This is a genomic window from Streptomyces aureus, assembly GCF_000725495.1.
Classification (GTDB): domain Bacteria; phylum Actinomycetota; class Actinomycetes; order Streptomycetales; family Streptomycetaceae; genus Streptomyces; species Streptomyces aureus_B.
In genome coordinates, this window is sequence record NZ_KL647043.1 from 27,715 (window position 1) to 114,147 (window position 86,433).

70 protein-coding genes and 11 pseudogenes are annotated in these 86,433 nt (G+C 68.5%); 41 read left to right on the forward strand and 40 right to left on the reverse strand.

From position 1 onward, the window contains the following. Together IO36_RS42480 and IO36_RS42485 are read right to left on the reverse strand one after the other, a co-directional pair. Positions 1-132 (reverse strand): annotated as a pseudogene (locus IO36_RS42480) (Tellurite resistance TerB); the annotation flags it as partial. Positions 133-1,009: 877 nt separating this feature from the next. Further along, on the reverse strand, positions 1,010-3,835 hold the full coding sequence (locus tag IO36_RS42485; protein ID WP_158997792.1) for a hypothetical protein: 2,826 nt from the start codon (positions 3,833-3,835) through the stop codon (positions 1,010-1,012). Positions 3,836-4,025: 190 nt separating this feature from the next. Here IO36_RS42485 and IO36_RS42490 point away from each other — a divergent pair, with 190 nt between their 5' ends. From IO36_RS42490 to IO36_RS42505, 5 genes are all read left to right on the forward strand, one after another. Then, complete coding sequence (locus IO36_RS42490) at positions 4,026-4,388, forward strand: hypothetical protein (RefSeq protein ID WP_037628736.1); 363 nt, start codon at positions 4,026-4,028, stop codon at positions 4,386-4,388. A 210-nt stretch (positions 4,389-4,598) separates the two neighbouring features. Continuing rightward, positions 4,599-5,054: a collagen-like protein gene (locus IO36_RS47265; RefSeq protein WP_078943809.1), complete on the forward strand. Its 456-nt coding sequence runs from the start codon at positions 4,599-4,601 to the stop codon at positions 5,052-5,054. A gap of 70 nt (positions 5,055-5,124) precedes the next feature. After that, positions 5,125-5,487: a PadR family transcriptional regulator gene (locus IO36_RS42495; RefSeq protein WP_078943810.1), complete on the forward strand. Its 363-nt coding sequence runs from the start codon at positions 5,125-5,127 to the stop codon at positions 5,485-5,487. Continuing rightward, on the forward strand, positions 5,484-5,951 hold the full coding sequence (locus IO36_RS42500; RefSeq protein WP_037628738.1) for a hypothetical protein: 468 nt from the start codon (positions 5,484-5,486) through the stop codon (positions 5,949-5,951). Before IO36_RS42495 ends, IO36_RS42500 begins: the two co-directional genes overlap by 4 nt. Then, positions 5,948-6,163 carry a hypothetical protein gene (locus IO36_RS42505; RefSeq protein WP_037628739.1) on the forward strand — a complete coding sequence of 72 codons (216 nt, stop codon included), beginning with the start codon at positions 5,948-5,950 and terminating at the stop codon, positions 6,161-6,163. The genes IO36_RS42500 and IO36_RS42505 overlap by 4 nt, the downstream gene beginning before the upstream one ends. Before the next feature lie 133 nt (positions 6,164-6,296). On the opposite strand, the gene IO36_RS42510 is transcribed toward IO36_RS42505, so the two are convergent. Next, positions 6,297-6,494, reverse strand: a complete 198-nt coding sequence (locus IO36_RS42510) for a hypothetical protein (RefSeq protein ID WP_037628743.1) — start codon at positions 6,492-6,494, stop codon at positions 6,297-6,299. 177 nt (positions 6,495-6,671) lie between these two features. Between IO36_RS42510 and IO36_RS42515 the strand changes: the two genes are divergently transcribed. Continuing rightward, entirely contained in the window at positions 6,672-7,832 is a 1,161-nt protein-coding gene (locus IO36_RS42515; protein ID WP_245173680.1) for a pentapeptide repeat-containing protein, read from the forward strand. A gap of 272 nt (positions 7,833-8,104) precedes the next feature. Here the strand turns inward: IO36_RS42515 and IO36_RS48830 are convergent. Next, positions 8,105-8,227: pseudogene (locus IO36_RS48830) on the reverse strand (DUF1295 domain-containing protein); the annotation flags it as partial. Between the two features lie 131 nt (positions 8,228-8,358). Next, complete coding sequence (locus IO36_RS42520; RefSeq protein WP_037628744.1) at positions 8,359-9,021, reverse strand: hypothetical protein; 663 nt, start codon at positions 9,019-9,021, stop codon at positions 8,359-8,361. 129 nt (positions 9,022-9,150) lie between these two features. Between IO36_RS42520 and IO36_RS42525 the strand changes: the two genes are divergently transcribed. The 5 genes and pseudogenes from IO36_RS42525 (at position 9,151) to IO36_RS47270 (ending at position 11,100) form a co-directional block, all read left to right on the forward strand. Further along, positions 9,151-9,585, forward strand: a complete 435-nt coding sequence (locus tag IO36_RS42525; protein ID WP_037628745.1) for an Hsp20/alpha crystallin family protein — start codon at positions 9,151-9,153, stop codon at positions 9,583-9,585. A gap of 109 nt (positions 9,586-9,694) precedes the next feature. Further along, positions 9,695-10,083: pseudogene (locus tag IO36_RS45600) on the forward strand (DUF2267 domain-containing protein); the annotation flags it as partial. 56 nt (positions 10,084-10,139) lie between these two features. Beyond that, entirely contained in the window at positions 10,140-10,586 is a 447-nt protein-coding gene (locus tag IO36_RS42530) for a DUF2267 domain-containing protein (RefSeq protein ID WP_037628747.1), read from the forward strand. 106 nt (positions 10,587-10,692) lie between these two features. After that, on the forward strand, positions 10,693-10,869 hold the full coding sequence (locus IO36_RS46600; RefSeq protein ID WP_342455149.1) for a hypothetical protein: 177 nt from the start codon (positions 10,693-10,695) through the stop codon (positions 10,867-10,869). After that, positions 10,870-11,100 carry a hypothetical protein gene (locus tag IO36_RS47270; protein ID WP_158997794.1) on the forward strand — a complete coding sequence of 77 codons (231 nt, stop codon included), beginning with the start codon at positions 10,870-10,872 and terminating at the stop codon, positions 11,098-11,100. On the opposite strand, the gene IO36_RS42535 is transcribed toward IO36_RS47270, so the two are convergent. From IO36_RS42535 to IO36_RS42575, 9 genes are all read right to left on the reverse strand, one after another. Further along, positions 11,093-11,665, reverse strand: a complete 573-nt coding sequence (locus tag IO36_RS42535; RefSeq protein ID WP_037628749.1) for a hypothetical protein — start codon at positions 11,663-11,665, stop codon at positions 11,093-11,095. The two genes, IO36_RS47270 and IO36_RS42535, sit on opposite strands and share 8 nt — an antisense overlap. After that, the gene (locus tag IO36_RS42540; RefSeq protein WP_037628828.1) at positions 11,665-14,172 is read right to left on the reverse strand and encodes a DnaB-like helicase C-terminal domain-containing protein; all 2,508 of its coding nucleotides are present in this window, start codon (positions 14,170-14,172) and stop codon (positions 11,665-11,667) included. Before IO36_RS42540 ends, IO36_RS42535 begins: the two co-directional genes overlap by 1 nt. 605 nt (positions 14,173-14,777) lie before the next feature. Beyond that, positions 14,778-15,302 carry a GNAT family N-acetyltransferase gene (locus IO36_RS42545; RefSeq protein WP_037628831.1) on the reverse strand — a complete coding sequence of 175 codons (525 nt, stop codon included), beginning with the start codon at positions 15,300-15,302 and terminating at the stop codon, positions 14,778-14,780. A gap of 453 nt (positions 15,303-15,755) precedes the next feature. Then, positions 15,756-16,652 carry a hypothetical protein gene (locus IO36_RS42550; protein ID WP_037628751.1) on the reverse strand — a complete coding sequence of 299 codons (897 nt, stop codon included), beginning with the start codon at positions 16,650-16,652 and terminating at the stop codon, positions 15,756-15,758. Between the two features lie 56 nt (positions 16,653-16,708). After that, positions 16,709-17,068, reverse strand: coding sequence for a PadR family transcriptional regulator (locus IO36_RS42555; RefSeq protein WP_037628752.1), 360 nt, complete (start codon positions 17,066-17,068; stop codon positions 16,709-16,711). Between the two features lie 93 nt (positions 17,069-17,161). Next, complete coding sequence (locus IO36_RS42560) at positions 17,162-17,728, reverse strand: hypothetical protein (protein ID WP_158997796.1); 567 nt, start codon at positions 17,726-17,728, stop codon at positions 17,162-17,164. Between the two features lie 294 nt (positions 17,729-18,022). Next, the gene (locus tag IO36_RS42565; protein WP_037628754.1) at positions 18,023-18,934 is read right to left on the reverse strand and encodes a hypothetical protein; all 912 of its coding nucleotides are present in this window, start codon (positions 18,932-18,934) and stop codon (positions 18,023-18,025) included. Then, positions 18,931-19,848: an ABC transporter ATP-binding protein gene (locus IO36_RS42570; protein ID WP_037628756.1), complete on the reverse strand. Its 918-nt coding sequence runs from the start codon at positions 19,846-19,848 to the stop codon at positions 18,931-18,933. The genes IO36_RS42565 and IO36_RS42570 overlap by 4 nt, the downstream gene beginning before the upstream one ends. Further along, a complete protein-coding gene (locus IO36_RS42575; protein ID WP_037628758.1) occupies positions 19,826-20,251 on the reverse strand; it encodes a GntR family transcriptional regulator in 426 nt (141 codons plus the stop codon). The genes IO36_RS42570 and IO36_RS42575 overlap by 23 nt, the downstream gene beginning before the upstream one ends. A gap of 279 nt (positions 20,252-20,530) precedes the next feature. Between IO36_RS42575 and IO36_RS49095 the strand changes: the two genes are divergently transcribed. From IO36_RS49095 to IO36_RS42595, 4 genes are read left to right on the forward strand one after another with little or no spacing between them, the layout of a single operon-like run. Continuing rightward, positions 20,531-20,890, forward strand: coding sequence for an antibiotic biosynthesis monooxygenase family protein (locus IO36_RS49095; RefSeq protein ID WP_280923785.1), 360 nt, complete (start codon positions 20,531-20,533; stop codon positions 20,888-20,890). 17 nt (positions 20,891-20,907) lie between these two features. Continuing rightward, a complete protein-coding gene (locus IO36_RS42585) occupies positions 20,908-22,029 on the forward strand; it encodes an ABC transporter permease (protein WP_037628760.1) in 1,122 nt (373 codons plus the stop codon). Beyond that, a complete protein-coding gene (locus tag IO36_RS42590; RefSeq protein WP_037628762.1) occupies positions 22,026-22,742 on the forward strand; it encodes an ABC transporter ATP-binding protein in 717 nt (238 codons plus the stop codon). The genes IO36_RS42585 and IO36_RS42590 overlap by 4 nt, the downstream gene beginning before the upstream one ends. A 29-nt stretch (positions 22,743-22,771) precedes the next feature. Beyond that, positions 22,772-23,374, forward strand: coding sequence for a TetR/AcrR family transcriptional regulator (locus IO36_RS42595; RefSeq protein ID WP_037628763.1), 603 nt, complete (start codon positions 22,772-22,774; stop codon positions 23,372-23,374). A 109-nt stretch (positions 23,375-23,483) separates the two neighbouring features. Here IO36_RS42595 and IO36_RS47275 read toward each other — a convergent pair whose 3' ends face one another. Both IO36_RS47275 and IO36_RS49100 read right to left on the reverse strand, forming a co-directional pair. Continuing rightward, the gene (locus IO36_RS47275; protein WP_158997800.1) at positions 23,484-26,036 is read right to left on the reverse strand and encodes a choice-of-anchor A family protein; all 2,553 of its coding nucleotides are present in this window, start codon (positions 26,034-26,036) and stop codon (positions 23,484-23,486) included. Positions 26,037-26,392: 356 nt separating this feature from the next. Then, a complete protein-coding gene (locus tag IO36_RS49100) occupies positions 26,393-26,515 on the reverse strand; it encodes a hypothetical protein (RefSeq protein WP_280923783.1) in 123 nt (40 codons plus the stop codon). Between the two features lie 488 nt (positions 26,516-27,003). On the opposite strand from IO36_RS49100, the pseudogene IO36_RS49495 reads away from it, so the two are divergent. Further along, positions 27,004-27,282 (forward strand): annotated as a pseudogene (locus IO36_RS49495) (DUF4259 domain-containing protein). Between the two features lie 41 nt (positions 27,283-27,323). On the opposite strand, the gene IO36_RS42610 reads toward IO36_RS49495, so the two are convergent. Beyond that, complete coding sequence (locus IO36_RS42610; protein WP_158997802.1) at positions 27,324-28,136, reverse strand: hypothetical protein; 813 nt, start codon at positions 28,134-28,136, stop codon at positions 27,324-27,326. 742 nt (positions 28,137-28,878) lie between these two features. On the opposite strand from IO36_RS42610, the gene IO36_RS42615 reads away from it, so the two are divergent. From IO36_RS42615 to IO36_RS42625, 3 genes are all read left to right on the forward strand, one after another. Continuing rightward, positions 28,879-30,027, forward strand: coding sequence for a lactonase family protein (locus tag IO36_RS42615; protein ID WP_037628765.1), 1,149 nt, complete (start codon positions 28,879-28,881; stop codon positions 30,025-30,027). Between the two features lie 212 nt (positions 30,028-30,239). Beyond that, complete coding sequence (locus IO36_RS42620; protein WP_037628766.1) at positions 30,240-30,563, forward strand: hypothetical protein; 324 nt, start codon at positions 30,240-30,242, stop codon at positions 30,561-30,563. A 1,029-nt stretch (positions 30,564-31,592) separates the two neighbouring features. Beyond that, positions 31,593-33,272 (forward strand): chloride channel protein, encoded by a 1,680-nt coding sequence (locus IO36_RS42625; protein ID WP_037628837.1) that lies wholly within the window; start codon positions 31,593-31,595, stop codon positions 33,270-33,272. 448 nt (positions 33,273-33,720) lie between these two features. Here IO36_RS42625 and IO36_RS42630 read toward each other — a convergent pair whose 3' ends face one another. Continuing rightward, entirely contained in the window at positions 33,721-34,893 is a 1,173-nt protein-coding gene (locus tag IO36_RS42630; protein ID WP_037628840.1) for a permease, read from the reverse strand. 496 nt (positions 34,894-35,389) lie between these two features. Between IO36_RS42630 and IO36_RS42635 the strand changes: the two genes are divergently transcribed. After that, positions 35,390-36,130, forward strand: coding sequence for a DUF4142 domain-containing protein (locus IO36_RS42635; RefSeq protein ID WP_037628767.1), 741 nt, complete (start codon positions 35,390-35,392; stop codon positions 36,128-36,130). Positions 36,131-36,160: 30 nt separating this feature from the next. On the opposite strand, the gene IO36_RS42640 is transcribed toward IO36_RS42635, so the two are convergent. The 3 genes from IO36_RS42640 to IO36_RS42650 form a co-directional block, all read right to left on the reverse strand. Further along, positions 36,161-36,811 carry a hypothetical protein gene (locus IO36_RS42640; RefSeq protein ID WP_037628843.1) on the reverse strand — a complete coding sequence of 217 codons (651 nt, stop codon included), beginning with the start codon at positions 36,809-36,811 and terminating at the stop codon, positions 36,161-36,163. 269 nt (positions 36,812-37,080) lie between these two features. After that, positions 37,081-37,617 (reverse strand): MarR family winged helix-turn-helix transcriptional regulator, encoded by a 537-nt coding sequence (locus tag IO36_RS42645; RefSeq protein ID WP_037628768.1) that lies wholly within the window; start codon positions 37,615-37,617, stop codon positions 37,081-37,083. A gap of 34 nt (positions 37,618-37,651) precedes the next feature. Next, positions 37,652-38,740: a PP2C family protein-serine/threonine phosphatase gene (locus IO36_RS42650; protein WP_037628846.1), complete on the reverse strand. Its 1,089-nt coding sequence runs from the start codon at positions 38,738-38,740 to the stop codon at positions 37,652-37,654. A gap of 73 nt (positions 38,741-38,813) precedes the next feature. On the opposite strand from IO36_RS42650, the gene IO36_RS42655 reads away from it, so the two are divergent. From IO36_RS42655 to IO36_RS42665, 3 genes are all read left to right on the forward strand, one after another. Next, on the forward strand, positions 38,814-39,395 hold the full coding sequence (locus tag IO36_RS42655) for a nitroreductase family deazaflavin-dependent oxidoreductase (protein WP_078943816.1): 582 nt from the start codon (positions 38,814-38,816) through the stop codon (positions 39,393-39,395). A 692-nt stretch (positions 39,396-40,087) separates the two neighbouring features. Then, positions 40,088-40,639, forward strand: a complete 552-nt coding sequence (locus IO36_RS42660) for a hypothetical protein (RefSeq protein WP_051901358.1) — start codon at positions 40,088-40,090, stop codon at positions 40,637-40,639. 66 nt (positions 40,640-40,705) lie between these two features. Beyond that, complete coding sequence (locus IO36_RS42665) at positions 40,706-41,176, forward strand: ATP-binding protein (protein WP_051901359.1); 471 nt, start codon at positions 40,706-40,708, stop codon at positions 41,174-41,176. Positions 41,177-41,291: 115 nt separating this feature from the next. Here IO36_RS42665 and IO36_RS42670 read toward each other — a convergent pair whose 3' ends face one another. The 3 genes from IO36_RS42670 to IO36_RS42680 all read right to left on the reverse strand — a co-directional run bounded on the left by IO36_RS42670 (position 41,292) and on the right by IO36_RS42680 (position 45,459). Then, positions 41,292-42,422: an ArsB/NhaD family transporter gene (locus IO36_RS42670; RefSeq protein WP_078943817.1), complete on the reverse strand. Its 1,131-nt coding sequence runs from the start codon at positions 42,420-42,422 to the stop codon at positions 41,292-41,294. 66 nt (positions 42,423-42,488) lie between these two features. Beyond that, positions 42,489-43,730 carry a cation:proton antiporter gene (locus IO36_RS42675; protein WP_037628770.1) on the reverse strand — a complete coding sequence of 414 codons (1,242 nt, stop codon included), beginning with the start codon at positions 43,728-43,730 and terminating at the stop codon, positions 42,489-42,491. A 217-nt stretch (positions 43,731-43,947) separates the two neighbouring features. After that, positions 43,948-45,459, reverse strand: coding sequence for a SulP family inorganic anion transporter (locus tag IO36_RS42680; RefSeq protein WP_037628771.1), 1,512 nt, complete (start codon positions 45,457-45,459; stop codon positions 43,948-43,950). A gap of 377 nt (positions 45,460-45,836) precedes the next feature. Between IO36_RS42680 and IO36_RS42685 the strand changes: the two genes are divergently transcribed. After that, on the forward strand, positions 45,837-46,241 hold the full coding sequence (locus tag IO36_RS42685; protein WP_209441357.1) for a MerR family transcriptional regulator: 405 nt from the start codon (positions 45,837-45,839) through the stop codon (positions 46,239-46,241). A gap of 11 nt (positions 46,242-46,252) precedes the next feature. Here the strand turns inward: IO36_RS42685 and IO36_RS42690 are convergent, their stop codons facing one another. The 5 genes and pseudogenes from IO36_RS42690 to IO36_RS42705 form a co-directional block, all read right to left on the reverse strand. After that, positions 46,253-46,717: a CBS domain-containing protein gene (locus IO36_RS42690; protein ID WP_037628773.1), complete on the reverse strand. Its 465-nt coding sequence runs from the start codon at positions 46,715-46,717 to the stop codon at positions 46,253-46,255. A gap of 133 nt (positions 46,718-46,850) precedes the next feature. Further along, positions 46,851-46,976, reverse strand: coding sequence for a hypothetical protein (locus IO36_RS49105; protein WP_280923784.1), 126 nt, complete (start codon positions 46,974-46,976; stop codon positions 46,851-46,853). After that, on the reverse strand, positions 46,976-51,889 hold the full coding sequence (locus IO36_RS42695) for a DNA repair ATPase (protein WP_037628775.1): 4,914 nt from the start codon (positions 51,887-51,889) through the stop codon (positions 46,976-46,978). Before IO36_RS42695 ends, IO36_RS49105 begins: the two co-directional genes overlap by 1 nt. A 73-nt stretch (positions 51,890-51,962) precedes the next feature. After that, positions 51,963-53,771, reverse strand: a pseudogene (locus tag IO36_RS42700) (flotillin family protein). A 112-nt stretch (positions 53,772-53,883) separates the two neighbouring features. Further along, the gene (locus IO36_RS42705) at positions 53,884-54,285 is read right to left on the reverse strand and encodes a hypothetical protein (RefSeq protein WP_037628776.1); all 402 of its coding nucleotides are present in this window, start codon (positions 54,283-54,285) and stop codon (positions 53,884-53,886) included. Positions 54,286-54,519: 234 nt separating this feature from the next. Between IO36_RS42705 and IO36_RS42710 the strand changes: the two genes are divergently transcribed. The 3 genes from IO36_RS42710 to IO36_RS42720 all read left to right on the forward strand — a co-directional run bounded on the left by IO36_RS42710 (position 54,520) and on the right by IO36_RS42720 (position 57,696). Beyond that, complete coding sequence (locus IO36_RS42710; protein ID WP_037628779.1) at positions 54,520-55,578, forward strand: PucR family transcriptional regulator; 1,059 nt, start codon at positions 54,520-54,522, stop codon at positions 55,576-55,578. Between the two features lie 223 nt (positions 55,579-55,801). Further along, positions 55,802-57,025, forward strand: coding sequence for an alpha/beta hydrolase (locus IO36_RS42715; protein ID WP_051901360.1), 1,224 nt, complete (start codon positions 55,802-55,804; stop codon positions 57,023-57,025). A 206-nt stretch (positions 57,026-57,231) separates the two neighbouring features. After that, on the forward strand, positions 57,232-57,696 hold the full coding sequence (locus IO36_RS42720) for a hypothetical protein (protein ID WP_037628782.1): 465 nt from the start codon (positions 57,232-57,234) through the stop codon (positions 57,694-57,696). A 268-nt stretch (positions 57,697-57,964) separates the two neighbouring features. On the opposite strand, the gene IO36_RS42725 is transcribed toward IO36_RS42720, so the two are convergent. From IO36_RS42725 to IO36_RS42735, 3 genes are all read right to left on the reverse strand, one after another. After that, on the reverse strand, positions 57,965-59,179 hold the full coding sequence (locus tag IO36_RS42725; protein ID WP_078943819.1) for an alpha/beta hydrolase: 1,215 nt from the start codon (positions 59,177-59,179) through the stop codon (positions 57,965-57,967). 71 nt (positions 59,180-59,250) lie between these two features. Continuing rightward, positions 59,251-60,831: an AMP-binding protein gene (locus IO36_RS42730; protein ID WP_037628785.1), complete on the reverse strand. Its 1,581-nt coding sequence runs from the start codon at positions 60,829-60,831 to the stop codon at positions 59,251-59,253. A 210-nt stretch (positions 60,832-61,041) separates the two neighbouring features. After that, on the reverse strand, positions 61,042-62,700 hold the full coding sequence (locus IO36_RS42735; RefSeq protein ID WP_037628787.1) for a penicillin-binding transpeptidase domain-containing protein: 1,659 nt from the start codon (positions 62,698-62,700) through the stop codon (positions 61,042-61,044). Between the two features lie 414 nt (positions 62,701-63,114). On the opposite strand from IO36_RS42735, the gene IO36_RS42740 reads away from it, so the two are divergent. Next, positions 63,115-64,008, forward strand: coding sequence for a YihY/virulence factor BrkB family protein (locus IO36_RS42740; RefSeq protein ID WP_037628788.1), 894 nt, complete (start codon positions 63,115-63,117; stop codon positions 64,006-64,008). Positions 64,009-64,333: 325 nt separating this feature from the next. Here IO36_RS42740 and IO36_RS45625 read toward each other — a convergent pair whose 3' ends face one another. The 4 genes from IO36_RS45625 to IO36_RS47285 all read right to left on the reverse strand — a co-directional run bounded on the left by IO36_RS45625 (position 64,334) and on the right by IO36_RS47285 (position 66,839). Further along, complete coding sequence (locus IO36_RS45625; RefSeq protein WP_245173679.1) at positions 64,334-64,549, reverse strand: hypothetical protein; 216 nt, start codon at positions 64,547-64,549, stop codon at positions 64,334-64,336. 216 nt (positions 64,550-64,765) lie between these two features. Next, entirely contained in the window at positions 64,766-65,389 is a 624-nt protein-coding gene (locus IO36_RS42745) for a uracil-DNA glycosylase (protein WP_037628789.1), read from the reverse strand. Positions 65,390-66,015: 626 nt separating this feature from the next. Then, the gene (locus IO36_RS47280; protein WP_158997804.1) at positions 66,016-66,198 is read right to left on the reverse strand and encodes a hypothetical protein; all 183 of its coding nucleotides are present in this window, start codon (positions 66,196-66,198) and stop codon (positions 66,016-66,018) included. A 329-nt stretch (positions 66,199-66,527) separates the two neighbouring features. Next, complete coding sequence (locus IO36_RS47285) at positions 66,528-66,839, reverse strand: hypothetical protein (protein WP_158997806.1); 312 nt, start codon at positions 66,837-66,839, stop codon at positions 66,528-66,530. Between the two features lie 531 nt (positions 66,840-67,370). On the opposite strand from IO36_RS47285, the gene IO36_RS42755 reads away from it, so the two are divergent. The 4 genes and pseudogenes from IO36_RS42755 to IO36_RS42765 all read left to right on the forward strand — a co-directional run bounded on the left by IO36_RS42755 (position 67,371) and on the right by IO36_RS42765 (position 69,951). Next, a complete protein-coding gene (locus IO36_RS42755; RefSeq protein WP_037628792.1) occupies positions 67,371-67,952 on the forward strand; it encodes an RNA polymerase sigma factor in 582 nt (193 codons plus the stop codon). Then, positions 67,949-68,395, forward strand: a pseudogene (locus tag IO36_RS42760) (heat shock protein transcriptional repressor HspR); the annotation flags it as partial. The gene IO36_RS42755 and the pseudogene IO36_RS42760, both read left to right, overlap by 4 nt. A 216-nt stretch (positions 68,396-68,611) precedes the next feature. Beyond that, positions 68,612-68,974 (forward strand): annotated as a pseudogene (locus tag IO36_RS43965) (heat shock protein transcriptional repressor HspR); the annotation flags it as partial. Positions 68,975-69,687: 713 nt separating this feature from the next. Beyond that, the gene (locus IO36_RS42765) at positions 69,688-69,951 is read left to right on the forward strand and encodes a hypothetical protein (protein ID WP_209441358.1); all 264 of its coding nucleotides are present in this window, start codon (positions 69,688-69,690) and stop codon (positions 69,949-69,951) included. A gap of 301 nt (positions 69,952-70,252) precedes the next feature. Here IO36_RS42765 and IO36_RS48840 read toward each other — a convergent pair. Next, positions 70,253-70,685 (reverse strand): annotated as a pseudogene (locus tag IO36_RS48840) (hopanoid C-3 methylase HpnR); the annotation flags it as partial. A 127-nt stretch (positions 70,686-70,812) separates the two neighbouring features. Here IO36_RS48840 and IO36_RS42770 point away from each other — a divergent pair. The 6 genes and pseudogenes from IO36_RS42770 to IO36_RS42795 all read left to right on the forward strand — a co-directional run bounded on the left by IO36_RS42770 (position 70,813) and on the right by IO36_RS42795 (position 77,734). Then, on the forward strand, positions 70,813-71,814 hold the full coding sequence (locus tag IO36_RS42770; protein ID WP_037628794.1) for a TIGR00341 family protein: 1,002 nt from the start codon (positions 70,813-70,815) through the stop codon (positions 71,812-71,814). A 404-nt stretch (positions 71,815-72,218) separates the two neighbouring features. Next, positions 72,219-73,459: pseudogene (locus IO36_RS49500) on the forward strand (membrane dipeptidase). A 49-nt stretch (positions 73,460-73,508) separates the two neighbouring features. After that, positions 73,509-75,064, forward strand: a pseudogene (locus tag IO36_RS42780) (SpoIIE family protein phosphatase). Positions 75,065-75,582: 518 nt separating this feature from the next. After that, positions 75,583-76,335, forward strand: a complete 753-nt coding sequence (locus tag IO36_RS42785) for a hypothetical protein (protein WP_158997808.1) — start codon at positions 75,583-75,585, stop codon at positions 76,333-76,335. Between the two features lie 9 nt (positions 76,336-76,344). Continuing rightward, a complete protein-coding gene (locus IO36_RS43620; RefSeq protein ID WP_051901363.1) occupies positions 76,345-76,869 on the forward strand; it encodes a hypothetical protein in 525 nt (174 codons plus the stop codon). Positions 76,870-76,945: 76 nt separating this feature from the next. Continuing rightward, entirely contained in the window at positions 76,946-77,734 is a 789-nt protein-coding gene (locus tag IO36_RS42795) for a hypothetical protein (protein WP_037628802.1), read from the forward strand. A 118-nt stretch (positions 77,735-77,852) separates the two neighbouring features. Here IO36_RS42795 and tnpA read toward each other — a convergent pair whose 3' ends face one another. After that, positions 77,853-78,284, reverse strand: coding sequence for an IS200/IS605 family transposase (tnpA, locus tag IO36_RS42800; protein WP_037628804.1), 432 nt, complete (start codon positions 78,282-78,284; stop codon positions 77,853-77,855). 24 nt (positions 78,285-78,308) lie between these two features. On the opposite strand from tnpA, the gene IO36_RS42805 reads away from it, so the two are divergent. Next, the gene (locus IO36_RS42805; RefSeq protein ID WP_037628807.1) at positions 78,309-79,526 is read left to right on the forward strand and encodes an RNA-guided endonuclease InsQ/TnpB family protein; all 1,218 of its coding nucleotides are present in this window, start codon (positions 78,309-78,311) and stop codon (positions 79,524-79,526) included. Beyond that, positions 79,517-80,014: pseudogene (locus IO36_RS42810) on the forward strand (LuxR C-terminal-related transcriptional regulator); the annotation flags it as partial. The gene IO36_RS42805 and the pseudogene IO36_RS42810, both read left to right, overlap by 10 nt. Before the next feature lie 324 nt (positions 80,015-80,338). On the opposite strand, the gene IO36_RS42815 reads toward IO36_RS42810, so the two are convergent. Then, on the reverse strand, positions 80,339-81,370 hold the full coding sequence (locus IO36_RS42815; RefSeq protein ID WP_078943820.1) for a PP2C family protein-serine/threonine phosphatase: 1,032 nt from the start codon (positions 81,368-81,370) through the stop codon (positions 80,339-80,341). A gap of 354 nt (positions 81,371-81,724) precedes the next feature. On the opposite strand from IO36_RS42815, the gene IO36_RS42820 reads away from it, so the two are divergent. Beyond that, positions 81,725-85,459: a S8 family serine peptidase gene (locus tag IO36_RS42820; protein WP_037628810.1), complete on the forward strand. Its 3,735-nt coding sequence runs from the start codon at positions 81,725-81,727 to the stop codon at positions 85,457-85,459. Here IO36_RS42820 and IO36_RS42825 read toward each other — a convergent pair. After that, positions 85,434-86,433: RNA-guided endonuclease InsQ/TnpB family protein (locus IO36_RS42825; protein WP_037628811.1), on the reverse strand; the 1,000-nt coding region annotated here is incomplete at its 5' end. The genes IO36_RS42820 and IO36_RS42825 overlap by 26 nt on opposite strands.

Genomic DNA, 86,433 nt, shown 5'->3' on the forward strand with positions numbered 1-86,433 from the left:
CGCGGCGGCCACGAGCGCGCACATCGCCATGCTCGCGTCGCGGAAGGCACCGCTCTTGAGATCGTTCTTCTTCGCCACGAGCTGGGTCTGCATCGTCGATGCGGACTCCTTGATGCGGTCCCACAGGGCCATGAGAACTCCATACGATCGGTCGGAGGCGGCCCGCCTTGTCGGCGACCCGCACCCATCATCATCTACAGCAATGTAGAAACTAGCGTCACGGCGGACAACTCAAGCCGCTTCAGGGGCGTTCTCAGCCGGTGTCACCCCCACGGGCCGAGGCCCCCGGCATCGCCGAGGACGCGGACCGCTTGCCGCTGATGGTTGGGGTGCGGATGGTGTGCCGGTAGCGACGACCGCTCAGATTTCATCCTAAAAGGTCTTCGATCTCGTCGACGACTTCGGCTGCGGCCAGGCCGCCGGTCACCCCCACCGCACCGGTGGCGACGGCCGTACCAATGCCAGGGCCGCGACGGTGGGCGTCGTGGCCTTCCCGTCCGTACGAGGCGGGGGAGCCGCACGACGCCCTGTGCACGACCAGCTGTGCGATCCAGTAGTCGGGTGACCGCGTCATGATCCTCGGAGAAGAGCACCGCCCCCTAGCCCGCTTCCAGCACAACCTCCATGTCCGGAAAGCACTCCTGCCCGCGGCTGGATACGACTTGGATGAAACAGGTGCAGGAGGCGGGGACTGCCTGACCCAAGGCCAGGACAGGCACACACCGAGGCGAGCAGTCGAAGTTGGTACCGAGCGGCAGACTCCCCCGTCAGACCGCGGTGCTCGTTCGGGCGGGAAGCGAGGGTATCCGGTGCGGATGGGCAGCGGGCGAGAGACGGCAGTGGTCACCGGCAGGCGGCGGCACCCGGCCAGCTATGCCGACTGACCAGCCGCCTGCTTGAAAAATTGAACCTCCCGTCACGCCAGCAAAGTTGAGCGGACAGCAGTCGCGAGCGCTGCGAGGTGGTGCGGAAGCCGGCACGCCCTGCCCGCATACCGCGTACGCCGTCCCTAGCGCCCCTCACTACTGGCTGGAGGGGCAGGGGCATGTGGCGCCTGTGGAAAGACATCGAGCAAGAAGGGCTGTACGCCAAGGACAATCGCTGCAGCCATGCCGGTGGCCAGGGCTACGGCAACGGAGGACCACCACGCCGTGATGGATCCAAGATTGTGAATGTCGGACAAGCGAGCCGGGCGCATCCGGTTCGCTACGAGTACGGAGGCGTCTGCTTGGAGCCCCAGTGTCATGGTGAAGGCGAGCGCCTGGAAGGCGTACAGCAAGGTGTCTGTCCACGAGGACCAGTGGGAGGGATCACGCGAAGTGACAGCTTGCAGGATGGGCGGGACGAGCATGACGGCGTACGTCCACAGCGCCTTGGCAAGTCCGGTCTCCCCTCGCAGCAGCGGGAAGAAGTAGCCGTAGAGCAGGCCGAAGCCAACCCAAGTCATCAGGATGAGTAGGACCTCGGTGAGGATGGTGAGGGCGGGGTAGCTGGAATGGGCTCTGATACTGACGGCTGCCCCGGCCAGGGATAGCAGAGTCCATGGAGCGCCGATCAGCGCGGCCATGCGACTGGTGTTCATGGCCCGCTTCCAGGGGGTGTCGCCGGTGAGGGCGCCAAACGCGAGTTCGCGGGCGCTGAGGTCGTCGTTTCCTCGACTCAGTCGTGCGTCGAAGGACATCCTCTCAACAGCGTTGAGTTGGCGTTGGGCGTTCGTGTAGGAACGGGTGCTTTCGGTGATCTTTTCGCGGGCCGACTTGCGGAGCGAGGGCAGGGCTCTTCGGGCCGCACCAGACCGGGTGCTGTGCATGATGGCTTCTGTGCGCTCTCCCACGGTCTGTGTGAGCACGATTGCGGCACGGCGAATCTGTCCGTATGGGAAGAGGAACCACACTGTGAGTGCAACGGCTCCGACCGCGATCGGGGAAGGGCGGGCCAGCAAGGCAAAGCTGCCTGTTCCCATGGTGAACGTGAGCAGAATGCCCAGCGCCCGGTGCCCTCGCAGGGGCACAGCCCGGGTTACGGGGCGCTGCCCCCACGCGTGCAGCGCCCACGTCACGGCCGCGACAACGACCAGGCCCAGGACAGCATCTAGTCGTTGCGTGAGTTCGAAGAGATCCCACCACCCGGGGGGCACATTCTCTTCCGCCCGGTTCCAGGCAACCGCCAAAGCGGCAGCCATCGGGGCGAGGAGAATCAGCGCGGTTGCAGAGAGATGGGATCGAGCCACGACCCACCAGGCGATCCACCCAGTGGCCAGTACAGCGATGGTCCCCGCAAGGAGTGGACCTGACCAGCGCACCAAAAATGGCAGCAAGCCTCCCTCTGCATGCATGGCCGCTGCCACGGCGAGCAGCGGCGCGAACGCGCTTGCCCACAACAGAGATGACAGCTGAATACGCCACCGGGCCGAGTACGCAACAGCGGCCGCCACGGCCGAGATACAGGCCAGGGCCACGGACAGAAGCACGGGAAGCAGATACGCCACGATGCCCGGATCCCGGTAATCATCTGCCGCGTAATCCGGTTGAAGCCGAACCAGTTCGGGAACTGTCAGCGCCGCGGCAACCAGTGCTGTCGCTGCAGCAAGGACAAGCAGAACCGCACGCCAGGGGCTGCGCGGACGAAGAGCAGCGCCGTCGCCGGCAGGAGGCTCCTGTGCCGGTGCATCATCATGGGCGAGTCTCTTCACCATGCGCGGGAGCATGACCAGCGTGGCAGTCACCACGAGTACCAGGGAGCCCGGAACAGGCGGGTCACCTGCGATTTCCCAGCCCAGCGACTGGTTCGCCGCATCCTGGAAGCCCTGACCCGCCACGGCAGTTCCGGCACTCTCTACGGACTCACTGATCCAAGGAGCGACCAGGACGGTCACGTGTACCAGCAGCACTGCACCAGTGATCCGAACCAGACGGCGGAGCTCGGCACCCACTCCCAGAAGATCGAGCACCCCGGCTCTGGCCGCGAGGAGCAGCGCACACCATCCTGCGGCTGAAAGCAGCGCCCACCCGACTGCAGTAAGCACATCAGCAGCTCTTTTCGCATCCTGGCTCATGCCCGACAGCCCCTGCGTGAACAGTCCGTCCGAGTCGCTGTGCTTCGATGCAGACGCCCCGGCACGGGCCATGGTGACCGAAATCCGATCATTCGGCATGAGGGTCTTGGCTGTGAGCATGTGAGGACCCTGTGCCGTGATGAGCCAGTTGGTGTCTATCGCCCGCAACTGCATCGACGACAGCGTCATCTTCAGGACCATCGGGCCGCCCGCGTACAGTTCCGCGGTGCCCGGCCGCGCACGCACCGTGCCGGTTACGGTGATCACGGCCTTGTCGCTTGCCTCGCCCGAGGAGTATTCGGGCAGCTTCCACTCTGGCAGGCGTTTCGAAAACAGTTGCACGCCCCATATCGCATCGACAAAGGACTGCACGTCGTCCGCCGCATCCCCGCGACGGGTCTTGCCCGCCAGGGTGCTATCCGCCTGCACCGTTGCGCTCAAGCGGACACGGACTCTGCCCCTCTTGTCTTCGCTGACCTCGACGCGACGCGCAATGTCCGTGTTGCGCGGGTCTGCATTCCCGGGGGTCAGCTTCCCAAGGGCCGCCTCCCAAGCGCATCGGTGATCGTGAGGGGAGCCGGAACGATGCAGGAGCAGCCTGGGGAAAGTGTCCGTGGCGGTCTCCGGCGCGTCGCATATGTAGTCGTGTACAGCTGGGCTGATACGCAAAAAGAAGCTCGTCGCCGCCGAAGCGAGGCATCCCAAGAGTACGAGGATCAGCACCAACAGTGCTTGCTTCAGGCCCCATCCCAGCCGCTGTCGCAGCAGTGCTTTTCTCACCCCGCCACTCTGCCATCGGGCACCCGCCCGGGTCCGTCCAGGTCGACGGCTGATAGCCCTGGAGACCTCGGCCGGTTCCTGGACCGCCGCCACCGTGCACGCCGGGGTCGTGTCTCTTGTGGCGGTGTAGCCGATCAATCGGTCGTCGTTGGTGGTGTTGGGTAGTTCGGGGGCGCTTTCGGGACCTGCAGTGCGTGTCGACCGCAGCGTCGGCCGGGAGCACCTTCATGCGCTGGCGAGCTTCCGCCGCGTGCCTGCCAGCGTCGGCACGCACCGACTCCGCCTCTTCCCGGCTTCTGGCGACCCACTTGGCGGCATCGGACAAGGCCGCACCGAGAATCGACTTGGCCTTGCGGAGCGCGTCGGCGAGGATGCGCGTGGCATCCTCACGGGCCTCGGCGGAGAATGCGGTGCGGGCTTGCGCGGCCTGTTCCCGGGCTTCGGCCAGGATGCCGACAGCCTCGTCCGCGGCCTGCATGCGGGTCGTGTCGGCTTCCTCGCGAGCCCGGGCGATCAAACCCTCGGCCTCGATGGCGGCCGTGTCCGTGAGTGATTTCGCTTCCTGGCGGGCGTCGGTGATGATCCGGCATCTTCGGCAGCGGCAGTCTGCAGTTCGGCGTCGGCCTTCTGCCGCACCGCATCGTGGCGCTGCCGGGCGCGGTCGGCTTCGCTAGATAAACGCTGCTGCTTGAAGTGAACGAAGCCAGACGGTCTTCCCGACACACTGCTCTACACTTTCGGCGTCACGAACCGAGGGGGGCATGTGAGCAGCGAAAACGAGACGCCACGAAGACCGCGGCGGCACCTCATAGTCGGCGGTGTCCTCGTCGCCGTCCTGGCCGCCCAGTCGACGGCACTCGTCGTCCAACAAGGGCAGATCGACGATCTGAAAGCACAGCGCAGCAAGCCCGGACCAGCAGGGCCCGCAGGCCCATCCGGGCCCGTAGGCCTTCCGGGACCACGCGGCCTGCCGGGACCGGCAGGCAAAGACGGCAACGACGGGAAAGACGCTGCCGTTTCCGTCCAGGGAAACGCCCCGCAGACGCAGCTCACCGAGACCGAAGCTCGCGCACATTGCGAGACCATCGCCAGCCAGGCCTACCCCGGCAACAGTGACAGCGGCGACGAAACCCTCGACTCCCTCACCGACTCCTACACCGCCACCATGCACGAGAAGACATTCCAGCAGTGCATGGGTGAACAGGGATACCTGCAGTAGACCGCACGCACGAGCAGCCGCCCTCCACAGCCGCCCACAACGGGCCTATCTACCTAGGTAGATTTCTGCTATGGCAGACCCGAAGATGACGCCCCACACCCAAACCGTGCTGCGCGCCCTGCTCGGCCAGGGAACGGACGGCGACCGCCGCACCTCCGTGCTCGCCGACGGAATGTACGGATTGGAACTGTCGAGGATGACCGGCCTACCCAACGGCACCCTCTTCCCGCTCCTTGAACGCCTGCGCCAGGCCGACTGGATCGAGCGCTACTGGGAAGCCGACGAGCCCTCCGACGGTCGTCCCCGCCGCCGCTTCTACCGCCTCACCGACAAGGGTGCCGAGCATGCTCCGCACGCCCTCGCAGCGGCCACCGCGTCTGCGACGGCCCCTACGAGTACACGGCGCCCCGGTCTGGCCGGAGGCGGACTGTGATCGTCATTGGCCGAAGGACCCGGGCGATTGCCCGCCAACTTGCGTCCGAGCAGTGCGGAGACACCCTCCTCATGTATCGGAACACCACTCGCCGCCGCGGCAAGTTCATTGTGAACTTCACCGAGTACAACAACGGCTACGTCGACCCCATCCCGGTGGAACTTGACGCGGTGAAGGTGAAGAGCCGCCTGAGTCACGAGAAGGCCGACAAGAAGCAGGGACACTTAAGCTCGGTCGCCTCCGCCGCAAACGTCGAGGTCGGGCCCAGCGGCTGGATAACACTTCGTCTCGCTGCCCGGCTCCTTCCTGAAGATGAGCGATCCGACTGGCTGGAGGAGCAACGCGGTTACCTCGCCGACCTGCCCGGTCTACAGCCCCGGTGGGCCTGGATCCGTGCCCAGCTCGTGGCAATGCCCACGTACGCGTACGCGGTGCGCACCCGCCGAGAGAAGGAGCCGGCATGACGACGCCTCCGCCTCCTCCCCCACACAACCCGGATGCCGAGCCGCTGCTGACCCAGCGCACAGTCCTGGTGCTACTGACAGCCTCGTTCATCGGCACGATCATCGGCGTCCTCGTCTTCTTCAGCAGTGGCAACTCCGCCGGCGCCCTACTGGCCGGGCTGACCGGGTTCGGCACCAGCACCCTCGGCCTGCACCAGCTCATCGGCCACTGACGACGTGCCCGGACCCACCTCGCTCGTGCCCCGTCCCGACGCATCGCGGAATGGGAAGCTCAACATGGCGCCTGTTAAGCCGTTGAAACGGAGCCCAGGTCCCGCGCACCGGTCGGTCGGTGAGTATTGACGTTCAACAAATCCGCGAGGTTACTGCCGCCGCAATGACGCTGGCGAGGGTGAGAACCGCAGCGAAGGCAGTGGCGGCACGCATGAGGCAAGCGGGGATCGTGGAGCCGTCAATGTGAGCGAGGATCCCGGCTGCGGTGGCGGCAAGCAGTGCCACCGCCACCACTAGCGCGGTGGTGAGGAGGAGGATAGCGACGGTCACGGCAAACTCCCTTGCACGGATGGGTGTTGATGTGACCGTTGTCCCGGAATCGGCATACGCCAGGGTCCGTCCGACCCCAAGCCCTTCATCTGGACCAAGACCGCCGAAGAAATCCTCGACTCCCTCGCCCGCTTCTGCCGACGGATCTCTGGCGCAGGACACTAGGCTCCCATGCCCATGGAGATGGGGGAACCAGACCGCAGGCGGCGGCCAGGGCACGACGGGCTGGTCAGACGTCGTATAGCCGCAGGTCTGCTGGCCGGGGCGGGGCTGGTCATTCTGGGCACGGTGTTCGTCGTACTGCCGGGGGTGGTGGTCGACCACGATCTTGCCGGGGCGAGCGTCGCCGCACAGGATCGGCTGAAGGCGGTGAACGATGTCCGTACGACGCTTCTGCAGGTGGTCGGCGGCCTGGTCGTGCTCTTCGGCGCGTACGCCACCTGGCGGCAACTGCGGGTAAGTCAGGACGGTTTGCGCGCCACCCAGGAGGGCTACGTCACCGACCGGTTCAGCCGGGCCGTCGACCAGCTCGGCAGCGACAAACTGGATGTGCGCATCGGCGGGTTGCACGCGCTGTGGCGGATCGCCGAGCAGTCCGCCCGCGACCGGGAGGCCATCATCTCCATCCAGGCTGCGTATCTACGTACGCACCTGCCCTGGCCACCCGCCGAGCCGGAATCACCGGCGGCAGATCTGCCCATCAACGACATCGCACCCCTGGAGACCCGCGCCGCCGATGCCCAGGTGGCGCTGACCGCGCTCGGCGTGCTGTGCCAGCACCGGGAGCAGTCCTGGGTCAATCTCAGCATCACCGACTTGCGCCGGGCCGACTGCGACGGACTCTGGTTCCCCGAGGTCAACTTCGACCGCGCTTGCCTGGAGGCCGCAGGCCTCTACCACGCCAACCTGACCCAGGCGTCCCTGGTCTCGGTCAACCTGCGGCACGCCGACCTCACGACTGCGATTCTGCGCCGGGCTCGCTGCATTCTGGCCGACCTGCGAGGCGCGAAACTGGTCGAAACCGACTTGCGTGACGCCGACTTCACCGAGACCGACCTGCGCGAGGCGAACCTGCGCAAGGCCGTCGCCCACGGCGCGGTCTTCCAACGCGCTGATCTCCGCATGGCCGACCTGCGCGGCACCGACTTGAGCACCGCCAACCTGGTCGAAGCACGCCTGACCGACGCCGTGGCCAGCGAGCACACCCGCTGGCCCGCCGGCTTCAACCACACGGCCGCCGGAGTCGTCCACACCGATGACCCAGGACCCGAGCCCTCGCCCCTACTCCAGCCGCCCGGGATGACGTGGCAGGCACCGCCGCTGCGGTCCACTCCCTGACCAAGGCGCGGCGGTCAAGACAGCGGCGACCGCGATCCGCCTGACCGGCATCACTCCTCCTCAGCGGCGTCCAGATCGCGCAGAGCTCCAGGCCGCCAGGCAGATCCGGGAGCTGACATCGCTCCCAAGGTCGTAACCGTATGGGGAGCCCACCTGTCGGACGGGCTCCCCATACGGTTCCCCCGGTGGGCGGGACGGGTATGAAGTCGCTGGTGCGGGCCTCGCACCGGGGCGCCATCCGCCGTCGCAGGCCGATGAAGAACAGCCCCCGGGCAGAAGTCCCCGAAGTGGTCGGGGCGCCGGGTCCAGGACCACAGTCCCCGGTCCATGATGCTGCCCCGGTTGGCCGGGTCCACCTGAGAACGGGCCGGCGGAGCGTCGCCCGCGGCCTCGAATCCGCTTCGCGTTGTCGCTCGTCCAGCGCGTGGGCCCGCCGCGCGGGCTGGGCGGGGTTGTTCACTGCTTCGAACCCAGGCCCGCCCAGGTGCCCTGGCCGTTGTCGAGGGAGCAGGACACCCGGTGCGGTTCACGTGCTGCGCTGGTCGTGGGTGTCGCGGCGGAGTTGTTCGGTGTGCCGGGTGAGGTCATCGACGCGCTCGGCAAGGTCTGCGGCCTCGGGCTGTAGGTGGGGGCGGGTGGCGGCCAAGGGGCCTACGAGGCGGGCCGGGTCGTTGTCGGCGAGGGCGAGGTTGAGCTCGCCGACCAGGTCTTGGGCGTCGGCGGGCAGGTTGGTGAGGGCGGTGATCTGTCCGGCGAGGCGGCGGAGGTCGGCGGCGTTGTCGCGGGCCCAGGCGGTGACGGTGCGGTCGGCGGCGCGGGTGTCGCGGGTGGCTTGGACCCGCTCTTCGCCGGTGCTCCCGGGGGTTCCGGGGCGCAGGCGCAGGTAGCGGCGTTCGGCGGCCTGGCGACTGGCGACTCCGAGGGGGCCGGCGAGGTCCGCCCAGCTCGCGCCTTGCTTGCGGGCGGTTTCGATCAGTCCGCTTTCCCAGCCGGCGAGTTGCTCGCGGACCTCGCGCAGCATCAGCAGTGCGGCCAGGGCCGGGTGTGGGCCAGCGTCGGGCGTGGGTTGCGCCACAGCCATCGTCGTGGGGAACTGCTGTGCGTCCTTCACGGACTGGTTGATGGCTTCCAGTGCTGCCGCGGCGGCGGGGAAGGGGACGGGCGCGGTGGGTGGGATGGCTTGATTCACGGGGCTCTCTTTCGCTCTGTCATCCTCCCGATGACTGTCTGCTTGTCATCGCTTCGATGACATGTTACAACGGGTGCACGTTGAAGCGCATTGGCAGTTCCTGCCTGAACCAACTGGAGGTGTTTCGCGATGTTGATGCGCACTGACCCGTTCCGCGAGATGGACCGGATCGTCCAGCAGCTCTCGGGTACGTCCGGGACCTGGTCGAAGCCGTCCGTCATGCCGATGGACGCCTACCGCGAGGGCGACACCTACGTGATCGCTTTCGACCTCCCGGGGGTCGCCACCGAAGCGATCGACATCGACGTCGAGCGAAACATGCTGACCGTGAAGGCGGAGCGGCGCCCGGCCGCGAAGGCCGACTCGGTGAAGGTGGAGCTCTCCGAGCGGCCGCTGGGTGTCTTCTCCCGCCAGATCGTCCTGGCCGACACCCTCGACACCGATCGGATCGAGGCGGACTACGACGCAGGTGTCCTGACCCTGCGCATTCCTATCGCCGAGCGTGCCAAGCCCCGCAAGATCAGCATCAGCGGGCAGTCCGGCCGCAAGCAGCTCTCCGGCTGAGTCCTCCAGCATCGGCCGGCAGCGGAGGGCGGGGAGATGCGATTCCCCCGGCGCCCCGCCCTCCGCCCCCCTCTTCGACTCTGACTTCACCCCTCCCGGAGGTGACGTGATGTCGATGCGCAGGGAGTCGTTCCTGTCCCACGTCCAGGAGCGCGGCGCGTACGAAACCCCTGAAGCGGCCGATCGCGTTGCCCGCATCGTCCTGGCCCTGCTGGGCGCCCACCTGGCGGGCAGCGTGCAGGCCGAGCTCGCCGCCCGGCTCCCCAAGACGTACGCCCTGATCCTCCTCAACCCGTTGCAGGCGGCGGAACCGCTCTCGCCCGAGCGCTTCGTCCGGGCACCGCGGCCTGGATCGAGGGCGCCACCGAGGCGACGGCATTGTGGGACATCGGCGCGGTCCTGTCCACCGCGGCCGCCGCCACGGGCGACATCCTCACCTGTGAGGTCCTCCCCCAGCTCCCGCCCGACTACGACCTCCTCTTCGGCTACCACGACCCACCTGACCACCAACCGGCCCAAGGTCACATCCTTCGCAAAGAAAGGCAACCGCAGCCATGTACGACCAGCCCCGAGCGAACCGGCCCCAGACGGCCACGCCGTTCGACCAGATGCTGGAACGCGTGCGCTACGAAGGCGCCTACCCCACCCGCGAACGCGCCGCGGAAGCCGTCCACAACGTCCTCTCCGCCCTCGGCCGCCAGCTCACCGGCGACGAACGCGTCCACCTCGCTCAGTGCCTGCCCGTCGAGGCCGCGCTCACCCTGACCGCCCAGATCCCCGACACCGAACCCCTCACCGGCTGGGGCTTCGTCAAGGACCTGGCCGCCCGCACCGGCGCCACCCCCGCCATCGCCCGCTGGGACACCGGCGCCGTACTCGCCGTCGTCACCCGCCTCGCCGGCCCCGACCTCCTCGCCCGGATCCTGAGCCGGCTCCCCGGCGGCTACGCCCTCCTCTTCGGGCAGGCGGAGCTGCGCCAGTCCCAGCCGACCGCCGCCTGACCGAGCCGGCCCTGCTCGGATGACCGTCCGGCCGACTCGGCGTCGGCCGAGAGTACCGACCGGGTCAGGGGCGCTGGAGGACCGCTGGCCGGAGTTCGTCCGACTGGTGAGCGAGGAGACGGCCCGGGTGTGGCGGCTGTACCTGGTCGGCGGGGCCCTGGCATTCGAGGAGCGGCGCATGGGGGGTGGACCAGTTCCTCGCCGTACGCCCGGGGCCACGGGGGACAGTGGCCTGACCGGGGCGGAAGCGGCCGGCTGGTACCGGCGCCTGGAGGAGCAGTGAGTGTGGCATTCGCCTGGGCTGATCTGCGCTGCCGACCTTGGACGGATAGCAGCGACCGCCCTGATGGTCATCCCGGGCACCTTCGCGGTCGCCCTCAACCTCGACATGCACCGTGACGGAGCCTCGGCCGATCGGCGTCGTCCCGATCAGCAGCAATTCGCGGCGAGCGGGGCCGAGTTCGAGCAGCAGGTGGATCCCTGCGTGCATCTCGCCCGTCACAAGGTCACCTAAGCTCGACGGCGTAGGAGTTGCCGCTGAATGCCCATCCGTCGGTCCCTTCGCCGATGTCGGCGACGATGACGTCGTCGATGAAGCGATCCTCGAAGTCGTCGTCGCGCAGGTCTCCGGCCAGCCAGAGCCTCGCGATGTCGCCCCAGTCGCCGCGGCATCCGTCGATGCGCAGGGGCGCGGCGCGGCGGGTGCCGCGTTCGCGTTCGTCGTCGCCGGTCTTGACCAGGCCGCTGATTTCGAACTGGCCGTTTTTGACCGTGTCGGGGAGGGGTTCGGCGGGGACGATGGCGACGTTCTCGTACGCGGTGTGGATGAGGTCGCGGTAACTGCGGCGGATGTTGTATTCGGGGTCCGACAGCCATTTGATGAGGGTGTCGGGCCGGACGGCGAGGCCGGCGGACTCCAGGGCTTCGTAGCCGCGGCGGGTGCCGGTGAGCTGGCTGAGCTGGGCGTGCCAGTGTTGGGCGCTGTAGGTGGACAGGCGGTGGCGGGGGGTGACCTGGGCGCGCAGGAGGTCGCCCAGTGCGGCGCCGAGGGAGGGGCCGCGGCCTGTGGGGCCGGCCATCAGTCGTCGCCTTCGGGGATGAAGTCGCCGCGCTGGATGAATTTGGCTTTGACCTCACCGAAGCCGGTGCCGATGCGGTAGGTGGCGGGCGGGGTCAGGTCGGGGGTCCAGAAGACGGCGGCGTCGACGTTGCGCAGGGCGATGAGGGTATGGCCCTCCTGGACGGCTTTGAAGGCGACGGTCCAGTGCCGTACGGAGGCTTCGGCGACCATGCTCATGCGCCAGTCCGGCCGCCAGAACGGGGACCGCTGCTCCTGCCGTTTGGGCCACAGCAGGCGCAGGGCGATGGACAGGCGGGTCTTGTAGTGCTTGTACGGTTCCCCGCCGGCCTGGATCAGTTCAGTGCGGGCTTCGCGGGCTGCGGCGTAGAAGGGCTTGAACAGCGACTCGTTGGCCTTGCCCGTCCAGGAGTCGTGGATCGTGACGGGTGCGGTGAGGTGGCCGTCGCGGTGGAGACGTTCGAGCTGCTTGATGTGCGGGGTGGTCACCCACACCCGGCCCTGCTCGTCGGGCCGGTCGATGAGCCGTCCCAGTGGGTGCGGCATGCCCGGGACATTCCATTCCGGAATGCTGATCTGGTAGATGCCGGCCTGGCTCTTGTCGAAGACCTCAAGGGCGCCGGTGTGCAGCAGCTTGTTCGGTGCGAGGGGCACGGCCGAGCAGGCGGAAGGGTAGCTGCCGTTGCGGTCGATCAGGCACATCACGCCGTCACCGAACGCGCCGGGCACGTCGAGCTGGTCGCGGCGGACGCGTTTGCCGTTGTCGCGGACGTGGGCGATGCGGGTGCTGGTGACGTCGGGGTGGACCCAGCCGGGTTCACCGTCCATGTCCTCACTGATCAACGGCCACGGCCCGCGGTCGCGTTCCTCCGCGCGGATGACGGGGATCGGGTGCATCTTCGAACGTCCCACGGCATCCTTGAGGATCTTCAGGGCCGGGAAGACCGCTCCCTCCGGCTCGTCTTCCTCATCGCCCGGGACCAGACCGTCATCGTCACGCCCGGTCTCGTCGACGTCGTCCGTCTCGTTGACGGACTGCGGGGAGGGAGCGGTGTCGACGTCGGCCAGGGAGGGTACGGCGGTGCCCGGTGCCGCGGTGTGGGCGAGCAGGGCGGCGGCGAGCCGGCGGCCCTCGGCCGTATCGGGCACCTGCAGTCCGGCTGCGGCCATCTCCGCGAGCGGAGCGTGGAGTTCGTCGAGGTCCTTCACCTGCGCACCGTCCAGTGCAGTACGCAGGGCCGCGAGGAGGTGAGTGGCTTGCGCGGGCAGTCCCTTGACGGCGCCGGAGGTGAACGGCAGGGCCGCCTCGGCCAGTTCACGGTCGGCCGCCGTACCCACCCTGTCCGGGAGCTCATCGGCGGCCGCAGGCACGACAGGGCCGGAGGCGAGGGCGGGGCTGTGAGGGGTGTCGAGGAAGCGGGCATGGGCCAGGTCGGGCAGCAGGATGGTGCTGCCGATGATGCCCAGGTCGCGTTCGGCGACGGTCACGGTCGTCAGCGGCTGATCGGGTGCGGTGGTCAGGGTGACGATGACGTCCGCGTCCAGGAGGTTGACGATGGCCGGGTCGTCGGTGTCCAGCACCGCGAGGACCGGTACCTGCTGGACGCGGGCCAACTCGCGCAGGATCTGACTGGCCTGCGGAAGGTGCTCTCCCGACAGCGGCAGACGCGGGTTGCGGGCCCGCTGCAGCCGGTCCACAACCACCAGGGTCAAACCGTCGGCGAGAGGCGCGGTGTCGGCGATGGCCTCGGCGGTCAGATCGCTGCCGTCGTCGATGAGCAGCGGCGCATGGCGAAGCCGCTCGACAACTTCCTGCTCGTGCGGGGTCAGCACGCCGGACTTCAGGCGGGCGTAGTCGCCGCCGGCCTCCGCGGCGATGATGCGGCGCGTAATGTCCGTACTGGACGGGCCCGAAGCCGCGTACAGAACGCGGGCGTTGCGGGCGAGCGCGGCGCGTGCGGCGGCCAGGCCGATCAGGCTTCCGCCCACCTGAGGTTCGGCCGCGACCAGGACCAGGCGGCCCGGATGCAGGCCGCCGGTCGCCTCGTCCAGGCCCCTGAGGCCAAAGGACATGCCGCGGACGGAAGTGGAAGACAGGACGTCGCCGATGGCGTCGCCCAGGGTGGCGAGGCGGCGCCCGCGCTCACGGGTCGGAGCGGGCTGGCTGGTCACCGTACCTTCTGCAGTCTCGGCGGGGGCCAGTGCCGTGTCGGGCGAGAGGGTGACCGCGTCGGGGTCGGCGGGGAGCAGAACCGCGACGAGCGTACTGTTCCGGCGGAGCACCTGCGGCTCGCCGCCCGCCGCCCGGCTGATGAGGGCGCCGAGGTCCTTTTGTGCCGCGCTCAGCGTCCAGGCGGGGAAGGCGCCGGCCTTCCGTGCGGCCGGAAACCGATCCAGCGGGGCCAGCAGGACGCGCTCGTCCCGCTTGTGGATCAGTGTCGTGATCCCGTCGTCCTCGGCATTCTTGACGAGCCCGTACAGATCACTGCGGGCTTCACTGACGTTCATCACGTTCTCCGCCTGCGGTGACTGACCCACGCAACCCTCCCCGATACTCAACTCCCCTTCAGAATACTCAACGCCACCCATTCGTAAGGTCAAAGTCACACACCCTCTGAGTCAATGTCACTCATTTATGTGATTCCTCGGAGTGGATTCATCGTCCGGACGCTCAGGCTGCCAACTGTGCAACACGGCGGAGCCCGAGGCCGCCTCATGGCCCCGGGCTCCGATCACCGCGTCCGCAGACGAAGGATCGCAACGCCCGTCGAACGGTCGGGCCAAGGCCTGCGGTGCCGGCTCTCCTCGCTGGACGCCTCGTCCTACATGAGGTGCCCGGCAGCCGAGTGGTCCTTGGACCAGCACGGCGGGATAGGCGCAGTCCAGAAGGTGATCTGCCGTCGCGGCCATCCATGGCCTGCGAGGCTGCTTGCGGATACCACCGCTCGCCCCTCCACTGCAGGCGGGCCTTCAGTTGAGGCAGGCTACATGATCGCTTTGGCGCCCTGTTTCGTGCGAGGCTGGAATGGCACAGCAACTCCTTTGCAGAGCACGCACTCTTTTCTCAGGCGGTTGTGGTGCCAGGTCTGACGCTCCTGTGGCCAGGGCCGGACTCAGGCTGTCTGGTCCGAGCGCAGTGTCGAGTACAGGACCATGTCGCGCCAGGCGCCGGCCCGGAAGCAGGCGCCGCGCAGGACGCCTTCGCGGGTGAAGCCCGCTTTCTCGAGGGCGCGCTGTTCGGCGATGTTCGCCAGTTCGGTGCTCGCCTCGACTCTGTTGACCTTGGTGTGGTCGAACAGGTAGGCGGCGAGGCGGCGTTGGGCCTGGGCCCCGTAGCCCTTGCCGCGTTCGGCGGTGAGCAGACAGATGCCGATGTTCCAGCATGGGGACGCCGGGCCTTGCATCACCTCGTGCCACTGCACCTCGCCGACGAACTGGTCGTCGCCTACGGCGATCACGAGCCTGCCGCCCTGGGCGGACAGGAAACCGTCGGCCCACTGCCGTCGAAGCTGGCCTGGGTTGCGGAATCCGAAGAAGCCGTGATCTCCGGCTTCGGCGGGATCTTCATGGAGGCGTTCGAGCTGGTCCAGGTCCTTCTCGGTGACGGGGCGCAGATGGATGTGTTCAGAGTTCGGCATGGTCACAGGGTAGGAGGCGGCAGGCGTCGGCCTTCGTCCTGTCCCGAGCCAACCCGGTCCGTCCTGGCCTGTGGGGCGCCGACGCGCTTCAAGGTGGTGGCGGGTAGGAGTGGCGTCATAGTTCGAGGGTGACACCGGCCGTGCGGCGGCTCGTCCCGGTCGCCTCGGGGCATCTGCTGGTGCTCGGATGTACGGCCCCTGGGCGGGAGTGTCGTCGTTCGGGCGCCAGAGTGTGGCTTCCCTGCCGGTCAGGGCCTGGGGTATGCGGACGCTTGTGACGCTGATGGTGCAAGGGTCTCTTTCGACGTGCCGATGCGAACAGCTACGGCTGCCGCGAAGGTCGTGAGAAGTGCACTCCTGCGCAGGCCACAGCGCAACCGGAGTGAGCAATCGTGCCGCACACATGGTGGCCCACCGTGTCCGCGGCGGGCCACCTGTCGTGAACATCGAGGCTCAGGACGGGAGCGGACCGTCGTTGGGGTCCGCGTGCGGGCCGTCGCCGCCCGGAGCCCGGTGTCCGAACCGCGGTGTAGTCCTGCCCCGGGTGCAGAACGCCAGCACGGCGGCCACGCATGCCAGGACGATGCCTGCCTCAATCCGCGTGGTGAAGACCAGGCCCGTCTGCTGGGAGAGCTGGAAAGCAGCAATGGGATAGAGCGGCAGCAGCGCGACCAGTCCGGCCCAGGCCGCCGGGCGGCTTCGCGGGGCCGCGAGACCCGCAGCAAGCAGCATGGCCAGGTCCGTCACTCCCCAGACATTCGAGCCGGGAACCTTGTTCAGCACCACCAGCGCCAGAAGAGCCGCGGTCGCGACCGACCAGGCCGTACGGTCGCTCGGTCTGGGGGTCAGGTGCAGCGGGGCCACCCACAACAGCGCGCAGGCCAGGAGCGGTCCGGCGGTCCCGGCGAGCAGCCACGGCACGGAGCCTTGGTGCGCGAGCGCGTGCGACACGGCCACGGCCCCCGACCATGCGGTGGCCGCTGCGGCGGCCGTTCCCAGGCCTCTGGCCGCTGCGACCCGTCCGGCCAGCAGGGCGATCAGTGCGAGCGCCGCGAGGGCGACGCCGGCCAGCGCCTGATAGATGCCGAAGGCCTGCTCCATCTGATCCCAGTTCAGCACGCGCCGGAACATATCCGCCTGGAGGATCCTGAACGCCAGATCTCCGGCGATGCTCAGCGCCAGAGCAAGGGGGACGAGACCGGCGAGCGCTGCGCCACGGGCACTCTCGGCGCCCAGCCCAGCCCGCAGCCTCAGCCCGTGCGCGGCCAGCGAGGCTGCCTCCCCCAAGTGCGCGGCCCGGCCGCGACCGGCAGACGCGGCGAGCGCCGCGTCCTCCAACTCTTCGCCCATCTCGGCTCGATAGGGAGCGGGGTGGAGACGGACAGCCAGACGCAGGAGTACGGCGCTCATCCCGTCGCCCCCTGGGCACCGCCCGCGAGACGTCCCAGCCGGCGGCGCGCCTCGCGGGCCACCGCCTCCATCCGCTGCACCTCGACGTCCAGCACCGTCGTGCCGGACGGGGTGAGCGCGTACACGCGCCGGGCCCGGCCGTCGACGACCTCTTCGCGTTCCACCCGCACCAGCCCTTCCTCCAGCAGTCGGTCCAGCGCTCCGTACAACGTGCCCGCCCGCAGGCGTACCCGGCCCTGCGACATCTGCGCGACCTCGGCGATCAGTGCGTACCCGTGCCGGGGTGCGTCGGCCAGTGCGGCCATCAGCAGCAGCGTCGGCTCCCGCATCGGCTGCCGGCCATCCCTGTTAGTCATGAGCGCTATATATATCGCATGACTGACTATCGAGGGGTGGATTCGGTGATCATTTTTGGCAGCCGCGAGGGAGGGGCGGCCGAACCGGGGACGTCAGGGGGTGAGGCTGCCGCTCTTGATGCCGCCGCTCCGGAGGAATTCGAGCGACATGCCCCACAGAACGGCTTCGAACACGACGACCAGGATCACGGCGCTCCAACACAGGATGCGTGCCCAGCGCGGGAGCCGGAACCACTCGTGGTCGGGGGCGGGCGCGGTGCGGAAGAGCCACAGCCACCGGATGGCGCCGACGCGGATGCCGACCGCTGCCAGGGTCAGCGCCCAGTGGGCGGCGTGGCTGTCGATCGCCGACGCCAGCAGTGCGGCAAGCCAGTTGGGCACCAGCAGCCAGGCGGCGGCGGTCCACTTCTGGCTGCGGCTCCACCACGGCGAGAGGCACATGGCCAGGATGCCGCCGCCGGTCAGGAGGACAACGGGGAGGTTGAGAACGTCGTGCATCTCGTCGGAGGAGGAGAGCTGGTTCACGAAGCTCAGCAGACTGCCCGACACCAGAAGCCACACGATCCGGCGAGGACTGGACCAGGCGGAAGGCTTCCTCGCAGCCAAGTGGCCGTCGACGGCGTCGGCGTGATGACGCGTTTCGTGGTCGGAGGGATTCACGGAGGTTCCTCTCGGAGCAGGATCGAGTGAGGTGCTGAGGGCAGGGCAAAGCACCGCGTGTCTCGCAGTGAGCTGTTACCGGGCGGCAGGCTCTTACGGACGTGCGGGGGGTGTGGCCCAGGGACCGAAGACGGTGGGATTACGGCGCCAAGCCGGCGCGCAGGCGGCGCGATGGCCGCAGGGGGATCTGCCGCGAGGCGCGCCCGGCGGACCCGGCCGTGCAGGGCTGTACCGGATCCGCCAGGTCGTCCCGGCGCCGGAAGTGGCGCGACGAGGCCGGCGCCACCCGGGAAGTTACGCGGTGCGGCGGCGCAGAACGCGCAGGGCAGCAGTGACAAGCAGGGCGGCGAGCGCGAGAACGAGCACGCTGGAGGCGATCTGATAGCCCCAGTAGTCCCCGGAATCAAGGGAGTTGATGAGGTAGGAGTCCTGCGGGAGCAGGTCGTCGAACTGCAGGCCGAGCACGCCGCCGGGGTGGAAGCCGTGAACCTTGGAGAAAATCCATGGGTCGGCCAGCAGGACCGCCCGGGAACGGACCAGGAGGGCGGCGAGCAGCCAGGTGAGAGCGGGGGCGGCGACGACGGCGAGCCAGGAACGGCGCAGCACAGTCCCCGTCCAGGCTCCGGCAGCGACGCCGAGAACGGCGTAGGCGAGGGTGACGGGCCCGACGGTGAAGTAGGCGGTCTGCTGGTCGACGCCGTGGACCAGCAGGTCGAGCCGATAGGCGTGGACGGCGCTGCGCTGGTATAGGACGACGAGCGGCAGGGTCAGCACGACGAGGAGCGCAGCGAGCGTGGCCCAGCGGGTGGTGAACCAGCGCCGAGGCGTGACGGACTGGGTCAGGACCAGGGTGACAAGGCGGCTCTCCCACTCCCGGGCCGTCAGGAGACCGGCAAGCGCCGCGGACCAGAGGGCGGGCCGGAAGACGATCGAGCTGTTGTCGGACAGCAGCTTCGCGGTCTTGTTGTGGGCGTCGTCGACGTATCGCCCGAAGTGGTAGGCGTGGCTGCCGACATGGTCGCGCAGCGCCACCGCGTCGGCCCAGCCGTCGTAGTGGTACACCAGTTCCGCTCCGGTGCGTGCGGCCAGGACCAGGAGGATCGCGAGAGGGATCCAGTACTGCCGAAGGGCAATCCGCACGAGTGGCAGACGGCTGCCCGGGAGGGGGGACTTCAGTGCGGAGGCTATGGCGGGGGCGGGGCTCATGCGGCGGATTCCTTGGTGAGCAGTGAGGCGGAGGGAGTCGTTCGGGGGACTTCGCCGGTGGCCAGATGGGCGAGGATGAGTTCCTCCAGCGAGGGCGTCCTCACCTCCCATTCCGCGGACAGTGGAGCGCCGGAAGGCCGGATCAGCACGCTGATGCCGCGGCCGGCCGGTCGGGACTCGATCACGGTGTGCCCGGCCAACTGCTCCACCGGTCCCGGAAGGGTGACGACAGCGTGCGAGGCGGTGAGCTCGTCGATGTCGCCGCACAATCGGGTCGCACCCTGGTCGAGCACCAGCAGGTGGTCGCAGGCATCCGCGACCTCACTGATGATGTGGGAGGACATCACCACCGTGGCGCCCGTGTCGGCCACATGCGCCAGAAGCAGGCCCATCAGCTCCTGGCGGGCCACGACGTCGAGGTCCGCCATGGGTTCGTCGAGCAGGAGCAGGTCCGCCCGCTTACCGAGGGCGAGAGCCAACGCGACACGGGTGCGCTCGCCGCCCGACAGGTCGCCGATACGCTCGCTCTTGTGGAATCGGGCGGGGGCGGCGACACGCTCGGCCAGTTCCGCGTCCCAGTTGTCGCCGTTGAGACGGGCACCGAGACGTAGCGTCTCATCGACCGTGAACCGCGTGAACATCGGCCGGTGCTGGGCGAGATAGGCCACGCGGGGGTGACCGGCACGCGGCATGCCACCCAACGCTTCGATGGCGCCCGTGGTGGGCCGCTGCAGGCCGGCGGCCAGTTCCAGCAGGGTGGACTTGCCCGCGCCGTTGGGTCCGACGAGGGCGCACACCACTCCGGCGGGTATGCGAAAACTGCATTCGTCGAGCACGTCCGAGCCCCTGCGCCGGTACCGCTTGGTGACACCCACGGCGGCGAGTGCCACGTCAGGGCTGGGGGGATGCGACATCGGGTTCCTTCGACACGTAGAGATCTTCGAGTACCGCACTGAACAGTGCTGTCAGGTCATCGCGCTCCAACCCGGCGGCGCGGGCCCGTGAGGCGACGTCGGCGAGTTCGGCACGCCAGGGGGAGTCGGCGGTGGATGCGCCAAGCGTGCCGGTCACGAACGTCCCATGCCTGCGCCGGGTTTCGACCAGGCCCTGGGACTCCAGCTCGCGATACGCCTTGAGCACGGTGTTGGGGTTGAGCGCCGTGGCCTCGACCACGGCACGGGCGGTCGGCAGCCGGTCGCCCGGCTCCAACAGCCCCAGACGCATCGCTTGCTGGACCTGCTGGACGATCTGCACGTACGCGGGGATACCGCCGCGCCGATCGATCCGGAAATCGAATCCCACGACCCCAACCCCCATTGAACTAATGAACTACTTGAATAGTGCATTGAAAGATCCGTGCACGTCAAGCCGGGTTCGGCGATCGAATCGCGGGGAGGCGCGAGGTCCGACCCTGCGGACCGGGACACCAGGAGGCGCACCCTTCCCGGGTCGCGGCGCTCACGAAATAGCCGATGGCCGAAGGCGAGCCAGTCGTCAGCCACATCCTCGGCCGGACGCCGGCGGGACACAGGGGCGGACGCCGACAGGATCGCGCCGCGCAACATGCTGACAGTTGCGTCGGGAAAGTGTTCTATGATGCTGACACGAGCGTCGGCAAGTGACGCCGGCTCTGTATCCGATCCGTGGAGTGATGTCAGAGATGTTCACTGTGATGAACCGGATCCCGTTCCGGCGGCGGCTGCCGACGGGTTCGAGGACCAGTTCGGGGCGAGCATGGGCCAGTACCTGGCCGGTGTGGAGGGCCTTCTCTCGGCCCGTCTGCTGCGGTCGCAGAACGAGGGAGGCGTGTACGTGGCGGTGATGGACTTCACCTCCAAGGGCGCCTTCAGCGCCTGGATGCAGTCGCCGTCCTTCCGTGCGGCGCACCAGTCCTCCTCACCGGACATGGCGGGTGCGATCGAGTCCTTCGAGACCGTCGTCGCCGTCGGCGCCTGAGCAGAGCGGGTATCCACGTGTTGCTCGCCCTACGCGACCTGCGGTTCGCCCGTGGTCGCTTCGCTCTCATCGGTGCCGTGGTCGCGATGATCGCGGTCCTCGGTGTCATCCTGTCCGGCCTCGCCTCAGGTCTCGCGGACTCCGGCGTCTCCGCCCTGCGCGGACTCCCGGCGACACATCTGGCATTCGACAAGTCAGCCTCCGGCGAGCTGTTCTCCCGCTCCATCGTCACCAAGGCCACGTGGCAGCGGCGGGCCGCGCAGCCGGGCGTACGCAAGGCCGAGCCGCTGGGACAACAACTGGTCCACGCCCAGCTGACCGGCTCCCGGGCCAAGCAGCTGGACCTGGCGGTCTTCGGGGTGGAGCCCGAGGGCTTTCTCGCCCCTTCCCCGACCTCGGGCAAGCCCTTGTCCAAGTCGTCCGCCAACGGCGTCCTGATCAGCCAGGACATCGTCAAGGAAGGTGTCCGCGTCGGTGACCGGCTCACCGTCGGCCAGGCCGGCACCCCGCTGACCGTCGTCGGCACGATCGGCCACGCCTCCTTCGGTCACGTCGGCGCCGTCTACGCGCCGCTGTCGTTGTGGCAGAAGCTGCACTACGGCCTGCCCGGCAAGATCCCGGCCGCCGCTGCCGGTCAGGCCACCGCCGTGGCCCTGCAGCTCGACTCCTCCGCCGATGTCTCCGCGATCGACAAGCGGCTGGGCACGCAGACCGTCGACCAGGCGGGTGCGTTCGCCGCCTCGCCCGGTTACACCGCCGAGTCCAGCACCATGACGCTGATCCGCGGCTTCCTGTACGCCATCTCCGCCCTGGTCGTCGGCGCCTTCTTCACGGTATGGACCATCCAGCGCCGCCAGGAGATCGCCCTGCTCAAAGCGATGGGCGCGAGCACCGGATACATCCTGCGCGACGCCCTCACCCAGGTCACCGCCGTTCTGCTCACCGCCACCGCCGCCGGCACCGCGATCGGTCTGGCCCTGGGCGGGGCCATGAACGGCTCCGCGCCTTTCTCCCTGCAGACAGGTCAGGTCGCCCTGGCGGGCACCCTGCTGATCGTCCTCGGCCTGGCCGGCGCCGCCGTCGCGGTCCGCCGCATCACCAAGGTGCAGGCCCTCACCGCACTGGGAGCCAACCGATGACCCATCCCGCCGCCACTCCCGCCTCCTCTGCCGGTACGGCTGTGCCGCCCGCGCTGCGCCTGACGGATGTCACTCTCCGCCTGGGCTCCGACGAGCAGCAGGTCACCGCCCTGGACCGGATCACCCTGACCGTCACCCCGGGAGAGTTCCTCGCGGTGACCGGCCCCTCCGGATCGGGCAAGTCCAGCCTGCTGGCCGTCGCGGGCGGCCTGCAGACCCCCACCGAGGGGACGATCCGCGTTGCCGGCGCCGACCTGACCACCCTGACCGAACGCCAGCGCACCGCCCACCGGCGCCTGCACATCGGGTACGTCTTCCAGAACGCCAACCTGCTGGCCTCGCTCACCGCTCTCGAACAGCTCCTGCTGCCCGCCCACCTCGCCGGACGGCTCGATGCTTCCGCCCGCACCCGAGCCGGAGACCTGCTCGAAGCCGTCGGCATGACCCACCGGGCCGACCGGCGCCCGCACCAGCTGTCGGGCGGAGAACGCCAGCGCGTCGGTCTGGCCCGCGCGCTCGTCCTGTCCCCCGAAGTGCTCCTGGTCGACGAGCCCACCTCCGCTCTTGACCGGGCCCGCGCCCGCGACGTCGCGGACCTCCTGGCCGAGCAGACTCGTAAGAACAACACGGCCACCGTCATGGTCACCCACGACACGGAGATACTGGACGCAGCCGACCGTGTCCTGGCCCTCAGGGACGGCCGCCTCACCTGACCACCCGAGTCGAAAGGCCCGAGCGCATCATGCCCAAGATCAGCGCCGCCACCGTTCCTGAGCACCGCGCCCAGCAGCGGGCGGCGCTGATCCGGGCAGCCGTCGACCTCCTCGCCGAGCAGGGCGCCGCCGCCGTCACCCCGGCAGCGGTCGCCGCGCGCGCAGGACTGGCCCGCCCCAGCTTCTACCAGTACTTCACCTCCAGCGCCGCCCTGCTGGCAGCCGTCGTGGAGGACACCTTCACCGCCGCCGACGCCGCCATGTCCCAGGCGCTGAGCACGGCGAGCGAGCCCCGAGACCGCGTCGACGCCTTCGTCCGCGCCGAGCTCCACCTCGCCGCCCAGGGCCTGCACCGCCCTGCCGCCGCCCTCATGCGCGCCGACCTGCCGGCCGAATGCCGCGACCGCGTCCACGAACTCCACCACCTCCACTACGCCCCTCTGATCACTGCCGTCGCCGACCTCCGCCCCACCGACCCCCACCTGACCGCTCAGCTCCTCGGTGGCCTGCTCCAGGCCGCCATGACCGCGGTCGATCAGGGCACCGATCCCGACCATGTCGCCGCCCGCACTCTGACCCTCATCCACCGGGGCCTGGGAAACGAGTCCCGGGCTCAGAGCCAAGAAGGTTGAAAACAGCTGATGACCGGCGTTGAGCCGGTCATCAGCCGCGTCTTCGGTCAGGTGCTGAAGGCTGCTCCCGAGCTACATCCATCCGGGAGAGGTCGTGTCACCGGACAGGTCAGGAGTTGCCGTACCCGTGGCACTTGTCGCCGTAGCCTGCCGTGCAGTCGCGCTTGTTCTTGACCTTGACCGTGACGTCCTCGTGAGCGCCGTCGACGACGTACGGGCCGGTCACCGGGTTGTCGGGCAGAACGTAGCCGTCCGGGACGGCGGTCTCGCGCAGGTAGTACGTGCCGTACGCGAGGGGGTCGAAGTCACAGGTGCCCCTGCGGTCCGTGGTGCATTTGGTGCCCGTCAAGGTGTCCGGGGTGCGGCCGTTCGTCTGCAGCCCGGGCCGGCCATTCGACTCCTTCCACAGTTCGAACACAGCGCCCGCCAGCGGTCGCCCGGTCTTGGCGTCGGACTTCTTCAGATGGAGTGAGCCATCGTGGTCCTCGGGCGTCTTGGTGTCCTGAGCGGTGACGGAGACGCCGATGTCGACGTTGTCGCCGGTGAGAACCAGCGGACCGAACACTGCAGGATCCGGCAGGTCATAGCCGTCGGGCGCGGCGGTCTCCTGCCAGTAGTACGTCCCCGTCGGGACGGTCTCCCCACACGTTCCGGCCGCACCGGTCACGCAGGGATCACCGACCCTGGTGTCAGGGTTGATACCCGTGGTCTGCAGGCCGCTGGTGCCGTTCGTCTCCCGCCACAACTGGAACTCCGCACCACGCAAGGCAGCTCCGGAGTCCGCATCGACCTTCCGCACCCGCACCCGACCCTGACCGGGAGTCACGGGCGTCTTGGTGTCGTTCGCCGTGACGGAAACACCCGCGTCGACGTTGTCGTCGGTGAGAACCAGCGGACCGAACACTGCAGGATCCGGCAGGTCGTAGCCGTCGGGCGCGGCGGTCTCCTGCCAGTAGTACGTCCCCGTCGGGACGGTCTCCCCACAGGTGCCAGCGGCACCCGTGACGCAGGGGTCACCGACCTTGGTGTCCGGGTTGGCGCCACCGGTCTGCAGACCGGCCGTGCCGTTGGTCTCCTGCCACAACTGGAACTCCGCACCACGCAAAGGGGTGTTGGAGTCTGCGTCGACCTTCCTGACACGGACCCGACCCTGCCCAGGAGTCACGGGCGTCTTCGTGTCCTGTGCGGTCACCGAAACACCAGCGTCGGCATTGGCGTCAGTAAGGACCAGCGGACCGAACACGGCGGGGTCGGGCAGGTCGTAGCCGTCGGGCGCGGCCGTCTCCTGCCAGTAGTACGTCCCCGTCTCGACCGTCTCGCTGCAGGTGCCTGCCGTGTCGGTGGCACACGGATCGCCGACCTTGGTGTCCGGGTTCGTGCCGCTGGTCTGCAGGCCGTCGGTGCCGTTTGTCTCGCGCCACAGCTGGAACTCCGCGCCCTCCAGTGGGTCGCCGGTGTCGGAGTCCGTCTTCTTGACGCTGACCGAGCCGGTGACGGGGGTCGGGGTGTCGGAGTCGCATTCGAGGTCGGCGTCGAAGGGGAAGTAGTGGATCTCGCCCGCGTTCACCGCGCCGCCGCCCGCTCCTCCGGACAGCGGGCCCGCGACGAGTTCGCGGGTGATGATGTCGCCCTCGAGGTTGGACGGGTCGAGGTCGGTGAGTTCGGCGCGCGGGGCGTAGATCGTGCCCTCGACGGTGTCGCCGTCCGCGATGGTGATGTCGGTGGCGTCGGCGAAGTTCCACAGGATGTACGGGGCCTGGTCCCCGGAGACGCCCGCCATCGTGGGCGTGTGCCAGGTGAAGTCGCCGCCGGTGCCCGTGGTGTCCACGTCGATGAGCAGCGGGGTGTCCGCGGACGGCTGGTCCAGGAACGTCAGCGTGCTGATGTTGTCGAGTTGCTCGCCGGTCAGACGCAGCACGTTGGTCTGCCCCTGGGTGAGGGCGATCTTGATGTTGGAGCCGGCCGGAATCGTGTTCTGGTCGGGCAGCGGGTCCCCGTTGCCGTCGAGCAGCGTCACGTTCGCCCCGCACGTGGCCATCGAGTCGGACCGGTCGCGGTAGGTGGAGAACAGGGAGGTGAAGTCCATCAGGCCGGACTGGGCGACCGAGGCGGCCGACTGCCGGGTGGTGAGCTGGACGCGCGGCGTGGAGTTGTAGGCGGCGCCCTTCGCCACGATCTCCGTGTTGACGCTCGCGCCGTTCTGGTCCTGGGTGAGGATGTCGCTGGCCGACGTGTCGCCGATCTTGGCGTATCCATTCTGCAGGACCTGCAGGACGCCTGACGGGCTGGTTCCCGCGTAGTCGATGCCACCGCCGACGAGCAGAGCCGTCGGCTGCGTGTCGCCCGAAGCCGTGAAGGTACCGGGGGTGTTCAGGGCGACGTTGTAGTTGTCACCGAAAGAGAGATTCCCACCCACGGCCACCGGACCCTCCGACTCCGTGCTGCCGAACGTCGCGTCCCCTTGGGTGACGACCCCGAAGCCGTTGCTCCCGGCCACCGGGTTCCCGATCACGACAGGGGCGAGAGCCGCGGCGGCCGCCGGGTTGCCCGCGAGCACGAAGGCCGCCAGCAGCCCCGACCCGGCGAGCCCCGCCGTGGCCCGCAAGGGGATCTGTCTCAAAGCCGAGGTGGCGCACGCGATCTGGTGAGTCGGTCTTCTCATGGCCGCAACCTATGAACGCATGCAGCTCTGCCGTCGTTGCACGACGGGGACACTCCGTTCGAGCACCCGTATGGCCACTCGGTTGCACCAGGAGTGGGCGCCTGATCCGGAGAGGTTCACGCCTGTCCGGCCCTCAGTGGGGCATCTGCGGCGGTCACCGAGCGCTGAGGCACTGCGGTGCTGAAAATTGCCTGATAGGCACGACGGGTGGAAGAACTCGTACGACTCAGCGACGCCCCTCAGATCGCGGGCTGTGACGGACAGATGCCACCCAAGGGCAGGGCGACGACACCCTGGGACCAGGCGCGCGGGCGTGGCGGCTTGGACACGCGCCGACGGTGACGAGCCCCGAACCTTCACAACAGAACCGGCTCGCGATTGTGGGCGATCACACCGACGCGGTGATCTCGGCGCGGCGAGTGCTGGCTGAGGTTGATCCGTTGTATCGGCCCTTCGGGAAAAGCGGCGTTGATCGACACTCTGGTTCAGTAATTACCCGGTCTCGTTCCGATTCCCGAGTTCTTCTGGATGGAGAGCGCGGATCGCACCGTCACCACGGGCGTGGGGTGGCTGGAACCCCGGCAGGAGAAGGGTGTGCTCGTTTCGGAGCAGCTCGCATCGCCCAGCGATGAGCTCAGCACCCACCCCCGCAGGACACTGCTCGCGTAACCAGCCCAGCAGACCTCAACGAACCCCGCGGCCGAGAGTTCGTGACGGAGAGGGCGTGCCAGACGCGTGCCAGATCGTACGGGGAACCACGGGGAACACCGGGGAATCGAGGAACTTGCCGCCAGGCGCCGACTCCCTTCCTGCCCAGGTCAGCTCCCTAGCTAGCCCTAGATCACATCAGCTTCCCAAGCTGATGTTCCCGGGCTGCCAAGGTCGTTTGGCGGTGACGGAGTGAGCACTTTGTCTCGATGTCAGTCGTCGATGTAAAGATCCCGGTCAGTCAACTGGGAGGGACACCATGAGCACCTGGGGCATCGGTCCGTTCGAAAACGACACCGCCGCAGACTTCGCCAACGACCTGGACGACTGACTGAGGGAGAGCGTGAAACCCTGATCCGCAGGGTTCTGATGTGCGCCGCCGACACCCCAGGACTACCTAGGGGCACCCGACGCCGAGGAGGCCGTAGCCGCCGCTGCCTTGTTCGCCGCGCGATGTCCAGGTGGCGCACCGGTCAACCCCCACTACGGCCCCGATGAGCCCCGAGCCTGCCGGCAGACCTCAGCCGGTTGGCAGTAGAGGCCTTGGGCCGAGTTCTCGCGTCGTGAGGTTACGAGATTTCAATGTTCGGTCTCATAGTGAGCGACGTTCTTCGAGACGGCCTTGAGCAAGGGTTCCAAGCGATCTACCAGCTTCTGGTACTCGCTCGTCCGGCCGTCCGACCATTGGCCGAGTCCCACCACCATGGCACGGCCCTGCCCGGTGAAGGCCTGCACCATGCCGCTGTCAGCTGGCAGGGTCGGCAGGCCTGACCCGGGCGGTGGGGCTTGCGCGGCCACCTCGTAGTCGTTGAAGTTCATGGTCAGTTGGGTCACCAGTTTCACCGTCTCCTGGGGGTCCTTCATTGTGAAGATGGCCAGGTTGAACTGGTTGTCGTGCGTGTCCTTGTACAGAGCGATTTCCTCGCCGAGACATCCTTTGCCGGCGGCGATCTCGCCAGCCAGTACCGGCCCGACCGAGTCGGGCTCGGTGCAGGACTTCAGCGCTGCGGAGCCCAGCCTGGTGAAGGTCTCCCCGTCGCCGTCCGCAACATGAACCGGAAATGCCTCAGAGAGGAGGATGGCCGGCCGCTCTGTCGCACGAGCGGTCGTCATTGAGACGCGCGGTGTGGGTGCGGCCGTTGTCGTCGCGGGTGCGGCGGCTTCGTGGTCAGGGGATGGCAAGGTCGTGTAGTTCACGGCAAGGAGGGCCACCGTGGCCAGGGCGGCCGCCGCTGCCGACACCACGGCGTTCCGGGGCCACACGCGCTTCGGGACGGGAACCGGGCCTTCTTCGAGGCTGGCCCACTGCACGAAGTCATCGTTGCGCACCACGTTCCGCTGGTCGTCGCCGGGCCTGTGGTCATTCGGAAGTGGATTCTCGTTGCTGGACACAGGTGAGACCGTATTGATCATGGCTTCCGTGGTGTGCACGATCAGGTCACAGCATGATCAATATTGAGGCAAGCGTCCGGGGTCGCTGCGGAGCAGTCCAAAGATGCAATCCGTCCCCGCCCTGAGGGCCGGGGCCGCTGCCTCACGATCAGAGGTAGACCTCTCGGGCCCTGCTCACGACTCGCGGTCCGGTGGCGATCATGGCTTCCCCGAGCGCTACCGGGACACCCGCCGCTTTATCCGAACCGCCAAAGCAGCAGTTCAAAAGGCTCGGCAACACACTGTATCCACTCCACGTTCCCGCCAGGAGAAAAGTCGCCCCCACTTCTAAAGTCAGCCGCTGCGGTCTGCACTGCAGGGGTTCCGTCGTTGTCGAACGGGATTGAAGTCTCCTCCGCTTCGCCAGGCGGGCCTGTGCCCGTGAGCGGGGGCAGACATGCAGGCTGGGCCGACCGGCGGAGCGCTGAATTCGCCGGAGCCCCTGCAGGCTCCCCGCAGCAACCACCTCACGACCCCGGCGGCGGCGCCGTAGCTCATCACCTCCAAAGATTATGACAGAACGTCACATACCGTGTCTGCAAGGAGCAGTGGTGGTGCACGCCGAAGACCGTCGACGGAGCGTGCCCACGACAGCTCTCGTCAATGTCGTCTCCGCTCCGGCCACGGTGCCTGAATCTGGCTCGGCCAGGGAGGCAGGCCTCCGGCGGGACGTCAATCCCGGTCCTCATGGAGGCAGAACATCGTGCAGAAGATCGCTCGTATCGGCGTAGCCGTCACGACCGCGCTCGCCACAGCAGTCCTGTGCACCCCGTCCGTGTCCGCTGCGGCAAACGGCGGATACGGACGCGCCCGCGGCGGGGACCATGCGGTCTTCGTCCAGACCGACAACCCGGACGGCAATCAAGTCGTCGCCTACCGGCGTGCTGCGAACGGACGGCTGACCCAGGCCCGAACCTACGACACGCACGGTCTGGGCGGCGTTTTGGCCGGGTCGGTCGCCGACCACCTCGCCTCGCAGGGCTCTTTGACCTACGACCCGCGCCACGCACTGCTGTATGCCGTCAACGCCGGCAGCGACACCGTCTCCGTGTTCTCAGTCGACGGCGACCGCCTGGCGCTGCGGCAGGTCGTCCGCTCTGGCGGCCGTTTCCCGGTGAGTATCGCCGTGCACGACGACGACGTGTACGTACTCAACGCCCTGAACGGCGGTTCGATCCAGGGCTACACGGTCGACCACGGCCGCCTGCGCAAGGAAACCGGACGCAACCGTCGTCTGGGGCTCGACCCGAATGCCACACCCCAGTTCACGAACACCCCGGGGCAGGTGGGCTTCACCGGCGACGGCTCCCAGCTCGTCGTCACCACCAAGGCGAACGGCAGCAGTCTCCTGGTTTTCAACCTGAACCGCTCCGGCGCACCGTCCGATTCCCCGGTCACCACGAACCTGCCGGGCGCCGTGCCCTTCGCCTTCGTCCCCAACGGCCGCCACGGCGTGTTCCTGGCCGAGGCCGGGACGAACGCCGTCGCGACCTTCACCATCCACCGCGACGGCACCGCATCCCAGGAGGCCTTCGCGGCCACGGGCCAGTCGGCCACCTGCTGGATCGTCGCCACCCGTGACCTGCTCTACGCCTCCAACGCGGGCAGCTCCACCCTCAGCGGCTTCCGAGCCTCCGACCGCGGCCGCCGACTGACTCTGCTGGGCAACACGCCCACCGACCCCGGCACCGTCGACGCCTCGGTCACCCCGGACGGGCGCTACCTCTACGCCCAGACAGGGGTCAACGGCATCGTCGACGAGTTCTCGGTCAACCGCGACGGCTCACTCACCCGGCTGGGCTCTCGGACCGTGCCGGGCAGCGTCGGCGGTGAAGGCATCGTCGCTCTCTGACCGGCCGCACGGCACAGGAGCGAGGCCCCGTCTTCCAGGCGGGGCCTCGGCCGCGCCGTGCCCGGGCGCGGCGCGCCGGCGGCAGCGAAGCAGGACGGAGATTGCCTGGCCCCGGCATGGTCAGGCACGAACGGGTCCACCGACAATGGGCATCTTCGGGCCGGGCGCCGCCAGCGTCTCCAGGCCTCTCGCGGTCGGAGTGGAGCGACACCATGGCATGGGTAGTAGGAGCGGGCGCGTTCTTGGGGCTGCTGGCGATCGTATTGGGAGTCGTCACGATCCGAACGGGATGGATCCTGCCCACGGCGCGCCGGCACGTCACCAGGCCCGAACTTCACGGTTTCGGTGCCATGCTCACGGGCACCCCCGTCGTTGTGCAGAGCCTCTTCTACTTTCGGCTCCTGCCGAGCGTTTCCTGGGAGGTTCGCTTCTTCGGCGGGAACGCGCTCCTACTGGCCGGGCTGCTCCTGATAATCCTCAGCCAACTGCTACCGCTCGGCCGGAGCCGGGAACAAACCGATCCTGCAGGCGTCTGATTAGTGTGTCCGATCGGGCATCTTCGCCGGTAGCGGCAATTGCAGCGTGAACCGTACGTCTTGTCGCCACCCTGGTTCCCGGGCCTGACACGAGGGTGACGGGGCCTGACCGCCCCGTCCATGATCAGCAGCCGGCACAAGTAGCAGGTCGTGCTGGCCCAGCGGGGCACGTACGGCATGCAGTTGTTCGCCGGCCCGGCGCCTGTCGTCAGGCTCAACTGCGGGGCCAGTCGGCCAGTCAGTGCCGACAGGTCACCTGGTCGGCGTTGCTCCTGCTCGGGGGCGAGCCGGGTCTTGCCGACGCCGGACATTCCTGCGCGGTGCGACCAGACCAGGCCCGCGCACCTCGGCGCCTCGAGCAGATGACTGGCGCCGTTTTCAGGAGCGGCTCATGGCCTGTGCGCAGGGTGCTGCCGCGCGGCACTCCTGCCATATGTGGGCAGCGCGGCCCTATAGCGTGGATTGGTCGAGCCGTTCTTGGACCTCGCGGGCTTCCCGCATGCTGCTCCGCCTGAAACCGCACCCTCCGTTCGCCGCCTTGTCGCCGGCCTCCTGCCCACCGTCGTCTGCGGGGGCATCGCGATCGAGGCAAGGCAGTCGGACGCGAAGCCGCCGCGCCGATCCGGGGCGCTCGGACCGTGTTGCGTGAGGTCCGGCTCCGCGGCATTCCAGGCGGTCGGTGCCGCTGGTAGGAGACCACCCACCAGGGGGCTTTGCCTGCCCGGCGCCAAGGGCCGTGGCCGACCGGGACCGCCTTGGCCGGTCCTTCAGCCCCCGCCAGGCACGTCCCCGCCAGCCATTCGGGCCAGGGCAGGCCTGCATCCACGGCCAGTTCACGCCGTTGCACTTCGATGCCGGTCCCCTGTCGTGACAGACCTGGCATACTTTGCATAATGCAAAAGTAAGGAAGGGGAAGAAATGCACACCACGCAGGCGGCCCGGAGCGGCGGCCAAACGGGCTTCGCCGTTCCGGGAAACACAGGCCCTTCCCGAGCGCTGGCAAGACTCCGTACCGCCCCGTGGGGGCTCCTGGCACTGGCAGTGACCGTCGGCGCAGGTGCCGGAGTCGGCTCGATCGTCTTTCGCTGGTGCATCCAGACCTTCACACGCGCATTCTCGGGCCACGCCGACTACACAGCCGTCCCCGGGGCCGTCAACCCGCACGTCCCCTGGCTCGGCCCCTGCTTCGTCCTCATAGCCCCGGTCATCGGCGGACTGCTCTACGGGCCACTCGTGAACCGCTTCGCGAAGGAGGCGCGCGGACACGGCGTACCCGAAGTCATGGTGGCCGTCGCCCAGCGCGGCGGGCGGATCAGCCCGAAAGTAGCCGTCGTCAAGACGCTCGCCTCCGCACTGACCATCGGCTCGGGCGGCTCCGTGGGGCGCGAGGGGCCGATCGTCCAGATCGGCTCCGCCCTCGGCTCGACTCTCGGGCGAATGGTCAAACTGACCGAGGGACGGCTGAAGTTGCTGGTCGCCTGTGGTGCGGCAGGCGGCATCGCCGCGACGTTCAACGCACCCCTCGCCGGGGTGTTCTTCGCCATGGAACTGATCCTGGGAACCTTCAGCGCGGAGGCGTTCGGCGCGACCGTCCTGGCCAGTGTGACCGCCAGCGTGATCGGGCGCGCGGCCTTCGGCGACGTGGCCTTCCTCGACCTTCCGGCGTTTCATGTCGACCACGTGGCCCAGTACGGCCTGTTCGCGCTGCTCGGCGTGGTTGCCGCCGTTGTCGGGGTGGGTTTCTCGCGCCTGCTGTACCTGATCGAGGATGCCTGTGACTGGGTCTGGCGCGGCCCGGAATGGCTTCGCCCCGGCGTGGGCGGGCTGGTACTTGGGGTGGTGCTCCTCGCCCTCCCGGAGATGTACGGGGTCGGCTATCCGGTACTGCAGAAGGCCACCGAGGGCGGGTATGCGATCGGTTTCCTGCTGCTCTTGCTGGTCGGCAAGATGGTGGCCACGAGTCTGACCATCGGCATCGGAGGCTCGGGGGGCGTGTTCGCGCCCAGCCTGTTCATCGGTGCGATGCTCGGCTCCGCCTATGGCACCGTCGCCCATGACCTGCTGCCCAACACAGCGGGCGCCGCGGGCGCCTACGCGCTGGTCGGCATGGGCGCCGTCTTCGCCGGCGCGTCCCGGGCGCCGATGACCGCCGTGGTGATCCTCTTCGAGCTCACGGGCGAGTACTCGATCATCCTGCCGCTGATGCTCGCCATCGTGCTGGCCACCATCACCAGCCATCTGCTGTCCCACGACACCATCTACACACTCAAGTTGCGGCGCCGCGGCATCGACCTCGAAGGCCCGGTCCGGGGCGCCCAAATCGGCACCCAGCTCGTGGGAAGTTTCATGGATCCCCTGCCATCGTCGCTGCGGGCGTCCATGGAACTCACCGACGCCGTCGACCTGCTGAGCCTGTCCGGCTATGGCGCCCTTCCGGTCGTCGATGCCACCGGCCGCTACGTCGGCACGGTCACCGCCCGCTCCGTGGCCGAGGCGCTCGCGGAGGAACCGGGCGCTGCGCCCACACGGGTCGGGCAGGTTGCCGAGCTGCCCACGGCCGTCACGGCGGACCAGCCCCTCGCACAGGCCCTGCACGCCTTGCTCTCGGCGGGGGGAACCGGGGTGCCGGTCCTGGATCCCGGGCACGGGAGTCCGGTCGGCTGGCTCAGCCATCAAAGTGCGCTGCGGGCCGTCCACGCCATTGCGTGAGACAGCGCTCGGACACCCCCCGGACCGCGACCCTCCCGCCTTGCTCATGCGCCGAATTCGAGCCCTGGCATTTTGCACTATGCAAGAATGGGTAAGGGTGCTCCTGTCCGTCAGACAGCCAGAAAGAGGTCGATCATGCACTCGCACGTTCATCGCGCCTACTCGTTCGCATGCCTCGACTGCGGACACGGATGGGAGGCCGCGTACGACATAGACGTAACGATGGAAGAGGACGCCCGGATCTCCGCCGTCTACCATCTGGACGGCAGGCGCATATCGTCGCCTCTGACGTCTCCGCGGTGCCCCTCCTGCGAAGGTCGCAAGATCCGCATCATGCGGCCGGGGCGTGTCGCGTCCGCACGCCTTCACGAGACCTGAGCCCCGAACGCCTCTCCCCCAGCCAGGGCCGCGCCGCGCCGTCCCTCAAAGGCCCGCTCGTCCCTCACCCTCATCCCGCATCGCCGTCGTCGGCGCTGCCGCTCCCGTCACTTCCAGGCCCACCGCCCATGGCACGGAGCATGCCCAGGCCTCCGGTCCGGAAGAACCGGACGAGAAGCGCCGCAGCCAGAGCCAAGAAGGCGATGTTCAAGATGGTGGTGTAGTTCCAGGTGACACCTCCCTCGGGGAGCTTCGCGTCGGCCTGGTCAGGGATGAGACCGAGGCCGCCGAAGACGAACTCCACGAGGTAGCCGGCTACGACGATGGCGAGGTAGAAGGTACCGAGCAGGAAGAGGGCCATTCTCGCGCCGTAGTACTTCCGGTAGATGTTGAGGATCGGCGGGATCAGCAGGTCGGCGAAGATGAAGGCGACGACTCCGCCGAAACTGATACCGCTCTTCCACAGCACCACCGCCAACGGCACGTTGCCCACCGAGCACACGAACGAGGCGATTGCGACGAGCGGGCCGATGACGGGCCCCCACAGTTTCGCAGCCACGGGGTGGCCTTCGAAGAAGAACGCGCTCCAGAACGAGTCCGGCACCCAGGCGGCGACGGCCCCGGCGACGAGCAGGCCGATCACCAGGTCCCGCAGGATCGCCGCCCATTCCATCACGAAGACATGACTGGTGGAGGTGAGCCCCTGGCCGGACAGCAGGCGGCGAAGGAAGGAGCCTTCGCCGGGGACGGACATGTCCATCGCCGCATGGCCCTCCATGGAACCGGCGCGTCCGCGTCCGGCCTGTTCACGGGCCTGGCGCAGGAGCCCGCCGCGCAGGAACAGCCGGAACAGCACAGCCAGGGCGACAATCATGACGGGTCCGCCGACGAATTCCGCCGCGGTGAACTGCCAGCCCATCAGGAGGGCCAGGATGATGCCGAGTTCGACGACGAGGTTCGTGGAGGCGACCTCGAAGGCCATCGCAGCAGTGAAGTTCGCGCCCTTGCGGAAGAGGGAACGTGCGAGAGCCACGGCGGCATAGGAGCACGAGGAGGACGCGGCGCCCAACCCGGCAGCGACGGCAAGTGTGCGGGGACGGTCATCCCCCAGGAGAGAAACGATCGTGGACTTGCGCACGACGGCTTGGACGACCGCGGCCAGGGCGAACCCCAGAATCAGGGCCCAGGCGATCTCCCAAGCCATGGAGCCGGTGATGGACAGTGCGTGCAGCAGGGCATGGATCATTCCCGAAGCCTTCCGGCCGGAACGCGGCAAGGCGGTCACCGACTCGCGGCCGACGTCTGACGCCTGTGGGACCGCCTCGAAGATACGCAGACCGCATATACAGGGCCCGTGGAACCTGGGCGCCGATGCGTCCGCCCTGACCGGGTGCCTCAGGGACCGGCACGCCCGCCATTGCACCAGGAGACGACCTCCCGTTCAGCACCTCGAACGCCGCCCGTACCGCCTGCATCCGGAGCATGCGCCCGGTTCCGCATGTCACCGATTTCGCCGCACGCCCGCCGCTCTGCACGTGTACCCGAGGACTCCCACCAGCTCCATCCGGCGCGGGCACAGGGCTTCCACCACGGACCGTGGAGGCTTCTCGTCCCACCGCACCCCATGACGTGTGACCCACAACACATAGCACCATGCAAATTTTACCTACAGCAATGATGAATCGGCGGGACACGTCCGTACCCCTGGGCACAGGAATCCGCTCATGGCTGGAGGCAGCATGCCCCGATCGCGCAATTGGCTGGGAACCGTCTTCGTGGGCGGCGCGCTGAGCCTGACCCTCGCCGCACTCGTCTACCCCGCCATGCTCGGCGTGCAGACAACGACCACGTCCACTTCGCGCATCATCGCCAACACCCGCTACGGCCCTCTGACCGAGGCGGACCGGGACTTCGTGGTCAAGGTCCGCTCGGCCGGGCTGTGGGAATACCCCCTGGGCGAGATCGCGATGCGGCGCGGCACGACAGCGGCCGTGAAGGAAGCCGGCGCCCACCTGATCGTCGGGCACGCCGGCCTCGACGAAATGTGCCGCAAGATCGCCCCGGAGCTGAACATCACGCTGCCCAACCAGGCGACCCCGCAACAGCAGCAGTTCGTGGCAACAGCCGATTCGAAGAACGGCAAGGAATTCGACTCCACCGCGGTCAACATCATGCGTGTGACCCACGGGCAGATTTTTCCGGCCATCGCCAAGATCCGCGCGAGCACCGAGAACACTCTGGTGCGCCAGCTGGCCGACCTGGCCAACGACACCGTCCTGGATCACATCACGGTGCTGGAGAAGACGGGTCTGGTCAACTACGACCAGGTCAACTTCCAGCAGACCGCGCCCCCGAAGCTTCCTCAGGCCCAGGTCACCCCGCCGCCGCCCCAGCCCGGAGCGCCGGTCCTCGCGCTGAAGCCCCGTCCCGACCTGGACGTGCACACGGCAGCCCCGACGCCCACACCGACGATCGGCTGATCACCCGCAGTCACGGCGAGTCGGGCGTCATCATCCACGGCGAGGCGTGGCGGGGGCGGGGGCCGAAACCGTAGGGGTGAGACGGTAGGAGCGCACGACCGCGGTCACACAGGCGGCAAGGAGCGCGGCGGCCAGTGCGGCAAGGCCGCGCAAAGGCCCTGCCGGCCCCGCGCCGGCCTCCGTCCCGCGCGGCGGCACCCGCCCCTTGGGGTCGTACACGACAGTGAGCGCATCGCCCGGCCGGGTAGCGCGCCCACAGCCTCGCCAGATGCGGACCTGCAGTGGCACACCGTCCCGGTCCGTCACGGAGCAGAGGTAGCGGACACGGCCGACGGGGGCCTCGGCACTGTCGACGGATGTGACCACGACGGACTGCACGAGCCCCCGTTCGGCCAGCACGAGGCCGGCGGCAACCTGCGGGGTGTACAGCGCGAGACACACACCGAGGACCGCGACCATGCCGACCAGCGCCCGCCCGGCTCGTACGAGAGCGAGGTAGAGGACGAGGGCGCCCGAACACACCAAGCCCGCCTCGCCGTCAGCCAGAGCGGGGACACCCAGCCAGACTCCGACGGCTCCGGCGCCGGCGACCCCCAGGACACCCAGCACCCCGGAAAGGAGCCCCTCCTTGACGAGCCAGGAAGGCGGCAGGCCGGCGAACTCGGCAGGCCCCCACACCATGGTGCGCAGGTGAGCCGAAAGGGGCGGTTGCGCCGCGCGCGGGAAATCACGCCGTCGGCGCATGCGCGTCCCTCACCCCAGCCTCGTTCCTCGCCAGTCGGCAGTCTCACGAACCGCCGCTCGAGGTGGACATCCCGCCCCGCGGCAAAAGCACTCCCCCCGGCTGCCGGAACCCGGCAGCGAGGCCTCGCGCCCACCTTTCCATTGCATTATGCAAAAAGATGTGGCGCCGGAGAAGCTCGGGGTGGCACCGCTACGTCACATGGGAGTCAGGAGTCCTGTGGCACCGCGACATCGGTCACCCAGCCGAGGGGGTGCGGCTCCGGGTCATCCGCTGTCGGGGCCAGAGGCTCTCCCCCGGCCTCATTGAACGCGGCGAGGGCGTCGATGAGCGCCGCCCGCTGCTGCGGAGCGAGCCGTTCCACGATCGTGGCGATCTCGACCCGCCGGCGGGCAGTGACCGCCTCGACCGTACGCCGCCCTTCCTCGGTGAGCCGCAGGAGAGTCTCGCGCCGGTTCTCGGGGTTCGTCTGGCGGTCGGCAAGCCCGGCGGCGATGAGCCGGTCGACCATGCGCATGGCCGTGGAGGGCGCGACCTGGAGCAGGTCGGCAAGTCCGACGAGCTTGGTGGCACCACGCGTGGACAGCACGACCAGCATCCGGAACTGCGGGAGCGTCACTCGCTCCTCGACCTCGGCGAGGGAACGGGCGGAGACCGCAACCAGCAGCCGTGACGCGGTCAGGACCGCCCTCGTCACAGCGTCGACATCATCCATGGCCCCAGCAGGGGTCTCGTGCTCCGGCATGTGTCCTTTCTACCGTGCCGAAGTCGCCGCCCACTCACCCGACGGGAACAGATTTTCCCTTCCCATGACCGTGGTAGCGCAGCAGCAGCATGGCGGCGTCGTCGTGCGTCGGACCTGCGGTGTGCCGCATCAGGTCTTCTCTCAAGGCGTCCAGAGCGCTTCGGGCGTCCGGGTTGACGAGCAAATGCGCCCGCTCACTGAGGGGGTAGAACGAGTTGCGGCTGTCGCGGGCCTCCGTGACGCCATCCGTGAACAGCAGCAGCTGCTCGCCGGGGGCGAAAGCCACCCGGTACGGCCGGGGCCCCTCGAGCCCGTGTGCGCCCAGGCCGAGCGGAAGCGCATAGGAGGAGGGCTGCGGAAAGTCCACGGCCCCGTCACCGCGCACGACCATCGGCGCCGGATGGCCGTAGTTCAGCAGAACGGCCTCGTGGTCCGGGCCGATCTCGGCGAGCACGGCCGTAACGAACTTCTCCCCCTCCAGTTCCCTGGCCACGCTGCGCTCCAGCCGTTCGCCGAGACCGACCAGGTCGATCTCGTCGTGCGCGGCCTCACGGAACGCGCCCAGCACCACGGCCGCGGTCTCCACTGCGGCCAGGCCCTTGCCCTGCACATCACCGACAATCACCCGCACGCCGTACGGCGATGCGACCACCTCGTACAGATCGCCGCCGATGCGCGCCTCCGCCTCGGCGGAGGTGTAGGACACCACCGCCTGCAGAGGCCCTGCAGTTCTCGGGACCGGGCGCAGCAGCACCCGCTGGGCCACTTCCGCGATCGACCTCACGCTGGCCAGCTCCGCCTCACGGCGCCCACGCATCACGGCAGCCGCGATACCTGCTCCGGTCACGCCCGCCACGGACGCCATCGCCGTGAACCCCCTGCGTTCCTCGAACAGCCCGTCGTACAAACCGAGCCCGACGCACAGCACCAGGGCGACCAGGCCGACCAGAGCGGTACGCCGCCAGCCGCCGACCAGACCTGCGAATGCCGGCCCGAGCGACACCAGGGGCAAGAACCCCACTCCCGGCCCGGCAACGATGTCCGCAGCGGCAACCACGGTCATCGCCGCCACGGGCATCCAGGACAGCACGGCGGAACTGCTCGTCGCCCTCTTCACGGTCATGACGTTCTCCATTGGTGTCGCAACGATCGAGAGCACCTTCCGCCGTTGCGACAGAACCCTCATCCTTTAGACTATGCAAAGGTCCTTCTGGCGAAGCGACCACCGGCCCGACCTTTTACCGAATCGAGGCCGAGCCACGACCTCCCCGTCCCCAGGAAGGGCGAAAGTGCCTCAGCCGGGCCCCGAGCGGCCATCACCTCCAGTCGGATGGCGCCGCACGATCGCGCGACTGCCGGCCCTCCTCTTTCGCATGGGACTGGGCCCGGTCTTCGGCGGGCGGCTGCTCCTGCTGCACCACACCGGGCGCGCCACCGGGTCGGCACGCCAAGCGGTGCTCGAAGTGGTGACGCACGAGCGGGACATCCGCAGCTGGACCGTCGCCGCGGGGTTCGGGACACGGTCGGACTGGTACCAAAACCTGCGCGCGGAACCGAAGGCCGTCATACAGTTCGGCAGCCGGCACCACGCCGTCACCGCCCACTTCCTCGCCGCGGAAGACGGAGCAGCGATCATGGAACGTTACGGACGGCGGCATCCCCGGACCGCGCGCCGACTGTGCGCCTTCATGAGACTCGCAGCCGACGGCAGCGACCGCTCCTTCCGCGACGCGGGCAGGGTCATCCCGTTCGTGCGACTGGACGACGACGGCCCCTGATCCCCCTGAGCGGCGCACCGGACCGCCCTGAAGAGCCGAGGTGGTCACCGGCAGGCTCCGAAACTCGCGCGTACTCTGGCGATCATATTTTGCATTGTGCAATGATCTATCTCGGGGGTCGGCCGGCACCCGGCTGCCGCCCCGCGCCCAGGAGTGACGACGGCACATTTCCCGGCACTGGCAGGGCGCCGGCGGTCGACCGACCCCCACCAAAAGACGGCAACACCCTGCACGCGCTCGACATCTTTGTAAAACTCCGAGACCAGTCACGGGCAGGTAACGCGGCCTGACGGCACAGGAAGACGGCTGCGCTGCCGGCACGTCGCTGCCGACCCGAGAACGGGTCCGACGCGCGAGGAGAGGAAGAGGGCATTGAATCCTCCCCCGGCTGAAGCAGGGGGATTACCGGCTCACGCTGCCCGCGGGCCGGCGACTCGACAGATCTTCCGCGATCGATGCCAGCCGGGTTGAGACCAGTCCGGTTCGATACAGCAAAACTTGGAGGTGCGCGTGCTGTCTCGGCTCTCGATCAGCACGGTGGACGCGCCGAATTCTCGCGCCGCACGGCATGCAACTTACCCACTCAGGTGGACGGTGTTTCGCCCTATGAGCGAGGTCCCGCTTCCTGCCCTGCTCCGCAGGAGTCCAATTCCTCCTCGGCCTGGAGGCCGGGGCAGTCTCGGAGGAGCCCGGTGACCGATCCAGAGCCCGACCACGACAGAACGCCGGACGGGGAAGGCGTCACCCCCCTCTTCCGGGAAGAGGTGTGGCAAAAGTTCCTCACTGACAGCGAGGAAGCCATCCAGGCGCACGCGCCGAGGGAACCCTCGGCGTTCGAGCGGACAGGCCCACGCCTCCATGCGTCACCGGACACGAGTGATGCCTTCTGGCGTGGAACGGAGGAAGACAATCCGCACGAGGCGGTCCGTTCGGGGCCGCAGCGATATCAGGATGCGGTCGGCGAGCTCTGGCAGCCGGAGGACACCTGGACGGGGCCGGTCTGGGGCGACATGGATGCCCGGGCGAAGCGTCGGCGAGTCGGTCTGGTCCTCGGTTCTGCAGTCGCGATCGTGGTGCTGCTGGGGAGCGCTTCCCGTCTGTCGACGATGGCGGGCCGCACGTCCGGGAACCCCGGGGACATTTCTTCCCAGCAGTCCGAAGACATTCCCGACGACCTGTCCACCACGTTCTCCGTCAACCCGGCCTCCGCAGACCCGTCGCCGCCCGTGACCGGCGGCGAGTGAGAATACCGGCGTGTCCAAACACGGCACACCCAAAAGGCCGGTGCAGGAAGGCGAGGACCGCCGCAGGTGAGTGAATCCCACGAGAGCGCCGGCTCCTGGCCGACATCCTTGCTGCAGACCTCGCTCGCGCTGGACAGCGACGGCTCCCACGCGGCCCGGGCCCGCCGTCTGGCCGCGGCCTTTTTGACCCGGATGAAGGACGACCACGGCATTGCGGTGATGACCGCCACGGTGGAAATCGTGCAGCTGATCGTCAGTGAACTGGTCACCAACGCACGCAAGTACGCCCCGGGCCCTGCCCTTCTGCATCTGAGGATCAGCGGCGACACGCTGCAGATAGAACTCTGGGACACCAATCCCGTCGCACCGGTCACCGGCACTCCCGATCCCCGACGCATCGGCGGGCACGGCCTGGAGATCGTCACCGCCCTCGCCCAAGCCGTGGTCGTGGAGCAGACCGCCCTCGGCAAGCGCATCATCGTCCACGTTGCCCTCGGCTCAGCCGACGCACAGCCGGGCCGGATTCCGGCTCCCTGATAGGGGCATTGCCGCGGACCGATCTCCACCCGCATCACACGCGGCCGCCTCCGGACAAGAGGACCGCTGTAACGGGCCCGCCCTGCGACACCACGGCTGCACGGGGAGCCCCGTGTCAGGCGAAGGCGAAGTAGCGCAGCCACACATACCCCAGGGAGATCGCCACGGTCACGGCGGTGACGATCAGTCCGTACTTGGTGAACTGCCAGAAGGTGATGGGCTGGCGGTTGCGTTCGGCGATACCAAGAACCACGACGTTCGCCGACGCGCCGATGGCCGTGGCGTTGCCGCCCAGGTCGGCGCCGAGGGCGAGGGCCCACCACATGACGTGGTCGCTGCCTCCGCCCATGGTGTGGACCAGGTCGCTGGTGATGGGCGCCATGGTGGCGACGTAGGGGATGTTGTCGACGACACCGGAGAGCACCGCCGAGGCGCCCAGCAGGGTCAGGGAGCCGCCGAGTTCGTTGGTTCCGATGGCATCGGCCAGTGCCCTGGAGACCTCGTCGATCACTCCCGTGTCGATCAGCCCGCCGATCATGATGAACAGACCGGCGAAGAAGGCGAGGGTGGGCCATTCGACTTCGGACAGGACCTCACTGGTCTCGACTGTGGAGACGGCGACGAGCAGTCCTGCCCCGAGCAGGGCGACGATGCTGGGTTCGTAGTGGAGCACCGGGTGCAGGACGAAACCGGCCACGACCAGGGCGAGGACGATCAGGCCCTGGACCAGCAGCCGGGGGTCCTTGATGGCTTCCCGTTCCTCCAGGGCCATGATCTCGGCGGCGCGGTCCTCGTCGTAGACGAAGAATCTGCGGAACAACACCCGGCACAGTGCCACGAGGACGAAGACCAGCAGCACGGCCAGCGGGGCGAGATGGACCAGGAAGTCGTTGAAGGTCAGGCCGGCCCGGCTGGCGATGATGATGTTGGGCGGGTCGCCGACCAGGGTCGCGGTGCCGCCGATGTTGGAGGCGAACACCTCCGCGATGAGGAAGGGCGCGGCCGGCAGGGCCAGGCGCTCGCAGACCAGCAGCGTCACCGGGGCGATGAGCAGGACGGTGGTGACGTTGTCGAGAAGCGCGGAAGCGGCCGCCGTGATGACCACGAGCATGGCCATCACCCGGAAGGGTCTGGCTTTCGCCCGTTTCACGGACCAGATGGCCAGGTATTCGAACATGCCGGTTCTCTTCAGCACGCCGACGATCATCATCATGCCCATGAGCAGGAAGATGACGTTCCAGTCGATGCCGGAGTCCTCGGAGTAGAACGCCGAGACGTCGTCGGGCGATCGCCGCCCAGCTGTGCCAGTCGTTCACGGTGCTCCGGTTCCTCCGAGGGGCTGCAGGGTCCTGCTTCCCGGGTCGTCCCTGTCGGGGATGCCTGCCAGCTCGTCGACGTCGAAGGCCCGGGCGATCGGTACGTCGGTGGAGCTGTGCGCGATGATCGAGAGAGCGATGCACACCGCGATGAGCGTGAACGCCTCTTCAGCCTGCGGGATGCCGGACTGCAGTACCAGCAGCCCGTACACCACGGAGGCGAAGCCCTTCGGGCCGAACCATGCGGCGACCAGCCTCTCCTTGCGGGAGATCCGGGTGCCCAGCAGCGAGAGCAGCAGCGAGGCCGGACGGATGAGGAAGATCGCCAGAAGCACGGCGGCGTAGCCGCCCCATGACAGGTCCCCGAACAGTCGCGGGGTCAGCAGGGCGCCGAAGACCAGCAGTGCCGCGAACTTCGCCAGTTCCGCAAGCGCTTCGCCGAGCGGCTCGAAGGACGTCTTGGCTTCGGGTGAGACATGTGCGAGAGCGGCCCCGGCCGAGAACGCCGCCAGATAGGGGTTGGCGTGCGTGAGGTGGCAGGCCGCGTAGAGGATGATTCCGGTCGCCAGCGGCAGCAGCGGCTGCAGCTTCGGCTCGGCACCCAGCAGCCGGAAGCCCAGCAGCCGGCTCACCAGCAAGGGCAGCAGGACTCCGAAGGCCAGGCCGAGCAGCAGCTCCAGACCGATCGTCGCAAGTGACGTCTCCGGTCCGGCGGCCGCCGGACCGGCAGCCGCGATCAGGACGAGAACCACCGGGAGGGCGAGCCCGTCGTTGATGCCGCTCTCGACATTGAGCAACTGCCGCAGCTTGGCCGGGACTTCCGCCCGGCCGACGATCGCCGAGGCGAACACCGGGTCGGTCGGTGCCAGGACGGCGCCGACGAGGAAGGACGTCGTCCAGTCCAGGCCCACCAGGAAGTGGGTGGCCAGAGCCATGAAGACGAAGGCCAGGGGCATCCCCATGCCCAGAGCCCGCGCGGGATTGCGCCAGTTGGCGCGCAGGGCGGGCAGCGAGACGTGCATGCCGTCCGTGAGCAGGACCGCGAAGAGCGCGAGATCCGCCGTCACAGAGACCATGTCGCTGTCCGGCGTGATGTGGATCAGACCGAGGAAACCGTCGCTGACGAGAGCGCCGCCGACAAGAAAGAGGAAGGAGGTCGACAGCACGGTCCGCGCCGCGAGACCTGACAACAGCGCCGCTACCAGCAGCGCGACACCGAACACCGCTACCAGCACCATGCTCAACACCCCGATCGAAAGAGAGAGTCATCCCCTGCTCGCCGACCAGGCTTCCCGGCACACCGTGGGAAACCATACCGGTTCTTGACTCGTCCTTAACAGGTTGTTGGCGTGCACTGCGGACGGCGGGCCCTTGCCGGTTTCCGGCAAGGAGCGGTACGCGACAGCACGGAACCCACCGGCCAAGGGCCCTCCCTCCCCCCGCATGAGGCGAAGGTCAGTGACTGGCCGCGAGTTCACCGCTGAGCCTGCCGTGGAGGTCGGCACTCGGGTCGTTGAGGCCGATGATCTCGACGGTCTTGCCGCGCTGCTCGTACTTGGTCTCGATGGCGTCGAGAACCGCGACCGAGGAGGCGTCCCAGATGTGGGCCGCGGTCAGGTCGATGACGACCCTCTCGGGGTCGCCCGCGTAGTCGAACCGGCCTACGAGGTCGTTGGAGGAGGCGAAGAAGAGTTCACCGGTCACGGAGTAGACGACCGTGGCTCCGCCGGGGTCGGTGACGGCCGTGACGTCGGCGAGGTGGGCAACACGCTTGGCGAAGATGACCATGGCGGTGACGGAGCCGACGACGACTCCGATCGCGAGGTTGCCGGTGGCGACTACGAACGCGACGGTGACCACCATGACGGTGATCTCGCCGGCCGGCATCCGCTGGAGGGTCTTGGGGGCGATGGAGTGCCAGTCGAAGGTCGTGAAGGACACCATCACCATGACCGCGACCAGTGCGGCCATCGGGATGTCGGAGACGACCGGGCCGAAGACGATGCACAGCAGCATCAGGAAGACCCCTGCCAGGAACGTGGACAGGCGGGTGCGCGCGCCGGACACCTTCACGTTGATCATGGTCTGGCCGATCATGGCACAGCCTCCCATGCCGCCGAAGAAGCCGGTGACGATGTTGGCGATGCCCTGGCCGATGGACTCCCGGGTCTTCGAGGAGTGGGTGTCGGTGATGTCGTCGACCAGTTTGGCCGGCATCAGCGACTCCATCAGGCCTACCAGCGCCATGGCGAACGCGTAGGGGGCGATGGTCGTGAGGGTGTCCATCGTGAACGGGACGTCGGGCAGGCCGGGTACGGGAAGCGAGGAGGGCAGGTCACCCTTGTCGCCGACCGTCGGGACTGCGATTCCCGCTGCGACCGTCATCACGGTGAGGACGAGGATGGAGACCAGCGGGGCCGGAATCATCTTGGTGATCTTCGGGGAGAGCACCATCAGCGTGAGGCCTCCGAGGACCAGTGGGTAGACCGGCCACGGGACGTCGTCCATCTCGGGGATCTGTGCCATGAAGATCAGGACGGCGAGGGCGTTGACGAAGCCGACCATCACGCTGCGGGGCACGAACCGCATCAGTTTCGCGACGCCGAGCGCGCCGAGCGCGATCTGGAGGACACCGGCCAGGATGACGGCCGCGACCAGATAACCGAAGCCGTGTTCTCGGTTGAGGGGGCCGATGACCAGGGCCACCGCGCCGGTCGCAGCGGAGATCATGGCCCGGCGGCCACCGACGAGGGAAATCGTCACAGCCATGGTGAAGGAGGCGAACAGGCCGATCGCCGGATCGACACCGGCGATGACGGAGAAGGAGATCGCCTCGGGGATCAGTGCCAGGGCAACGACGAGTCCGGCCAGGACCTCGGTGCGCCAGACGTTCGGATCGGACAGCCAGTCGGGCTTCAGGCCACGCAGCCGAGCGGCCGGAGCAACAGCGGGAACGGCGGAGGACACGAGATCGGGAACCTGTCGTACGGGCACCTCCAGGCGCCGGGCCAAGAGGTGCAGAAGAATGCGGGTAGGCCGGGTCGGCACCCGCGGACGGCCCCTGAGCGGAGCCGGGAAACTACGAACGATCGAAAGCAGCCGCGCAGCGACGCCAGGGCGCGGGCGGCAGCCAGACATCAGGGCGAGCAGCGGCCGTGCGTCATGGGCTCGTGCACGCTTCTCTCCTGGAAATTTCGGATCTTCACCAGCGGCCGCGTCGCCCTGACATGGCAGGACAGCGGGCACGCCGCCTCGGCGACTCTACCCTAACGTTAGGGTAGAGATCGGTGACGGCCGCCCCGGTCGGCTCCGACGCGGATGAGCGAGGCTGGAGGGCCAGGGGCGTGAGCGGCAGGCACATGCAGATCGGCGAGGTGGCCGCACGGACCGAGCTGTCTCTGCGCACCATCCGGCACTACGAGGAGAGCGGCCTGGTCGTCCCCTCGGCTCGCTCCCAGGGCGGATTTCGCCTCTACACCGAGTCCGACGTGGCACGGCTCATGGTCATCCGCCGCATGAAGCCTCTCGGTTTCACCCTGGAGCAGATGCGTGATCTTCTCGGCGTCACGGACCGCCTCGATGCCGATGCCGGCCTCGACTGCGCGGAGCGCGAGACCTTGCTGGATCAGGTACGCGCCTACGAACGAGCTGCCACGGAGCAGGTCGAGAAGCTGCGGGTCCAACTGTCCCGCGCGGAGGACTTCGCCGCGACCCTGCGCGCACGCCTGCCGGACGCCGGCAGTTCCTGACACGCGCCGCGTCAAAGGGAACTGGCGGCGAGCAGGCGCTCCAGCAGATGGGAGGCGGTGATGACGCCCAGGAGCCGGGTCCCCGCCTTGTCCTTGTCCACCACGGCCACCAGCGGGCTGCGTGCCTGGGCCATGTGGGCTGCGACCTCGAGCGCGGTCTCGTCCGGGGCGGCCACGACCGGCGGCGGCGTGGTCTTCGACAGGCAGTCACGCACCGCGCGGCCCGCCAACGCGGCGCACAACCGGTCGGCGTGACGCTCGTCGATCACCGCGGCCAGAGCCGGATCCTCGATCACATAGCCAGGTACCAGGATTTTGACCATCTGAGAGGCAGGGAGGACCGCCTGCGGCGCACCCTCATCGTCCACCACCAGCAGTGCGGGCAGGCGGTGTGCGGCCATCAGCCGTGCGGCGTCCAGCGCGTCGCTGTCGAGGCCGACTGTCTCGTACTTCTCCGCCAAGTCACGCGCACGCACGCCCGGCTCCCGTCTCGCTCCTCGCCGCATCCGCGGCCTCGCGCATCTTCGGCACGGCACGACGCCCGCCCCTGCCAGCACGATACAGCCGGCGCCCCAGGGGCATGCAGCCACGACCAGCGGTCTGCTGTCCTCATTCGTGCTCGTGCGGCAACCCTCGCCGGTACGCCGTCATGCGCCGGTCCCGGCGCACGAGAACCAGCGTGCTAACCGCGACGATCACGAGAGCTGCGCCGAGCGGTACGAGGAAAGACGTCATCACGGCTCCTGTCGTACGGCCGCCCGGCAGGCCGGCACGTGTCGGGGATCGGCGGCACGGACGATGGCAGACTCGACGGCGGCGACACGGTCGGCCAGCAGGCCCAGGGCAGCGACCGCACGCGGGAGGGGGTCGCTGTCAGGGCCGCCGAGGTCCTGTGCCCGGACGAACGCGGCCTTCACCTCGGCCCACCGGCTCGCCTCTTCGCCGGTGAGTGTGCCTCGCAGCTCGGCCAGTCTGAGCAGGTTCTCCTCGGCTCCGGTGGCAAGGGTCTGGGCCTCGGCGGTGTAGTGGTCGTCGATGACGGCGGCGAGTTCCGCTTCGTTCATGACCGGCTGAATACGCTGAACGATCTTGTTCATGTTGCGGTAGGAGCCCTGGAGCCGGAAGGGCGGTTCGCTGCGGGCTCCGTCGGGCTGTGCGGCGGAGGCGATGTAGGCGGTGTTGACCGCGAGAACCGTCTCGCGCGCGGTGAGCAGGTGACGAAGGACGGCGAGGATCTGTTCCAGCTCCGCGGGCGCGTAGCGCTCGGTGAGTTGATCGGAGTGTGCGGACGGGTCGTGGGCGGCGAGGCGGATCAGCAGGTCGAGGTCGGCGCGGTCGCGGCCGGCCAGTGGCGCGAGGACGGGGTTGGCGGTGAGCGCGTTCTCGACGAAGCTGAGGGCGAAGACGTCGTCCTTGCCCGTCAGGACGTCGCCGAGGTTCCATACATCGGCACGGTTGGCGAGCATGTCGGGCAGGTGGAAGCCGCTGCCGGACTCGGTGTAGGGGTTGCCTGCCATGCAGACCGCGAAGCGTTTGCCGCGCAGGTCGTAGGTGCGCGGTTCACCGTCCCAGACGCCCTCCATGCGGCGTGTGTTGTCGCACAGCGGGATGAACTTCTGCAGCAGCTCCGCAGAGGTGTGCTGGATGTCGTCGAGGTAGAGGAGGGTGTTGGCGCCCGCCGCCAGCGCAAAGTTGATCTTCTCCACCTCTCTGCGGGCCGTGGCGTTCGGGGCCTCGGCAGGGTCGAGCGAGGTGACCGTGCGCCCGAGGGCGGGACCGCTGACCTTGACCAGCAGGAGGCCGAGGCGGTCGGCGACGTATTGCACGAGAGTCGTCTTGCCGTAGCCCGGAGGGGAGACGAGCAGCAGTAGGCCACCCGTGTCGGTGCGCTTCGTCTCGCCTGCGGTGCCCAGTTGTTTGGCGAGGCTGTCGCCGATGAGCGGGAGGTACACCTCGTCGATGAGGCGTCCTCGGACGAACGAGGCCATGGCGCGGGGCCGGTGGTCGGCCACACGCAGACGGGAGCGCTCGGCGGCCACCAGGGCGGTGCGCCGCCGCTGGTAGGCGCGGAAGGCGGGGGCTTCCTGCTCCCGGAACCTGCTGGTGCGGGCGAGGAACTCGTCGATGCGCACGGGCAGGCGACGCCCGACGACGCGAGGGTGGACGCCGAGCAGTCCCTCGACCGTGACCGCCGGTGCGGCGTTCGACTCGTAGCGGATGAGGGAGGGGGACAGTTCCGCGGCCACCGCCTCGGCGAGCTCACCCGGTCCTGCGTCCGCGCCGGTGGAGGACACGTACGAGGACAGCCATGCCTCGACCAGCTGGCGGCGTGCGGCCAGGTCGTCAAGTGCCGGCAGGTCCTCGTCGTAGGCCGCGGCACCCACCGCGCGGCGGAATTTGTCGAGCAGGGTGCGGGCGGTCGCACTGAGTACAAACCCGTCAGGGCCGCAGGTCAGTTCCTCGAACAGGTAGGCGCCGGCGCCGGATGCGGTGCTGTGGTCCCGCGGGGACCACGTGCGAAGCGCCGCTGCCAGCTCGCCTTCCAGTTCGGCGATGGCGCAGGCCGGTCCGAAGGTGTTTCGCGCCCGGGCCAGGCCAAGTGCGCGCCGGGTCCAGGCGGCGCGGGCCTCGGCGGTGGTGCCGTGGGCCCAAAACAGCTGGGCGGCAGCGCGGCACGCGGGTTCGTGACGCAGCGGGCCGGCCTGCTCGTACAGCGGAAGCAGGGTGGTGAGGATCGCGGTCGTGTCGTGGTCGTGGATGCCTCGCTCATAGCCCTCGTCGTGCGCCTCCTGCGCGGCTTTGCGCACCAGGGCGGGAAGGTCCGCCTGCATAAGATGGTCGGGGCCGTGTTCCCACAGGAGGCGGGCGGCGAGGTGTTCGGCGCGGTAGACCTCGGGGGACTCGGAGGGAAGGTGGCGGTCCCAGTAGGGGCGTGTCGCGGTGAAGTCCGGGTCCGTCACGGGGCGGCGGTAGTCGGTGCCGGTGAGCGCGAAGGCCAGCCCGTCCGCGTGCGGCACCAGGGTGAGGTCGAGGGGCTGGGTGTTGACGGCGAAGCGGTGGCTGCCGAGGCGGATGGTGCGGCCGTCGTCGGTGTAGAGGTCGGTGCGGTCGCGCAGGGCACGGGCGGCCTCCTGTCGGCAGGCCGTGAGACGGCCGTCCACCTCCTGCGCGCGGAGCGTGTCGCCGAGATCGCGCAGTTCCTCCGCGGCACGGCGGACCTTGGCGACCAGGGGGTCGGAGGCGAAGAACGCGGAGACGTCGTCGGGTTGTGTGAACGTCGCCGCGCGCCGGACGACGGTCTCGAGAACGCGGGCGGCGGATGCGGCCAGTTGCTCGGTCCGGCGGGAACGTGTGTCGGCGAGCGTCTGCCGGCGCGCTGAGAAGACCTCGTGGATCTCGGCGCGCTTGTCCGCCAGTTGGACCAGGAGGCCGTCGAACTCGGCGAAGCGGGACTCCAGGTCCTCCAGGCGCGCCAGGATGCCGGTGAGTTGCTCGTCGCACGCCTCAGGGCTGTCGGCCACGGCGAGCGCGGCGGTCAGTGACTGGCCCAGCAGGGCGGATTCGGCGGCGAACTCCGCTCGCCCCTCGTGGCTCAGGAGGGCGCGGCGACGGTTGTCGAGGGTGGCGCGGGCGCGGTTGAGGCCACCGAGCGCCTCGGCCGCCCGCTCCAGCACGGCTGTGCGGACGGTGGCGTCGACGGCGTCGATCCCGGCGACGACCTCGGTCACGGTGCGCAGTTCCTCGGCGAGGCGGTCGAGGCGCGCTGTGAGGGGAGCGGCCTCGGCGACGGTGGCGATCGAGTCCGCATCGGTGACGAGCTGTTCGATATCCGTGTGGTGGCCCGCGAAGGCGTCGTCACGGGCCAGGAAGACCGCGGCGCGCTGCCCGAAGGCTGCAAGATCCGCTGCGGCGTTTGCGGCGATCTCGTCGACGCGGGCGACATCGCAGTGACGCAGCTCCTTGAGGGTCAGCAAGTGCCCCTGGGCGTGTCGCAGTTCGGTCAGGCCCTTTGTCCAGGCGGTGGCGTCGCGCGGGGTTTCGCCGCGCAGTCGGCGCACCACTGCGGCGATGCGGTCCGCCGCCTCGTCGAGCGCGTCCGCGGCCTGGCGGGTCAAGGTCAGCACGGTCTCGAACTCGGTCAGTACGTGCCCGGCGGTGCCGCGTATGGCTTCCAGCGGTGTGCGGAGGTCACCCAGTTCTTCGTCGCCGAGCCAGTGGTTGCTGTCCGCGATGCGGACGCAGGCGGCGGACAGTGCCGCGTAGACCGCGGTGGTCGGTGTGGTCTCGGCGACGGCGCGCGTGAGGGACAGGCAGTCGGAGATGCCGCGGACGAGGTCGGCGTTGCCGATCCGGGCCAGCGGCCCGGCGCCGGTGGGGGCGGTGGCGGCGTAGGTGTCGGACACGTACGGGGAGCGCCACAGTTGAAGGGGGTGGACGCGTGCCGGCTCGTCGCCGTCGGCGCGCAGCACCATGAGGGTGCCGTCCTCGAAGAGCGCCTGGCCGTGGCACGACAGCGGGGTGGCGGCCTCCTTGCGGATCATGTTGTACGGCAGCAGCAGGCTGCGGCCCTGGGCGCGCGAGTGGAACACGTACAGCACGTCTTCGCCGTTCGGCGCGCGCATCTCGCGCTCGAACTCCAGGCCGACCGCGTCGGTGTCGTAGGTCTTGTGGGCGCCTGTGGCCATGCAGTAGCCCGCGGGGAACACGATGCCCTGGTCCTCGGGCAGCCGGCGGCATGCCTGGCCGATGCCGTCGAGGCGGACGACGGATCCGGTGAGGGTGTTGAACACCAGATACCTGTGGGTTTCCTCCTTGTAGGGGCGGATCCGCAACAGGATGAGGGCGCCCACGCGAGCATGGGCTACCTCGGTGTCGGCGAGAGACTGCAGCGGCTCGTCGATGGCCTCGGCGTAGATTTCTCTCCCTGCCTCGGTGCCGTCTTGGACGCTGACAGTGAGCGCGCCGCCGACAATCGAGACGAAGGCTTCTGCCTGCACCGAGACACACGGGTGGCGGCCGGGGACGTGGTCCGCGCGCGTCGTGAGGGCCCAGGAGAAATCGTGGGAGGGTGGGAAGACGTGGTCCCGGTCACCGCGGGCGTCCAGGAAAGACACCTGCCCGTCCGCGGTCAGCGCCCAGCGCAGTACGCGGATGTCATCGGCCTTCTCTCCGGTCCGGAACACGGCCAGCAGCTTGCCGTCCACCTGGCGAAGCTGGAGGAGGCGGGCCTGGCGGTAGTAGCGGTACAGGGCCCCAAACTCCCGTACGAACGCGGGATCATCCAGCAGACCCGGCACGGCATCCTCGGGGAGCCGGTTCAGGCCGCGGTCGTACAGTGCGAACACGTCACGCACCGCCGTTTCCGGTGTGATGCCGAGGGGCGGAACGAGGCCGAGGAGCAGGCGGTCCCCGACTGCCACGATGTCGCGGGGCTTGCACGGCTGTTCGGTGCGCAGCCGCTCGGTGCCGGCGAGTTCCAGTTGTACGGAGCCGAACTCCTCGGTGCGGCGGACGTTGAGCGCGTGGGCGCGGCGGGCGAGTTCGGCGGCCTGTGCGGCGAGCCGGTCGCGCAGGACCTCGTACGTGCCGGTGTCGACGGCGTCGTGCGTCGCGGTCCGGAGCGTCCCCGTCTGGAGGCCGGTTGCCATGCTGCTTGCTTCCTTTCAGAAGATGCGGGCCGGAGCTGCCGTCCCCTGTGCGGCAGCTCCGGCAGTCGGGCCGTCAGACCCGTGCGGTGCCGTTGAGCGCGGCAAGCGGGGTGTCGGCGAGACCGAGTTCCCCTGCCTGGTCGAGCAGTTGTTGCACGGGGCCGGTGAGCGCGCCGTTGGACTTCATGAGTTTCATCAGCAGCGCGGAGACGGTCAGGTTCTGCACGTCGGCCGTCGAGACCGATCCAAGGACGCGGCTCAGGTCCTCGGTGAAACTGGACGTGCCCTCCAGCCACGGCTTGGCTAGTGCCTGCGCGGTCTGCGAGTGCTCGACGAAGCCGTCGACCGACTTGCCGAGCGAGATGGAGGACATCAGCCGGTCGAAAAAGACCGACTCACCGCCGACGATGTTGATGTCGGCGCTCTCCAGCCCGGTGGCGAGCACGGTGGCCTGGGCCTCGGCAACCTGACGCTGGGCGTCCAGCCCGGCGAGCCGGATCTCCTTCTCGGCCTGCAGGCGCAGGCGGTACTCCTCGTGCCCCCGCGAGGCGTCGTCGAGAGCGGCCATCGCCGCGGCCTTCTCCGTGAGGCCTGCCGCTTCTGCCTTCAGCTTCTCACCGATCGCCATCGCTTCCGCGCGCGCCTTGGCCTGCGCGCCCTCGGCCTCCGCGCGCAGCCGGGCCTCCGTGGCCACGGCTTCGGCACGGCCCGCCTTCTCGATGACCTCGGCTTCCTTGTCGCGGACCTGGACTGCGGCGAGACCTTCGGCTGCCGCCTCGGCCTGCACCCCCTCGGCCAGCCGCAGTTTGGCCCTGGCCTCCAAGTCGGCCGACTTCAGCTGTGCTTCCGCGAGGGTGATCTGTTCGGCGGCGCGGTGTGTTGCGGCCTGTTCGGCGGCTTCCGCGGCCTTGATGTCCTTGACCAGTTTCTCCTGCGCCTCGGCCTCCGCGGCGATGATCACGGCCTGGCGGTCACGTTCCGCCGCCTCGACCGCGCGCAGTTTCTTGATGGACTCCTCCTGCTCGGCGACCGTCCGGTCCACAGCGACTCGCTCACGGATGACCTCGGCGATGTCCCGCCGCTCTGCCTCGACCTCCTTCTCCGCGGCGATCTTCGTCAGCTGCGTCTCCCGCTCACGTCCGATGACTTCGAGGAGGCGGTCCTTCTCGATGCGCTCGTTCTCGATGGCGATCACCCGCTCGCGGTTCTTCGCCGCGACGGCGACCTCGCGCGCCTGGTTCTCCCGCTGGATGCCCAACTGCTCCTCGGTGCGCAGGAAAGCGCCCTGCGCGCGCAGCCGCTCCTCCTCCACCACCCGAGCCGTCTCGGCCTCTTCACGTGCGCGGACGGTGTCGATCTCCCGCCGCTGCTTGATCTCGGCGTCGGCCTGACGGCGCTCCAGTTCCAGGATCGCCTCGCGGGCGTCGACGTCCTGCCGGGTGATCTAGTCGATCGCCGCGTCCTCCAGGTGGTAGCCATTGAGGTCGACGCCGATCAACTCGATTATCTGGTCCTGAAGGGTGTCCCGGTCGCTGGCCCGTGCGGTGCCGACGGCCTGGGCGACCTTGATGACGTCCTCGACCGTCTTGTTGACCCGGACGAAGAACGAGATGCGGATGTCGGCACGGATGTTGTCGCGGCAGATGAGTCCCTCGCGTCCGGTGCGCGTGATCTCGATGGTCTTCACCGAGATGTCCATGACCTCGGCCTTGTGCAGCACGGGCAGCACGATCTGGCCGGTGAAGGTCACGTCGACCTTCCGTGTCTGGGAGACGATCAGCGCCTTGCCCTGTTCCACCTTGCGGAAGAGCCGGGAGAAGACGATCAGCAGAAGGAGGGCAACGAACAGCAAAGCGGCGGCGAGCACGCCGATGGCAGCCATGTCATAGATCCTTGAGGCGTATGAGAGTCGAAGCGAAGTAGGCGGCGGAACGGTCCCGTCGGGGTATGGCCCGGAGGGCCGGCCCCGTGTCCCGCGCGTGTCACCGGGTACATCAGCCGTCGGCACATCCGGCGGGTTGCGACGGCACCGGGTCGTCGGGGAAGAGGCGGCGCAGAGGGCGTACGAACCGACAGGTCAGCCGCCAGGCAACGAGCAGCGCACCGCAGGGCGCCAGCAGATGCCCGACGACGACGGTGGCCCCCGAGGTGTCCACAAGGGCGAGCAGGGCAGTCAGAGCGACGTGGAGGATCCAGGCGAGCGCCGTGAGCAGTGACAGCGCGACGGTCACCGGCACCCCGCCCATGTTCCAGGCGTCGAGGTCGGCGTCCGCGTCGAAGGTGTCCACGGTCGCGGCGCCGATGGCGACCAGCAGCCAGAAGCACACGGCCACGGCAAGAGCGGCGGTGAGGACGATTCCGGGCAGGCCGGTGGCGGCCTCAACCGAAGCTCCCATTCCCCCGCCCTCCTCCCGCACGCGACACCCCGGCGCGCTGCTCCCCTCCGGGTTCCGGGCCGGGCACCATCTGCCGGTGCCCGGCACCAGAACCTTCGCAGTGCTCCCCTCACGCCATGGTGCATGGCCGGAGCATGCACACGCATTGCCGATTCCCGGCAGTGTTCACTAAGGTCTGGATGCCGGTGAGCCGCTAAGAACCCGTCATCGGCGCGTCAAAGTTGGGGAGACGACGTGACCGGCCGGGACATTCCCGCTGACTATCTGCACGGGTATGCCGAGATCCTGGCCGCGGTCTCGGCCAGCGGCCGCCGCCTCACCCGTGAGGAGATCGAGACGCGGCGGGCTCTGGGAGAGCAGGCGGCGGACGCCGGTCACGCACTGCGGGCCCTCGTCCGCGCGCACCTGAGCGCCGCGCGCTCCGTGTGGCCCCACGGCCTCGGCTCCTCCGACGCCGCGCTCGCGGTTGTGGAGCAGGTCATAGATGCCTTCGCCGAGGGCTACGAACGGGCCCAGCGCCACGCCGTGCGCCAGGAGGAGTCAGCGCGCCGCGAATTCATCGAGGATCTTCTGTACGGCCGCAGCGATCTGGGGCGTCTTGCGGAGCGTGCCGAACGCTTCGGCCTGCGTCTGTCGCGTGCGCACGCGGTTGCCGTCGCCCAGGGCCCCTCGTCCTACGACGAAGCCGGTTCCGAGCCGCGGCGGGTGGAACGTGCGCTCATCGGCCGCTTCGGCGACCGCGACATCCTCATCACCACCAAGGACGGGCGGCTGTTGTGCGTCGCGCCCGGCCACCAGGAGGAGATTCTCGTCTACTTCGCCAAACAGGCCTATGCGGCGACCGACGGCGTCCAGGTTGCGATCGGCCGGCCTCAGCCGGGTCCCGGTGGCGTCGTCCACTCCTACGAGGAAGCGCTGAATGCCCTCGGTCTGGCGGAGCGCCTGGGGCTCGACGATCCCGTGCTCCGTGCCGCCGACCTCCTCGTCTACCCGGTCCTGACCCGTGACCGCCAGGCCATGGCCGATCTCGTCCTTGATGCTCTCGGCCCGCTCACCGCAGCCCGCGGCGGCGCCCAGGTGCTTCTGGACACCCTGACCGCGTACTTCGAGTGCGGCTGCGTCGCCGCCGAGGCCGCCCGCCGCCTGACTCTGAGCGTGCGTGCACTGACGTACCGCCTGGAGCGCATTCACAAGCTCACCGGTGTCAACCCGGCCGACCCCGCCCACCGTTACATGCTCCAGACCGCGGTGATCGGCGCACGGTTGCTGGACTGGCCCGCCACCGCCCTGTGAGCGGCTATGCGCCGGATCCTGCGTTTTCGGGTAACGGTGGCTTCACCCCAGCCGTCATCGGCGCATCACCCTGCTCGTCCGGCTTTGCGACGACGGGAAAAATTGTCCGCGCGACCGGCACGACAGCCGTGCAGGGCACGTCGTGAGCCGCCCGGGCCGGATCTCGCCACGCCCACGATTCGTTCACATGTACGCCACAGCGTGAGGCTTGTACGATGCAAAGGTGAAGGGGGACAAGTATCACTTCGGGGGCTACGAGCTTGATGTGGCCGGGCATTTGCTGCGGCGGGGCGGTGAGCCGGTCCATGTCGAACCACGTGCCCTGGATCTGCTGTGCCACCTGGTCGAGCACCGGGACCGGGTGGTGCCGAAGAACGAACTCCTCGACGAGGTGTGGGGGGACCGCTTCGTCAGCGAGGCCGCACTCACCACGGCGTTGCGGACCGCACGGCTTGCTGTGGGTGACACCGGCAGCCGCCAAGACCTGATCCGCACCGTCCACCGGCGGGGCTACCGGTTCGTGGCGACGGTCGTTATGGGCGACTCGTCCACCGGCATCGGCCGGCAGGCCGACGCCGAGGCGGCACCGGCCGACATGAACGGCCCCGGCAGCCAGACGATCCGGTTCTGTCGGGCCGCCGACGGCACCCGCATCGCCTATGCCAGCGTGGGCTCGGGCCCACCCCTGCTCAAGGCGGCCAACTGGATGTCGCACCTGGACCTGGAGTGGACTTCCCCTGTGTGGTCCCACTGGCTGGGCGGCCTGGCACACAACCGACGGCTGGTCCGCTACGACGAACGCGGCTGCGGCCTCTCGGACTGGACCGTACCGAGTTTCACGTTCGACGACTGGGTGGACGATCTCCACACCGTCGTCGAGGCAGCAGGACTCGACCGCTTCCCGCTGCTCGGGGTCTCGCAGGGCGGCGCGGTGGCGGTGGCCTATGCCGTGCGACACCCAGAACGGGTCAGCCGGCTCGTCCTCGCCGGGGCCTACGCCAGGGGACGGCAGGTCCGGGCCCGCAGCGAGACCGAGCGCGAGGAGGCAGCCCTCGACCTGGACCTGGCCCGCGTGGGATGGCTCCACCAGGACCCCCGGTTCCTGCAGGTCTTCGCCTCCCAGTTCCTTCCCGAGGGCACACCCAAGGACTGGGCGGAGTTCACCGCCTTCCAGCGGCAGACGACCTCCCCGGCCAACGGGGTCCGTTTCCTCGAGGAGTTCGCCCAGATCGATGTCTCCACGATCGCTCACCAGGTGGCCTGTCCGACACTGATCATCCACTCGCGCGACGACGAACGGGTACCGGCGACACAGGCCGGTGAGCTGGCCGCGCTCATCCCCGACAGCAGACTCGTCCTGCTCAAGAGCCGCAGTCACCTTCTCACCGCGTTCGAGCCCGCCTGGGACGAGTTCCTCGCCCATGTCGACGCCTTCCTGGCCGAGTGACCCGGACACCAGAGCTTGCACGCGAGGCCTGAGAACCCCCTCGGCTTCCCCTCAGGGAAGCCTCAGACCTCCCCCAAGTCCCCTGCGGGCAAAGACCCGATGCTCGAAGCACACCGGGTCGAGAGGCACTCGACCGACACCGTGTTCCGGCCCGGCATCCAGGAAGAACCCGCAACGCGAGAGATCGCCGGAGAAAAGGACAGACCATGCGACTCGACAACACCAGGACATCCGGGCAGGCCCGGAGTCGACGGGGGCTGGCGCTGCTGATCGCCTCGGGGGCCGCACTGGGCTCCCTGCTGCTGGGAACCGTTCCCGCACAGGCCAACGACACCACCAAGGAGGTCTCCTCCGACGGCCAGACGATCACCTTCGCGACCAGTGACAGCAGCCGGGACGTCAGCGGAATCGTCACGTTCGTGGTGAACGCGGACGGCAACTGGTCGATCACGGGTACCGGCCACAACTCGAACCTTCTCGTCCGCACCTTCCACTGGACCTGCGACCTGACCTGGGACGCCGCCGAGGTCACCCACGCGACCGGGAAGAAGGCCGCGCCGGGCAAGAAGACCCGGACCATCAGCTCCGCGGCCTACGACCCCGACATCCAGGCTGACTTCACCGACATCGCCGACCACGGCAGGGCCGACTGCGACATCGTCATCGGCTGACACGCCTGGCGCATCCCGCCCGGCGTTCGGACCGCAGTTCAAGCGTCGAGATCCGTCCGGGCAACACCGTGCTGGCGGACGGGTCACGACAGCCGACGCCCGTGACGAGCGGGCCGCCTGGCTGATCCCCGTACTGCCGTGCCCGGCCGGACCTGACTACCGGTCCGGCCGGGCACGGCTACCACGGCACAGCGCTCCTCCGAAGAACCCGACCGCCTGGGAGCCGCCCGGCGGGACGGTGATGACGCCAGGCCCGATCCGGCCCGGCTCACTCCTCGGCGAGGAACACTTCGAGATGGGAGAGAAACGTCGGCCAGGCAGGATCGTCGGCGGCAAACAGGTGGTTGCGGCCCTCCAGGAGGATCAGCCGGCTGTCAGGGATGAGCGTTGCCAGCTCCAGCGCCTGAGCAACAGGCACCCGCGCGTCGTCGCGGGCGTGGACGATCAACGTGGGACAGATGACCCGGTGGGCGGTGCCCGAGACGTCGATGCGGCCGAACTCCTCCAAAAAGCGCAGGCCGTTGTCCGGCGAAGTCGTCTGACGCTGGTAGGCGGCGAACGCATCCCACTCCGCGGGAGTGGCGTCGGCAAGGAACTGGGAGGCGAAGTAGCGAAGGAAGCTGCTGTCCTGAGAACGCCACCCGGCACGGGCGACCTTGAGGTCGACCTCGGCGGCGGCGCGTTCGGTGTCGCTGCCGGCACGGGCCATCTGCCCCCGGGAGAACGCGGAGACGAGGACCAGCCGACTGACCCGCTCCGGATAGCGTGCGGCATAGGCGACTGCCACCGCTGCGCCCTGTGACACGCCAAGCAGCGGAAAGCGGTCGAGGCCGACGGCGTCGGCCACGCAGTCGAGGTCGGCGACCAGATCGTCGAGAGTGAAGCTTCGCAACGTCCACTCGGAGAGACCACAGCCCCGTTCGTCGTAGCGGACGAGCTGCCGCCCCCGGGTGAGCCCGTCGAACCAGTGCGCCCACATCGGCATGCTCCGGTCCAGGTCGAGGCGGGTCAGCCAGTTGGCTGTCTTCACCAGGGGGCGGCCCTTGCCGGTGAGCGCGTAGGCGATGCGGGTGCCGTCCGCCGAACGGCAGAAGCGGATCACCTCGTGGTCCGCATCCGCCGTCGACGTGTCTCCAGAAGCGACTGCCCGCGTGCCGGAATCTGCGGCAACCCTGGCCACGAACCGGTAGCCCCGCGGCTGCACGGTATGGATGAGCCACTGGTGGCGCTCGCCGTCGCCGATCGCGAGTCGCGCGGTGCGCAGCCAGTCGGCCAACGCATCCTTGCCGCTCTCGTACCCGTGCCCGTGCCCGATCTTGTCGAGCAGTTCTTCTTCGGGCACGACACGGTCACGGCACTCGACGAGATGACACAGCAATTCCAGGGCACGGGAGTCGACCTCAACCCGCTGCCCGTCACGGCTGAGCCGACGGCGATCCGCGTCCAACGTGTACTGACCGAACCGGTAAACCGTGCTGCCCACTCCATGACTGTACAACGGCGCTTTTCTGCAAGGGAGTTGAAGGGTCGTCGAGCCGGGACCGTGACCACCGCTCAGGAGCGCACCGACTCACGGTCACGCAGCTCACGCCGAAGGATCTTGCCGGAGGCCGCCTTCGGCACCGCCTCGATGAACTCGACCCGACGAACCCTCTTGTACGGAGCGACCTGACCCTCGACATGGCCCATCACCTCGGCAGCGGATATCGGTACACCCGAGGCCGGCACCACGAACGCCTTGGGCACCTCGTTGCCCTCCTCGTCGGCGACACCGATCACAGCTGCGTCGGCGACGCCGGGGTGCTGCACCAGGATGGCTTCGAGTTCGGCCGGCGCCACTTGGTAGCCCTTGTACTTGATGAGCTCCTTGACCCGATCGACGATGAACCAGTTGCCGTCCGCATCCACGCGTGCGATGTCACCTGTGTGCAGCCAGCCGTCCTCGTCGACCATCGCGTCGGTGTCCTCCGGGCGTCCGAAGTAGCCCTTCATCACCTGCGGTCCGTGGATCCACACCTCGCCCGATTCCCCCGCCGCCGCATCCTGCCCCGTGTCAGGGTCGACCAGCCGTGCCCGCGTCGACGGGAGCAGTCGGCCCACGCACCCGACGGGTTCGCCGCGGTCGTCGTCGGCGTGCAGGTGCGTGGCGGGGGAAAGCTCGGTCATGCCGTACGCCTGTCCGACCTCAACGCCCAGCCGGTCGGCCACCGCCGACTGCACTGCGGCGTCGAGCGGCGCCGCCGCACAGATGACACGTCGCAACTGCGACAGGTCCAGGCCGTCGACCGCGGGGTGCTTGGCCAGTGCCAGCATCACTGGCGGAGCGACGTACGCGTGCGTGATCCGGTCGCGTTCCAGACCGGTCAAGAACGCGTCGAGGTCGAAGCGTGCATGCACATACACGGTCGCGCCGCGCTGCAGCGCGTTGTTGACCAGCGCGGTCAGCCCGAAGATGTGGAAGAACGGCAGGATCGCGATGACGCGGTCGCCCTCGTGGATCCGGTGCACGCCGTTCATCTGCCGAAGGTTGGTGCACAGGTTGCGGTGAGTCAGCATGACGCCCTTGGGCGCGCCGGTGGTGCCGCTTGAGTACGGCAGCACGGCCACGTCCACGTTCGGATCGATGGCGGGATCCGGCAGGTCACCGTCGGCGAGCAGGTCCAGCACCGGCCTGTGGCCGTCGGCCGCGTCACAGACCAGGATCTCGATGTCCCGGCCGGTCTGCCGTCGCACCAGCGCTACGGCTGCCCGGGCGGTTTCGACCAGCGCCGACACGCTGACCATCAACCGGGCCCCGGAGTCGGTCAGTTGCTTGGCCACCTCGGCCGGCCGGGCGAGCGGCGACAGTGTGGTCGCCGTTCCGCCCGTCGTGGTGGTGGCGTAGAAGACCACGGGGAAGAGGATCGTGTTGGGCATGTGCAGCGCGACCACGTCGCCTTTGCCGATGCCTTCGGCGGCCAGGCCCGCCGCAAGCCTGCGCACCGATTCGGCGAGCTCGCCGTAGGTGAGGGTCCGTCCGCTGGCCACGTCCACCATGGCCGGCCGTGTTCCGCGGCGGGCGGCTTCGCCGAGCACCCACTCATGGACGGGGCGGTCGACGGCGGCGACGTCCGGGTACCTGCTCTCGTAGATCATCGATTCTCCGTGTCTCCGTGTCTGCGTTGAGCGTCTCCCGAACCGCGGGCACGTTGCGCGACCGGGCTCCGCCCTTGCTCGAACCGGATCGGACGACCCGGACCGCTCGAGCATCGCTGCCATGGCCGTCTTGCGACTTGGTGGAACCCTGAGGCTTCGCTGAGGAGGCGTCCGAGGACGGTGTTCTGGAAGGTGTCACGGGCTGGCGGGTCAGGTTCCGATGAGCAGATGGCGAACGACGTACCCGGCGGAGTCCACGCCGGTGCTGCCGCCTTCGACCAGAGCGGCGACGGCGATTTTGGAGTTGTAGGCGGTCAGCCAGCCGTTGGTGTGGTCGCCTTCCTCCGCGGTGCCGGTCTTGGCTCCGACGCCTGCCAGGCCTGCCAGCCTCGGCGCGGCGGTACCGCTGGTGGCCACTGTGCGCATCATCGACTGCAGATAGCCGGCCGTGCGGGCCGAGATGGCCCGGGGGGCGGTCTCCTGGTGCTGACCTGGCAGGATGACAGGCTGCTTGAAGCCGACGCCACGGACGGTGGCCGCCACGGACGCCATGAACAGCGGGGTGGCCGTGACCTCGCCCTGGCCGATGAACTGGGCTGCCTGGTTGCCGCCCTGGGCGTCCGACGGGATGCTCGGGTCGGTGGTGGCGACGCCTCCGCCGATGGACCAGCTGCCCATGCCGAAGACGTTGACGGCCTCGTCGTGCAGGGCGGAGGCATCCCCGTCGTGCACGAGGTAGTGGAAGCCGTCCTTGATGAAGCCGGTGTTGCACGACACGGTGAACGACTGGGCGATGGTAGCGGCCGGGTTGGCCGTGACGCCCGAGTCGTTGTGGAACACCTGGCTGTTGGCTGTCAGCGAGTTTGTGCAGGGGGCGGGGCTGTCCGGTGTCATGCCTATCTGGTCGAACAGGGCCGCCGATGTGATGATCTTCATGGTGGAACCTGGTGACTTGATGCCGTTGATGGCGATGTCGCCGTGCGTTCCGGTATGGGCGAGTGCGAGGATGTGGCCGTTCCTCCAGTCGAGTGCCACGGTCCCGGCAGCCTTGTCCTGGAGGTGGGAGTCCTTCACCGCTTCTTCTGCGACGGCCTGGAGGGACGCATCGATGGTCGTCTTGATGACGGGGTCCTTGCCTTTGGAGAAGACCCGTAGTGCTTTGACGGCCTCTCCGCTCGCGTCCGCCACGGCGACGCCCGTACCGGCGCTGCCGCTGGTCGGCGTGGCGTTCTTGCGGATCGTCGCCGCTATGTCGCGCAAGGAAGAGAACTGGGCGAGGTCCGTCCTGCCGTCGCTCGCAACGACCTTGGCGGTGTTTGCGTCAACAGGAAGCCTGCCTGCGGTCAGTGACTGGCCGTCGCCCAGGCCGGGGTAGAGCACCGAGTTGTTCCAGTGCACCGCCAGCCGGCCGTTGGTGCTCTGCCGCACCGCCACCGCGCTCGGGTAGGTCCAGGTGCCTCCCGCCACTCGGGCCGTGACCCTGAACGTGACCTTGGTGGCATTCGCCGTCACCGCGGACGGGCCCGCCGACCTAACGTGGGTGAAGGCCAGCGTCTTCAGGTGCAGGCCATCGGCATATCCCTGCAGGGCCGATACGGCCGCGTCCGGCGCATCGGTGTCGTGGGCGGCTTCGCCGAGATGGCGCTTGGACCAGCTGTCCAGAAAGGATCGGGCCAGCGCTGCGGCCCTGGCGCCGGATGGCGGCTCGCTCGATACCGCATCCGGGTCGAACCCGCGCGCCGCCTTGGGGTCGCCCTCCTCCACCGCACTGGAGGACAGCGTCTGCGCCATGCCGTACGCGCCGATCCCTCCGAGGGCAACCAGGGCCGTGCACGCGCCAGCCATGCCGATCTTCACAGGTCTTTTCATACCTGTGGATCGTAAGGCTTATTTGCATTGTGCAAGAATTTACGGATGGATCGTTATCGGAACGTCAGGACGCCGGGCTCACCGGCTCACCTCTCCATGTCGCCTGCACGGCGCCGGATCGAATCCGGCGGCGATCCGCACGACAGCACCTCGGACCGGCCCGGCGACTGACAGCTCATGTGCTGTTTCCGAACACGTGATGACATCGGCCGAAAACCGGCTTCACCGCGCACCCGGATCCGACCCTCCCATCTCGCCTCATCCGGTACAGCCCGGGCCACCCCCGCTTATGCCGGCTCCAGGCACCCCAACGCCAGCCCTGCCTGCCAGGAACAGCAATCCACTTGCACATCTGCGCACATGAGGCCGATCTGCTCCGGCGCCGTCATGTGCGCTTAGCGACGGGACACCCGCGTGACCATCGACCAGCCTCCCGCATCCGCACAACGCCGCCCGCGTCCTGCGGCAGGCTCCGACCGGCGCCGCACCTGGCGGGCCGCGCTGCGCAGAACCCCCGCAGCACTCTGGAACGAGGACGCGACGGACTGGGCCGCCGCGCTGACCTACTATGCGGTGCTGACCATCTTTCCCACTTTGCTGGTGACGCTCTCGGTGATCGGGCTCGCCGGCCCGCCGGGCACCCAGCATCTGGTCGCCCAAGTGGCTGCCGTCGTACCGGCCCGATCACGCCCCGTCATCCAGCGAGCGCTGGAGAGCATGGCCGAACAGCAGTCCTCGGCCCGACTGTTGGCTGCTTTCGGCAGCGTGGCCGCCCTGTGGTCCGCCTCCAGTTACCTGAGCGTCTTTCGCCGTGCCCTGCACGCCATGAGCGGCGTCAGGGACCACCGCCCGCTGCGAAAGAAAGCCCCCCTGACCGTGATCAACGCATTCGCCCTGCTGACACTGCTGGTCTCCAGTGCCCTCGCCCTGGTCGTCACCGGCGACGCGGCCCGTACCGCGGGCCGCGTCGCAGAGGTGGACGGGGCCGGCGTCACTGCATGGAACATCCTGAAATGGCCCCTGCTGGCCTGCCTGGTCACCGTCCTGGTCCTGGTGCTGTTCCGCTCCGGGCAGACCAGCGCCTACGGCCTGCGCCAGCGAGCCGTAGGCGGCCTGCTCGCCGTCGTCCTGTGGCTCCTGGCCTCGGCCGGTTTCACTCTCTACACCACCTACGCCGCCACCTACGACCGCCTGTACGGATCCCTTGCGGGCCTCGTCGTTTTCCTCGTCTGGCTGTGGATGTCCAACCTCGCTCTCCTCGCCGGAGCCCAGTTCAACGCCGAACTAGCAGCCCTTCGCTGGACCTGACCAGCCCTCCGGCTCCCTGCGGTGAGCAGTTGTCCGGCCCGGATCTCAGGACTTGCCCAACCAGCGCGGGCTATGGGAAGCCGACCGAGACGTCGAGGACAGGGCGTGAGCCAGCGTCGGTACCTCCGGGAAATCGGCGTGCCCGCTGCGGTTGCCGGCACACGGACAGAATCCATATAGTCCCACCCGCCCCAGCGAGGACGTCTGGCCGGGCTGATACACGACCACGGTCCGCATCGAAAACGCGATCTCGACGCCCTCAGACCGGTAGCGTCGGCGCAGGCTGGACTTCCGGGGATCGCCAGCGCGTTCTGCACGACGTGGATCATGCCAGTCGATACACGGCCCGCTCCGGATCCGGCCTCACGATCATTCCATCGTCGGCCAGCTCGCGAAGGTGACGTCGGGCCTCTTTGCCGGCGGCCTCTTCACTTGGCGGCTCGTAGCCGGCGACGCGTAGAGCCAGTACGGCACGCCGCGTGTCCCAGGAACCGCCCAGGGCCTGAATCACCGCGGCGAGAGCCTGCTTGTGGGTCAGCAACGTCCAAGTCTCCTGATCTTCCCGTCGATACAGCCACGGCCATGGCGCGGGGACCGACTGCCGATGCCACATCCTGGCGAAGCGCCACACACTCCCGTGTCTCCCGGACTCCGACCGCCGACCTGCCCAGTTCCTCGGAGCCCTGTCCGCTCAAGCGCGGCTGCCGGGTACGCGGCCGCACCGGCGCAGGGAAGGCACGCGGTTCCTGTTCCAGAGCTACCTGCTCTTCCTGAGCGTGTCACCGACCTGCTGGTAGGCATCGATGCGGTGCTGGGTGCGGCGGGCGCGCTCCTCGGGGTCGCGGACGAAGAGGGCCTGCTTCCCGGGGTGGTAGGTGCTCACGACCTCCAGGGTCCGGTCACGGACGACGTCAGGCTGCGCCCTGAGTAGACGGCGCCACACGTCCTGGGCTTCGTTGCCCTGGAGGAGTACGACCTCCGTGCTCGGCATCATCTCCAGCAACTGCTTCAGAACCTCTGCGCCCGCCTGGAGTTCAGACGCTTTCGGCGAGCGGTTGATGTACCAGGGGTAGGCATTCCAGGGAGTGAGGTCCCTCGGCGTTATCCCGGCCGCCTCGAAGATCTGGGCCTGGAGTTCCGCCGTCGGATCATCGTTTTCCACGCACAGGAATCCGGAGCCGGTGCCTTCGATCGTCTTTGGGCCCGGGTCCCGCAGAACAGACAAGACGCGTGCCTCCACTCCCCCGTGCCAGGGCGCGACATGCGGCATCCAGCCGCGCCCGTCCGGCTCGCGCAAGGAGTCGACCATCTCGTTGATCGGACGGACATGGGGGGCGTAGCGTTCCCGCTCCTGCTCAGCCCGGAATGTCTCGTCACGCATCCGTCTTGCCACGGTTCCTCCTACACAGACCAGCACCACTGCTGGAATCCCCCAGGGACACGTTCGGCACCGGTCGGTCCCGGGCCCGCCTCAGTCCCTCAGCCACCACCGCCTGAAGGGCCGCTGTCGCGGGAAACACTCCGGGCCGATGTGAGCCCACCGTGTCGACGCGTCCTTCGCCGATGCTTCGCCGGACGAGAGGCACCTCTTCAGGCAAGGCAAGCATGATCGATCAGCTCGGCTGCTCCCGGATCCGCCCCCACATCAGCATTATTTAGCATAATGCAAAATTTACTCAGCACAACGATATTGTGCGCAGCGGATTGGCACCCACGGCGCTATGGCCGCAGGCACCGTGGGCACCTGGCACGACTGGCCAGGAACCGTCTTCGCGGGCACCCCCTTGCCCGACTCGCTCGCCGCGTCGTCGCCGTGGATCAGCCCACCTCCACCCCACCCGCCCTTCACACGCCGTCCGCGTAACGCCGACCGTCCGCTCGCGCACGGCCGTCGAAGCCCGGGCAGGCGGCCAAGACGGCGCTTGAGGGCGCCGCTGCGAAGCGGCTCCGGTCCGGGCTGCATGAACTGCCGGCAAGTCGACCGCCAGAGCGGCAAGATTTGGCAGCTCACGAGCCCGACTGTGCCCTGCACTTCACGGAGGGGTGTGCGCCGCCGAGGGGCTGCCGGCGCATCCTGTGGCGGTATCGGACGATCCACACCGGGTCGAACAGACCTCGCGTGGCGGGATCACCCTTGCGCATCAGGGCCGGCAAGCCCAGTTCCCTGCGCCGCTCGAAGTCGTCCACCATCTGAAAGCGTCCTTCTTCCAGAACAAGTCCCCAGCTCATAAGGAACGCGAACCCGATGGGCCCCCATCCGCGAGTGAGCAGTAGGCCAACTGCGACGACGACTGCCACGAGCGGCGTGAGAGCCCACTGCCGAAGACGCCGGACGGGCAGCGACGGGCGCAGGAGATGGGGCAGAGCAGCAGCTCCGAGCACTGCCATGATCGTCCACGGACTCACCGAGTGCCTCCCGTCCGATTCGTACAGCCACTGCCCATACACGCCGAGCCGGATATCGCTGGCGAGCGCCTCATAGTAGAACCGGCAGCTACTGTCTGAAGCCGACGGTGACATCACAGCACTGAGGCTACTGCGCCGCTGCAGAGAGCCAACCGCTTCTCACATCGTCCCGGTGTCACGTGTGCGCAGCTCTCGCGAACCTTCACCACCTCAAAGACCACCGGGAACCTGGTGATCTGCTGGTTCGGGCCAGACCGGGCGTCATAAATCGTCCATACGGCGGGGCCGGCCACCGCGCGGCGCTGTCCGCTCACGCCCTTGAAGACCCGTTCTTCAGAATGCGCTTCGGGGCAGGCCAGATCGACGTCGAGCACACTGACCTCGAAAAGGTCCGGGCGTTCGACCACGGCTGCTTGTGTGCTCACGTGTCGGCTCTCTTACAGCTGACGGGAGTGGTTATCGGGGCCGCCTCCAGCTGACGGTGCAGGGGCGCAAGACGTCGCCGGTCTTGAGGCCCGGACAGCAGTTCCTCAGCATGTTCGGGGGCAGCCTGACCAGCACTGTCCGGCTCACCGGGCAGACCGTGCTCAGCGAGCAGGACAAGGCAGCTGGACTGCCGTTCCCCGGTTCAGCCGAAAGTGTCCTTTAACGTTCCGGCGGCGTCGTTCGACTAACCTCCCGTGAAGGGACAACAGTTACTTCCTGCCTTTGGCTTGATGCCACTGACGTCGGCGGTTGCCCTGGGCGGTCTGCCATGGACGGTGCTGCCCATCGCAGCCGCCCTGAACCTGGCTTGCGCAATGGCAGCCGAATGGCAGCGTCGTCGTACGCTGGTGGCGGTGCTGCGGGAGGCGCCGCCGGGCAGCGTCGTCGAGCAGGAACGAGGCGTCGGGGGGCCGGGAATGCGCGTTCGGGTTGGCAGCTCACGACCACCCGCCCGCCGAGGGCGATGACCGGTGGCAGAACAGCAGTTGAACCGGGAGGATCAAGCCTTACTCGCGGCCCTCTTCGACGAGTTGTACGACCCGTTGCGTCAGTTCGCCTCACGCCTGGGCATGGGGTCGGGCAAGGATCTTTCCTCTGACCGGGACATCGTGATGGGCGCCTTCAAGGCAGCGATCGAGGCATGGGACCAATTCGGCACCTGGGACGGAGAACGTCAGAAAGCCTGGCTGATCACCGTGTGCCGCCGCCAACGGGTCGACGAGATCCGGCGACAGAAATGCCTGCGCGCCCTGCTGGAGCAGATCTGGACGGCGGACCACAAGGACCAGAGCCCAGAGCACGTCGCGATGAACCGTCTGGCACTGGCCAGATGCGCCGCTGTTCTGCGTGGCATGCCCACCGTGCGCCGCGATGTGGCGACAATGGCACTGTTGCTGCAGATGCCCACCCACGAGATCGCTGCCGAACTGGACATGCGCCCGGCAACTGTTCGGGTACACCTTTCCTACGCGCGCCGAACACTCCGGGAACAGGTCGGCCCCTATCTGCCGTTCCACGTCGATGGCGGCAAGACGGAGAGGAGGCAGGCATGACCCGGCCCGACCCATACGAACTGACCGATGAGACCCCGATCTACGTCATCTCGGTGGCGGCCCAGCTCTCCGGGCTCCACCCCCAGACACTGCGCCAGTACGAGCGCTTGGGTCTGGTCGCCCCCGACCGTACCGCGGACCGGGGGCGACGCTACTCGGCCCGCGACATCGAACTACTGCGCCAGGTCGAGCAGTTGTCGCAGGGCGAGGGCATCAACCTGGCCGGCATCAAACGGATCATAGAGATGCAGAACCAGGTCGCCGCTCTGCAGTCCCATCTCACGGAGATCGCGGCATCCCTGGACGAGGCCGAGGCCGCAATGCCTAAAGGCCAAGCCGGCGCTCGCGCATCCCACCACCATGATGTCCCAACAGCCCCGGAGACCACGCAGAGCAGCCCACTCATCATCTGGCGTCCCGGGCAGCAGCAGGACCCCTCCGACGACACCCATGACCGACACGGAGTCCCAGAAAACCCGGACCAGAGGATCCAAGACGGATCCGAGGCGGAAGGCGCCGAGGACGAAGCGCTGACGACCCTGCTGCGCCGGGCCGCGGCAGAGCTCGAAGCGCCGCCTCCTCGCGAGGAACGGGAAGCGGACAGGCGCGAACTGCTGTCCTGGATGCAAGGCACGGCAGCCGCAGAACCTGCCGGTGAGATCCCCGCGCCCGATGCAGCATCCGTCCAGCCGCGAAACCGTGCCCCCCACGAAACCGACGACGATGCACCGGTCTACGCCCTTTCAGCGGCAGCCGAGATGTCCGGACTGGACCCTCACACGGTGCGCCAGTATGACCGCATCGGCCTGGTCCGCCCGGCCCGGACACCCGCCGGAATCCCTCGCTGGTCGGCCCGCGACATCGAACTACTGCGTCAGATACAGCAGTTGTCGCAGGACGAGGGCATCAACCTGGCCGGCATCAAACGGATCATCGAGCTGCAGATGCAGGTGGCGGCCCTACTCCCCCGTGTTGCGGAACTGCAGGTTGCCGTCGAGGCCTCGGTCACCGCGATGCGGCGAAGCCGCACACTCCCGGGGTAGCCGCTTCACCGGGGTGCCGGATTCCCGTCTCGAGAGCCGCGATGATCAGCGCCGCCGGTGACCTGGCCGCAAAGCGGGAGACCCCGGTCGCCGACGATGTACTCGCAGCGGCAGGCGCGTCCCTGGAGAAACAGCGCGCTGGCGCGAGTGCAGCAACGAATCGCGGTCTGCTCAACCCCGGTGGGGTCCGGGGCCGTGGGCGTTCGGCTCGGCCGGTCGACCGAGCAGCTACCCGTACACCTTTCCTGTTCGTACCCACGGAGGCCCGGGGGGGAACTGCAGGCAGGGCCACGCCGACCTACGAGACGGGACACCTGAGTCCACCGGTGCACCCACCACGGAGAATGGATCGAACACATCGGCCGGGGTGCAATCTGCGAGGACTCGGCGGGGACGTACGTTCAGTTGTCCGCCCACAGGCCCGCATCCAGCACGGTCTGCAAGCGCGACCATCCCCAGTACACATCGGCAGTGGCCTGGAACGCCTCCCTGGACCACTCGATCGCGCAGGCCCTCGAGGGCGAGATTGCGGATCTCCATCGCACGCAGGGTGTGAGAGGCGAGCAGTACTGAGCTGACAGGATCGGATGAAGTGGGGGCCGGCCTGGCGAATCAGTCCCCGGAGGCTGGCGTCGGAAGGCCGCCACAAGGAGAGGGAGAGGCATGACGATTTCGTCATGCACGGTGAGCGTATGACGGAACAGAGCATCTACCGGCATCTCCATGAGTTCCGTGAAACGTTCGACCGGCCGGAATCCCTGGCCTGGCCGGAGATCAGCCACGGCCAGTTGCTGATGATGATGAGCCCGAAGAAGCAGCATCAGCTGGTTGCTCATCGCCTGCGCACCCAGCTGGAACCGCAGTTGGGCACGGACCTGGTCCTCGGGGAGGTACGCGAAGCCCAAGCGCAACTCGCCCGACGTCGGCATGTAGGAAAGCTGATCGTCCTCCCCTGACCCGGTCTTCGGCTCCGCCGCCCGATCCGTTCGAGGTCGCCCTGGAGGAAGTTCGGCAGGCGCATGCCGGATCCTCCCGGGAGACTTTGGGGTCATCAAAAGAGTCGGGGGGCTGAGGCGTCACCGGGCATCGCCTTCAACGCCTTCGACATCCCCTGTCCCTCCCCTCCCACTGCCGTCCGAGGCCCGGGGACGCCGGCTTCGACGTTGCCCGTAGCAGGCTTCGGGGGAAGACCCGTGACCGGGGTGTTGGCTACGGGAGGGCCGTAGGACAGCGAACCTATTCCATCTGCCCGGCCTGTCAGGCGTCGCCTCGAGTCGGCGGCCGGGTATGGACGTACAGCTTGCGGCGGTCGCCGATGTCCCGGAGCTGCGGCAGCCGAAGATGGCAGCGCAACGGGCGGCAGCAGTCAGCGGTCTGCCGTCCAGAGGTGTAGGACGCGGTTGAATTTCCACGCATGCAGGCGGAGTTGACCTGTCCCCGGGCGAGGTTGGCGCCCAGAACTCGAAGGGCGCCGACGACGATGCGAAGGCCGAGGTGTTTGCGGTCGATGACCGTCTGGGTCTTGACCAGTTCGCAGTAAAAGACGTCCAGGGGAGGGTGGTGGGCACGACGGCATGCTGGATGTGAACAGGCAGTAGTCGCGAGTGGTGGGCCTGCGGGATTCCGTGTACCAGATCTCCGCCCCGGGGTGGCGGGCCATCACTGCCAGGTGCACGATCTTGGGGACGGCGGGGCGTCGAGACAGGCCCGGGAGACGTGGACCGCTCTCACCGCCGTCGGGCCCAGGAAGCCGTACTTGGTCGCATGCATCGTGTCCTGTCCACCACCGCCGTGCCTCTCATGATTGGTTGAGGGGCATGCTCAGCCGAGTTCGCACCCTCATTCTGCCCGCCTCCCAGCGCCGCTCGTTGGACGAACTGACGCAGGATCTGGACCTGTCGTCCGGGGACACGAGGTCCAAATCGTCGGCCTTCTGGACCATGCTGACTCTGTCGTCGGTCATCGCGGCCGGCGGGGTACTGACGGACTCGACCGCCACCGTCATCGGCGCAATGATCATCGCGCCGCTTTCGACCCCGATCATGGGCATCGCCCTGGGCTCGGTACAGCGCCGACGGACCGGATCGGTCAGGGTCGTCCTGACCGCCTGCGTGCTGGTGATCGCGGTCGGTGTGGCGTTCGCCCTCCTGATCCCCGGCGACCAAGACCTGCTATCCAACAGCCAGATCACGTCACGCACGTCACCTGGGCTGATGGATCTGGTCGCCGCCCTGGCGACAGGCTTCGCCGGTGCAGTGGCACTCGCGCGACGGGACGTCGGCGCCGTGCTGCCCGGGGTGGCGATCGCCATCTCCCTGGTTCCACCACTCGTCGTTGTCGGAGTCTGCCTGGCACATCTGGCGGGGTGGCTCGCGCTGGGCGCCTTGGTCCTGTTCGTGTCCAACCTCTTCGCCCTGGTCTTCGGCGGCATGATGATCTTCGGCGCGCTCGACTATGCCGCCCGGCGCGATCAAGCCGGCGGGCGGCCCGCGCGCAGAGCCTACGCCGCCCTGAGCCTGTTGTTCGTCGTCGTGTTCGTACCCCTTGCGGCCAACACCGCACTGACGCTCTTGTTGGAAACCTGGACCAGCCGGACCAAGGACGCCGCCGAACAGTGGCTCGCCCACTCGCCCGGCGCGTCTGTCACAAGTGTCGAGGCGGCATCCCGCACGATGCACATCCACGTCCGCTCTCCCGAAGATCTCCCGCCAGTACAGGCCCTGCTCGACCGACTGGAGGGCCGGATCCCAAACGGCATCCCCATCGTGGTGGACGCCCAGCGCGGCCAGCGCATCGATGCCGGAACCGTCGGCGACTGAGCCCCTGGTGCCGGCCTTCCTCGGGCCTCCCCTTCTGCAGCGGCACCGGCCCTGGCTGGAATGGCTGGCAGTGATGCCGAACAGGCGGCGGCCCACTCTGTGCCGGTCCTTGAGCGGAAGCAAGCGCGCAGGTCCCTGTTCACGCCACTGGGTGTGGACCACACCGCGTGCGACCCGTACGAGGCGGTGCTGCACCGTACTGCGGTGGGACATGTCGGGCACGAGCCGGGTGAGCCGCCGACGGCGACCCGCGCCTGGGCGATGCCCCGCTCCACTGGCCTCGCCGGTTCCATGCTGGCGATGCGACCGCGGGACCTTCTGGCGTTCGCGCGGGTGCACACGCCACCGGCGGCAGGCTCGCCCGAGCCGGGGTCTGCGCATCGGCGGAGTTGGAGCGCCTGGGGATGCTGTTCGGCGTCGGTCACCTGGGTGTGGCAGGTGTCGAGCACGTGTGGGAACTGGCGTCGCGGCCGGTGCTCGCCGCCCACTCCAGCGCGCGGCGCTCTTCGAGCACCACCGCATCCTTACGGACGGCCAGTTCCGGGGCATCGCCGCGACGGGCGGGGTGGTCGGTGTCGACTTCTTCGGCAGAAATCTGCATGCGAGCGATGACTCGGTCGACCGGCTGGTGGACCATATCGAGCACATCGCCGGAGTGAAGGCGATCGAGCACGTCGGCCTGGGCCCGGACCTCGTCAAGGAGGTGCTGGACGACACCGTCCCGCGGTGCTGCGAGGCGGCCGAGGTCGAGGGAGTACCGGCCGATGCCTGCCTGCCGAGGCTGGAGGGTCCCGGCAGGCCTGCCTCCGGCCACCGAATCTCCGACTCAGGTTCACTAGCCCGGCCGACTGTCAGACCGAGGAGAACCGCCTGGCTCATCGACAGGCTGGGCGAATCGTCCGGGTTGGCGCTCATCACGGTGGTCTTGAAGGGGACAGGAACCGTACGGGGGGCCAAAGTGGCGTGGAGTAAGCGTGCGAAGGCAAAGCACCCGGTACGCGTGCTGGAAGCCCCGGGAGCGCCAGGAAGGTACCGGCCGGCGTCGTGTGGCGTGGGTCCTGTCGTCGGCGCGAAGGTGGTGGGAGGACTCCTTTATCGCTCGCACGGCCGCCGCGGCCGGCCAGGAGGACCAGGTAGGGGCCATGAAATCGTCGCCGCCCAGCCCGGAAACCGGCAATGTCACGGAGCGCGTGGAGACGCTCATGGCCGAGGTGATGCGCGAGACCGGCGCATCGGCCGGCCTGCTCTACCTGCTGCCGCCCGGGGACCGACTGGTGTGGCTCACGCTGCTGTCCGGTGTGTCCCGGCAGATCGCCGCGCCCTGGTACCGCGCCTCGCTGAATACGTCGACGCCGGTCACGGACGCCATACGCCAGGGGCGTACGGTCTGGCTGGGCAGCCAGGAAGAGGTGGCCCGCCACTACCCGCAACTGGGCCTTGTCCTGCCGTACGACTTCACACTCGCCGCGGGCCCCTTCATCAGCGGCACCGCGGTGTGGGGAGGCCTCGCGCTGCTGTGGCCCGTCGGACACTCTCCGCACCCGACCTCGTACCAACGCGAGACCGTCACCGCATACTGCCGGCGGACGGCGCTCGTTCTGGAGCAGGCCGCCGCCCAGGGCAACCCCCTGCTGCCTTCCGGTGAGCCGCGCTACCTTCCGGCATCGTTCAAGGATGCCGACCCCGCCCAGGCCATGGCCGCGCTCGGCTTCGCCGAACGCCTGCCAACGGGTTGCTGCGCACTGGACCTGGAAGGCCGTCTCACCTTCATCAATTCCGCAGGTGCCGATCTGCTGGGGAGCGATGCTGGCTTCCTCGTGGGGCGTCTGCTCTGGGAAGCACTGCCGTGGCTGCACACGACGATCAGCGAGGAAGGCTACCGAGCCGCAGCGGTCACCCACCGGCCGGCCTCGTTCACCGCGACACGTCCCCCGGACAGACCGCTGCTCTTCCGGCTCTACCCCGACGGCAGCGGTGTCAGTGTGCGCATCACACCCGCCTCGCGACAGACGGTCACCACGCAGACTCCGTCATCCGAGGAATCAGTCGGTGCCATGGGGCTGTATCACCTCACCCACTTGGCGGCCGCCCTCGCCGAGGCCCCCACCGTCCATGACGTGGCCGACGTCGCCGCCGACCAGATCGTGCCCGCCTTCGGCCCCCAGGGCCTGGTCCTCACGATCGCGGAGGAAGGCCGCCTGCACATCATCAGCCACCGCGGCCACACCGCCGAACTCATCGGCCACTTCGACGGTACGCCCATGGCCTCCCAGACGCCGACCACGCACGCGCGAGATATCGGCGACCCCGTCTTCTTCACCAGCTTCGCCGACTTCCAGCGCGCCTATCCCGGAGCACCCCCCTATGACGCCAGAAGCTCCTGGGCCTTCCTGCCGCTGACCGCCTCCGGCCGCCGCATCGGCTCTCTCGCCCTCTCCTACGACCAGCCCCACTCTTTTCGCCCGGCCGAACGCGCTCTCCTCGCCTCCCTCGCCGGGCTGATCGCCCAGGCCCTGGACCGTGCCCGCCTCTACGACGCCCAGCACACCGTCGCCCGCACCCTCCAGATCAGCCTGCTTCCCCCCGCGTTGCCCCATGTCCCGGGCCTGGACGTCGCCGCCCGCTACCAGTCCGCCGGGCACGGCATGGACATCGGAGGCGACTTCTACGACCTCATCCACACCGCCACCGCCACCACGGCAGCGATCGGCGACGTCCAAGGCCACAACACCGCAGCCGCCGCCCTGATGGGACAGGTCCGCACCACCGTCCACGCCCATGCCACCGACGGCATCTCCCCGGAGACCTCCTCGTCCGCACGAATCGCCTCCTCACCGACCTCGGCACCGGGCTGTTCACCAGCTGTCTGATCGCCCAGTTCGACCTCTGCCACCACCGCGTCGGTCTCGCCACCGCCGGACACCCCTCGCCCCTGCTCCGTCACCCCGACGGGCGTGCCGAGGTCCTGAGCGTGCCTCCCGGACTGCTGCTGGGCATTGATCCCGACGCCGACTACGACACCACCGAGGTCCCGCTTCCGCCCGGCGCCGTACTCGCCCTGTACACCGACGGGCTCGTGGAAGTGCCCGGTGCAGACATCGACCACGCCATCGACGCCCTCGCCGGACGTCTCACGCAATCCCGGATCCAGAATCTCGACCGCCTCGCCGACTGTCTCCTCCGCCATGCCGAGTCCTCCGCATCGCACCATGACGACATCGCCCTCCTGCTCGTCCGACCCAACCGGTGACCTGCGGGCCTGGGGGCCAGTCGGCCGCCTGCTGGATCGTTGCCACCCGTGACCTGCTCTACGCCTCCAACGCGGGCAGCTCCACCCTCAGCGGCTTCCGAGCCTCCGAGTACGGCCGCCGGCTGACCCCCTGGGCAAGACGCCCACCAACCCCGGCACAGTCGAGCCGCAACCACCCCGGACAGGCATTACCTCTACGCCCAGACAGGGGTTAACGGCATCGCCGACGAGTTCGCGGTCAACCGCGACGGCTCACTCACTCGTCCGGGCTCCCGGACCGTGCCGGGCAGCGCTGGCGGCGAAGGCATCGTCGCTTTCTGGCCCTGGTCACACCCAACTCCACGCCGGGCTGAACAGTGTTTTGGCGGGGCTTCATTCAAGCCCAGCATGACGACCCAAGTGCTTGACGCTATGACCGGGTGGCGTACGCCGGGCGGGGGCTCTGTGTCCGGGGGCCGACACTGGATCTTCGCCATGCCCTCGGAGAACGGACTGCGTGTATGGACAGGTCAACGGCGTTGCAGCTCGCAGCCGACGAACTGGAGGAGCGGGAGCTCCGCACCAGCAGCATCGAGATCATCGACTACGTCCCGAGTGATCCGGCCCAGCGGATTCTGACGCCGCCGGGTTCCATCGTGGTGTTCGTGGACCGGGCGGGTGCGCCCGTCCTCGACCGGATCTGGGAGGCCGTCCTGGAGGGCAGCGGGGAGGATGTCCGGCTCGCGCAGGAGATCTACGATCTCTTCAGCGCCCGCGAGAAGGTGAGCTATTACCGTGCCTACCGGCTGCTGCGCGAGGCGGAGAGTTTCGCGACGATCCGCTATGGCGCCCGGACGCTTGCGACGCACGTCTTCCCCTCGTCCGCAGCGGGTTTGGCGGCGATCGAGAACCCGTACAACGGGGGCCGACTCGCGCCTGAGGAACTGACGTTGGTCGAGCATCTGGTCCCGGGGGCGACGGGGGGTCTGGCTGCTGTCGCGGTTCGCCATATGCCGTCTCTGACCGAAGCCGAGAGGGCTGCGGTGGATCAGGTGCCGGACGATCAGCTGGAAATGAATCTCACGATCCGGGCCGACTGCTGTGACAGCTGGACCGGATTCGTGGAGCAACTCGCGCAGATCACTCATGCGACCCAGTACTGCCTGGTGGTGGGTGCGAGCGAGCAGGATGCCCCGCTCTCGGCCGAGGAGATCGAGCGGCTCGGTCCCACGGCCTCGGCGCGCAAGCTGTTGAACCGGCGCCGTGATCTGCTGGGCCACAATCATGCTTGAGGCAGCAGGATGCGCGAGGTAGTCGGTGTCGTGTTTGCGGCGGTGTGCTGTCTGTGGCTTGCCCTGACCTTGGTGTGCCAGGCGCGGACGCGGGTGGCGGCGGTCGTCCGGAGGCACGACGTCTTGGGTCTCATCCCGCTGTGGACCTTCTTCGCCCCGACTCCGGGCATGCAGGATTACGTACTGCTGCGCCGCTACCGGACGTTCGACGGCCGGCTGACGCAGTGGCGGGAGTTGGCGGATGATCCTGTCGGTGGCCGGCCGCTGTGGGCTGTGTGGAATCCCGCCCGGCGCCATGCCAAGGCCTTGCTCGATGCGTCCCAGGGCCTTTTGCAGTTGGCGTCCCTGGGGCGTCGGCCGGAGGAGATCGAGCTGTCGGCGCCCTACCTGGCGATCCTGGCCCATGTGTCGGCGCAGCCCTGTTCCGGGGATCCGTGTGCCGCTCAGTTCGCTCTCGTCATTCAGAAGAGTTCCGTGTACGAGGAGGCCGTTCCCGCGGTGGCCTTCGTCTCCTCCCTGCACGAGATCGACTGAGTCGTGTCGGATCCCGTTGGCGAACGACGTCTGATCTCGGTGCACGAGCACCGGGAGGTTTCATGGAGCGGGTCTTGTGAACGCTGATCTGGCGGTACGCCTCACCCTGTCGATCGGTGGTGTGGGCGTCGTGATTTCTTCCTGGGAGTACCTCACTCGTCCCGTGCTGCTGGCCGACCACGCGATCGCCGGCTGGCCGGTCGGGCGGTCCTGCCGGACGTGGCGGCTGGCTCGCCGTACGGATCGGGCCGTCGATCTGGTTTTTCAGTATCCGAACGTCCTCGTGCTGGTGGTGCTGCGGCTGGCTGCGGCGCTGGCGACCGTGATCGGGGATCTGGTGCCGGCCGTCCTGTCCCTGGGCGTTGTCGCGGTGACCTCGGTTCTCCTGGGCATGCGTTCCCCGTACGGCAGCGACGGCGCGGACCAGCTGTCGTTGATCATCTTCGTGGCGGCGTTCTGCGCCACGGTGATCGGCACCGACGGTTCACAGCATTCGTTCCTCTGGTTCGTGACGGGGCAGGCGTGCTGCGCGTACTTCGTCGCAGGTGTCGCCAAGCTGATCTCACCGGTGTGGCGCAGCGGCCGGGCGCTCGGCGGGATCCTGGGCACCAGGACGTACGGCAACCGTCGCCTGGGACCCGTCGTCGCCTCACACCCTCGGGCGGCGTGGCTCGCGGGGTGGTGGGTGATCGCGTTGGAATGCACCTTCCCTCTCGTCCTGTTGGGCGAGCCGCGCGTGACCTACGCGGTCCTGGCGGCCGCGCTGGCGATGCATCTGGGAATCCTGGTCACCATGCGACTGAACACCTTCTTGTGGGCGTTCGCCGCGACTTATCCGAGCGTTGTCTACTGCACGCTGCACTAGGCACAGCGACTGTTCCATCTTTGACCCTGGCCAGGGCTCCGCCCTTCGGGGGCGGGGGTGAAGGCCACCTCAGAACTGTTCGGACCCGCTCCAGAGGCGCGGGTCCGTAGTGTTCGCCTCAGCCTGTGGGGTGTTTTTGGTTCTCGATGTACTGCTCGACCACGGTCAGGGGTGCACCGCCGCAGGACCCGGCGAAGTAGGAGCCGGACCAGAAGCGTCCTTGCCACAGGTACTGCCGGACGTGATGGTCGTACTCCTTGCGCAGCAGTCGGGCCGAGACGCCCTTGAGGGAGTTGACCAGCTTGGAGAGCTGGACCTTGGGCGGGTAGTGCACCAGCAGGTGAACGTGGTCGTCCTCGCCGTTGAACTGCTTGAGTTCGGCCTCGAAGTCCGTGCACACCTCTCGCATGATCTGTTCGCACCGCGTCAGCATGGCGTCGGTCATGGCTTCACGCCGATACTTCGTGACGAAAACCAAGTGGACATGCAGGTTGTAGACGACGTGACGGCCGGTGCGCACGTCGGGATTGGGATTCCATCGTGGTGACATAGACCAAAGGGTAAAGTGCTGGGCATGCAGCTTCGGTACAGCTTCCGCGTGTACCCGAGCGCCGGTCAGCGCATGGCGAGGGCGTTCGGGTGTGCTCGGGTTGTCTTCAACGATGCCCTTCGGGCTCGTGAGAGCGCCCGGGCCGCCGGGCTGCCGTTCGTCTCCTCCGGGGAGTTGTCCAAGCAGCTCACCGCCTCGAAGAAGACTCCCGAGCGTGCGTGGCTCGCCGAGGTGTCATCGGTCGTGTTGCAGCAGTCCCTGCGAGACCTGGACACCGCCTACAAGAACTTCTTCGACGGCCTCAAGGGCAAGCGCCCCAAGATGGGTGCGCCCCGGTTCAAGTCCCGCAAGGACAAACGGCAGTCGGTCCGGTTCACCGCCAACGCCGGATGGAAGATCACGGCCGGCGGAAAGCTCCGGCTCCCCAAGGTCGGCGACCTGGCTGTGAAGTGGTCGCGTTCCCTGCCGTCGGTTCCGTCCACGGTGACCGTGGTCAAGCACAGTGCGGGCCGCTACTTTGCGTCGTTCGTGGTCGAGACCGACTCCGAGATGCTTCCTGCCACGGACAACGTCGTCGGCATCGACCTGGGCCTGACTCACTTCGCGATCCTCTCGGACGGCACGAAGATCGACAGCCCGCGCTTCCTGCGCCGGGCCGAGAAGAAGCTCAAGAAGGCGCAGCAGGATCTCAGCCGGAAGGCTAAGGGGTCGAAGAACCGGGCGAAGGCCCGGATCAAGGTTGCGCGTGCTCACGCACAGACCGCCGATGCGCGGCGCGAGTTCCACCACCAGCTCTCCACGAAGATCATCCGCGAGAATCAAGCGGTTGCAGTGGAAGACCTGGCGGTCAAGGGACTCGCGCGTACCCGCCTCGCGAAGTCCGTGCACGACGCCGGATGGTCGGCGTTCACTGCGATGTTGGAGTACAAGGCCGCCCTGTACGGGCGCACCTTCCACCGCATCGGCCGGTTCGAGCCCACGTCCCAGGTGTGCTCGGCCTGCGGCGTCAAAGACGGTCCAAAGCCCCTGCACATCCGTACGTGGACGTGCGGTGCCTGCGGGGCGCACCTTGACCGGGACATCAATGCGGCAGTCAACGTCGCGAAGGCTGCCGGACTGGCAGTGTCAGCCTGCGGAGCGCGGATAAGACCGGGACTTGTCCCGGCACAGCGTGAAGAAACAGGAACCCACCCGAAGGCGAGCCGGGCACCCGGCAGTCAGGCGGGAATCCCCGTCCTTTAGGGCGGAGAGGATGTCAACTCGACAGTGTCCGTACGAACCGGCCCACCGTCGAACACGCGACCTGGCTGGCCGGGCTGGGCGGCCGGGTGCGCACGGTCGCGTCCCTGCCGACGCGGATGATCATCATGGACCGAATGACCGCCATGATCTCGGTCAGCAGCGACGACACCGCCGCCGGTGCCGTTCTGCTGACCGGGCAGGGCACTCTCACCGCGCTGTGCGCGCTGTTCGAGACGACCTGGGAGTCCGCGCAGCCGCTCGGCGAGATGGTCCCCACCGACCCGAACGGGCTCACCGGCCAGCAGTCGACCACTCTGCGGCTCCTGGCCGAGGGCCACACCGACGAGACCATCGCCAAACGGCTCGGGGTGTCCCACCGCACGGCCCGCCGGATCGCCTCCGAACTGATGGAACGCCTCGACGCGCGCAGCCGGTTCGAGGCGGGCGTACGAGCGGTCCAGCAGGGCTGGCTGCCGCCGGGCCCCTGAGGTGCTCGTTGCCGTCGCGCAGGCGCAGGTGGCCGGGTGGTGCTGGGTCCCGGCCGGGCGTATGGCGGGGCATATGGCGGGGCGGCGGGCGCTGCCGGACCCGAGACGGTGACCGGCCGCCGGAGCGGCGTCGTGAGCGGGCAGGGGCCGGGGCGGGCGCGGTGGCGAATTTGCTGGAGCAGTGGCCGGGAGCCGGTGCATGAACCGATGCCGGTCCGGAAAAGGTCGGGCGCCCGGTCGCGGGACGGTCCGGACCGCGGCATCTCTCCCAGCCGGGCGGCGCCCGCGCCGTGGTGGCGCAGCGCGTCCCTGGAGGGCCGGGGATCAGAGCGCCAGACGGCGGATCGCCACGACGGCCGCGTCGTCGCCGAGACGGCCGTGGACGTGGGCCAGCAAGTCCTCGCGGAGACGGCGCAGCAGTTCGTCGGGGTCGTCCTTCGTCCACTGCGGCGCCCGTTTGGTGAAGGGGTAGAAGTGTCCGTCGCGGTCGCGGGCTTCGATGACGCCGTCCGTGTAGAGCAGCAGGAGGTCGCCGACCTCGAAGGGGAACGTCTGGACGTTGTACTCGGAGACGCCGAAGGCTCCGCCGAATCCGATCGGCAGGTGGCTCGCCTCGGCCGTGAGGGCGGTGAGGTCGTTGCCGCGCAGGAGGATCGGGGGCGGGTGTCCGCAGGTGATGAGGTGGACGACCGGCTCGTGGTCGGGGATGTCGAGCAGGGTCACGGTGGCGAATTCCTCGTCGGTGTCCTGCTCCGCCGGTGACCGCCATTGGCTGGTGTCCCAGCGGAACGCGGCGTCCAGGTGGACGGCGAGGCGGGGAAGGGTGGCCTGCCGGTGGGCGGCTGCGCGGAAGGCGCCGAGGAGCAGGGCGGCGTTGTTGATCGCGGCCAGGCCGTTGCCGCGTACGTCGCCGATGAGGAGCCGGGTGCTGTGGTGGGCGGTGCGTGCGGCCGCGTACAGGTCTCCGCCCAGGTCGGCCTCTTCGTCGGCGGGGATGTACAGGCCGGCGATCCGCAGCGGGCCGGCGTGCGCCGGCAGTGGCTGCAACAGCACACGCTGCGCGGCCTCGGCCACGGAACGCACTTGGTGCAACTGTTGCTCGCTGCGGTCGCGTACCACGCAGATGGTGACGCAGACGATGGAGACGATGATCAAGGCTGCGATCTGAGCCTGGATGTTGGCGGTGAGCAGAACCCCTCTGATTGCGCCGATCAGTACTTGGGCGGCCACCGCGAGAGCTCCCATCAGGGCCGTGACGCGGGCCCCGGCGAACGCCACGGTGATCGCGGGCGCTGCGGCCAGGAGCGGGCCGAGGTGGATGTGCGGCGGGGAGAGCACGTCCGCCACGCAGACCATGGCGATCAGCCCTACCGGGAGGGAACGCGACCAGTGCGGGCGCGGAGCCTGGCCGCCAGGAACGCCGCAGGTCCAACTGTGGTCGATGGGCCATCCCTCAAGCCTTCCACGTGCTGCCGTGTACGGGGATGTTCGCCGCCCCGGGGACCGGGAGGGGAGCCTGGCGGGCGGTGAGGAGGGGGCCGGTTCCTGCCGTGCTTTCGCGGGCCGGGGGTTTCCGGCCGGTACCGGGGACAAAAGAATGCGACCGGACCCGTTTGCCGGTGGTTTGTGACTGGCAAGTCCTTGCCATGGCGAGGACTTGCCGTCGTTTTGCCTTCTCGTGGGCAGGAGCGGGCCGATAGACCCGGGGGCATGTTCTCTCCCTCCCAGTCCTCCGCCTCCTGGTACGGGCGATGGCCGCTGGTCTCGGCTGCCGCCGTGGCGTCGTTGCTGGCGTCGGGGCTCGCGGTTGTGCACGAGCCCGCACACGCCGCTCCAGGCAAGCCCGCCCGTCCCGCCGCGTCCACGGCGACCCACAAGGTCACTCTGGTCACCGGCGACGTCGTCACGGTCACCACGACGGCCGACGGCAAACAGATCGCCGATGTCGACCGGCCGGACAGCGCCGTCGGCGGCGTGAAAATGCAGACGATCAACGGTGATCTGTTCGTCGTCCCGGACGAGGCGGCGCCGCTGCTGGGCGCGGGCAAGCTGGACCGGCGGCTGTTCGACGTCACCGGCCTGATCGAAATGGGCTACGACGACGCGAAGATGTCCTCGGTGCCGCTGATCGCGACGTACGCCGAGTCGAAGTCCCGCTCGGCCGTCGAACCGACGGCCCCCCGGGGCAGCAGGCTGACCCGCACGCTGAAGGGCATTCGCGGTGCCGTGCTCAGCACCCGCAAGCGGCAGTCCCGCACCTTTTGGACCGGCCTCGCGCCGCAGGGCAGCACGAAGTTGGGCGCGGGCGTGTCGAAGCTGTGGCTCGACGGTCGCGTGAAGGTCAACCTCAAGGAGAGCGTGCCGCTCATCGGCGCGCCCGAGGCCTGGGCGGCCGGCTACACGGGCAAGGGGGTCAAGGTCGCGGTGCTCGACACCGGCATCGACGTCAACCACCCCGACCTCGCGGGCGCGATCGAGCGCACGGCCAGCTTCGTACCGGGTGAGGGCATCACCGACCTCAACGGGCACGGCACGCACGTGGCCGGCACCGTCGCCGGTTCCGGCGCCGCCTCCGGAGGTGACTACAAGGGCGTGGCCCCCGACGCCGATCTGTACGTCGGCAAGGTGCTCGGCGGCGCGGACGGCCACGGCCAGGACTCGTGGGTCATGGCCGGCATGCAGTGGGCGGCCGAGTCCGGCGCGGACGTGGTCAACATGAGCCTCGGTGACGCGTACCCGAGCGACGGCAGCGACCCGATGTCGCAGACGGTCGACGCGCTGTCGGCGAAGTACGGCACGTTGTTCGTCATCGCCGCCGGCAACGCGGGCCCGGAGAGCATATCCGCCCCGGGCGCGGCCGCCTCGGCGCTGACGGTGGCCGCCACGGACAAGCAGGACCGGCTCGCGTCCTTCTCCAGCACCGGCCCGCTGGCCCACTCCGGCGGCATGAAGCCGGACATCTCGGCACCCGGCGTGGACATCACCGCGGCCCGTTCGCAGGACATGACCGACGGCGGGGAGGGCCTGTACCGCACCCTCAGCGGCACCTCCATGGCCACTCCCCACGTGGTCGGCGCGGCGGCGATCCTGGCCCAGCGCCACCCGGACTGGACCGGCGCGCAGCTCAAGGAACAGCTGATGAGCAGCGCGAAGGGCCTGGACGCGGGGTACTCGCCCTACGAGGTGGGCACCGGCCGTGTCGACGTGGCCGCCGCTGTGCGCGCCACGGTCCGCGGCACCGGATCGCTCTTCTTCGGCAGCTACACATGGCCGCAAAAACCGAGCGACGTCGCCGTCACCAAGGACCTGACCTTCACCAACACCGGCTCCGCCGAGGTCACCCTGAAGCTGGCGCTGACCGGCGACGACAGCGCGTTCACGCTCGGAGCGACCCAGGTGAGCGTCCCGGCGGGCGGCACCGCCGCCGTCCCGGTGACCGGGGACCCGCAGGCCGCCTCGGCGGGCCGGCACGTCGGCTACGTGACAGCCACCGACGCGGCCACCGGGAAGCCCGTGACGCGAACGTCCGTGGCGCTTCTCAAGGAGGACGAGCGCTACGACCTGAACATCAAGCTGGTCGGACGGGACGGCAAGCCGGCCGCGGGCTGGGTCGGGATCAACCTGGCCGGCGACGTCTGGCCGTGGAACGTCTACGTCGACGGCTCGACCACCATGCGCATGGCACCGGGCACCTACACCGTCGCGGGCTACCTCGACGTGGCCGGCGAGAAGGCGGACCGTTCGGGTCTGGCCGTGCTGGTCGCCCCGGAGACCGTGCTGAAGGACGGCCCCAGGGACGTGGTGCTGGACGCGAGCAGGGCGCGCCTGCTACGGACCGAGGCGCCGCAGCGCACCCAGGACCGCCAGCGCAAGGTCGACTTCAACGTCCACTACAAGGGTTTCGACCCGTCCACGGACTACCGCAGCGCGTATGTGCTGCCGCCGGCGTACGACGACGTCTACGTGGCTCCGACGAAGCCGATGAAGCAGGGCACGTTCATCCTGACCACCCGCTGGCGCAAGGGCGAGCCGCAGCTCGACCTGAGCACGTCGCGCGGTCACCTTCGCTTCGACGCACTGGTGCAGGCGGGCAGCCGCCTGGGCACCGCGACCGACACGCTGGGCGTCGTCTACGCGGGCAACGGTTCAAGGGCCGAGTACGAGAAGGTCAGGGCCAGGGGCAAGGTCGTCGTCGTCGAGCGCAGTGACGGGATCTCCCCGCAGGAGCGCGCCGAGGCGGCGGCGGCGGCCGGTGCGAAGGTGCTCCTCGTGGTCAACGACGGTGCCGGCTCCCTGATGGAGTACGTGGGCGAGTCGACCCTCCCGGTCGCCACCGTGCACCGCGACCAGGGCAAGGCCCTCATCGCGATGGCCAAGGCCGGCAGGGTAGGACTGACCGTGAAGCAGACCCGGTACACGCCGTTCGTCTACGACCTGACCCGGGACTACCCCGGCCGGGTCCCGGACCGGGCCCTGGTCTACACGCCGGCCAAACGCGACCTCGCCCGGATCGACGCCCGCTACTACGCGGCGACGGGCACCAAGACGGCGGAAGGCTACCGGTCCGACTTCACCCTCAGCCCGTCCTTCAACTTTCCCGATACGGAGCGGCATCCGGGCACCCGGACCGAATGGGTGACCCCGGGTCAGGACTGGAGGGAGTTCCACACGCAGGGCGTCGACGAAGCCCTGCCCTGGACGATGGTGTCGGGCGACAACACGTACGCCAAGGGCAGCACCACCCGTCTGGACTGGTTCGCTCCGGCGACCCGGCCCGGCCAGAACGAGTCCTTCGGCGTGTACAACTCCCGTTGGCAGAACTACATGACCTGGAATGTGCAGGCCTGGGCTTCCGCCGCCGACCACATGCGGCTGGGCGGCTACCTGCCGTGGGGTCAGACACCGTCCCACCTGCAGATCTTCCAGGGCGGCACGCAGATCTACGACAATCCCGTGAGCGGCGACATGCAGTGGCAGGAGGTACCGGCCGGCAACCTGCCCTACCGCGCCGTCCTCGACGTGGAGCGGCCCGGTGACGTCTTCAGGCTGTCGACGCGAACCCACACGCAGTGGACGTTCATGTCCGACACCGTGGACTCGGATTCCTTCGAACCCTTCTCGGTGCTGAACCTGGACTACCGGCTGGACTCGGATCTGCACGGCGACGTCAGGGCCGGTACGGCTCAAAAGATGGTACTCAGCCCGGTGTCGATGGGCGGCGGCACCGTACCCGGCAGGGTCACCACGGTGAAGCTGGAGGTCTCGTACGACGATGGCGCCACCTGGCAGAAGGTTCCGGTGGTCAAAGGCACGGGCGGCTCCTGGACCGGTCGGTTCAAGACGGCCAGGAAGCCCGGCGGCTTCGTCTCGGTCCGGGCGGGCGCCGTGACGAGCAGCGGTTTCGGTGTCAAGAACGAGATCATCCGGGCGTACGGCCTGCGTTGACATCCTCCCCGCCCCAAAGGGCGGGGATTCCCGCCTGGCTGCCGGTGGTGACCGGCTGGGCCTTCGGGTGGGTTCCCCGTTCAACGGGCCGTGCCCGGCACGGGATTTCCGTGCCAGGGCTGACCGGCCCTCCAGGGGCGTTTAGCCTCTCCGCCTGCCCGGCGGCGAGGATCACTCGCGACGCATTGAGGTCACGATCATGCTCAGTACCGCAGCCCTGGCACCGCCAGATACGCACGTGCAGCGGCTTCTTCCCCTCCACGGCCCAGCAGACCGAGCATGTCTGCGAGGAGGGCAGCCAGCGGGAGACGATGCCGACGTGCCGGCCGTAGCGGGCCGCCTTCTCCTCCAGCACGCGGCGGAACATGCCCCACGCAGCATCGTGCACAGACTTGGCCAGGCGGGTACGGGCCAGGCCGGACACCGCCAGATCCTCGAGATAGACCGCTTGGTTGTCGCGGACCAGCCTCGAAGCACTCTGGTGGCACCAGTCCCTGCGCGCGTCGGCCACCCGGGCATGCGCACGAGCGACCTTCAGCCGGGCCTTGGCCCGGTTCCTCGACCCCTTCGCCTTCCGGCACAGCGCCTGCTGCGCCTTGTTCAGCCGGCGCTCGGCGCGCCGCAGGAAGCGGGGGTTGTCGATCACCTGCCCGGTGGACAGAACGGCGTAGTGGGTCAGGCCAAGATCGATGCCGACCTCGGACGAGAGGGGCGCGAGAGGCTCGGGCTCGACCTGAACGACGAAGCTCGCGAAGTAACGGCCCGAAGCATCCTTGATCACGGTCACAGACGACGGGGCCGACGGCAGCTCCCGGGACCAGCGGACCCGGACGTCCCCGATCTTCGCGAGGTTCAGCCGCCCGTTGTCCCGCAGCCGGAACCCGTTCCTGGAGAAACGAACGGCCTGCCGACTGTCTTTCTTCGACTTGAACACCGGAAGCCCCATACGGCGCCCTGGCCGCTTCCCCGACACC

Bases quoted from the DNA above. Each gene is read 5' to 3' on its own strand.
- IO36_RS42495 (WP_078943810.1), top strand. From the start codon at position 5,125: ATGGCAGACCCGAAGATGACGCCCCACACCCAAACCGTGCTGCGCGCC.
- IO36_RS42505 (WP_037628739.1), top strand. From the start codon at position 5,948: ATGACGACGCCTCCGCCTCCTCCCCCACACAACCCGGATGCCGAGCCG.
- IO36_RS42515 (WP_245173680.1), top strand. From the start codon at position 6,672: ATGGAGATGGGGGAACCAGACCGCAGGCGGCGGCCAGGGCACGACGGG.
- IO36_RS42525 (WP_037628745.1), top strand. From the start codon at position 9,151: ATGTTGATGCGCACTGACCCGTTCCGCGAGATGGACCGGATCGTCCAG.
- IO36_RS42530 (WP_037628747.1), top strand. From the start codon at position 10,140: ATGTACGACCAGCCCCGAGCGAACCGGCCCCAGACGGCCACGCCGTTC.
- IO36_RS42535 (WP_037628749.1), bottom strand. From the start codon at position 11,665: ATGGCCGGCCCCACAGGCCGCGGCCCCTCCCTCGGCGCCGCACTGGGC.
- IO36_RS42540 (WP_037628828.1), bottom strand. From the start codon at position 14,172: ATGAACGTCAGTGAAGCCCGCAGTGATCTGTACGGGCTCGTCAAGAAT.
- IO36_RS42545 (WP_037628831.1), bottom strand. From the start codon at position 15,302: ATGCCGAACTCTGAACACATCCATCTGCGCCCCGTCACCGAGAAGGAC.
- IO36_RS42550 (WP_037628751.1), bottom strand. From the start codon at position 16,652: ATGGGCGAAGAGTTGGAGGACGCGGCGCTCGCCGCGTCTGCCGGTCGC.
- IO36_RS42555 (WP_037628752.1), bottom strand. From the start codon at position 17,068: ATGACTAACAGGGATGGCCGGCAGCCGATGCGGGAGCCGACGCTGCTG.
- IO36_RS42565 (WP_037628754.1), bottom strand. From the start codon at position 18,934: ATGAGCCCCGCCCCCGCCATAGCCTCCGCACTGAAGTCCCCCCTCCCG.
- IO36_RS42570 (WP_037628756.1), bottom strand. From the start codon at position 19,848: ATGTCGCATCCCCCCAGCCCTGACGTGGCACTCGCCGCCGTGGGTGTC.
- IO36_RS42575 (WP_037628758.1), bottom strand. From the start codon at position 20,251: ATGGGGGTTGGGGTCGTGGGATTCGATTTCCGGATCGATCGGCGCGGC.
- IO36_RS49095 (WP_280923785.1), top strand. From the start codon at position 20,531: ATGCTGACACGAGCGTCGGCAAGTGACGCCGGCTCTGTATCCGATCCG.
- IO36_RS42590 (WP_037628762.1), top strand. From the start codon at position 22,026: ATGACCCATCCCGCCGCCACTCCCGCCTCCTCTGCCGGTACGGCTGTG.
- IO36_RS42595 (WP_037628763.1), top strand. From the start codon at position 22,772: ATGCCCAAGATCAGCGCCGCCACCGTTCCTGAGCACCGCGCCCAGCAG.
- IO36_RS47275 (WP_158997800.1), bottom strand. From the start codon at position 26,036: ATGAGAAGACCGACTCACCAGATCGCGTGCGCCACCTCGGCTTTGAGA.
- IO36_RS42620 (WP_037628766.1), top strand. From the start codon at position 30,240: ATGGCATGGGTAGTAGGAGCGGGCGCGTTCTTGGGGCTGCTGGCGATC.
- IO36_RS42635 (WP_037628767.1), top strand. From the start codon at position 35,390: ATGCCCCGATCGCGCAATTGGCTGGGAACCGTCTTCGTGGGCGGCGCG.
- IO36_RS42640 (WP_037628843.1), bottom strand. From the start codon at position 36,811: ATGGTGTGGGGGCCTGCCGAGTTCGCCGGCCTGCCGCCTTCCTGGCTC.
- IO36_RS42645 (WP_037628768.1), bottom strand. From the start codon at position 37,617: ATGCCGGAGCACGAGACCCCTGCTGGGGCCATGGATGATGTCGACGCT.
- IO36_RS42650 (WP_037628846.1), bottom strand. From the start codon at position 38,740: ATGACCGTGAAGAGGGCGACGAGCAGTTCCGCCGTGCTGTCCTGGATG.
- IO36_RS42655 (WP_078943816.1), top strand. From the start codon at position 38,814: ATGCAAAGGTCCTTCTGGCGAAGCGACCACCGGCCCGACCTTTTACCG.
- IO36_RS42675 (WP_037628770.1), bottom strand. From the start codon at position 43,730: ATGGTGCTGGTAGCGGTGTTCGGTGTCGCGCTGCTGGTAGCGGCGCTG.
- IO36_RS49105 (WP_280923784.1), bottom strand. From the start codon at position 46,976: ATGACGTCTTTCCTCGTACCGCTCGGCGCAGCTCTCGTGATCGTCGCG.
- IO36_RS42695 (WP_037628775.1), bottom strand. From the start codon at position 51,889: ATGGCAACCGGCCTCCAGACGGGGACGCTCCGGACCGCGACGCACGAC.
- IO36_RS42705 (WP_037628776.1), bottom strand. From the start codon at position 54,285: ATGGGAGCTTCGGTTGAGGCCGCCACCGGCCTGCCCGGAATCGTCCTC.
- IO36_RS42720 (WP_037628782.1), top strand. From the start codon at position 57,232: ATGCGACTCGACAACACCAGGACATCCGGGCAGGCCCGGAGTCGACGG.
- IO36_RS42730 (WP_037628785.1), bottom strand. From the start codon at position 60,831: ATGATCTACGAGAGCAGGTACCCGGACGTCGCCGCCGTCGACCGCCCC.
- IO36_RS42735 (WP_037628787.1), bottom strand. From the start codon at position 62,700: ATGAAAAGACCTGTGAAGATCGGCATGGCTGGCGCGTGCACGGCCCTG.
- IO36_RS42745 (WP_037628789.1), bottom strand. From the start codon at position 65,389: ATGCGTGACGAGACATTCCGGGCTGAGCAGGAGCGGGAACGCTACGCC.
- IO36_RS47280 (WP_158997804.1), bottom strand. From the start codon at position 66,198: ATGGTGGACGACTTCGAGCGGCGCAGGGAACTGGGCTTGCCGGCCCTG.
- IO36_RS42765 (WP_209441358.1), top strand. From the start codon at position 69,688: ATGACGGAACAGAGCATCTACCGGCATCTCCATGAGTTCCGTGAAACG.
- IO36_RS42770 (WP_037628794.1), top strand. From the start codon at position 70,813: ATGCTCAGCCGAGTTCGCACCCTCATTCTGCCCGCCTCCCAGCGCCGC.
- IO36_RS43620 (WP_051901363.1), top strand. From the start codon at position 76,345: ATGCGCGAGGTAGTCGGTGTCGTGTTTGCGGCGGTGTGCTGTCTGTGG.
- tnpA (WP_037628804.1), bottom strand. From the start codon at position 78,284: ATGTCACCACGATGGAATCCCAATCCCGACGTGCGCACCGGCCGTCAC.
- IO36_RS42805 (WP_037628807.1), top strand. From the start codon at position 78,309: ATGCAGCTTCGGTACAGCTTCCGCGTGTACCCGAGCGCCGGTCAGCGC.
- IO36_RS42815 (WP_078943820.1), bottom strand. From the start codon at position 81,370: ATGGTCTGCGTGGCGGACGTGCTCTCCCCGCCGCACATCCACCTCGGC.
- IO36_RS42820 (WP_037628810.1), top strand. From the start codon at position 81,725: ATGTTCTCTCCCTCCCAGTCCTCCGCCTCCTGGTACGGGCGATGGCCG.